Source organism: Teretinema zuelzerae, from assembly GCF_021021555.1.
Classification (GTDB): Bacteria; Spirochaetota; Spirochaetia; order Treponematales; family Treponemataceae; genus Teretinema; species Teretinema zuelzerae.
Genome location: NZ_JAINWA010000003.1, coordinates 54,890 through 170,232 on the forward strand (window position 1 = coordinate 54,890; position 115,343 = coordinate 170,232).

Consider the following 115,343-nt stretch of genomic DNA (forward strand, 5'->3'; position numbering starts at 1 on the left):
CAATCTTCTTCAGGCGAAGAAGGCTTTTTTTGATGGTTGTGAAGTTCGTGAGCATACCGCCGAGCCAGCGGTTATTGACGAAGAACATTCCGCAGCGTTCAGCTTCTTTAGCGATGGTCTGCTGCGCTTGTTTCTTCGTTCCGACGAAGAGGACGGTTTTTCCCGCGGCTGTTGTTTTGCGAACAGCTTCGTAGGCTTCCTTGATGGAAAGAATGGTTTTCTGCAGGTCGATGATATGAATCCCGTTGCGTTCTGCGAAGATATACTTCTTCATACGGGGATCCCAGCGCTTTACCTGGTGGCCGAAATGCACACCGGATTCAAGCAAACTCTTCATGGTTACAACTGCCATGAGATTTCTCCTTTGTTTGTCGTCCGCCATCAGGCTTTCGACAATCCTTCTCTTGTTCTCGGATTATATAAATAATCCGGAAGATATGCTGGGCGATTTTCTATTAAATAGTAAATGAATACCCATGCTCGCGCAGTATTGCATATAACTCATGGATTGGCAAGCCTACGATGCCGCTCCATGAACCCTCGATACGCGTAATGAGACAGGATGCGAGGCCCTGGATGCGGTAGGCTCCCGCTACTCCCTGCCATTCTCCGGTATCGAGGTATTTTTCGATCGTACTCGCGTCCATCTCCATAAATGTCACTTTGCTTACAGAATGAGTCGTCGAAATATACTGGGTAGTCGCGTCGTACAAGCTCAATCCTGTGATGACTTCATGCGTTTTTCCGGAAAAGCTCGCGAGCATATTCGCCGCTTCGTCTCTATCGGCAGGTTTTCCGAAAATTCTGTTTTCAAGACAAATGAGGGTATCGGCGCCTAAAACCCAGGGAGCGCTGATTTTTAGGTCCATGCGAATGACCGATTCAACCTTTTTCATTGAATGAAGTTCAGCCGTTTCAATGGGCGACAGTTCCGGGAAAAAAGGTTCTTCGTAGGACGGACTCATTACCGTGAAGGGAATTGCAAGATTCTTCAGTATTTCCTGGCGTCTGGGCGATGTAGAAGCGAGAACTATGGGTTCCATAAATACTTCCTTGATTGAGTTGACAAAAAATTGATTTTCTTGCATTAATAAAAAGCGCGTGCGATTTTAAGCGCTGTTTCGGAAGATTAGCTCATTTGGATAGAGCGTTGCCCTCCGGAGGCAAAGGCGGTGGGTTCGAATCCCGCATCTTCCAACATATCAGGTAAAAAAAGACCCGGCCACGGCCGGGTCTTTTTTATTTATATCTCAGCCTGTCACTTTCCCGCTGTATCTTTCTGGCTGGAAGACTTGTTTCCGTTTTTGTTGTTTCCGCTTCCGCTTACGCTCTTTAATACTTCGTATGCTCTGTTTCGAACGGGCGTCACATAATTATAGTTATTCGCAATCCGTACAATAGATTCAACCATCGGGGCTTTGTTCGATACGTTCGGAGCAAGCTTTTCGTACGTGTTCAAAACTTCAAGGGCGAGCGAGCTGGTAGGGAGAATAATATCGAACTTGCGGGTGATCCAGACGATCATATCCACGACTTCGTCGTTATCGTTGAATCCCAATTCGCCCAGGGATTTCACTGCGGAGGTGATAACCATCGGCTCGTTGTCGGCGTACATGACGGCCACCAGAGTGTCTTTTGCCTGAGTGGTGCCCATCTTTCCCAGGAGTTCGCATGCCTTGGCCCTGATATCGGGATAGCTGTTCATCGTTCTGCCGTTTTCCCGAACGATGGTGTTGATTCCTTCTGCTGCGAGAGAATTGAGAGCCGCCTGAATATCCTCGGTGGTTCTTCCGGCCTCGATGGCGCTTTCTATATACTGAAGGGCAACCTGTTTGTTGTCTCTTCCTTCTGCGGTAGCGAGTTCTTTAATGATGACTCCCTCTACGGAATTGAGGTATGCCTCTTCAACCGTCATGATGGAATCAGTCTGCTGTTGTGCATTAACGCCCGCGGCTGCGATCAGGCAGATTGTTCCCAGGGCTAATAACGGTTTCATGCGCATAATAGTGACCTCCCGTGGTCGGTAAAAATATCAATTTTCTAAAATTATATACCAGTATTTCGGTATTTGCTATACAAAGTCAAGCCGTTTTCAAACAGCTCAGTTACTGGTTTTTCAACACCAGTTGCCAGTTTTGGCCTGTTTTTTCAAGGATATATATGGCTGCAGGCGATTTAGGAGAAATCTCCATAATGACGTATACGCGGGTAGGGGATACATACTGTATGTCGTCTACCCGCATGTTTTGCCTGGAAGGTACGAAAACATAGGTAAAGTAGTCTTTAAGATTCTTGAGCTTTACCCCTTTGGTCGGCAAGCTTTCGGAAACTTCCTTCAATACGGCAGGCGATGAAAAATACGTTCTGTATTCAGTAGACAGATATCCCAGCCACCCCTGATAGTCCCGGGAAAGCGTTATTTTATTCAGTTTTTCCACAACGAGTTCGATTTCGCTTTTAGCGTTTATATACTCTTCTTTTGTAATTTTTACAGTGTCGAATTCGAATACGACTTCTTCATTCGATGTTTCCGCTTGGGGAAGAATTGGTTGAGGCACTGATTCGGAACCGCTATCGATCGATACAGGATCAGGCGCAGTATGATCAGGAACAACAACTGAATTATCCTTTGTCGCGCATGATGAGGTGATCGATAACGTAGCAATCAATAAAAAATAACACAGTCTTTTCATGCTTCAATACTATCCCGAAGGATTGCAGACGTCAAATACCTTTTTTTAGTTTTAATGGGAGTTGACGCAGGTCAAAGCAGAGTACTAGAGTGTTTTACATGGTTAAAGCAGTGTTTCCAGGTTCGTTCGATCCTCCTACATGGGGGCATCTTAATGTAATCGAGCGAGCAAGAAAGATTTTTAGCGAAATTCATGTAGTCGTGGCGGTTAATAGCGATAAAAAGTATTTATTCACTGAGGATGAACGGGTTTCTTTAATGAAAGAACTTGTGAAACCCTGGGATAACGTGCATGTGCGCTCATGGAACCGGCTGATCGTGAATTACGCCGAGGCGATAGACGCGCGGGTATTGATTCGGGGAGTCAGAAATCTTGCCGACTTTTCGTATGAATTCGATCTGGCGATGATGAACCAAGGTTTATCCCCCGACATTGAAACAGTTTTTCTTGCTACGGATCCGAAGTACTTCGTATTGCGATCAAGCGCCATTAAGGAATTAGCTTCTTTCGGGGGAGATGTTTCGACAATGGTTCCCGATCTTGTGAAGGAACAATTGGAAAAAAAGTTCAAGATTCCGTTTCTTTCGACAAAAATCGAAAAAATGTAAATGTTGACTTGACATTGTTTGAATTAACTGTTTAATATCCTTATTATCTTTATTTCTGGCTTGTTGGACGGAAATTATTATGGAGCGAGGTTAAATATATGGCAGTTCCCAGAGCGAAAACTTCAAAAGCCCGTACCCGCAGAAGACAAGGAATCAATATGCGCTTGAGCGCGCCGACCCTTGTAGAATGCGGAAATTGCGGCAACTTGATTCTTACTCACCGTGTGTGTCCGAAATGCGGATTCTATCGCGGTAGACAGTTTATCATGCCCGAAAACAACGGTTGATTTGAAGGAGAGCTGAAAAATGGACGAATTATTCGTTAAGATACAGAAACTGATTGCCGACAAGCTCGAGATCGATGAATCAAAGATCACTATCGATGCTTCATTCCGCCAGGATCTCGGCGCCGACAGCCTCGACACCTACGAGCTTGTCTACGCGATCGAAGAAGAAATGGGAATCAGCATTCCCGATGAAAAAGCGAACGAATTCGAAACAGTTCGCGACGCATACGATTTCATCAAATCCCAGTCTAAGTAACACTGTGAGCATTCCAGGAGGTTCTTTTTGTTTCCATTCCGAGACAGCCTGACTGGCGACCGGAAACAAAATCTTCTGGCTTTCCAGAAACAGGCCGGTTTCCGCTTCAAGGATGCCGGCCTGCTTGATTTGGCCTTCCATCATAGATCTTCAACTAATGAAACCACCGGCATTCGCGAAAATAATGAACGCCTTGAATTTCTCGGAGACGCCGTCCTCGGCATGGTCGTCGCCGCGCGCTTGTATGAGTGCATGGCGGACCGGCAGGAAGGGGATCTTGCGAAGGCGAAATCAGTCGTCGTATCCGAAGACACGTTGTCGGGAATTGCTCTTTCTCTTCGCATAAACGAGTATCTGGTACTCGGCAAGGGAGAAGAGATGTCGGGCGGACGCGCAAAGAAAGCGATTCTGGCCGATGCGGTGGAAGCCATCATCGGAGCATTGTATCTTGATTCAGGGATAAAGGCCGCCGAAGAGTTTATTCTGAAAATCATGGATCCCCAGATTCAGCTCGTGCTGCAGAATAGACATCATAAGGATTACAAAACCCTTCTTCAGGAATATCTTCAAAAACAATACAAAACCATACCCAGATATGCGTTGGTGAAGAAAACAGGCCCGGACCACGACAGGACTTTCTGGGTTACGGTCGACTTGCGCGGCTCGGTGTACGGTCCTGAAAGCGGAAAGAACAAAAAAGAAGCCGAGCAGGCGGCCGCAAAACGCGCCTGGGACGAACTTGGGCTCTGTTGACGCTTTAGAGCCTGCAACAAAATCTATCAGCCGACAGGCATTTCTTGATTGAATTTCTTTTGATATATTAACCGGGCTATTTCCAACAGACGTTGTTTTTCGTTCAATTCGGGATCGTCCAGCACTGTTTCCAGCAATTCATTCAGAATTTTACCCGTAACCGGCCCGGGGCCGATTCCGAGCGAGACGAGATCGCCTCCGTTCACAGAGAGATCCTTCAATGCAAACGCGTGTTTCTCTTTCTGGATCTTTTGTATGCGGTCGTCGAATTCATCAAGCATCGTATGTTTTAACGCGTGCGCAGGAGTTCCGGTAATGGCGGCGGTATCGGCTCTCCGCAGACTGAACAAGTCTTGAATCGATTCTTCTCCGACTCGAACAATAAATCGTCTGACCGCAGCGTCGGTCCATTCGCTTTGATAATTGAACATATGCTGCCTGATCAGGTGCGTCGTCTGTTGCGTCAATTTGACGGGAAATTTCAATCGCTTCAGTATGTTTTCCGCGATTCGAGCCGACTCTGTTTCATGATTATGGAATGTCCATTCTCCTCCGGGTCCGATCGCTCTGACGGCGGGCTTTCCTATATCGTGGAACAGAGCGGCAAGGCGAAGCTCGATCGCAGGCGGTGCAGAATCGCAAGCGAAATATATATGATCGAGAACGTCGAATTCATGCAGCCCTTTTTGCTCGATTCCTCTGCAGTTTTGCAGTTCGGGAAATATCAGGCGCAATAGACCTGTTTCTTCCATGCATCTGAGACCGATCGACGGTTTCGGAGCGAGAGCGATTTTAATAAACTCGTCCCGAATTCTTTCTATTGCTACCTGGGCTGTCACCTGAAGGGCGGGGCCGATTGCGTCGAGCGTCTTCCGTTCTATCGAGAATCCCAGCTGCGCTGCGAAACGGACTGCTCTCATAGGTCTTAAACCGTCTTCGGAAAATCGTTCTTTCGCGTCGCCGACGGTTCGAATGATGCCGTGCCGAATATCCTGTATTCCGTTAAAGGGATCGGTAATGATGCCTTCTGGCAGGGCTGCGGCTATCGCGTTCATGGTAAAATCCCGTCTTGACAAGTCTTCTTCGATTGTCGGCGCGAATTCGATCTTGTCCGGCCTTCTGCCGTCCGTATATCCCTCTTCGGTCCTGAATGTGGTACACTCGATATGTCGGTCGCCAACGATTATGGTGACGGTTCCGTGTTCGATTCCGGTGGGTATTATGCGTTTGAATAGCCGCGCGACCTGATCAGGCGTTGCGTCGGTTGCGATATCCAGGTCGTCATGTTCTTTTCCGAGAAAGTGATCCCGTACCGCGCCGCCGACAAGATATACGGAAAATCCGGCCGATTTAAAAGCGACCGATATTTTTTTCAAGATTTCCGGTACTTGAATTTTATGCATCGCCGGAAGTATATGTGAAACCCGTATTCAAGACAAGCGAGGTGGCGTAGTGCGCGCATTGATTTTTACCGGGGGCGGACAGCCTTTTTTTGAGAAAGCGAGGCCGGTAATCGGGTTTTGGGATTTCGTTGTGGCGGCAGATTCCGGCCTTGAATACGCATTGGACGCAGGAATTACTCCGGACTTGGTGGTCGGGGACATGGACAGCTTGCGGAATCCTGATTTGTTGTTGGCTCTGCCCCGGGATCGAATATGTCTGTATCCGCGTGATAAAGATTATTCGGATACCGACCTTGCGTTCCTCGCTTGCAGGGAACGAGGCGTCGACGATATCGTGCTAATCGGCGGGGGCGGGGGGCGAATCGATCATTTCATGGCTTTGCAGTCTCTGTTCGTTCATGATTATTGCCCTTCGTTATGGATTACGGATGAAAATATCACGGCTTTCATTAACGACGGAGCCTCGCTCAGAGTCGAAGGACTGGCGCCGGAGGACGCGGTGTCCTTATTTCCGGTCGGAAAATCGCCGCATCGAGTCCGGGGGGACGGCTTATTCTGGGGAATCGACGGACTTTCCTGGGATCAAGGCTTGTATAGCCTGAGCAATCGGAGCGTGTCCGGCGAAATACGCGTAGCCAGCGAAGCGGGCCGCTTTTTATGCGTTCTCCCGCTCCGCGCCGAGTTGACGCTCGGCAAATGCTCCGTCCAAACCTGCATCACTCATACAGGGGCGCACCTTCGCGATCCTTGAGCTGCATAAAATCGATAAGAATCGGATATTTCGTCAACAGCACGCCCCATTGAGAAAGTCTCTCTATTTGCAGGTATTCGGCAACGCCGGACGACGCTTCCTCGGCGGCGAGTTTCGCCATCATCAGGCTTTTATGACGTTGATACTCTTGATAGGTTTCGGCAGCCGTCAAATAGAGCGAAAAATCCGGTATTTTCATATCAGTCACGGTTATATTTGTTATGAGTACGTCTCCCGTTTCTCTATCCGCAATATTGCTTTCGATTTTTTGCACTATTTGTTGAGGATCCTGTCTCCATTGATCGAAATCAGCGGGATTAGAAAGAGCTTCGATTACTGCGTTGTACGCTTCCGTTTCAGCGATTTTTTCCATGCTGTCCAGAATCTGTTCATTAAGCGCCTGTTGGTCGGCGATGCCTTCCGCATCGACTAGTTCAACCAATCGGGCCGGTTTGAATTTTCCGGTGATTTTTACGGACATGCTCCAGCTGAAATCAGGCGATCCTTCAAAAAAACGGGAATACAAATCGCCGGAAGGCAGAACGCCTTGTATGGTTGTATTGCAGTGCACTGGCTGTTGTTCGAAAACAAGGATGGTTGCATTCGTAGGAATGAGGCGTTCCCATCTCCAGTCGAAATCGCCTGGTACTATTGGATCGGCGTCATATCCTGATGTTTTCGACGCCATAATCCCGACGTGTCCGGGCGGAACGATGAATTGAACCCAGCCCGCGAAAAAAACGCCTGCAGAGAATACTATTAGAACCAGGAGTAGAATCTTTTTCATAACGATCCTCTGTTGAATATCATGTTTTTATTGGTATAGTGTCTTCCAAAGGAGTATACCGTACTTTTATGCACAGGAAAAGCCGAAAACAGCAGACTGTCCGCTTTTTATACCGATCCATACTCTTTCTTGCTGTGTTCGCGATCGCCCTTTTTCTATTTTTTTACTATGGAAATACACAGTCTTTTCTCGATTCTACGCAGAAAATGATTCTTTTCGTGCTTTCTCACATCTCTGTTTCGTTGCTTTTTTTGTCAACGATAACGTTGATTCTAGAGGTGTATCTTTCGGTTTTTCAAAAAATGAGGTTTTATCTGCAATTAGCGGTCCCGACGCTGTTTTATTTTCTCATCGGCGCGGCAGGCACCTTTATCTCCCGCGTAATCCTCTTTTTGTCTTCCGGGATGTAATGATCTGTTCGGCAATTGACACCCGTTTCTCTCCTCCGTATCATCGGTTTTCATGAATACTTCTGATCGTTTATACGCAGTACGCGGAGCGGTTTGCTGCGAAAACACCGTTGAATCTATAGGCTCCCGCGTTTCTGAACTGTACTCGCTGCTTTTAGCGCAGAATTCCGTATCAGAATGCGATATCGTTTCGGTTCAATTTACCATGACGGCTGATCTTGACGCCCTTAATCCCGCTACCGCTCTCAGGAAAGCAGGAATGGCTTCGTCGGTCCCTCTTTTCGCTGCTGCCGAACCTTTCATCCGAGGAGGGATGCCTCGCGTTGTACGGATACTGCTTACGTATTACGGTTCGCGCGCCGGATCCCCCGTGTACCTTCACGGAGCCGAGAAGCTTCGCCCCGACCTGATCGGCGCATCCGCTGGTGTCTGACATGATGCCGATCCAGGAGGTTTGGTACGTCGCCAGAGAATATGCAGGAATCGCCGAAGCCGGCGGAGTGAAAAACGTATCTTGCTCTCTTGCCGAGGGAATGGCCGCCCAGGGGTATTCAGTTACAGTCTTCATTCCCGCGTACGGTTGCGTCACTATCAGCGGAGAACTTCTCTATCAGGATGTCATTGAAGCCGCAGGAGAATCCCATTCGATTTATTTTAAAAAGACCAGCATTAACGGCGTTCGCATAGTACTGGTCGATGGAGCCGTGTTTCGCGATAAACAGGCCGTCTATGTATATACCGCCGAAGAGGCGAGAAGACTTCCGGGCGATCCGCGCGGCCGGGGGCATTTCGATGCCGATATCATGAATGTTCTCCTTCAAAAAGCGGTTCTCAGATTTTCCTGTCTTTCAGGAGAAATCCCTTCGATAATTCACGGCCAGGACGCGCATACCGCCTTGCTGCCCGCGTTTATGCGAACGGATGAAGCCTATGCTTCAAGGTTTTCAAAGACGCTCGCTCCCGTCACAATTCACAATGCGGGTCCGGGGTATCGGCAGGGCTATCCGGGGATACTGCGGGCTCGGCATATTACCGGCCTCCCGGAGTCGGTTCTTTCCTTCGGCGCGTGCAACGGCATGGTCGAACCCTTCCTGTTGGCCGGACAGTTCGGTTTGCTCACGACGGTATCGCCTTGGTATGCGGAGGAGATAACTTCAGAACAGGTCAACGACTATACCGAGGGATTAAGCCGTGAATTGTCGAGTCGGGGAATAGAGATTGAAGGAATAACTAACGGCCTGGATTTCTCAAGGTATGATCCGTCCGATACGTCGATCTCTCTTCTTCCTTTTTCATTTGATCCGTTGATGGGCGATTTGTCGGGTAAATACAAGTGTCGTTCCTGGTTTCTTGATTTCCTGAAAACGGATGATCTTTCATCTGTATCGCTTGAAAAATTCGGTTTCTACGAACCTTCGGATGAAGGCGTATTTTTTTCGTATCATGGCAGAATTGCATGGCAGAAAGGTCTTGACGTATTCGAACAGGCGGCGAAGCTTGTATTGGATCATCTTCCTCAGGCTCGTTTTTTCGTGCTGGGGCAGGGCGATCCGGTTTTGGAAGCGGCTCTTATTCGGATGAGCATGCGGTATGCCGGAAGATTCGTATATCTGCGGGGGTATGAGAGATCCTGGGCTCGCCTTGTCGTCGCGGCATCTGATTTCCTGGTTCTTCCGAGCGCATTCGAACCCTGCGGTCTGGAAGACTTCATCGGACAAACCTACGGCACTATCCCGGTGGCCCATGCGGTCGGAGGGTTGCAAAAAATAATCGACGGACGAACCGGTTTTTTATACGGTGGATCGAAAACTGTATCCGATGCGAACGCGCTCGCGTCCCTTCTTCTGGAAATCTCGGAACCGATGATCGGGAACGGATCCTGCGGATGCGCTTCTGTGCCTCGGTATAAACAGATGATCCAAGACGCAGCCTCTTATATCAGGGAACATTATTCATGGGATAAAATAATCAAGGAACGCTATATTCCGTGGTATGAGAAAAAAATTTCCAGCCTGTATTGACACTTTTTTGCAAATGAGTTAATTTACTGCTCGTTCGCAATGCCAACTTAGCTCAGCTGGCCAGAGCACGTGATTTGTAATCTCGGGGTCCAGGGTTCGAATCCCTGAGTTGGCTAGGCTGAAAACAATGCGATCTTTTATGGGGAGATTCCCGAGTGGTCAAAGGGGGCAGACTGTAAATCTGTTGGCTACGCCTTCCAAGGTTCGAATCCTTGTCTCCCCAAAAGCCTTCCTTATTTTTTAAGGAAGGCTTTTTTTTTCGGAGGATGTATGAATACGCCATTTTATGCTAACGGTTTGCGCTTTTCCTGCCAGCGATGCTCATGCTGTTGCCGCCATGATCCGGGGTTCGTACATCTTTCGGAACAGGATTTGTCCCGGCTTTTATCTTGGAGCGGTTTGGACCGCGACTCATTTATCAGCAAATGGTGCCGCTGGGTGGATAGAAACGACGGGTACGAATATCTTTGTTTGCTTGAAAAAGATAATTATGACTGTATATTATGGGAAGACGGTTGCAAGGCGTATGAAGACAGGCCTTTTCAGTGTTCGTCTTATCCTTTTTGGCCGTCGTTGCTGATGGATGAGGACTGGTGGGAGGCGAACGCCCGCGATTGTCCGGGAGTAAATAAGGGCGCTGTGCACGGCAGAGATGAAATCGAGTCCTATCTTGCGCGCCGCCGCGCTGAGCCGTATATCCGAAGAAAACTTGATAATTGACTTCATAGGGGGGTGATATCCATGCGTATCCATTTCTGGGGCGTCCGAGGATCGATTCCTGCGCCTCTGTCTCCTATGCAGGTCCAAAATCGCATAGCCGCCGTCGTGCAGCGCATATCAGCGAAAGACGTTGTCTCGGCCGACAGCCGAGAGCGTTTCTTGGCTTCTCTTCCCCAGTGGATTTTCGGAACAATCGGAGGCAACACTTCTTGCGTCGAGGTGGAAAACTCTTCCGGGGATTGCATCATTCTCGACGCTGGAAGCGGTTTGCGCGAATTGTCGGTAAACCTGAGACAGCGTCCCGGCTTCACCGCGACTGGCAGAACGTATCACCTTGTTTTTTCCCACTTTCATTGGGATCATTTGCAAGGCCTTCCTTTTTTTTCCCAAGGATTCGATCCGCGGAATAAAATCGTGTTCTACAGCACAAATCCTGACTTCAGAGCTATTCTCAACGCTCAGATGAGGGAGCCGTATTTCCCCGTTCCCATGGAAGGACCCGGCGGTTTCAGGGCTCAGCTCGAATTCGTCCATCTGGACTCCGGCGATCATGTTTTTTCCATCGGCAACACAAAACTGATTTGGAAGGAAATGAATCATCCCGGAGGCTGCACGGCGTACATGTTGACCGAAGGCGGAAAGAAAGTCATCTACGCGACCGATACGGAGCTCACTCGGGAAGATTTCATCAAAAATCCCGGGAACGAAGAGTTTTATTCGGGCGCCGATATTCTCATCATGGACTCGCAGTATACGATGGGCGAGGCTATCGAGAAGACCGGATGGGGCCATTCGGCTTTTTCTCTTTCAGTCGATTTCGCGTTGACCTGGGGGGTTAAAACTCTTGTACTGTTTCATCATGAACCTACGTACTCCGATCAAAAAATCTGGTCTCTCCGGCAGTCTGCTGAATGGTATCGAGAATACGCAGGTTCGCGCGTAGTGGATATTCAAATAGCCCGGGAAGGATTGGATTTATATACATGAGCGGCGCCGGCGTATTAACATACGAATTCACTTCGGGCGAAGTTCTCGCGCTGGCATTGTTACTTCGAAACCATGAAGATGTTCTTGACAGCAGGCTGGACTCATTGAAGTGCATTCTCGAGGATCAGGTCTATCAAATTATGACTATCGAAGAAGCCGAGGCATTTTTTAAATGAAACGCATACTGTTATTCGTTGCCGCACTGTCGGTCTTATCGGCGTTGAGCGCTGGAGCCGGTTTTATTGCTTACTCATTCTCTTCCGTCGATCCGGCATCCGAACAATCGGTTTTGTTCCAAGTTTCCCGCGGCCAATCCGTCGCCTCCGTTTGCCAATCCCTTGAAGAAAGCGGCCTCGTTCGCTCCGCGTTAATCTCCCGGTTGCATGTCCGTCTGTACGGTTTGACCGTCAAGGCGGGAACTTATCGTCTCTCTCCTTCTCAAAACACGCAGTCGATCATCAAAACGCTGTCAGACGGCAAACAGGAAACGAAGAGAGTCACCATTCCCGAGGGTTTAACGCTGGGAAAGGTAGCTTCCTATTTGGAATCCCAGGGCTTTTTCTCAAGAGATGATTTTATACAAACAGCAAAAGATAGAAACCTCCTCGATGAATTCGGAATCGCTGCTTCATCCGCAGAGGGCTACTTGTTTCCGGATACCTATTTTTTCCCCCTGGGCGCAGACTCGGAAATCGTCGTCCGAACAATGCTTCGCACGTTCTTTTCAAGAATTTCGGCGCTTGAGGACAATCCTGAATCCGCGAAGGATCTTCATGAACGCATAATTATGGCCAGCATCGTAGAACGCGAATATCGGTTGGCAGACGAAGCTCCTCTTATCGCCAGCGTTTTCGCTAATCGCCTGAAAATAGGCATGGGGCTTCAGTCCTGCGCTACGATTGAGTACATCATCACCGAGATTGAAGGAAAGGCTCATCCGTCGCGGCTGTTGGTCTCGGATCTTGAAATACCCAACGACTTCAACACCTATCTCTGGGCGGGTCTGCCGCCGGGGCCGATCTGCAGTCCGGGTCTTGTGGCGATTAAAGCGGCCTTTTCCTATCCCTCGACGCCGTATCTGTATTTCAGACTCACTGACCCGGATACCGGAAGGCATTCATTCACCAGATCCCTCGAAGAACATGTTCAGGCCGGACGCCAGCTCTATTTGAAAAAGGCGGCTGGTAAATAATGGGCCGGATTTCTCCCGATACGATCGAGTCGGTGAATCAACGGGCTGATATCGTTTCCATCGTCGGCGAGTATACCCGTTTAGAACACAAGGGTAGCGATTGGTGGGGATGCTGTCCGTTCCATAATGAAAAGACTCCGTCTTTTCACGTCATACCCGACAGAAAAGTATACCATTGCTTCGGTTGCGGGGTCGGCGGCGGCGTCATCAATTTCGTCATGGAGATGGAAAAAATTTCCTTCGTCGAGGCCGTCGAGAGTCTTGCTAAAAAAGCAGGGATCGAGATTATTTATGAGGGAAGCAATCAGACCGACGTCCGGCCCAAGGATACCACCCGGGATGATCTGATAGAGCTGTACAACCGGGTTGCGGGAAGTTTTCATTACGTCCTCAAAGAAACTCAGCTAGGGGCCGCCGCACGTTCATATTTGGAGTCCCGCAAGGTTTCTCCGGAAATGATCGAAAGGTTCCGGCTCGGCTATTCGCCTGCCGATAGAAGATGGCTGTACCGCTTTCTTTCTTCCAAGGGCTATTCTTCGGATTTTCTTGATAAATCCGGGTTGTTTTCCAAGAAATATCCTGAATCTTCATTTTTTTCCGATCGTCTTATGTTTCCTATTTCAAATAGAAAGGGACAGGTTGTCGCTTTCGGAGGAAGAATTCTTAACGGAGACGGTCCGAAATATCTTAATTCCGGCGACTTGCCTCAATATAAAAAGGGCGAGACTCTTTTTGCCTTCGATCTGGCCTTGCCGGAAATCAGAACGACTCGTTCGGTTATATTTTGCGAAGGCTACATGGATGTCATCGCATGGCACCAGGCCGGAATAACACGGGCCGTAGCCCCTCTGGGCACGGCCTTTACCGCCGAACAAGCCCGTCTTGTCAGATCCTTCGCCGAAACGGTGTATTTATCCTTCGACTCCGATCAGGCCGGTCAAACCGCAACCTATAAATCCATACTTATGTGTCGACAATTGGGGTTTGAAGTTAAAATCGTAGTTATTGACAATGGAAAGGATCCTGCTGAAATAATTCAAAATGAAGGCCCGGAAGCATTGAAAAAAATACTCGATTACTCTATAATCGATCTGGATTATCTTGTTCAGATCGCAGGAAAGCGATTTGAAACGGGAAATCCCGAAGGAAAAACTCGAGCTTCTGCTTTTATATTTCCGTATATAGAGGCATTGGAATCCGATATACAAAGGGAGTCTACAATAAACCGGCTTTCTGCCGTCTTCGGAATAAGCGAAAAAGCATTGTTTGCCGATTATAAAAAACGGAAACAAACAAAGCTCCCCGTGTCAGGAGAAGATGAAGCGGTTGATAAGGGTAAAATACAAAGGATTAAGAGAAATGCGGAATTGCGTGCCGTGTTGGCTGTAGCGGCGAATACGGATCTTTTTCCGGTGATGCGCAATCGATTGACTTCAGATGATTTCGACGATCCTTCGGCGCGGGATCTTTTTATCATTCTTGAGGAGTGTTATCGTTCAGACGCGATCACTGTCGATAATCTTTTGGCAAGATGCGCGGATGAAAATCTTCGTGTGCTCGTTACGGAAACAATAACGCGCGGAGAATTTGCAGACAACGCGCCGAAGGTTGTAGAAGACGGCATTGCCTTAGTACGGAAAAATGCCTTGGAGCGAAAGAAAAATCGCTTGATAGCACGAATGAATTTGGTCCGGGGATCAAGTCCTGACGACATCAAAACGATAACCGAGATGATGTTTGAAAAACAGGAAATTGACGAGGAACTTGCAAAATTGAAGGATATGAATGAATGATGGATCTTGAGCTTGATCCTGCTGTCGTTAAACTACTAGAGTATGCCAAAGAAAAGAAGGTCCTGAGCTGGGATGAGGTCAACGACCTTTTGCCGGAATCCATTGTGAACTCTGAAAAAATGGATCAGGTTCTCGTCTTGCTTGAGAAAAAACAAATTCAGCTTCTCGAGGAAGATTCTTCTGCTGATGAGGATTCCCAAGACGACGCTAAAAAACCCGAAAATTCCGAACGGAAACGGCTTGTATACAACGAAAAGGATTCGTCGGTAGACGATCCTATTCGTTTATATTTGCGTGAAATCGGAAAGGAAAACCTTCTCACCGCAGAACAGGAAGTCGAGCTTTCAAAACGGATGGAAGACGGCGAGAACATAATTAAAAGCGTCGTGAAGCATTCAGGCATGATAATTCCTGAATTTTACGCGATTGCTCAAAAAGCCTTCTCGAAAATCGATCCTCATGAAAGCAACAAGCCTCGCAAGGAATTGAACGAGGAGATGGCGGAAAAGCGAAGGCTCAAGCAGTTGTACGGCGAAACCGTCAAATCCGTATTGCCCGATATGAAGCAATACATGGCTTTGAAGAAACGTTTGTTTGAACGCGATCAGTTCTCCGACCTCATGCAGGACAAGGAGCTTCTTGAACTCAGGAATAAAATTCTTCCCGTTCTGCAGGAAGCCGACATTCAATCGGAAGAAATAGACCGGTTTTCCGAGAAATTCATCGAAGCCAAAAAGAAAATCCGGGATTATCGCAGGCGCCAGGAAAAAAAAGAGAAGGAATTGCGCCTTTCCGATTACGGAGAGCTCAGAAATTTAGGGAAAAGGCTTGCAATCGCAAGGGAACGTTCCAAGCTTGAGCAAGAGCTCGGAATGAGCGCAAACGATATAAAAGAAATCTACACTCAGATTCAGGTTATTAACCGTAAAATATGCAGGCTTGAATACGATTTTGAAAACAACGTTGAAGAAATCATTTCAATGGCGCGCGAAATTCATCGCGGCCGCGTCATGATGAAGAACGCGAAAGATCGGCTGATCAATGCCAACCTTCGCCTTGTAGTTTCAATCGCAAAGAAATATACAAACCGGGGTCTTCACTTTTTCGACCTCGTACAGGAAGGAAACATCGGCTTGATAAAGGCCGTGGAAAAATTCGAATACCGCAAGGGTTATAAGTTCTCGACTTACGCGACTTGGTGGATCAGACAGGCGATCACCCGTTCAATCTCGGATCAGGCACGGACGATTCGCGTACCCGTGCATATGATCGAACAGATCAATAAGGTTGTGCGAGAATCGCGACAGCTGATGCAGCGTCTCGGGCGCGAGCCGACCGACGAGGAAATTGCCGAGCAATTGGGTTGGAATGCCAGCAGGGTTAAGCAGGTCAAAAACGTCGCCAGGGAACCAATATCGTTGGAAACTCCGATCGGCGAAGAAGAAGATTCTCTGCTCGGTGATTTCATCGAGGATAAGGATGTGGAGAATCCGGCGAATCAGACTGCCTTTACTCTTCTCCAGGAGCAATTGCGGTCAGTTCTTTCCACCTTGCCTCCCAGGGAGCAGGAAGTTTTAAAAATGAGATTCGGTCTCGACGACGGATATTCCTTGACTCTCGAAGAAGTAGGTTTATATTTCAACGTCACCAGAGAACGCATACGCCAAATTGAGGCCAAGGCCTTGCGGCGTTTGAGACATCCGAGACGCAGCCGCAAGCTCAAGGATTATTTGGATAATTAAGTTCATGAATAAGAGGGGATTAGTATGGTAATGACGGAAGTTTTCGATAAGCTGAAGGCGCTCCAGGACATTCTGGCACAGAAGAATACGGTAGAAGCTTCTATAGAAGACGCCCCGAAGCTTCTTTTAACCCAGGAAGAACTATTGTCTCGTTTGAAGAAAGGTTATATCGAAAAAAACGAGCAGTACGAAAAATCCAGACAATATATCAGCGACATTAAATCTCAGTTGTTCGAAGCGGAAAGCACCCGCGAGAAATCCGAGAAGGCGATGGACACCATCACCACTCAACGCGAGTACGAGGCTTTGGACAAGGAAATCCGCGATGCAGGCGAACGCGAACAAAACCTCAGAAAAGAGCTTCAAAAGGAAGAGCGGGTTTTTCAGGATTTAAACGAAGATTTGAAGCGGGACGAATCCCTTATCAAGCAGCAGGAAGACGAGCTTAATGAAAGAAAGGCCAAGCTTGCAGCTGAAATCGATGAAAAGAAAAAAACGCTTGACGAGCTTAATTCAGCGGAAGAAGACGTTTCTCCGGGAATCGATCCTGAAACAAAATTCAAGCTTGAACGCATCATCAAAAGCAAGCAAGGCGTCGGAATCGTAGCAATCCACGGAAATGTGTGCACCGGTTGCCATATGATTCTTCCCGCTCAATTCGCGAATATCGTCAGAATCGGAGAGAAGATCGTGTATTGCCCCTATTGCAGCCGCATTCTCTATTACTCTGAAACCGCCGAAGGCGAGGATATCTACTTTAACGACGACGATGCCGGAAGCCTTGCCGACTTGGACGATTTCATCGACGAAGACGAAGAGGACGGAGAGGACGGAGATTCCATCGACGACGAAAAAATGGAGTACGAGGATTAAACAGGCAGAGGGCAGTGGGAATCGCCGTTGCCGCGCCTTCGGGCGTTGCAGCGGAGGAAAGTCCGGGCTCCTTCGGAAATGATGCCGGTTAACGACCGGGAGATCAAGGCTTAAGCTTTGATCGACAGAAAGTGCCACAGAAAATATACCGCCTGGTTTGTTCCGCAAATCAGGCAAGGGTGAAAAGGCGGGGTAAGAGCCCACCGCGTCGCTGGCAACAGGACGGCATGGCAAACCTCATCAGGAGCAAGATCAAGCAGTAAAGGATTTTCCGATCCGAAGAGCGGTAGTCTGCTCTCCCGAAAGGGAGTACGTCGTTTCGAAAGAAACGCGTCAATTTACGGGTTGGTTGCGTGAGAAAAGCGGCAACGTTTTTCCAAGATAGATGGTTCCCGATTTTTTAGCCTCGGCTATTAAATAACAGAACCCGGCTTATTAGCCCTCTGCTTTTTTTATATGAAAGGATGAATAAAACATGAGTTTTAAGCGGCGAGAAAAAAAATACCTGTTGACCGGAAGGCATCAGCCCTTTGGTTCGGGTTTCATTTTTTTCGTCGTTTTTCTTTTTATAGCCGCAACTGCCTTATTATCGTGGCAATTCATTTTTAAAAAGACTTTTTCCAGGACGCCGCGAATTCAAGATGTATATTCAGCGTGGGAACATCATGATTTCGAACTGGCGTACGATAAAGCCGGCCAGATACTTACTGCAAGGCCCCTCGACGGCGAAGCCTTATCGATGCGCGGCTTTTCCGCGTATTATCTATATGTCGAGCAAACCGATTCCAATATCGCCCAGCAGCTCCTCGCCGAATCTATTCAAAATCTCAGAAACGCCTGGCATCGTGTCGTTGAATCCGAAAGACCTTTCATCGCATATGTGCTTGGCAAGGCGTATTATCAGCGCGGACTGTATTTTGCAGATCTTGCGTCGTTTTATCTCGAGTATGCTCACAATTCTGGAGTAGCGGCGGATGATCTTGACGAATTCCGAGCTTTATCGTTCTCGTCTCTCGGAAATCATGAGGCTTCGATTACTGCTTTTCTCGAAGCCCTGTCCGCCAAGCCATCCGATTTGCTTGTTTACTCTTTGGCTCAAAGCTATGTCGAGATGAAAGACAGCGAAAAGGCCGAACAATATTTTTTGGAAACAATTAGAATAACAAATGACGAGCTGCTTCAATTAAAGTCGAGAAACGCGCTCGGACTGCTCTATCTGAATGCTTTGCGCATCGATGATGCTCATCGAGAATTCGCGTTAATTCTGGAAAAAGAACCGAATTCTGCTGACGCGCATTATGGACTTGGTGTAGTATATGAGATTCAAGGTGATCTGATTCGCGCCCGCGCAGAGTGGAGAAAAGCCTTGAAAGCCGATCCGCTTCACGGCGGAGCTCGGTTAAAAATGAATAGTTAGCTGTAACATATTTCGGGAGGATGTGCTGATATGGGTTTTTTAAAAAGTCTCTCCGCAGACATCGGAATTGATTTGGGCACCTGTAATACGTTGATATACGTTCGGGGTAAAGGCATAGTCGTCAATGAACCTTCCGTAGTCGCCGTAGAAAGAGGGACCAGACGCGTCGTAGCGGTCGGCGCCGAAGCGAAAAGAATGCTTTGGAAGACCCCGGGAAATATCATTGCCATCCGTCCTTTGAAAGACGGCGTTATCGCGGACATGGACACTACTGAAAAGATGATCCGCTATTTCGTTTCAAAAATAATGCCTCGCCATGGACTTATCAAGCCCAGGATGGTTATAGGAATTCCCAGCTGCATCACGGACGTAGAAAATCGAGCAGTAAAAGAAAGCGCGTTCAAAGCAGGCGCACGGGAAGTTCAGGTTATAGAAGAATCTCTTGCCGCGGCGATCGGAGCTCAGATCCCCATCCATGAACCCGCCGGCCACATGATTTGCGACATCGGCGGCGGTACGACTGAAGTATCGGTGATTTCTCTCGGAGGCATGGTCGTAACGAACGCGATCCGCCTCGGCGGCGACGAATTCGACCAGGCCATAATCAAGCATGTCCGATCGGTTCATAATCTGATTATCGGCGAACAAACCGCGGAACGGCTCAAGGTTGAAATCGGCAACGCTTCCCCTGAAAAGAATATTGAAAAAGTCGAAATCAAGGGAACAGATGCGATCACTGGGCTGCCCAGACGGCTGGAAATAGACTCTGTCGAGGTTCGCGAAGCGCTGAAGGATCCGATCACGCAGATTGTTGAAGAAATCAAGCGAACCCTGGCCCAGACGCCGCCTGAGCTCGCTGCCGATATTGTCGAGAGAGGCATTGTGATGACCGGCGGCGGAGCTTTGTTGAAAGGCCTGCCGAAATTAATCTCAAAAGAAACCGGGGTTCCGGTAATCCTCGCTGAAAATCCGATGGATTGCGTTGCTATCGGCGCCGGACAGTATTATGAAATTTTCAAGGATATGTCGATTGACCGAAGCGTATACGACAGTCTGAACAACTAAGGCGTCCATGTCCGACCGAAGAGTACCGTTTAAATTCCGTCTGGATATTTTTCTTTTATCTCTCTATCTGTTCGTATCGGGGCTGTTGCTTGCCTTTTCGAGCGGTGGTTTTATTGTCAATTTCGGAAATATCGGTTTTTCCGTTCTTTCCGGCGCTCAACGGGGCTTGTATTCCGTAGCATCTTTTTTTTCCGGAACTATAAACGCCGTTCATGAGCTGACAGTGATGCGGAAAAGCTATATCGAGCTGCAAGAACGAATCGCGGATTACGAACTTCTTCAGAGAAGCAATGCAGAGATACGGCTGGAAAACGAACACTTAAAAAAACTGTTGGGTTTTTCAAGGTCTCTGGATGTTGTGAATATACCCGCGGAAATAACCGGTCGCGATCCTTCTAACTTGTATTCAGGACTGATTATCAACCGGGGATCTCGACATGGAATCAGGAAAAACATGCCTGTTGTTTCTTTTCAGGGAAGCGGAGCTGCCTTAGTCGGAAAAATCGTACAAGTCGGCCGTTCGTCAAGCATTATACTCCCCGTGTACGACTACCAGGCGTTTGTGTCCGCTCGTTTGCAATCGACTCGATATGAAGGCCTCATTAACGGACAGGGCGGCGTGGATGTTCCGTTAGTGATGAAATACATTAAAAAGCGAGCTCGAGACGAAATTTCTGTAGGAGATATTGTTGTCACCTCCGGAGAAAGCTATCAGTATCCGAAAAACGTGCCCGTTGGAATGATATCTAGAATTCGCGGGTTGGATTATGAGACGTCTTTGGAGCTTGATATCGAACCCATCATCGATTTTTCCCGTCTGGAGGACGTATTCGTTCTGGATATGAGCAGTTTAAAATCGGAGATTGAGTAGCATGAGAAAAGTGTTCCTGTGGTCCGTAATTACCGCGGTATTTCTTTCTCTGGTTGAAATAACCGTTTTTTCAAATTTTCCCTTGCTTCCGGCGATCCCGGATCTTGTTCTTATTCTCGTTGTATATGTCTCGTTCATGAACGGTTCGGTAGCCGGATCGTCTTCAGGTTTTCTGTCAGGATTATTGCTGGATTTCATTTCAGTCGCTCCGATCGGTTTGAACGCGTGTGTTCAAACGATATCGGGTTTTGTTTTCGGAAAATTTACTGGCTCCTTCAATTTGGATCGCGTTGTCATCCCTATGATGATGGGCGCATTTGCGACCGGGTTGAAAATCGCTTCGACTTTTTTTCTTTCGCTTTTATTCGGAGAAGGAGTCAGAAGTTATTCTCTGTTCTCTTCAGTGCTTTGGTATGAATTGCTCTTTAATTGCATCTCTGCGCCGATTTTGTTTTTCATTTTTTCGCGTTTTCAAACATTATTCATCGCGGATAGAGCTTCTTCATGAATGATTCCGATTCGCGGGCAGTAAAAGTCCGGATACTGACTTCTATTATATTTCTTTTAATGACCCTCTACTTGTATAAGCTATTTTCAATGCAGATTCTTCACGGTGAGGCGTATCGGAAGCAATCTCAGAATATTTCGCAGAGGTCGAAAAAAATTCCTTCGCAACGCGGAGAAATTTTTGATCGAAACGGCACAGTTCCGATGGTTCTGAATATCGATTCATTCGCAGTCGACGTTACCCCTGGAGAAATTCCCTCCGATCAAATGTTGACGGTTCTTTCTTCCTTAAGCGAAATCTTGCAGGTTCCTGTTTCTTCTCTGGAACAAAAAATACCATTATCGATACGAAGATCGTATCAGACCATTGACGTTAAAGCGAATGTCCCGTATATCACAATAACCCGTATCGCAGAACGCATGGATGAATTACCCGGCGTTTCGTGGCATTCAAAACCGATACGAAACTATGTAGAAAGCGGTTCCATCTCTCATGTGTTGGGATATGTCGGCGACATTACCCGGGAAGAGCTTAAAATATATTATAACAAAGGCTATACGAACAACAGCATCCTCGGAAAAGCAGGCATCGAAAAGCAGTATGAAGAATTGCTGCGCGGAACCGACGGCTTCGAATACCGCACTGTCGACGTAAAAGGCCGTATAATCGAAAACACTTCCGCTGTGAAGCCTCCGGAAATGGGGAAGAACCTTATTCTGACTATCGATAGTAAAATACAGGCTTTGGCGGAGGACGCACTCGGAAACAGGATCGGATCTGCTGTTGTACTAAAAGCGTCAACCGGAGAAGTTCTCGCAATGGTTTCCTATCCGTATTTTGATCCTAATCTATTCAATCGTCCGGATTCGAACGATCAATACGTCAAGCTCTTGAACGACAAGAACAACCCCTTGCTTAACCGTTCGGTAAACGCCAGTTATCCGCCAGCTTCGACATTCAAGATCGTTATGACGACGGCCTTGCTTACCGAGGATCTGATTCCTCCTGAAAAAACAATCGACTGTCTCGGCGAAATCGAATACGGCGACCGCGTTTTTCGCTGTCATATCCGCAGGCCCGGACACGGACCGGTTGATTTAAAAAACGCGCTGGCTCAATCATGTGATGTATATTACTGGGTTACCGGTAGAGATTATCTCGGTGTAGACCGCATCGCTTCCTATTCCGCTGAGTTCGGCTTCGGCTCATCGGTTGAAATCGATCTGCCGAGCCAAACGCAAGGATTCATTCCGACTCCGCAGTGGAAGGAGCGGCGTTTCCATGAACGCTGGCTCGGAGGCGATACGATGAACATGTCTATCGGACAGGGATTTTTTCTTGCTTCTCCACTTCAGGTAGCGAACATGGTCGCGATGGTTGTGAATAACGGAGTTATTTATAAGCCTCATCTTTTAAAAGAAGTCCGGGATCCCGTTACGAATTCTGTCATATCCCGTGAGCAGCCGAGCGTTTTGCACAAGTCGAACATATCGCCTGAAGTATTTTCTACTGTCAGGGAACATATGCGTTATGTAATAACGAACGGAACTGCGCAGTTTCCGATGAAAAATAAAACAGTGCAGTTGGCCGGAAAAACAGGAACAGCTGAAGTCGGTCTGCTCGACCGCTGGCATTCATGGATGGTCGCTTACGGTCCATACGACGCCCCCGCAGACGAGGCAATCGTTGTAGTTGTTATGGTTGAAGCTTCGAATCCCTGGGAATGGTGGGCTCCGTACGCAACCAACATAATCTTCCAGGGCGTTTTTGCGGATCAAACCTACGATGAAGCGGTCGGCGATCTCGGCTTTAAATATTTGTCAGGCCCGCGAGGACGTCAGGAATGAACGTAAAAGGATTTACCTATTTCGATTACATACTTTTTTTGGCTGTAATCCTGTTAACCACCATCGGCATCTCGTTCATTTATTCTTCAGGCATAAATTCCGACGGCGCTTTGGTTTCGAATGAGTTCATCAAGCAGATTCTCTGGGCGTCTATTGGTATAGTATTGATGCTCGTCGTTGCGATGCTTGATTATCGGAGATATGCGGACAGGACCTTTCTGCTGTTCGCGGTATTTTTATCTATATTAGTGTATACAAGGATTTTCGGACGTTATGTAAACGGCGCTAAGAGCTGGATCGGCATAGGCGAACTCGGAATTCAACCGTCTGAATTTTCCAAGATAATCTATATTCTCTATTTGGCGTATTTTCTTGATAGATCGTCCGGCGATCCTGCAAAACTCTCCAGATTCATTAAATCAGGCTTAATCATGGGCATTCCCATGCTCCTCATCTTATCGCAACCCGATCTGGGCACCGCTTCGGTCTATATACCGATTTTCATTGCTATGGCTTTTATGGCAGGCATACCGCTGAGATTCATAGGGATGGTATTGATAGGCGGTTCGTTGTCTTTGTTGTTCACGCTTATGCCGTTATGGCAGGACGCCATTGTTCAAAAACCGATGCCGGCAATACGGATTCTCACAGAAATGCGTTTTACATTAATCGCATTATTTTCTCTGGGAGTAATTACTGTTCTCGCGATGATGGGAAGATTGATTTTTAAGACGCGGTATTATTATTGGATCGCTTACTTTACCGGTTTGGTAGCGGTATCTCTTGCGGCTTCGCTCGGAGCGTCCAGGGTTTTAAAGCCCTATCAGTTGATGCGCCTTATCGTTTTTCTAGATCCGAACGTCGATCCGCTGGGTTCCGGGTGGAATATTATTCAATCGATCACCGCAATAGGATCCGGGGGCCCTTTCGGCATGGGATACCTTCAGGGGACTCAAAGCCATTATCGCTTTCTTCCACAGCAAAGCACCGACTTTATTTTCAGCATCCTCTCTGAGGAATGGGGCTTCCTCGGCGGTCTCGTCGTTTTTATTCTGTACGGAACGATTCTTGCGCGATCTTTGATCATCATTAAAAAGACAGAAAATAATTTCGGCGCTTTAGTCGCTACCGGCATCGCCGCAATGTATTTTTTTCATTTTATGGTTAATATCGGAATGGTAATGGGCATGATGCCGATTACCGGAATTCCGCTGCTTTTCGTATCATACGGCGGTTCGTCCTTGTGGACCGCCATGACGGCTTCCGGTTTGCTCATGAGCATCAATATGCGCCGCCTTGACCACTAATTTTTTTTGGAGTAGCCATGAACACTATCGATCCGATAAGGGATCTTTCTTATGAATTAGCTTCGATTCAAAATCCCGCGCGCTATTTAGGCGGCGAATACGGACAGGTTAAAAAGGAATCCGCTGATTTGACGTTCGCTCTTGCGTTTCCGGATTTATACGAAATTGCGATGTCTAATTTCGCTATTAAACTTATTTATGACGGATTAAACAAGATTCCCTCAGTGCGTTGCGAACGGGTTTTTGCTCCGGCTCCTGATTTTGAAAAGCTTCTAGAGAAGAAGAGGCTGCCTTTATATACGCTTGAAAGCGGCATCCCTTTAAAAGACGCTGATATTATCGGCGTGAGCATGGGTTTTGAGCCGGGGATTACCGGGCTTCTTTCAATTTTGCATTCGGGAATGGTTCCGATAGAGGTCTCTAAACGTACTGCCGACCATCCCATCGTGATCGCCGGAGGATGCGGGGTAACGAATCCCGCTCCGTTCTCGCGTTTCATAGATGCTTTTTTTATTGGAGAGGCAGAAGGCGGCATGTTCGCTTTAGTAGAGGAATTAGCAGAGTTAAAACGCTCCGGCGCCGGTCGGTCTGATTTACTGCAGAAAATAGAAGCGCATCCTTCTGTTTGGACTCCGTCAAAAGATAAAAAAAGAGCAGCTTCCCAAAGCTGCGCCCGAAAGGCTTTTTATTCTGAATTCGGCGCGTTGAAAGATTCTGGTTATACTTTTCCCTTGCCGAACCTGCGCGTCGTTCAGGATCACGGAGTTATAGAGATTATGCGGGGGTGCCCCAACGGGTGCCGTTTTTGCCATGCAGGCGTCTATTATCGGCCTCAACGCATTGCCTCGATTCGCAAGATTATCTCCGACGCGGATTTTCTCGTGGATAAGTGCGGATATCGCGAAATCAGCCTGATGTCCCTTTCGTCCGGCGATTATCCAGATATACATACGCTTATGTCTACATTAACCACTCGTTACAAGAATAAAAAAGTTTCGTTTCAATTACCGTCCCTAAAAGTGAACTCTTTCACGCTTCCGTTGCTTGAGACAATGTCGGAAGTTCGAAAAAGCGGTTTAACCTTCGCCATTGAAACGCCTGTAGACGCTTGGCAGTTTTCCTTGAATAAAGAAGTCTACCGCGAAAAAATCATAGATATAATTCTTGAAGCGAAAAAGCACGGTTGGAGCAAGGCAAAGTTTTATTTTATGGTCGGTTTGCCTGTCGAACAGGGCGGACTTCATGAAGAAATCGAAATCGTTAATTTTCTTTTGGAAATCCAAGAACGCACAAGAATACAGTGCAACGTCAATGTGGGTACTTTCATTCCTAAGCCTCACACGCCGTATCAGTGGTCGAAACAGCTGACCATGGCTGAATCCGATCAGAAGCTCGACTTCATCAGACGATCGCTTCCGCGCGGAAAGTTCAAAGTCAGCACGCATCAGTCGTTTAATTCATTTCTCGAAGGCATTCTTTCCCGCGGAGACGAACGGGTAGGGGAAATAATACAGGACGCTTGGGAGCAAGGATGCCGGCTTGATGCCTGGGAGGATTGGGCCCGCCCCGACCTTTGGAAAAATGCCATACGAAACGCTGGATGGGATGTCGAGAGCATATCATTGCGCGAACGATCTTTTGATGAGCCGCTTCCTTGGGACGGCGTCAGTTTAGGCGTTTCAAAATCTTTCTTGAAGCGTGAAAAGCAAAGATCAGACTCAGCCCAGCTTACCCCAAAATGCGTTGAAGAATGCGAGGAACCTTGCGGCGTATGCGGAACCAAGATAAAGGTTAACACATCTGATGTTGACGTATCTGAATCCAGCGCCGAGGAGCAGCCTCTTGCTATTCAGGCAGGGTCTCAATCGCAAGAAGCGGCTTACAGAGTCGTTGCGTCGTTTACCAAAATCAGAGAGGCTGCATACATTCCTCATCTTGCTTTACTGGAAATTTGGCACAAAGCATTCCAGTGCAGCAATTTGCCTGTTGTTTTTACAGAGGGTTTTAATCCCATGCCGAGATTCGAAATATCTCAGAGCCTATCTTTAGGCATTTCCTCGAAAAACGAAATTGCATCTTTTCTGTTGTATGATTTTTCACTATCCGAGAAAGATATAAAGAATCTTCTTAATTCTCTGCTTCCTGAATCGATTCAGATCGATGATATTTTGGTTTACCGGCTATCGAGAAACGTAAAGCGTTCAGCGTTATCGTCTTTTCTCTGGGGCAACAGATACACCTACCGTTTTATTAATCCTGTGTCTTTCTCGAAAGACTCTTCTGAAATTCTTGAATCCTGTAAAAATTTTGATCCACCTGTAGATATCGAATCAGAAATCATCGAAAAAAAATCAGAGAGCCTCGTTTGGACCGTTCTATTGCCGTTTCATGCAGATCGTCCGTTTCGCGATCTTCTGGCGTCGATGGAAAACAAACCCATACACGAGATAGTCCAGATTGAAAAAATCCAGACTCTTGCAAAAGATGCAAGCGGAACGCCGATTTCGTTTTTCGAAGTTTTCTCAGAGGTTGCGCAACAAAACAATAACGCTGGTTATTAATTTCACGACTAAGATTGAGTATGTATAATAAATTATTCAATCTTGGTTGTTTGTATCAAATGGTCGACAGAACATACATTATGCGCAGTTGTAAAAGCAGTTTTTTTTGAGTAGAGAACTCCCCTTTAGCGTAATTAATAAAAAATTTAAAAAGGCATTACGGCGTGTATCCATTAAAAACGATCACATATATCATAAGCAACAAGAAATTCCAGAATGTGAAAACTCCCAAGTATTTCACTGTTTCTCCCGGCCTATTTTGAATAAAAAACTTGAATGAGATGACGCTTGCCAGCGATGCGATTAGCGTCCCCATTCCGCCGATGCTGACGCCTATCAGCAATTCCGCGGCATTATCCGTGAATCCCGATATGAGGATTGCTGCAGGTACGTTGCTGATTATTTGGCTCAATAAGGCAGAAAACAGCAAAGTATTTCTATCTGCTATTTGTATCAGCAACTTCGATATAGTTTCGATTCTTTGGAGGTTGCCTATGAAGATGAAAAAGAAAAGAAACGTCAGCAACAGCGAATAATCGATTTTTTTCAGAAGTTTTCTATCGATTAGTAAATACACTGCAAGTATTATAACGGTAATGACTCTAAAGTCGATTATATTAAAGACGCTTCCGATCGACAGTATAAACAACACTAAGTGGAGTACTGTTTTGCGTATTGATATTGAATGATTCGGGCTCGGTATGAATTTGGCCAAATCATCATTCGGAATCGTCCATATGAAAATTCCCAGAAATAAACCTCCGAGAAGAACTACCGGGATCGTTATTGAGAAGAATCGTAGAACGGAGAAGTCATAGGAAGTAAAAAGGAATAAATTTTGGGGATTTCCGATCGGAGTCAAAGAGCTTCCGACATTAGCCGCAATTGTTTGAAAAACGATTATTCGAATCCTTATTTTCGGGCGAGTTATATTATTCAATAATAAAAGAGAGAATGGTATCAGCACTATCAACGCTACGTCGTTGGTTATTCCCATCGATAGTATAAATGTTATTCCGACAAGTATCGCCGCGAGACTTCTGATCGATTTGCAACGGCGTGTGAGAGCAACCGCTGCTATGTCGAACAAACCGCTCAGGCGCAGCGCCGCGACGACGGCCATAAGACAGAAGAGAATCGCGATCACCTTGAAATCGATATAATCGATCCAAAGACGATCAGGGGGAATTATGAACGAGGTGATCAATGCGCAAGAAAATGAAATTAACAGCACCGTATCGTTTTTAAGCCGCGAAACAAAGAGCTGCGACAATCTATTCATAGTGAACGTTAATTGATTAGCGAAGTTTGCCATGATAATACCTCAGAACATTTTTTTTCAAAATCTGCGTCCACGACAGTGTCTAACAATACTTCGACCGGACGATTGCCCAGCACGAATGCTTGATCAGCAAGTTTTGCTGCATCGGATATATCGTGCGTCACAGCGATGATGTTTTTTTTTTCCTGGCGATGCAATTTTTTAATCAAGTCGATGAGCTGATTTTTTGTAGCCGGATCTTGCGATTGAAAAGGCTCATCCATCAATAGAATCGGTGAGGGACTTGAAAACGCGCGCGCAATAGCGACTCGCTGTTTTTCTCCTCCGGACAGGCTTCCGGGATACGACCCTGCCCTTTCATGCAAACCTACCAGCTCCAAATAGTACGGAATCAAGGGTATCCTGTCTTTTTAGTGCGAACATGATGTTTTTCTCGATAGTTTCCCAAGGAATAAGCCGGGGTTCCTGAAAGATGAACGATATTTGATGGAGGGAATTCCTCGAAGCTATTTCATTGAGCAATGTTGTTTTACCGCAGCCTGAGGCCCCAAGAATAGCGGTTATAGACAAGTCTTTGAATGTAATGGAAAAGTTCTCATACACTTTTTTATTGCCGTATGAAATCGTAACGTCGTTTAATGTCATGTTCTACTTCTTTGCTTCTTTTTCCAAATAAGTTCTGGTTGATCGCGCCAAAAATGAAAACGCAAGCTCGGTTAACAAGCTTAACATGATGGTCATAATAGTTATGCTGAACACGCGAGGGGTTTCAAGATGTATTTTCGCAGTCTGAAGAGCCGATCCCAAACCGGATCTGGGAAGCGCAAGTATTTCCCCCGCGACGACAACCTTCCATGTCAGCCCCAGAGCGCTCCCAGCACCGGATAAAAAAAAAGGCATAGCCGATGGTATTTGTATATGCGTCAGTATGTCTCTTTTCTTGAAATGATAAATTCTAGCCATCTCGAGCAGCTTGGCGTCGGTTTGCCTTATTCCGGCTGAAATAGCTTCGGTCATGATCGGAAGGGTCATTAAAATAGATACGAAAATGGGAACTAAGTCCGTTCCGAACCAAAATAGCGCAATCAGTATGAACGATACGACGGGCGTTGATTTAATGACTGTCATCCATGGAGAAATAAAACTCGCGAAATCGTCGAATAAGCCTGCTGCAAGTCCGAGAAGTGCAGAAAGTAATGCGGAAAGCAAAAAGGAGAAAATGCTTCGGAGAAAGGTGTTCGCCAATGAACCATAAAACAAAGGCTCTCCGATGAGCCGGCTTGCATCCCGGATAACCGTCAACGGAGAAGGCAGTATGAGTTCTGATTGAATTAGCAACGACGACGCTTGCCATGCTAAAACCAGCAATCCAACTGAAGAAAGTTTCAGCAGGCGTTTTTTTGACATCATTTCAGATAAAAAGCGTCTTCCGGAAGCTTGCCGCCGATTGAATCCGGAGAAAACTTGAGGAAGACCGATAAAAGCCCTTCGATCTGTTCTTGACCCTCTTGAGCCGGTATAAATACAAAATTGCACACAGGAATCGCCTGCTCCGCTATCTGAGCTTTTAAGCCGAGACCGGCTGCTTCAACCAAAGGCCCTGCTTCTTGAGGATTTCTAAGCACCCATTCGATTGATTTTCTATACTCTGCAAGAAATACTCTCACAGCGTCCGGATGCGATTCGAAAATGTCCTTCCGTACGACGCAGAGCGTCATCGGAAAATCGCTGCCGTATCCTGCTTCACGCCATCCGTCTACAAGAGACCACCCTCGCCTCACCTGTACTCCCGCCTTTTTGCCGTTCATGACTGCTACTGTCGCAAACGGTTCCGGCAATACTGCGTAGTCGATTTTACCTGAAATTAAAGCCGCGGCTATTTCCGGAGTCGGCAATGAAAAATCAAGGGTAACGTTTTTTTCAATATTGTGATAATCAAGCAATGTTCTGAAGACATATTCAGGAGTAGATCCCTGTCCTGCGACGACTACTTTCTTTTCTTTCAAGCCGGCGGGGCTCGTAAGTGACTGATCCGTTGTGACTACAGATAACATTCCGTTGCCGACGACAGCGCACACAAGGAATGATTCGGGATGCAGCGAGTTGATCTTCGCAGCGACATTCGGAGGCAATATGCCGATATCGACTTCGCCCTTTATCAATTTCGGGATTAAAGCATCCACAGAAGGCGCCGCTTCGAATGTTGTTTCGGCTATTCCCGGTATAATCGGTGGATTTGCAAACATCGGCGCCATCCCAATGCCTGAAGGTCCTACCAATGCTGAAACACGGAGCGATATTTCCGGAGTTTTATCCTGTTTCGGCATGGCGAAAGCATTAACGAGCGCCAGCATGATAAGCGTAAAACAGATCAACAGTTTTTTCATGGAATAACCTCGCTGTATGATCTAGTATACCATTTTTAGTATTTTGATTACCAGTCGAACTATTGTAAATACAGCAAAAAACAGGGGCATCTAATTATATAGACACCCCTGGAATAAGGATTAACAGACTCGAGAAGGATTATTTCTTTGTGGTTGCCTTAGGAGAAGCCGTCTTTTTTGCAGCAGTTGAAGTCGCTTTCTTTTCTTTTTTCGGCCCTGCTTTTTTTACGGTCTTTTTGACTGCTTTAACTCCAGGTCCCGCGCTCGCCTTGTCTGCAATAGCAGCTTGTGCGGCAGCGAGTCTCGCTACCGGAACCCGGAACGGCGAGGCGGAAACATAATTCATTCCAGCCCTGCAGCAGAATTTTACCGACTCGGAGTCGCCGCCGTGTTCTCCGCAGATACCGATTTTCAAAGACGGTTTGGCGCTTCTGCCTTTTTCGATTCCTGTTTTTATCAATAATCCAACACCGGCTTGGTCCAGGCTCTGGAAAGGATCAAGCCTGAATACGCCTGCTTTGTTCTCGTCGATATAATCCGGAAGGAATTTTCCGGCATCGTCGCGGCTCATTCCCAGAGTCATTTGAGTCAAGTCGTTTGTTCCGAACGAGAAGAAGTCGGCGTGCCCCGCGATTTGATCCGCCAATAAAGCGGCGCGCGGTGTTTCGATCATCGTTCCGACGAGATATGTCACCTTTACCGCCTGTTTTGCGATAATAGCGTCCGCGGTTTTTCTCACCTGTTTTTCCAGCAGGGCCAATTCAACCGCGTCTACAACGAGAGGAATCATGATTTCCGGATAAACCTTAACGCCTTTCTTAGTCTGTTTGCATGCGGCTGTGATAATCGCGGTAACCTGCATTTCAAGAATCTCAGGGTACGTGATAGTCAAGCGGCAGCCGCGATGTCCGAGCATCGGGTTTGCCTCGTGAAGCTGTTCAACACGTTGGCGAACTTCTTCGAAGGTTTTTCCGACTGCCTTGGCAAGCGCTTTTTGTCCTGCTTCGTCGTGAGGCACGAATTCATGAAGCGGAGGGTCGATGAGCCGGATCGTTACTCCATATCCGTCCATCGCTTTGAAAATACCTTCGAAATCTTTCGTTTGGAATGGAAGAAGCTTCGCGAGGGCTTTTTTCCTGTTCTGCGAATTGTCGGCAATGATCATTTCCCGTATTGCCAGAATTCGTTCCTCCGAATCGAAGAACATGTGTTCTGTTCGGCACAAACCTATTCCCTCGGCTCCCAGCTTTCTTGCATGAGTCGCGTCGTAGGGCGTGTCAGCGTTGGTTCGGACCTTTACGGTTCTAACCTCGTCTACCCATTTCATGATCGTCTGATACGATTCCGGAAGCTTCGGGGCTACGAGCTTGAGTTCTCCCTTATATACATTGCCGCTCGAGCCGTCGAGAGTGATGAACTCTCCTTCTTTAACGGTAATGCCGTTCGCCTTGAACATTTTTTTTGCATAGTCGATTTCCAGTTTTTCGCATCCGACGATGCAGCATTTTCCCCAACCGCGGGCGACTACCGCCGCATGGCTGGTTTTTCCGCCGGTCGCGGTCAGAATTCCCTGGGCTGCATGCATTCCGCCTACATCTTCAGGGCTGGTTTCCTTGCGAACAAGAATCACCTTCTCGTTCAAATCGGCCATTTCTTCCGCTTTCGCGGCCGAAAAATACACCTTTCCGCACGCAGCTCCGGGAACGGCGTCGATGCCGTTAACGATGAATTCAGATTTAAGCTGCTGAACCTGGGATTTGTCGATTGCGGGATAAAAAATGCCTTCTATATCGGATGTTTTAATTCTGGAGACGGCAGTCTCTTTGGAAATCAGTTTTTCAGTCACCATATCAACGGCGATCTTAAAGGCGGCCGCCGGAGAGCGCTTTCCGGTTCGGCACTGGAGCATGTACAGCGTGCCTTCTTCTACCGTAAACTCGAGGTCCTGCATTTCCTTGTAATGTGTTTCCAGCGTTTTCCTAACCGCGCACAGCTGTTTATACGCTTTCGGGTCGTGTTTTTCAAAATCCGAGAGCTTGATGGGCGTTCGTATGCCGGCGACGACGTCTTCTCCCTGCGCGTTGACCAGATAATCGCCGTAGAATTTGTTTTCTCCGGTGTTCGGGTCCCGGGTGAAGCATACGCCCGTCCCCGAGTTGGAACCCATATTGCCGAATACCATCTGAACGATGTTGACCGCGGTACCCTTCACTCCTACCAGTTTTTCAACCTTGCGGTAGGTTATCGCCTTATCCGCCATCCATGAACCGAAAACAGCGCCGATCGCTCCCCAAAGCTGCTCGATCGGATCCTGGGGGAAATCCTTCTTTATTTCTTTTTTGTACAGTGCTTTAAAATTACTGATAAGCGCGCCCAGTTCGTCTTCATTGACATCCGTATCTCCGACTTTAACCGAAGCGGCGAGTTTTAATCGCTTTCTGGTGACCGTTTCCTTAATCTGATCGAAGGCGTGATCGAACTTTTCTCTGCTGATTCCCATAGCTGTCGATCCGTACATCATGATGAAACGGCGGTATGCGTCGAGGGCGAATCGCTTGTTTCCGGTTTTTTTCGCAAGACCTTCTACGGATTTATCGGTAAGTCCCAGGTTAAGGATGGTTTCCATCATTCCCGGCATCGATACGGCGGCTCCCGAGCGAACCGAGACAAGCAAGGGGTCGGAGGGATCTCCCAATTTTTTTCCGGTTGTTTTTTCGAGTTTCTTTACGTGCTTTTCAACTTCTTCGACAAGTCCCGCAGGATATTTTTTTCCATTCTTGTAATATAAATCACAGACTTCCGTCGTGATTGTGAAACCCGCCGGCACCGGCAGTCCGATCATTGTCATCTCGGCAAGACCGGCGCCCTTTCCGCCGAGTAATTCTTTCATCGATCCACTTCCCTCGGCTTCTTTATTGCCGAAAGAATACACGAATTTTGCTTTGGCCATACTGATTGTTTGTCTCCTCCTGGGTTATTACCCTTTTTTACACCGCGTAGAAGTGTAACTTGTGAATTTCCATCTGTCAATGTAAACTGTTTTCATCATGACTTTCAGCCTCTGCAGGATCCGAACCACGCTTTTTCTAGTCCCGGCCTTGGCCTTAGCGGCGCTTTCCTCGTGCCGCACAGTTCCCGGCGATATCAAGCAAACCGGCCTATCGTTTCGCGAGGCATCGGCTGAAACCGGCCCAGAAGAAATTACCGAATCCACCCTCCCGGACTCGATCGAGCTCACGTTCGCCGGCGATATCATGGCTCATACTGAAAACTGGTCCATGTCGGATTATTCCCGCATATATCAGGATGTCTCTTCTCTATTGCGAAACGACGACCTTACCTTTGCGAATTTTGAAACGCCTGTCTCGAATTCGCTCCCCCTTTCCACTTATCCCCGTTTTAATGTTCATTCATCATATTTGGATGCCGCAGTCGAAGCCGGTTTTGATGTTTTTTCCCTGGCGAATAATCATTCCAACGACCAAGGGCTAGCTGGAGTCGCCGAAACCCTTTCGTCATTCTCTTCGGTCCATGGTCCGATATATTTTTCCGGGCTGTACGACGAGAACCGCATTATGGCTCCTGTTGTTATCACTAAAAACGGATTCCGGATTGTTTTCATTGCAGCTACCGAAATTCTTAATTCGCACGATCCCAGTTCTAAAAAGGTGTATTACGTGGCGCCGACAGAAAAAGAACGTGAAGCATTCTTACAACAAATCACCCTCTGGAAAAAGGAGAATCCCTGCGATCTTTTCATACTCTCTCTTCATGTACATGAGAGCGAGTATGTTCGAGACGTCGGCGAATCACGGAAAAGATGGTCTGAGCGTCTCGTAGATGCGGGAGTAGACATTTTATGGGGCCATCATCCCCATGTGCAGCAGGAGTGGACTGTTTTGGATAGAACAGCGGATACGGGATCGGGGCTTATGAATCCTTTGATCATGTATTCAATGGGTAACTTTATCTCCGGGCAGCGGCGGGATCCCGATCTATCAAATCCGGGAGGAGCGCGGGAATACACAGGTGACGCGGTTCTTCTCAAGATTTCGGTGAGTAAAATCGGCGAGAATACTTCTAAAATCGCCGACTTACAGGCTATACCGATTACAACGCATATCGAATCAGACAGGTCTTTCGTCGTCAGGCGGTTCACGCCTGAATTCATCGGATCCCTTCGGACTCGAAGATGGAGGGAGTATTATGCTAACAGATACGCCCTTCTTTGTTCGTATCTTCCGTTGTTGCCCCTGATGCTTGAACCGGCTATACTTATGGAATGAAACCACAAGAACTGCCGGTATATCAACAGAAAAAACGCATCCTCGACATGCTTGAGCAAAGCCAGGTCATAGTCGTGGAAAGTCCCACCGGTTCCGGTAAAACGACTCAGCTTCCGATCATCCTGCATGAAGCAGGCTATTCTTCCCATGGAATGATAGGGGTTACGCAGCCAAGGCGCATCGCAGCCCTTTCCGTCAGCGAATTCATTTCCAAACAACTCGGCACTCCGATGCCCGGCTTTGTCGGTTATAAAATGCGCTTCGAGGATAAAACCGATTCGTCTACCAAAATCAAGATAATGACCGACGGCATTTTGCTTCAGGAAATGAAGCTCGATCCATGGCTCAGCAAATACTCTGTTCTCATGGTTGATGAAGCCCACGAACGCAGCCTGAACATCGATTTCATTCTCGGCTTGTTAAAGCGCGTCCTGGCCGAGCGTCATGATTTTAAGGTTATCGTTTCTTCGGCGACGATTAACACCGGCTTATTTTCCGAGTATTTCGATAATTGTCCCGTCGTGAGCATAGACGCTATAACGTATCCGGTAACAGTAATTTACGATCCCCCTGCGCTTCCCGTCTCCGGCGGCAGTCTCGCGGCCGAAGAAGCGCTCATGGAAAAAATCACCCAAATAACCTCGCGTATATTAAGCGACGGCCGCTCGGGAGACATACTCGTATTTCTTCCCGGAGAGAGAGCCATTAAAAATTGCATCGAAAGACTGTCCGCGGAACCCTGGTATAGAAAACTGTACATACTTCCTCTATACGGCCGCTTGGGAAAAGAAGAACAGGAGCGGGTCTTCGATATGCCTCCGTTCGGAAAACGGAAAATGATCATTTCAACGAATATCGCTGAAACATCGGTTACCATCAACGGGATCACCAGCGTGCTTGATTCCGGATTGGCGAAGCTTAATTTTTATAATCCCCACACCTTTACTTCCAGCCTTGTCGAGGTTCCCGTCTCTAAAGCTTCCTGCAACCAACGGCGCGGACGGGCGGGACGCACAAGGGAAGGAACTTGCTACCGGTTGTACGAGCGCAACGACTTCGAAGCCCGTCCTCAGTATACGACCGAGGAAATATATCGCACCGATCTTTCGGAAGTAGTGCTCCGGATGGCGGAACTCGGCATTACCGACTTCGACCAATTCGACTTCATATCGTCTCCCGGCCGGGAAGGGATTATCGGAGCCGTAGAAACTTTGAACCTATTAGGCGCGCTCGGCCCGGATCGGAGCTTATCCAAAATCGGCGAGATGATGTGCCTCTTCCCGCTCCCTCCAAGGCAGTCCCGCATTATCGTGGAAGCCGTGCTGCAATATCCTTCAGTGGTCGAGGAAGTGCTGATAGCGACTGCGTTTCTTTCGGCGCAAAGCCCCTTCATCCTTCCACAGGGAAAGGAAATGGAGGCTCGAAAAGCGCATCACGGGTTCAGGGATTCATCAGGCGACTTTGTTTCTTTCCTGCGCATATTTCGCATGCATCGAATGGCAAAAAACCGTTCGAAATTCTGCGAAATCAGCTATCTCGACGAACGGGTTATGGCGGAAATTTCGAATATCAAAGATCAGCTCGAAATGATCGTCTCGGATATGGGCATTCCTATTCTGTCCGGCGGATCCACCGATGAATATCTTTCCTGCATTTCTGCAGGCATGGTTCAATTCGTCTGCATCAGGGACGGAAAAGACTCCTTCAGAAGCCTGACTGCTGAACGAATTCAAATACATCCGGGTTCCTGCATGTACAGGGAGAATCCGCAATACATCGTAGCCGGCGAGATAGTACGCACTTCAAGAATGTATGCGATGTCCGTCTCTCCTTTGACGAAGGCCCAGGTAGAACGCATTCAGCCAGGCTTGTCGCAAAAGCTCTCCGGCGGATATAAAGCCTCTAAAACGGTCGATCAGCGAAGCGACGCAAGCCTGTCAACGCAGAGAAAGGGAAAAAAGGCAGGCGGAAAGGAAACGCAGAGGGACTCGGGCAAAGCTGAAACTGAAGGCGTTACATTCGGCGGAGAGTTTTTCGCACTGTCCCGCGTAAAGGGGAAAAAAGAGCTGGCTTTGCCGCTTGAGCAGTTCCGGAACGCGTTAAAATCCGTAGATACCGCAAATTCGCATACTGCCCAGATCTCGGGTCTCAGAGGAAAGCTTATTCTCGGGTCGCATGAGCTTCTGGCCGGCGAAAAAATGGATTTGATCATCCGCATCGCCACCACCTTCGATCTGGCGAAAGCAGACGAGAAGTCCTGGCCTCGCAGGGAGAATTTCGTCTGCGCCGAGAGGCCTCTTGAACTGATAGACAACCTTAAATGGCTTTTTCATGTTGCTGTCGCGAAACAGAAAAGCAAGGAACTCGGGTTTATCTGTCTTTTCCATGACGGAAACGGAACGTATTGGTTCAAATGTTCGCGGGGATTCCATACAGCGCTCAATGAAACAATATCAAGCCTGGAAGCGTTGATCGACGAGCTGCCCGGGAATTTGGATGATAAATCAAAGAACGTCGTCAGCGATATGTACAGGAAATTAAACAGCTTTTTCGCGTGAGACTTCGTCGATGCAGTCTGCTAAAAACGAATTTAAAAAGAGCAGTCCTTCTCCGGTCAAAGCGATTCTGTCGCCGATCGGTTGAAGGAGGTGTCGATCGGTCCAGGACGCGATCGTTTCTTTAAGCGAAATCACGGGATCGAGCCCGAATCTCTCGAAGGTTTTAGTTCTGGATAATCCCCGAACTTGCCTGAATCCCATCAACATATGTTCAATAAATAAGTCTTTGCGATTTATTAGCTCGGTTTCTCCGGGCGAACAGGGACTTTTCAGCCATTTTTGCAGATTCCGCTCGACAGTATATCGTTGAGCGGTCGCATCGGCTCGAATTATCGTCGCGCTCGAAGACGGACCTGCGGCAAGCCATCCGTCCATTTCCCAATATGCGGTATTATGTATGCTTTCCTTCATAGGTTTCGAGAAATTTGAAACCTCGTATTGATGGTAGCCCTTTTTTTCTAGGGCATCTCTTCCCTGAATCCAAATTGACGCGCTTTCATCATCGTCGGGAAGATTGTGAATCAATCCTCTCTTGTTCTTACTGGCCATCGGGGTGCCGTCTTCAATGGTCAAAGAATACAAGGAAAAATGATCAGGATTATACGCGAACAGCTCATCAAGGTCTCGCCGTAATCCGTCCGGTGTTTGCCCGGGAAGTCCCGCTATTAAATCCAGCGATACATCCCCTTTCCATGCGGCAGCAACGAGCTCCAATGCTTTCAAATTGCTTTCTCGCGTTCCCCGTCTGCCGACGGACTTGAGAATTCCGGTATCCATGGATTGAATTCCAAGCGACAGCCGCGTAATTCCAGCTTCTGTACATGCATTAAGCCATTCGCTCGTAAGGTCTTCTGGATTCGCTTCGATTGTCCATTCGTCCGTTGTAAAGGGTTTTACCGATATTGTTTTTCGTAGTATCTCGCCGAGAGAGATTATTTCTGTCGGGCTAAGAAGGCTCGGCGTGCCTCCGCCGATATACACTGTTTTCCATGAGTTAACGGAAAATGTATCGGCGATATCCGTAATTTGACTTCCAAGAGCATCCACGACTTTCTTCCCGATCGAACCGAAGCCGTCTTTATCGAGATTTCTTGAATCAAGCGAATAAAAATCGCAATAGTCGCATTTGCTTTTACAGAAGGGGATGTGAATGTAAAGAGATGTATCCATGCGCTTGCGTTACGGCTGCCCGAAGCGATCAAACGGCCAATATCTGAAAAGAACTTTCGACTGAATCCTGTCCGCAGAAATCGGCCCCCATATGCGCGAATCGGCGTACAAGGATCGATTATCGTTCATCACGAAATATTCGGAATCGCTCAAAGTTATTTCCGTAAAACTGCCTGAAAACGGCAAATCATTAGTCCAGGTTTTAGGCAAATTCTGTATGATTACTTCATAGTCTCTTTCTGCCAACTCGAATTCGGTGAGAAAATGAGCTGCATTCGCAGGTCTGATATGCAGAACTCCCTTATCAAGGTAGATGGCGTCACCAGGGAGTCCTACTATTCTCCGAACAAGCGACTTTTCGGCCTGTACATCCGATGAAAGAAATGGATGGTACCTCTGAAGCGACAAAAAAGCAACGGCGGAGTCGAGAACCGCAAGCGGCAGCGGAAGTTCATGAGGATAAGCCGGTGAAATTACCGCAAGATCCCCTCTTTTCGGAGAAATAAGCGGTATAATCGTATTTTTATTGCTTCCATTATAGAGCGGCGTCGCGATGATTCTGTCTCTTTCTGATAAAGTCGGTTCCAATACTGAAGTATGGATTTCTATCATTGCGAATAAATTCACATGAATCACAAAAAAAACGATTCCGAGAAGCAGAAAAACTCCGAATATCGATAACAAAGACCTGCGCTCGTCTCGTTGAGCGGAATATGAGTATTTATGCCATTTTGCCGGCATATACGTACCTCGCTTGGTTAGTAAAAAAGTGTTTAAATGGTAACATGAAGACCTTCCGTTGACAAGTCTATTGATAGGCTTCTATAATCTTTCAATTATGAAAGACTCTGCCGTAAAGATACTGGCTCAAAATAGAAAAGCTCGATTCAATTATGCCATCGATGATTCAATAGAGTGCGGAATCGTTCTTGAAGGCACTGAGGTGAAATCAGTTCGCGCCGGAAATCTCTCTTTTCCCGATTCCTTCGCGGAGATTCGAAATGGCGAAATCTGGCTTATGAATTTCCATATAACGCCCTATGTATATTCTTCCATATTCAATCATGATCCTGACAGGCCAAAGAAATTATTATTGCATAAAGACGAGATTAAACGTTTGATCCGCAAGGTAGAAGAAAAGGGATTCACCTTGATTCCGTTGGATGTATATTTAAAAAAAGGCAGAATAAAGGTTCAGCTTGGTATCTGTAAGGGTAAAAAGTTGTTTGATAAACGTTCGGACATACGTGATCGAGATGTTCAACGTGAGATGCAGCGGGAATTCCGCAAGCATATTGACGGATAACCTCGCGGGAGGGTCATGACCAGAGCCCAGTCTTACACACTACTTTTTATCCTCTTTGCTTGTTTTTACGCAGATTTATTCGGTCAGGGTCTGCCTGTTGTCGCCGTGTATTCATTACAGTATGAAAATACTCCAACAACCGTCGTAAAGACGGTCAACGACATCGTTTTTTCGTTCATACGCGAGCAACGCAATTACAGAATCATCGATTTGCGTAACGAACCGTTGCGGGAGGACTTATCAGTTCCGGAAGGTTCCGATTTCCTGTTTTATGGAACACTTCTCTCCCGTTCCGACGGTATGAAGCTTGAGCTCGTTCTGAAAGGCGGTGTTGATCAGACCACTAGAATCATTTCGAGGGTGTATGAAAATTCAAACAAAATTCTATTGGAGTCGAGATTATTAGTAAGAGATCTCTTTGATCGATCAATCGCTCTTCCCGACCCTCCTTCTCCGGACGAAACTCTTTCTGCATCGACTCAACAGTCCTCAAACGTGCTCATAGCTCCGAAACAGGATGAACCGTATTCGCTAAAAAAAGTTACCGATCTCGATTCTCTGTCAGGTTCCTGGCAAGGGGAATCCGGAATTGAAAAGATAATGATTCTGCGCGGCGGTCGGGGCGTTGCCGTTTTGGAAAGCGGCATATCTATTTCTTTGGAATTGATTCGCGGTGAAAATGAGTTGATAATCCGGCAAAAAGGTTCTGTTCATATACGGCAGTTTTTGGACCTGCCCGACGCAGTCGCCCGCCAGGCTGTTTCAATCGTACCTCCCTTGGAATGGAGGTTTCTTTCGACAGAAGACGATTCAAAACTGATTGGAACAAGTTTCGGAGTCGTTATTAAACATGACGGAAAGAATATTTTAACCATGGAGCCGAAACAGGAAAAAATCGAATGGTCGAGAGCTTATCGCTGATTTTTTTTTAGAAAGTATACTATACTGATGGCGAGGGCCATTAACCCAGTTGCGATACCGGCTGTTTTGCATATCCAATCTTCCAGGAATATCGGTTTAACCCGTGTTATAAGAGTTCCGGGGTGCAAGTTTCTATCAATTCCGCCTATGAATCCGGAAAGTTTAATCAACCGTTCGCCTTCTGCAATATAGCCGAGTTCATGGGCATAGACGGCTATCGTGTCGGGATTCGCTGAAAGATTTTTTACCTGCGCTGCAAGTTCCTCATTCATGGTTTTAAGCGAGGAAATATGTTCTTTCATAGTTTCGGCTTCTTTTTGAAGATGACTCATAGGAAGAAAACCTTTCGGCCCTACAGTCATCAATAACGCTGTATATACAAAAGTCCCGCAAAAAAAGGGAATAATAAATCGAAAACGTTTCATTTTATATATAACGGAAGTCGGCCGGACAATCTTTAATTTTATTGACAGAAACAAAAGCCGTAAGATACAGTTAAATATATGGTAAGGAAATACCGATATTTAAGGGTAATGACTCTAGATTCGGGAGAAGCACATGACTTCAGATTTTGATAAGGATGAAATCCAGGACTCCGCATTTCCTATCGATTTTTCGCAGGATTCCGCATCGCTTGACATGTACGGAGTCTGGGTAAAAAGCGGGCCCCGGGATGTAAGCGTCGCTGCTCGCGATGTTGAATCTATAGTCAGCGACCCCGAAATAGGCATTGTAGACGATTTATCTCAGTTTTCAGAGTTGCCGGATTTTCCGGATTTCAATTCGCTTGAACAAGATATCTCTGTCTCGGATGACGAACAATTCGCTAACGAAGCGGACTCCGGATCGATTCAAGCGGAGATACAGGATGAACCATTCGATTTTGACGAATCGGATATTCAATTTGAAGAGATAGTACCCCCGCCTCCTGCAGTTTCAGAAGCATCTTTTGAGCCTGTTTCATCTATTGAAACAGAGTTTGCAATTCCTGAGCCGGATAAAATTGTTTCTATCGATGCATCAAGCTATGATGACGTAGACTTCAATGATTTCGATTCTGCCGATGATGCCGACTTTGAAAAAACAGTATTAGACGATAATAAGGCTGATGAGCCGTTTGTTTTTGAAACTATAGACGAGTTTCCTGAAATTGAATTCGAAGACATAAAAACCGAAGATCTTGGGCAGGATGATGATTCGCCAAACGGTGATTCATATGAAGATATTCCGATTTCTCTGGAAATACCGATAATTGATGATTCCTTCGATGAACAAATCATTGAAGACGAACCGTTCGATGTTGCGGCTGAAATAGATGAGCCGGTCATTGAACCGGTTTATGATGACGTCATCGAGCCGTTGAATGCAGATCAGGTTGGAACCATCGAAGTCGCGTTCGACGAGCCTGTCGTGCCCGATCAGGTGCAAACTATCGAAGTCGCGCTCGACGAGCCTGTCGTGCCCGATCAGGTTGAAGCCATCGAAGACGCGCTCGACGATCATGCCCAATTGGATGCAGAACTGCCCTCTGATATGGATTTCAGCGACTTCCTGGACGACTTGAATTCCGGAAGCATTGAACCTCCGCCAGAATCAAAGCCATCGCCATCAAATGACCTTGAAATTGACGATCTCGATCTGGACTCCTTTATAGATTCCTTCAATGAGTCTGGAGGCGTCGGGGCGGATGAAACTGAAAAACTCTTTACCGATTCTGAGCCTGTGGAAATAGATCTGGAATTTGATGAATCGTATATAGAAGACGCAAATAGAATCAAAGCAAGCGGTTCTTCGGTCTCGAATCAGGAATATGATAGTTTGGAATTCGGCGTGGAGATGATTGATGAATCAGCCGGGGCAGGCGGAGATTCGTCTGCCTTTGATTCCTTTTTCGATTCCATTCCCGATATGGGAGAGACCTCGGGCGCCGATTCGGCAAGCCATGATGATTCTTCCCCGTCGTTGGAGTCAACGACGGAATTTGACGATTTGCTGGTCGATTTGGAAAACGCCGCTGTTCAAGCGCCACGTTCGGACTCGCCCTCATTTTCGGGCAAGACCGCTCAATCGTATAACCTTTCTGTAACATTGGACGAAGATCTCAATGCCTCAGCTCCAGCAGTCGCTGATTCTCAAAGCGATGAAGACATACAGGTGTCTCTTGTTTCTTCAACCGGGTCCGGAAAATCCGAATCGCCTGTTGCGCGTTCCGACAATGCGGCTTCTGCATTTGCTCCTGCACAATCAAGCGACAGTTCGGATGAAATCGACGCTCTGCTCGCTGAAAGCGGCTTAATGGAAACCGTCGGATCGCGCTCTGTTTTTTCCGAACCAGAGAATTCCTTTGATGAAGTTCCTGTATTCTCCGATGACGAAGTCGAATCGATGCAATCGGATGAACCTGCGGAACAAGCGCTTGTCGAACCTTTTGGATCATTTGATGATTCCTTTTCGGCGAACGTAATTGATGAAGGAGAGTACAAGGAACTTCCCGCTTTGAATGAAAATCAAGAATTTATTGATATTCCGGATAATTCAGGGTACAATGAAGATATATCCTACCCTCAGGCAGATAATTCAGTCACATTGGAGGATTCAGTGTCTGTTGATTTTGATGACATTAGCGCTGTAGAACAGGAACTGAGCGAAATGGCTCCTGAAACAGAGGAAAAAACAGTGATAGGTACCGACAGGTCGACTGAACTATTAATGAAGATCGCTGACGAGTTGTCTTCAATAAAAAACGAAATATCGACGCTTAAAAACGAATTAGCTGGAATTAAGGGACTTTCCGCAGAATCTCCCGAATCTTCCTTCCCCGGAACGCAGGATAAAACAGGTGAAACTTCTGGTTTCTTTACGGACGATGATCCGGATGAAACAATCGCGCTGACAGGCGATGAATTGAACAACATCCTTATCACAGCCGATTTTACTGAAGAGAAAAACGACGGCATCGATTCCTCGGCGTCGGAGGAATTGCAACTTGAAAATATCGAAATAACCGACTTCTCTGATTCAACTCCCGGGCAAGCCGATGACGTCGAATCCGCACAGGACAACCGGCTCGAGATAGAAACGGAATCGTACGAAGAGGAGATTCCAGAAACCCTTCCCGATTCGATTTTCGAGAGTTCAGACTTTGAAATTCCAGAGCCTGTCGAAGTTGGCCATGTGAACGCTCTCATGGACGACACCAGTTATCTGGAAGGCGAAGGTACTGTCGAGCCTGATTTAGATAATGTCGCTATTGAGGAACCTGATCTTGAAATTATCGATTTCGACGACGAAAAGCTCGAAGAACCTGAGCTGACGGAGTTTAATATCGATCTTTCAGACATTGAGACGAGTTTCGATACAGACCTTCCGAAAGAACAGGAACTGGCGATTACAGACATCGAAGATTCCGATCTCGTCGCGGATTCCGAAAACCAGATTGTCGATTTCTCTGACGATATTGGAGATATATCAATTGAAGAGCCTGCTCTCGGCCAAGCCGATGAAACATCGATCGAAGATTTTTCAATAAACGAAGAAGATATTCATCTATCTGATTCGGACTCCTTCGAAACAGCGGTAGAAGAATCTGTGGAAATGCCAGTGTACGAAGATATCGTCGTTGAAAAAGATTCCGCAGCTGAGGAAGACATATCACCTCCTACTGAAGTTAACTCTCTTCCGGTTGAATTAAAGGAAGAAATAAAATCCGTTCTTTCATATATGGATCAGCTTCTCGAGAGCTTGCCGGAAGAAAAGATCGAGGAATTCGCCCGATCCGAACATTTCGAAGTATACAAGAAGTTGTTCGAGGAACTTGGAATTTCCTGATTATGGGCTTAATTAGCCATGCTGCGTCGATAGATACTGCAACTGATAAAAGCACTGAGCCGTTGAAAAAAAAAAACGGCTTGTTGCGCAAAATTGTAGAATCGTCAGTCTTCGATAATTTCGACGCAATCTTCTCTGCTGTATTAAGAAAAGCAGATGCGGAAAAAGCTGGTATTTACGTAGTTACTGATGTTTCTCGGTCTTTGATCATTTCCGAAGGATTTGATTTAACTACGATTAATCGTTTTTATCCTGATCCAAAAATCTTTGGACTTTCGGAACCAATAAATAACGAATGGATTCAAATAGATCCAAAAAAAGATTCTTCTCTTTTTCAGGGGTTCTTTTCTTCGCACGAATGGTCTGGTTTAGAGTCTCTACTCGTTTTTCATCTTTCTCAAATAACTGATGCTCATGTTTTTATCATATTCTGCTCATCCAGCCTCTCAATTCAACGTAAGACTCTGAAAATTCCTCTTGAGGATGATCTGGTTTCACAGTTATGTAACTGTATAAATCAGAATCCTCATTTTTTCGATATGTTGTTGGAAGGCAGTACGTGCGGATTGCCGAAAAAAGCGGGAAAAGACCGCCTTAATTCAGCAGTAAACGCCGGAATGACGTCGACTTTGCTTAAAATAGATTTGTCTCGACTTTTTGTTTCTGAAGAGAATCTCTTCAGGGACTCCCGTTCTCTGTCTTTGTATAGACTGCTCCTAATGAATATTTCAAGAATTGCCGGTTCAACTAATATAATGGTTGTTAAGAAATCCCTTGAAATACGAATATCGTTGTTTTCTTCTCAAAAAATCGATTCGGAATTATATAAAAATAGATTTTTGCAAAACCTTCATCGAAACTTTGGAATTCAACGTATTTCGAAATTGGATTTTGAGTTTTCAGACTCTGTTGCTGATATGGAAAAGATTTACGGATATTTATATGGTGATGCATAATGTCCTCGGCAGCATCATCGGCGAAACGAATCCATTCGGCGTATAATCCTGCCCAGGAGGCCGAACGATACGCAAGACAATCCCTTCCCTCCTATAATCCTCTTTTTATTGTACTATCCGAACCTGGAGAATCTTGGCTTGCCTGCGAATATAGAAAGCTTGTTCCGGACGCAACCCTTATCGTATTGCGGTATACGAACGACATGTTTCTTGATTCCGATGCGCTGTGGGATTATGTCTGGCGTCCCTCGCATCCTGTTTCAACACATGTTTTTCTTCAGAGTCTTATTCCAGAAGAGATGCTTTCTGCAACGCTTTTTCTTCCGTGGAAACCCGCCGATGCACTCTGGCCTCGGGAATCCTCAATGGTATGGGCTGAAATCGCGGGTTTCATAAAGCTCCAGCAAAGCCAGCTTCAAACTAGAGGAATTTTCGGCAGAGCATGGTTTCGAAATATGCTAAAAAACGCATTGCATATTGAAACGATAGTAGATTCGACTTTGTCGAATAGGGATGTTTTTTTGGCCGCCGCAGGTCCGAGTCTTGAAAAATCTTTCGCTGCATATGCGGATTCCTTATATCTGTGTTCAACGGCGTCGGCTCTCTCGTTTTTCTCCTACAACAAAAAGATTCCCGACATGTGCATATCAACTGACGCTGGTTATTGGGCCCGGGAACATTTTCAAGATCTTCCTGCAGCCACGATTCTCGCGATTCCTCTCGAAGCAGCCGTTCCCGCTTCAACGCTTGAAAGGAATCCTGTGATGGTGCTGAATTTCGGAACCAGTCTTGAAAATTCGATTATTAGGTCATCGGGATTTATATCAAAGCCTGCCGAAAGAAACGGCACGGTTATGGGAACAGCGGCTTCCTTTTTACTACGCCAAACAGAGGGTTCCGTGTATGCGGCAGGATTGGACCTGTCTACGGGTCTGTCCTTTTCCCATGCCCGGCCCCATGCATCCGATTCTCGTTCCAGACAATCAAGCCGCGTAAATCCGTTTTCAACTTATCTTTACGAACGAAACCGTGCTTCTTTTTCTCTTGAAGCATACGCCTCATGGTTTTCTTCCCGCAATGAATCTTTCAAAAAGCGTTTTAAGCGCCTGCGTCCATGTCCGTTCGATATTCCCGGAATTGCATCAGTTGAGGCGCCGCTTCCACGCGAAGCGGAATACTGTGCGAATCGTAACTCGATTTCTTATATACCTGTTTTATCAAAATCGCAACGTGCCTCGAATATGCGTGAGTTGCTGGACAGCATGAAGAATCAATTGATGACCATCGGGGATCCTATTAACATAACCGAAATCATGTTTTCTAATCAAATTGATGACGAATATCGCTCGCTTGTCGAAGCAATTGAATTTAGTTCGTTCGGTGAATATCTGCGATTGATTAAGGAATCACGCGCCCGCGATTCTTCACGGTATCATGAAACAGCTGCATCCATGGTTCGCCGGACAATAACAGAAATTGATTCACTCTCCGCGAGGCTATTGGTATGAATGCTACAATGAATACTGATTTATTCAGTAAAAACATTTCAGCATTAGCTTCAGAAAACGATGATATTGCGAACCAAATTCGAAACACTGAAGTTTTTTACGGATATTCGGGAACTAAGTCCGCGAAAAGCGGTTCTGCGGTTGTTTTATTCGATAACAATCGTCCTGCGCATTCTCTCTATGATCCTGAGCAGGAAGCTGTTCGCTTGATCGAAGACATTCCCGAAGACGCTTTTATTTGCTTCGTCGGCGTCGGAAGCGGCTATCATATTCGCAGTTTTTTAGACAAGCATCCTCGCTCGCGTTGTCTTCTTGTAGAGCCGAATGAATGCGTTTGGAAAGCTCTGCTTTCGCTTGTTGATTTGTCCGATATTCTTCAAAATTCGAGAGTATCCGTATGCTGTCGGGCCGATTCTATATGCGAGGACTTGCCCTTGCATTGGTTTCCCGCCCTTTCGCCCCGGTTTCGTTTAATAACTCTTCGTTCGTGGAAAGAATTCTTCCCTGAAGCGTCGATAACGGCTCTTGACGGCATCAATGGAGCCCTTGCGCGTATATCATCCGATTATTCAGTTCAGGCTCATTTCGGCCGGTTGTGGTTTCGAAACGCTCTGATGAATATCGCCCAGATGGATTCCAGCAACAATAGCATTCCGCATATCGACGCACAAAAAGAGGCCGTTATCGCAGCCGCAGGACCAGGTTTGGAAAAATGGCTTCCGCGACTCAGGGAGAACCGGGACCGCTACGCAATTTTTGCTACCGATACTTCTTGGGGCAGTCTCGATAACGCCGGCATAGAACCGGATTATTTCATAAGCATCGACGGCCAGAATGTATCACTATCTCATGTGATGAATTCATTGCCGGCAAGTACTATCGTCTTTGTCGATCTGTGCGCTAATCCCGGAGTCCTGCGCGAAACGAAAAAAGCGGGATGCAGATGCTTCATAACCGGCGGCGGCCATCCGCTGATTCAATCGACGGATTTACGGAACAGTCTGCCCCCTATCGATACGTCTTCAGGGACAGTCGCATTGGCCGCAAGGAGCATAGCGTATTCTCTCGGTTTTACATCCGTTGTTCTAGCCGGCGCGGATTTTTGTTATCCTCTTGGAAAGGCCTACGCACGGGGCACGTATCTGTACGACAAATTTTCAGCTCAAGCGACTAGACTGATTCCTTCTGAATCGTTGTGGACCGGTCTGTTGTTCCGTACGGAAGTCGCCTCGCTGAACGATTCGAACCTTCGTACTTATCGGACTGCTGTTCTTGATTCTTACGAAGAGGCAGCGAAAAATCCTCAAAAAATGCACGACTGGAATAAGAACAGTTTTATACCGTTCAGCAAAGAACGTTTTTTTTCTTCTCTTAAGCAGGGCATTTCAAGATTGACCGTATCTTCTTCGCATGAAGATCCGTATCTTCGTTCCCTGTTGCCGTTGATTGCTTGGGCTCGATCATTCGGAGATACTAAAATAACTGAAAAAAAAGCGCCGGATCCGATAGAGAGCTCGATAATTCTTGCGCTTGATTTGATTGAGAGATATACTTGATGCATTATGAAGAATAAGTTCATTGCGATATACGCGACGTTTGCATTTCTTGCGCTCGCCGGTTCGGTTGCCTGGTTTTTTATGTCCCTCTCTTCTGCCAGTAAAACAGGATACAACGAAGCTGAACGCAGTTTCGATTGGATTTCAAGAGAATCGGGTTCTGCCGCCTTGCAAAACGGATTTATGTCGGATGATTTCGTCGCACGCATGACCGAGATTTGCGGGCAATCCCGTTTGCTCAGCTCTCTCGTGCTTTCCACTCCCGCAGGAGCTCTTTTTGTCTGGCCGGCGGATTCGCACATATTTACTTACACTATGAACGGTTCAGTGTCTTTTACGGATACGCCGTTATTCTCGAGGACGTTCAGCGCTGTTGTCGACGTAGGCGACGGATTTTCAGGCGCGGTAACACTTACGGCGCTCGTGCAAGGGCTTGAATCGCAATACATCTTTTATTCCTTGAGAAATTCTTTTTTCATAGTGTTCGCCGTTTTCCTGTTGACGCTCATTGTTATTTTGCTTCAATCTACAAAATTAGAACATAAGAAAAGCACTGATAAGTCGGTAGATGCGATTCTCGATGAAGCGTTTTCCGCGAAGAAGGAACCGCTTCTACGCCCTTCGCCGTTCGAAGGAAAAACCGAAATCGAAACGTCGGAAACGCCTCGAGATTCGTCGGAAACGGCGATAGTCGATAGCAATCCGGACGAAGTATCGTCTTACATGGATGACGAGCCGTCTCCTTCGAGCTTCCAATCGTCAGACGTACCCTATGCCGAAGACGGCGAATTGGAATCGGTTCCCGAAGGCCTTTTCTCTCCTCTGACCGGAATCGGATGGGAAGAATATCTTCTGGACCGCCTCGACGCCGAGCTGGTGCGGGCCGCTTCATCTGAACAGGATCTTTCCCTGATAATCGTGCAAGTAGATCCTTTGTCTCGAACAGATCTTCTCGCAAAGAAAATTTCACAGGTTTTATTGGATACTTTCCGTTTCAGGGATATGGTGTTCGAATTCGGATCTAACGGGTTCGCCGGAATTTTGATTAATATGAACCTGGACCAAGCTATGAAAACCGCCGACAGCCTCTATGCCGACATCGATTCTATCCTCCTGGAGATGGGATACTCGGCACATATTCATATCGGCATAACGACAAGAACAGCCCGTCTTCTTCCCGCTTCGAGAATGATTGACGAAGCTCTCAACGCCGCGAAAAAAGCGGCTGAAGAGCCTCACCTTCCAATCGTTGCGTTTAGGGCGAATCCTGAAAAATACCGGACTTTCGTCGCAGGAGCGAATTGAACTCGAATGATGACTACTGGTCTTAAAATGCCTTACGTTATCGCTCGTTCTGTTTAAAAATAGACAGAATCCTATCGATTTCCGTCGATGAAACGATCCATCCGGCGGCGTTGTTCCCTATTTGGATGTGCCAATATTCGCCGCTTATTTGTTCAAACCGGACCTCTATCGTAGCAAGCGCGTCAGTTTCTAAATTGAGCACGAAGGGATCAGAGAACGGCATGTTCGTGATGTCGATGCTGCGGAGATTTGTAAGTTCGCGCGTTAGCGACGCGAGCGCATCGCCCTTTATTAAAGAAATCTTCCCGATTGCGTCCGGAGCGGAGAGACGCGCATGTGCGATTCCCGTATGGCCTAGAAATGCGGCAAATATATATCGTTCTGTCCATTCTATCGCATTGCTGAAAACAGAGTCGTCCAGGGCGTCCGGACTGGATGCATGCGATCCGCTTAACGGGTAATAAAAAAGACTATTGAATCCGTCGTAAGCAGCATAATATTCTATCTGTTCGATGAGAGAATCGTTTTTTCCATAGAGGGTTATTACGCAATAATTTGAAACAGAATCGAAAGACGGAGTACTGCTGGTTTTTTCTTTTACTCTTTTCCTGGTCAAGTCAGAAATGAATCGGGTAATTTTTTCGGCATTTCCGGAGTAGACCAATTCATTGTGAATCGATACGTCCCAAGACGCCTCCTTGACATTTAAACTGTGTGTTGATTTTACGTCAGAGTCAGCGTTCCTCAGCAAGAGCGTTTCGTAATTTGTGCCGGGATACAGCAAACTGATTTTTTCGGTTTGCTGTATCTGTTTTTTCGTAACTATCGGGCCTTGTGTTATAGATTTCTGTCTGGGAAAGCCCCACGATATCCGCAGGGGATTTTTTTTAAGAGCTATAAGGTCCGGCTTTCCAAGCATTGCATCTACGCTGTCCCTGAGAAATTCAAAGTTATTTGAACTTGCGGTATAATCTGTCATTGAGCTGAGAAAAAGTTCATCCGCAATGACTAACAGGCCGTAATCAACAGTGCGCACAGCAAAAGTGAAAGATTCTCCCGAACGAGGCGAGCTTTTATTGTTTCCGTTGAACACTGTTAATGGATCGATTGGAGCAGTCGTCGGTTCGATGTTTGCCCGCCGCGATGAGGCGATGACTTCTAGAAGGTTTGAATGAGATTCCGGGCTGAATGCTAGATGCGAAGGCCAGAAAAATTGAATATTCATTTGCCGGGACGTTTTCGCCGTGAATGAATTATGTATAAGAGGTGCAGTCGGCCAGAATTCATATGAACCTTGAACGACGTTTTTTCCATCGAGTTCAGGAAGGGTCATAAAGAAACAACGTTCATCGCGTACAAGCCCTTTCTCGATGTGAATACCGTATGCATCAAGAAGCAGATCAATCGGTGTTTCTGCATTTTCTTCGACGAACCAACCGTTATCAAACGAGATGTTGTGCGCCGTCGTATTTATGATGGCCTTTCCTCCCCGTTTAACGAATTCATGAAGGTTTAAAACGTCCTGTTCTGTCATCCGTGACGTGCCGATAAGCAGGATTAGCGAGTAATCCCGGGTATCGACGGGCATCTCGTCGGTTTCGACTACATTATATCCACCGGAAGCTATAGCTTGCGCGACATACGGATAATTAAGCGGAGAATGATTGCCGCCGTATACAACACAGACGGCCGGCAAGGCCTTTCTCATATAAATGCTCGATAGATGCTCTATTGCGGCTATAATTTCGTAATAGACGAGTTCCGGATCGGTTACCGGAGAAATAACTCGCGAAACGCCGTTAAGTTCGATCGCTAAGGACGAATACACAGGACGCGGGGAAGGAAAAGACAGAAGCTGCTGTGGCACGGGCAAGATTTCTGGCTCGGCGAGCATGCGTTCGTGAGAATTGATTTCTGCTTGCACAATCGAATAGTCGATTTTATCGCCGCCGGCTTTGTCGATTTCCTGCAGAATTTGTTCGATCTGCACTGCATGAGGATTAAACGCCGCGTATGATGAAGATCTATGCCACTGTATGCGTATCTGTTGATCAATGCCCTTAAGCCGATCGGAAAGAATCGATGTCGACGCATTGTTGATTGGAAACGAAAAGTTGAATGCCAGAAGCGCGAACAAAATGGCTCCGAAAGAGAAAATGGCCTTGCCTCTGTGCTTTTTACCCGATAGGTGGGCTGCGGCTTTAATAGAAATAACCGCGATCAATGCAAACCATGCATCCAGATCGATGATTCCGTTCGATGCACGCAAAATGCGATAGGGAAATGAAAACGAATAACAGATATTCGCCGTGAGGTCAGAAGCGTTAAGCAACGAGGGAAGCCGTTGAATTGTCAGAGCCGCGGTAGTCGCGAACAGGATTGCAATGATTCTTTTACTGACATCTTTTCCGCGGAGGGGCAACGCATGCACTAGAACCGCAAACGCGCTTAATACGGAAAGCAAAACGCTCAGCATGAGCGCTAATCCGTATATTCGATGGGAAACACCATTCTATCGCGGGTTAATACGGTCTCAGGGAAAACTGTTTTCGCTTCATTGAGGAGAGTTTTCAGTTCTGAATCGGTGTACCGCGGACTGTAATGAATCAATCCCATTTTTTTAACGCGTGCGTCTTTTGCGATGGTTGCGGCTTGAATAGAAGTCATGTGTTTTTTTTCGGCGGCCGTTGCTTCAAGCGCTTGTTCGAACATGCCTTCGCAAATGAATAAATCAGAATCTTCCACTTCTTTCGCGATTGAAGGAAGATATTTCGTATCGGTGACGTAGCTGAACTTTCTCCCTTTACGTTGAGGGCCGAGCACTTCTTCCGGGCTCACGGTGTTTCCGTCCGACGACAACACCGTTTCGCCGTCCTGCAGACGCGACCACAAAGGACCGCACGGCACTTTTTTTGCTTTTGCCGCTTCGGGGTTGAATGCGCCCGGGCGGGGATTTTCCTCGAGCGTATAACCGACGCATGTTTTCGTGTGTTGCAGGGGAAACGCGCGGACATGAAAATCCGGGCCTGTGTAGACTATCCCCGGTTCAGTGATTTCCTGCACGATTATTTGATAGTTGATGTACATGTCGAGCACTTTTCGGCTTGTTTCAATATATTCCGCGATTTTCGGAGGGCCGAAGATATACAGAGGATCGTCTCTATCTACCTGAGATGAAAGCATGAGAAGCCCCGGCAAGCCTGTCACATGGTCAGCATGCGTATGGCTGACGAAGATTGCGTTGATTTTTTTCCATCGAAGATTCAATTTGCGCAGAGATACCTGCGTTCCTTCCCCGCCGTCGAATAAAAACAGATCGCCTTCGCGTCTGAGAAGTACGGATGTTAAATGCCTGTACGGAAGCGGCATCATGCCGCCGCATCCGAGGATAAATGCTTCAAGATTCATATTTGATCAAGTATATCGGAAAACTGCGCATCTTGACAATGCGAGCGTTTATGGTAGTATTCCGCTATGGCCAAGTCAATGTTGATCATCGACCCTCAGAATGATTTTTGCGATCCCCGCGGCGCGCTCTACGTTCCAGGCGCGTTCGAGGACTCCAAGCGCTTGTCGTCGGTTCTGGACCGCTACATCGATAGGTTCGACTCGATTCACGTTACCCTGGATACCCATTACTCCTACCACATCGCCCATCCTGTTTTCTGGCTTGATTCCGAAGGAAGGCACCCCGATCCTTTCACGATAATCACCGCGGACGATGTTAGAAATGGAAAATATCGGCCGTCGGTAAGCGATCTGGACGCTTATGCGCTGCGATATGTTGAAAATCTTTCGAGCGGCGGTAAATACGCCTTATGCGTATGGCCTCCTCATTGTCTGATCGGTTCTTGGGGCCATGCGTTAAGCGGCGATCTCCATTCCGCTCTCGTCCGCTGGGAGCACCGAATTCCAGGGAGAGCGGTCCATTTTATTCAGAAAGGAAGCAATTCCCTGACTGAGCATTACAGCGCTATTCGCGCAGAAGTTTCAATTCCCGGCAATAAGGATACCGATGCCAACGAGGGCTTGATTACTGCCCTCAAGGGAATGGATTCAATACTTATAGCCGGTGAAGCTTTATCGCACTGCGTCGCGAATACGGTCAGAGATTTGATTCAGTATATCGATCCATGCAAATTAACCGTATGCATAGATTTGTGTTCGAATGTTAAAGGTTTTGAACATTTAGGAACTGCATTCAGAGATGAAGCGTCGAGACTCGGCGTTTGCTTTCTTACTTCCGACGCGTGTTTTTCCTGAACATTTTTTTCATTTTTTTGAACCAAACCGCGCGGAGTAGTTCGGCTGATCTGCCGGCATAGTAATATAGCGCATTGCAGGGATAGTCGATGCTGCCGCACCGATGAATAATTGTTCCGCCGAATCCAGTCTTGAAACGATATAAGCCGTGCATCGGATGATTTTCGTCGTCTGTCGGAGGTATGCCGTAGAAATCATACCATGCGCATCCGAAGTCGCGCGCATCGCGGATCGCCTGCCATTGGAGAGCGTACGCCGGCATGAGGTTGCGTTTTTCGTTAGACGATGCTCCGTACAGATATACCGCTTCATCTCCGCAAAATAGAGTGACGATAGCTGCGAGCGGCGAACCTTCATGCGATGCGATATATACCCGGACGCTGCGTTTTTTATCGTAGCCGGTGTTCTCGAACGCCGCCGCATGGGTGAATAAATCCTGATAGTATCGTTTATCGTGGAGAGCGATTCCGTCACGTTCGGCGGTTTCCAAATAGAGAGTCCAGAAAATCTGCAATCCTGTCTGTATCGCCGAATCTCCCTCGTAACAATCGACTTTGAGGCCTTTTTTCTGTCCGAGCTTGATGTTGTATCGCCATTTAGGCTTCATGACATCGAGAAGCCTTGCCTCTCCATCAGGGACGCTCAAGGGCGGAAGATTCAGAACGACTGTATCGGGAGGCTGGATATCCACAGGCGCGGCGCAGCCCGAACCATCCGGACGTTGCCGGATGAAAGCGGGTCCGGCCGCGAGCTCCGGTGACTCGCCGTCGGTAGAAAGCTGTTCTTGAACGAACCAGGGAGGGTCGAAGCGGATATATCTGACGCTTTTAGGCAGCAGCCGTTTAAGCTCCGCCGCGAGCGAGTCGAGGATACGGCCTTGTTCTTTGGAATCGATGCAATCTATATCGGGACCGAGAGGCACATAGGCGATATCGCCGTATCGCTTGATACAACGAACCAAGACCGAGAGCAAACGAGGCGGATTATCTTCGATCAGAAAGTAAAACGGCCGCCATCCATGGTCCTTTTTGAATTCGCACCAAAAAGGCGTTTGCAGAAACGACCGAGGCGGCGACGAGACCGACCCGGCGTTCGATGTGAAAGGAAGCGAAAGAGGTGTCAGTTTCATCTGCAGGTTACGAAACCGAGCCTGTTTTAATCAGAGAGGTCTTTACCGTCTTTCCGTCGATTAACAGTTTTTTACCGTTAATGAATACTTCGTGTTCGATGATGTTCATCGGAGCGGCGAAGAAAACGTCTGCGTCGATGACATCGGGTTTTTTGAATGAAGGATCGGCACCTTCCAAAACGACCGGGGTTCCGGGAGCGGCCCATGATGAGTCGAGCAATTCAACGTGTTCTACGCCCTCGGCATCGGTGTAATCGCCGGCGAGAAGCATGCCCCTCGATTCGATTCCGCGCATTTTGCGGGGCTTGAGATTGTCTGCGATGATGATGGAGCGGCCGAGGAGCTCTTCTTCTTTGAAATACGGAACAAGCCCGGACAAAATGATTCTTTCAGCACCGCTTCCGTCGTCGAGAGTTTCAATATAGAGTTTTTCGGCGTCTGGATGGCGTTCAACCTTTACGATTTTCGCGGTCTTTAAAGCGATTTTTTCGTTAAACAGCGCATCGGCTGGAACAGCCGCTTCATTCTTGACCGCTGTGTCCGTTTTTTCTTCTTTTTTCGCAGCAGGTTTTGCCTGCTCCTTTTTATCTTCTTCCACTTTCTTGTCCTTTCTTTCCTGCTGAGAACCGGCATACCGGTCCCGGAATTCATTCGTAGTTTTATCGTCCATAGGTTTGAAAATGATTTCAGGAGATGAGACAGACGCAAGTCCGTCCCTGGATCCCAAATCTTTCCATGACAAGGTTCCCTCAGGAGGAACAAAGGAGAGCGGATTCGGCGCCGAACCGTAGTCGACGGCCTTTTCGTCGAATACCTGCCCCGACCATATCTCTTTACCGAAGAACGATAATACCTTCGAGGCGAATTGGGGGAGATAGGGATGTGCCATAATCATGATGTCTTTGATGAGGTAGCATAATTCGGTGACGAGCACTTCCGCTTTTTCAGGATCTTCGGTTCTCGCCTTCCAGGGTTCGCCATCCTGAAAAGCCTTATTTGCGACGGACGAAAGCAGAAAGAGCTCCCTGAATGCTTCTCTGAGTTCGGCCCACTCAAGCAGTTCTGTCGCCCGTTTCACTGTTTTTGCCGTTGAATCTCTCAAATGCGCCGTCATTTCGCGAATGTCCTTGCGCTCGGATGTAAGTCCGTCCCGGGCCGGGATGCGTCCTTCGTAATAGCGGGCTACAAAGGTGAGCGTACGGTTGACGAGGTTTCCAAGATTTCCTATCAACTCGCTGTTCATTTTTTCCTGAAAGTCCTTCCAGGTGAACTGTGCGTCGGCTTTTTCAGGACGATTATAGAAAATATAGAATCGCCAAATATCCGCGTGTATGCCCGACTCTCGAGCGTCTGAACCGAACACCCCAATACCCTTAGACTTGGAAAATTTTCCTGATTCGTAATTGAGGTATTCCGTGCTCGACATGTGATGGAGTTTTGTCCAGTTTTTTCCCGAACCCAACAAGCTCGACGGGAATATCACTGTATGGAAGGGAATGTTATCCTTGCCGATGAATTGGAAGAGTTCGACATTATCAGGATCGAGCCACCAGGATGCCCATTCCTTCTCGCTATTTTCTGGAGAGCCGGAAATTCGGTCGAACAGGCACCGGGCAATAGAAATATATCCAATGGGAGCGTCGAACCAGACATAAAAAACCTTGCTCTCGAAGCCTTCTCTTGGCACGGGGATACCCCACTTCAAGTCGCGCGTTATCGCCCGTTCCTGCAATCCGTCGCGGATCCATGCCTGGGTCATTTGCAGCGCGTTCTTTGCCCACTGGCCGGAGACGCTCGTTTCCTTCATCCATTTTTCGTATTTGGGAAGAATACCGGGAAGATCGATGTACAGGTGGCTGGTGGTCCGTACTTCAGGAGTCGTGCTGCAGCTTGAACAACGGGGAGATTTCAACTCCGTGGGGTCAAGCAGTTTTCCGCAGTGTTCGCACTGATCTCCGCGGGCGTCTTCATAGCCGCAGGAGGGGCACACGCCGCGGACGTATCTGTCCGCGAGGAAGCGGTTGCATGATGAACAGAAAAGCTGATCGATCGCATGCTCTTTGATGTAGCCGTTATGTTCCAGATCTTCAAATATGCCCTGGGTTACGACTGTTTGCTGAGGCGTCGATGTCCGGCCGAAATGGTCGAACGCGATATGAAACCATTGATAGATGTCGCTATGAATTGCATGATAATAATCGCATAATTCGCGGGGAGTCTTGCCTTCTTCCTGGGCGCGGGTCTCTGTCGCCGTTCCGTATTCATCGGTTCCGCAGACATACAGGGTTTCATAGCCTTTCAGGCGGCAAAAACGCGAATACACGTCGGCTGAAAGAACCTGTATAAGGTTGCCGAGATGGGGAATATTATTGACATATGGGAGAGCAGAGGTAATCAGTTTTCTCTTCATGAAGGCATGATAAATTGTAGAGGAAAAACAGTCAACGGGGATTGAAGTTTCGAAGATCAGGCGTCGATTTTAAGAAACAGCATTTTCTCGGTTTCGAAATTAGGCCCTAGTTCAACCTTCCAATACAGATAAAGCCGTACGCCGCCTTTGTCCAGTATCGGAACAAGAGTCGCTTGCGGATTCTCATTCGCCTCGAAGGTGAAATGGCTGCCGGATTCCGGATCGTCGAGACGAATCCAGGACAAATCCGAAAAACTGCTTTGTTCCGCAATGCCTTCTATCCGATTATCCTGTGCATACGCCGCCATGGTTGGAATCATGTTTTTGAAACCCTGCAGGGCTAAATCGATTTCGATGAGAAATATGCCTGAAATATTGAACGGACTGTCATTTTTGAGAATGTATTGAACTTGTATGCCTTCATTCCGAAAGGAAAAAGTTTTCTTCAACGAAACGGGCTGTTGAAAAATTCCGAATAAGCCTGAAGCGCGCAGAGAAACTTCATGGCGCGCCGCGTCGACCGATAATTCCTGATACAGGCTTTTAGCGAATACCGGAGGCGAATCGGGCAAGGTTCCGTTTTCGATGTTTTCAGATTCTTCCGAAGGATACAGATGATCGATGAAAAGTCCAGAACGAGATATATCTACATCGCTATAGTTTTTATGCAATGAAAGTATATCCAACTCGAAAATTCTTCCTCCGAGGGGATGAATATAAAAATTCAGGTTTTCGAGCTGGCAAAGGTATTCTTTCAAACCGTCAAGATCGAAATCGAAACTGTGAATCGAGGGAGCAAAAACGCCCCTGAGGCGCGACATTCTTTCCGCAGCCAGTAAATTCTTGTAGGCTGCCAACCGTAGCTGGCGAGGCGAAACAGCTTTTTCATGAGGAGGTATCTTAGTTCGATAAATGAACTCGTTTTGCGCTTTCCATAGTTCTTCTTTTCCCGTTTTTCTCCGCGCCTTATCGCCTCTCAAAAGGGTTACCAGTGAATGAACATACATCATTTTCGCGTAAATATTCATGACGTTGTCGGATTCAAGCAGGAGATACTTTACTGAAGTTCTGGCGAGAAATCTCACGTCGTCCGGAGCTTCAACCTTGTCGTAGTCGTACGGCGACATGCCTGAGGGGAGAAATGCTCTGTGCAGCATAGTTTGAGATTTTAAAATCTGGCCGGGAGTGCTCAGCATAATTTTCGACTCGGATTCCTGAACAGCAGAATAGAATTGCGTTATCCATGGTTCCTGCTCCCCGAAAACAGGCGTAAAAATTGCATCAATAGATTCGCGCTCGATAAATACAGTAATGTTTTTTTTGATCTGATCATCGGGGTTGCCCGTGATGGATTCGATAAAAGACCGGACTGAAAATCGCTCCAGATTTCGGTATGTGTTATCCATAGGAACGGCAATGATCGTTTTTCCGCTGTCTTCGAGGATTACCGGATTAAGACCTGTAACGCCGGGAAAATCGCTTGTTTCGATCATGAGCCTGTCTATGAGGACATATTCCATGCAGCAGGACGTCAACGAGGCAATCATCGAGGGTTCCCATGCGCTGGCAGGGAGCCATGCGCCTCTCGGCCTTTTTCCGAAATTCTTCCTGATCGCCGTCGTAAGCATTTCTATCTGGCCTACCCGGTCTATGGGCGGCAGAAAAGGAAACAGCGGAGAATAATACCCTCCCCCAAGAATTTCAATTTGCTTTCGCGAGGTCATCTCCTCGAGAATCATAAAGAACTCAGGATGATGGCGTTCAACCCATTCGCAGAATATTCCGGTTAATGCGATCGAGAAGGGAAATTCAGGCAGGTTATAGAGAGCCGAGACCAGGGGCTTATAGGAGTTTTGATATATTTCTTCGCAGTCTTTTGAATCTAGCCCCGCCGGGAAAGCGCAACAAGTGCCGAAACACAGCTGGATATGTTTTGCCTCGTTTTTCACCATCACCTCGACTTTCCGTTGATTATACCCCAAGTGGACAGTATTTTAAAGCGGGTTTCAGGAAAGTTTTTACGCTCTATGAGACAGCCGTGGTCAGCGGTTGCGCAAAATGCAAACTGCTCGTTATGTCCGCTTACCGGGCAAGTCCAGGACGAAGCTGATTCGATCGAAACGAGCGATATCAGATTTTTCGGACACATTCGAACGCAAGTACCGCATCCAGTGCATTGTTCAGTAACGAAAATTCTTCCTTTTTTTAAGATTATCGCATCGGATGGGCACGCGACAGCGCAGGATCCCAGGCCGAGGCATCCGTAACGGCACATGAGATTACCCTGGAAGACCTTTGAAAGGGTGCTGCAATTCATATATCCTGAAACAGAAAAAAACTCAGGAGATTCAGGAGAAATTCTGTCGCAATGAATAATCGCTTTCATCTTTTGCGGATCTGCATGAACTATCGAATCGTCCTTCGGAAAAGCAGCAGGCCGAATCGATTCTGCTTGATTCCGAACGCCCAGTTTATGAAAGAACAGAAATAATAAAAAAACCAGGACTAAAAGCGACGCAAAAACGAGCAGCGCGGTAAGAATTGCTGTAAAAATCATTTAAAAGCCTCTTCAAGCCACCATGACGCTTCTGTTACGTGAAGAACCATGAATAGCATCCCTAAAGATATAAGGGCAAGAGGAGCTCCCTTGAAATCGGCCTGAAGATTTGATTCTCTATAACGGGTTCTGATCGCTTTGAGAAGCACGATTCCTATAAGCAGCGACAGCATTGAAAAAAAGGAGATCAACAGGCACTCTTTGAAGCTTGTTCCCTCATGAAGCGAGAAAAAAACAATGGCAAACAGATAGAATCTGTCGCTTGCGTTGAAACTTCGCATGCGCCGGCTCGCCAAGTTCAAGACGCCCTGGATAAGGCCGCACCCTAGAACAATATACATCGGCGCGAGAAATGAAACGCCGTGCGGCTGCAGGAGCGCAGAAAGAGGATAATACAATACCGCGACGCTGAGGATAATTTGAAAAAATAATAGAAACAAATCTGCGCTGAGTTTAACGCGTGAACGCGAATCGATGAAGACTTTTTCTAAACCGATTCCGTATACGAGAAGTACCGATGAAGAGATGATATAGAAAATAAATGTTTCAAAATAATACATCAGGGCAATCTCCTGAGGGAACGGACTTTCCGTTGCACGTATTTTCCCGCCCACGTGATCAAACCGAGCAGAATGAGCGATCCGCCTGAAGTCGCCCAGAATCCAATGCCCCATTGCGGAAAAGCCGGCAGGATATGATGAATGATTAATCCTCCTTTTCCGGGGAGCGTAATCGTTCCCTGACCGATAAGCTCTCTAAACGCGGAAAATAAAATCATGAAAGGAATAAACGCGATAATCGGAGAAATATTGATTTTCTCCAGCGAGTAACCGTCAATGCTGATCATCAATAAATACGAAAACGCGGATACGTACAGGTATAATGAAATGCTGGAAACAATCGTCGGGAAGAAAAAAGAGGCTATGCTCGAAAACAGAGCAACGCTTGCAGCGAGTCCTGACAATTCAATATACGGACCGACTTCAGGCGCGTCTATCTTTTTTACGATTTCGCGAAAGAAAATTCCCGCTGCAAGGTACCATAAAAAAGCGAGACCGAAAATTAACGCATACGCGAAATTCGAGGCGGCGGGAATGAGGGGACACAGGGCAAAAATAAAAATCACAGGGGTATTCTTCATTTTGCGTCCTTTAGTTCGAGAAGGTCGTGCTTGAGCTTCTGTATCCTGAATTGAAGCAGCCTCTCGGAGAAGCCGAACCTTACCGGATCAAGACTTGATTCCGGAATTCCAGCCAGGGCGAGAAAACGCACGTCGTTATCATTTTTGTAATGGAATACTGCCGTATACGGCCCGGAATCGCCGGTGACGGGAACCGCGACGATCAATTCTCCGCCGCGGTTTTTTCCTTCAACCTTCCACGCAGTAATTCGGGAGATTCCGTTTCCCCTCAAATCGGTTTCTGACCCGGGAACGAGAGGAGGATTCGATATGCCGGCAATGGTTTTAGCAACCGAATTTCTCAAGTTTGCCTTGTAGTAGGGGGTAACGAGGAAATGAGCGGCTCCAATGATAAGGCATAGCAAGGTAACTAACAGAAGCGTATAGGTATACGCGACAAGGTTTTTTTTTGCATGTTCGTTCATCGGGTTTTGCTCCTGTCGACAAAGCGCCTGCTTTCAATTTTTTCGATGAAAGGAGCGATTGAATTCATCGCCAGCAACGTGAATATGCCTCCTACCGGCGTGCCCCCGGGACCGCATACAAGAAAAGCGGTTGCACCTGAGATGATTCCCATGACTATTTTCGCCTGCAGCGTCCTCGGATTCACAGAATAATCGCCTGCGAGAAAAAAAGCGATGAATAAAATTCCGCCGGTTAAAAGGCTGAATAATATATCTCCGCCCATGAATGCCGCTGTTATCGGAACCAAAGACAAGACGCGAACAGCGGCAGCGTAAGTCAGAATAAAAACAGAGGGAACGATCGCATCGATGTTTCTCATCGCAATCAAAAAAATGGAACTGATAAGGGTGAACACATTATATCTGAATGCAGGGATAGTCGAAGGAGAATTCCAAAAAAGGGTGATGTATCCTTCTGGAAGTTTAATGCCCAAATGCGACAGGAATCCTGTATTCAATTGGGATGTGATTATCGCGTCTTGAGGCAAAACCGCGAAATTATCGAGCTTCAAGGCTTCGAAAAAGGAGCCGACTCCGCGAACTCCCTCGATGGACACCAACTGTCCGGGAAATACATCGGGTCTGCTTATCCATGCGATGCCGATCGCAACCGCTACGGGATGCATCCAATACGAACCGTTTCCGCCGAAAAGAACCCGCGATATGCACATTCCGATAAAAACCGAGCCGAAGGCGATTAAAGGCGGCATTACGGAAGGTAAAAGAAGGCCTGAAAGCAATCCAGCCAAAAGCACCGCCAACGGATCATAGACTTTCCTTCGGACGGTAAAAGAGAGAAAAACTTCGGATAATAGCGAGGCAGTTACAGAAACCGCTGCAATCAGAAGAGCCGCGAAGTCTCGATCGATAAGAATCATCATGACATGAGGGAGAAGACACAGAAGCGTCGTCAAATTCATGTTGTCTACCGTATTTCGAACGAGAATAAAAGGAGAGGGCGTCACTATCCATGGCGATTTTTTCATTCTGCGGATTCCTTAACCATAAAAGAAGCTTCCCTGATTATATGATGGAGCGGTATTCGGGAAGGACACACCATCGCGCAGCAGCCGCAATGTTGGCAGCGTTCGCAAGATTCGATTAATTCGCGGGACTCATTGTTTTTGCGGATTCCCGCAGCCAGCTTCATCGGATCAAGATTCGCAGGGCACACGCGAAGGCAAAGCCCGCAGTGGATGCACTCCTTGGTTTTTTGATCCGGACTGGCGTCATGATCCAGTAAATGAACGGATTTTACCGACTTTGTTATGGGAGTATCCAGGTCGTGTATCGATATACCGGACAAAAGGCCGTTAATAATGATTCTGCCGGGCTCGCTTTTAAAACCTCCGCATTCTTCTATAACGTCGCCGATAGTGGTTCCGATGCGGGTTGTAAAAAAGGACGTGCGCTGTACTGCCGGGCCGGTTACCAGAATCCGCTGCTGTACGATGGGCTGATTTTTTACGATAATATCGTATACCGATAATGCGGTAGATGGATCTATTACGATCCTGTTCGATGGTATCGATTCTTTCAATGAATCCAGTATATTGAAAATTCTGTGAATGTTTCCGCCTGGATATTTTTTTGCGGCTTTAACCGGAATAACGTCAGAAACAGGGAAAAGCTGCTCCAACGAGGTAGGCGATGCGACAGTCCATTGCTTGTCATGATGCAGGATGCACGTCGTTTTCGCTTCGAGTGCTTTAGCGATAATGGCCGCGCCGATTAACACATGGTCTTGAAACGAGTTCCACAGAAGGGTATCCAACATCGTAGTCGGATCTTCGTCGAACGCCCGCAGTATAAGCGCTCGCGTGGGTTCTTGTTTAAGGGCGCGCATTTGAGGAACAAGCGGGGCTCCCCCGTAGACGGTATTAACAGCGCCCCTGTCTTCCAGCAGCCTGAAAATTTCCGATACGGGCGATGACTGCCATGGATAGTGTTCCTCTTTTCGTCCCAGAATATCAAATGATCCTGAAAGATGAATTACCGCCGCCAATCCGAGAGTTCCGTCGGGCAAAGACGTTTCTTTCCATGAATGGAGTATTCCGGGAATCGGCGCGTGAATATTCGAGGAAGCTTGGTCCTGAGACCGAGCGATGAGCTGCCCTTCCCTCACCCGATCTCCTGCGCGTATAAGGGGTCTGGCGTCTGAGCCCGCATGCTGTCGTACAGGAACAATCGCAGTAACAGGGAGAAATGCGTTTCCGCTGAAAGAAACTTCAGGCGTTTCAAACCAGATTTTTTCCCCTCCGCGGAGAAAGGGTATGTTTTGCATCATTCCTTCAGCCTCGTCATTGTTACAGTTGTAAAGCGGCCTTGATTCAAAAGCAGGATATCCAGGGGCGTTTGAACCAAAGAAAGAGCTTTCCGAATAAAATCATCATCGAAAACTACCGGATGGCCGTTGCGGGAAACTATGCTGCCGTCGGATTCCATGTTCCATTCTTCAATGGATACAGAGTATCCCTTCTGAGGCGAAGGAATAGCGTCGCCGATTCGGATCATCGAAGCCAGAGTCAGCATCCAATAAGTCTCGATATAATCTCCCAGATCGGGAAGACTTCGTTCTGTACGCTGATTCTGCAATTCCAAAAAACTCTTGACGGTAAAACCGTTTTGGGCATTATATCCCGAGGGCGACGGAATATACAACTGCTGAGGCAGCGATTGGCGAATGCCTCCGGAAACGAGTCGGGCGTTGCTCGAAATGAAAGGAATTCCCGTTAAAATAAACGCTATCGTAATCAAAAGGATGCCGAGAATAGTACCACGTTTATACGCCGGCACAATTGAAGCCGGCGACATGGGGATGGCGGTGAAAAAAGGGTGTAACCGTTTTCGCTCGCGTATTTCGGTCGCTTTTTGCTTAACGGAACGAATGCATACGAGCATGCCGGCGGATGAAATTACGGCAAGCATCCAAAGGAGCATTGTATGAGTACCTCCGAGAACTGCAAGTAAGAAAGCTGTCAGCGGCATCAGCAGGAAATACAGGGGTTTTATCGGATTGGTTCTCAAGTAGATCCGTAATAACGAATTATTGAGATGCTCGTATGTTTTATCTGTATACAAGATGAAGAGAATACTGAATAGTCCTGAGCCAAGGCCTTCCATAGTATTGCAGGACCACAAGTATACTATCCATGGACTGATTATCAAAACGAAGAAACACCGCTTTTTAAAGAGAAACATTCCTATAAGGATCAAACAAGCCGCGACAATCAACGGATAGGGGGAGTATCCCGGAGATTGTTCAAAAAACCACGAATCGACGATTCCGGCAAAAGCCTGTTGAATTTTTTTATCCGTCTGCTTGTCCTTTCCGGCGTTAGCTGCGCGCGGAATGTAAAAGTAGCGCAACCCATCAGGTTTCGATATGAACCATTGCGACCGTCGGGAATTCGCTTCGTCGAGCACCGGATGAACCGGAACCATCGGATTAGGACTCGACAGCATGGAATTGGATTCAGTGACGCAGCCGTCGATCCCCGCTCTCTCCAATCTATCCAATACGGTTGATTCCTCGATCGACGACCCGACGGCGAGTACACGGTAGCCTTTCCAGACGCTCGAGTACTTTCTGACGGGGAATTGTACAAGACAAATAAATGAGAAAATGAGAAGAATGAGCGCTATGTACGGCGTTTTTTTGATTTTACCTGGAAAGATATTCATGCTCGGGTTAAAGGACTGAGAAGGCTACCCCGATGAAAAAGCCGAGCAGAATGCCGGCCAACACTTCCATCGGTCTGTGCCCCTGAATCTCCTTAACCGGCTTGAATTGATACCGGAACCTGGTAGCTACCTTCGTTCCAAGTTCGTTCAAGGCTCTCGCCTGTTGTCCGCTTGATCTGCGGACGCCTACTGCGTCGCGGATGACGACGAGAGCGAAGCAACAGGAAAAAATAAAAAGATCCGAACCGGCACCGCATTTAAAACCGATTGCCGTTGAAACTGAAGACACTAAGGCCGAGTGGCTGGAGGGCATGCCGCCGGTTTTCCAAAACAACAGCTCGATGAGTTCTTTCGCTGATCTGACTTCGTTCGTGAGGAGCGTTATGAGCGTTTTTATAAATTGACTTATGATCCAGCTGGAAACAGCCGCCAAGAAAATGGGGTTGTGGATGAGAGTCTGTACCTGTTGCATCACCTTTTGATCCATTTCGATAGTATTTTGTTGAAACGAGGCCTTTTGTCAAGGGGCAAAGCCGGTATATACTTCCCTTCCATGGAATTTCAGCATTTTACCACAACCAGCGACGACGAAGGAAGACGGCTTGACCGCGTTATAAAGCGGATGCTGCCGTCTTCATCGCTTTCAGCCCTCTATCGGTTAATAAGAAAGGGCTTGATCCGGGTAGATGCGGCCCGCTGCAATCCCGATACTGTTGTGCATGTCGGTAACGACATAACCATAGCGGTCATAGATGAAACCCTGTCCGATCTTCGCCGAACGGCATCTGATTTCCAGGATCCCACGATGCCGCAAACAGGCGATGATAGGTCGCCCTGCCCGTTTCCGGTACTCTTTGAAAATTCAGATCTTCTTTTTATTAATAAGCCCTCGGGAGTCCCTGTTCACGGCGACGGCGGATTGGACAGATTGATCGGACAGGCAGAGTCTGCCTCAAGATCCCTCTCGTTCCGTTCTGGCCCCTTGCACCGCCTCGACAAGGAAACAAGCGGAGTAATCGCATTTTCGCGCTCGCTGCATGGGGCTCAATGGTTTTCAGAAGGCATGCAGACACATGCCTTTAACAAACTCTATCTCGGAATCGTAGAAGGCCGTCTGGAGGAACCGGAGAGATGGGAAGACAGGGATGAATACGGCCGTCCGATGATTACCCGAATACTGCCGATTTCGGATGGGTCAGGGAGCCTGAGAAATATCTCTTTGATTCTCTACCGGATTGAAACCGGACGAAAGCATCAGATACGCATTCAGTCTTCGTTACGGGGCTATCCGCTTCTGGGAGACGCTCGCTACGGATCAAAAAAGGGCGGGCCGTATTATCTGCATGCTGGATGCCTGAAATTCCCCGAAGACCGCTTGGAGGGTTTGCCCCCGGAAATAACCGCACCCCTTCCCGAACGGTTTATCTCTCTGCTTCGTAAAGACTTTCCGGAAAATGTGCTTGCGTTGGTGCAGAGCAAAGCCGTATACTGTAGCGAGAATGAAGAGCTTCAGTGATCTGTATTGGTTTTTCAAGGGCGTTCAGGTCTTCGCCCTTGTGGGTGAAAGCGGCACCGGTAAAAGCTTCCGCGCCAAACTTCTCGCGCAAAAATACGGCATTGAACTCATCATCGACGACGGCTTATTGATCAGGGACGATAAAATTCTGGCCGGTCATTCCGCTAAAAGGGAACAGACATTTCTCGCCGCCGTCCGGGTGGCTTTGTTCGACGATAAAACGCATCGGGACCTGGTCGCTAAGGCTCTTCAGTCGCAGAGCTTCAAGAAGATTCTTATTCTCGGAACATCGGAAAAGATGGTGAACAGGATAGCGACGAGGCTTCAGTTGCCGCCTCCGCAACGCATCATCAAAATAGAAGAAATCGCGACTCAGGAAGAGATTGAACATGCGATCCGTTCGCGCAGAGTCGAGGGAAAACACGTCATTCCGGTTCCCTCTATAGAAGTGCAGCGCAATTATCCCCAGATTTTTTATGATCGCGTTCGGGTTCTGTTGAAACGAAAATCGAACCCGCTCGGGGCGAAACAGCACTCGAAGGTATTCGAGAAGTCCGTCGTCAGGCCCGAGTTCTCCAAGGGCGGCAGGGTCACCATATCCGAAGCAGCGTTGAGCCAGATGGTAATTCATTGCGTGCATGAGTTCGATTCCGACATACGGATTAAGAAACTCACCATCAAGTCCGACTCTCAGGGCTATCGGCTGGTTATCATCATAGATGTGCCGTTCGGCACGCAATTAACCGGAAAAATTCATAAAATGCAAGCGTATGTAATTGAAAATATCGAACGATTTACCGGCATCCTTATCGAGGATGTGCATATCATTATCGATAAAATAACTAAAACTCCCGGAGGAATGCGATGAACATAAAACGCGTCATGCTTATAACGCTGTTTAGCGCGGTTGTGTCCTGTGGATTCGCACAAGCGACGCTGCTTCACACAGACGGAATATATCAGTTCGAGTATCCGGAAACCTTCGACGGGATCGAAGAAGTTTCCCGTGCATTTACGTCTTTCCATCGATATTATTCCGATTTTTTCAGATTCGCAGATCAAAGCGGGACGTCCTTATTGCGCGTCGTGATTTTGCCTGACCGCGATTCATTCGAAACCTACATTCAAAACAGAATCGGAGAACGGAGAAGCGGCTTTTTATTCCTGAAATACGCCAAAAAAGAGCTTTCGGAATTGGTGTTGTATCCTTCCCTTTCGGCTTCAGGTGAAACGCTCCGGGGTTTTGACGCGTTCGCCGGGCCTGTCCTGCTGCGCCAGCTGTACCTGCAGTATCTATACGCTCACGTTTCAGAACCGCCTCTGTGGGTTCGAGACGGGTTTCAGGCCTGTTTTGAAACGTTGAACTGGGATTCGCAAACCGGTGCCGTAAGAGAAACGAGCGGGGAACCATGGCTTGAGTCTGCAAAAAGCTTGTATGCCGACTCCCAGAAACGGCTCCCTGCATCCGCCATCCTTTCGGCAGTCACCGGTTCATACGAAGCAGTCCGCTTTTACCCCCAGGCATGGGCTTTCGCTACATTTTTGAAGACAACCGAGAATCCCGAATATCAAAGATTTCTCTATGAAACCTTCATTATACTCGGAAACAATGGACGGTATAACGATTCGAGCCTCCAGGAGAACACCGATTCGGTGAAGATCCGCTTCGTTCGTTTTTTCGACGTTGCGGAAGCGGATGAAAATTTCGCCGTGTGGCTATCGGGAAAATATACTTTTAATGAATTGATTCAATTCGGCGTTACTTTATACAACTCTGGAGAGTACGCGGCTGCAGGCAAACGCCTCAGGGAAGCCGCTCTGATCCGTCCGCAGGATCCTCTTGTTTCGTATTACCTGGGCTTGGTCGCGTATTCGGAGAAGAATTATGAAGAAGCCCGGACCCGGTATATTCAGGCCCAGCAGTTCGGGGCGGAAGCGTCGACAGTGCTCTGGGCCCTCGCTCTCAACGCGTGGAGTTCAGGCGATATGGCCGAAGCGAAAAAGCACCTGCTCTCCGTGAAGGAAACCAACCCCGGCAAATACGGGGAACGAGCGGATAAGCTTCTTCAGTCGATTCCTTCGCCCTGATAGCGATTCGATCTTCTTAATCTATACGCTTTCAGGTTTTCTTCTTCTCCGCCTGCGCGGAGCAGGTTTGCCTTCTCTGCCCTCGTCGGGACCGGCGTCCCCGCGGGGCCTGTTTCTGTCGCCCTCGGGACCCTTTTTATCGCGCGGTTTCGGCATGCGCACATGCAAACCGCCTTCCTTCAGGCAAAATCTCACGGCGAATTCCAATTCGATGCGCGGCGGATTCATCGGCATAATGTAGCGTCTGCATTCATGATAGACTTTGTTATACACCTCGGAAGGCGGTCCGTTCCAATCGGCAATGATTTGCACGAGATCTTTGATCAGGAACACGAGTTTTCTTCCGAGACGGCAATCCTCGCCTTTCGCGACCATAAGGTCGAGTTGTTCAAGGCTCGAGGCGTAATTCCGCGAAAATCCCGCACTTCCGTCGATCATGCTCGCGGCAGCAGGCTGAAGATACATAAAAAGTCCGTATCGTATCGCGTTTTCTACGATGCCGTGCGCGTTTCCTGAATTGACTATCTTGATTATTTCTTCCGTCAGGCGGGAGGGCGATACCGGCTGCAACAACGGCGCGGATTTGTTAAGAGTGAAACGGAGTGAAAAAGGAATCCTGCATCCGGTGCTCACCGAGTATTTTACTGCGCGGAGCATTCGCACCGGATCATCCTTGAAAATTATTTTTAAAGGAATGACCGGCTTCAGTATCCTGTTTCGGATATCTTTCACTCCGCCGACATAGTCGATCAACTGTTCTTTCAGGGGATCGTAGTACAAGGCGTTCATGGTAAAATCTCTTCGCTGAACGTCTTCATCCATCGTGCCGAAACTGTTTCCGGTCGTGCCGTCGGCCAACGAACGGAAAGTAGAAACCTCGAAGATTTTTTCGCCGAAGAAAATATGCACCAGCCTGAAGCGTTTCCCGATGATGCGGGAATTCCTGAACAGGCGCTTGATTTTTGCCGGCTCGGCATTTGTTACGATATCGAAGTCTTTCGGGGTTTTGCCAATGAGCAAATCCCTGACGGCGCCGCCGACCAGGTACCCTTCGTATCCGTAATTACGCAGATGGCTGACGATCCGCACTGCTTCGGGATCGATCAGCTCGCGGCGTATTGCATGCTCGTTTTTTGTGTAGATCAGGGCTTTACGCACTGCCTTGCCCCGCGAATCGGGGCTATATCTGGTTAACATGAGTGATATCTATTTTCTACGGAAAGGAGCTTCCTGTCAACGGGAGCCGGCAGGTGCGGCTGTCGACGAAAGAATCTGATCTATCCATCCCCTGATATCGGATGAAACCTCGTCCCTGCATGTTTCATTCAGCAATTCATGTCGGGCGCCGGGATAGAGCTTGATTTCCGCCGCGATTCCCCGGTTCCGGTACATGCTGCACAGTTTTTCTACTGTTTTACCGTAGCCTCCCACCGGGTCATGGTCTCCCGCAATGAGAAAAACAGGCAGATCTCGAGGAATACGGTCGAGATTAGCCTGTTTATGAATTTTTAAAAGGCCTGAGGTGAGGTCCTGGAAAAACCCTGCCGTGCAGGTAAAGCCTGTCCAGGGAGACGCGTCGTATTTTTCCACTTCCTTTTCGTCGCGGGAAAGCCAGGCGTTCGGGCTGGACGGAGCATCGATTTTAGCATTGTAGGTTCCGAACGATAGCTGAGTCAGCAAGGGAGAAGGCTTTTTCCTGCCGTTCGCCGCGCAAACGCAATCGGCCGCGAACTTTCCTAAAATGGTCATTACCGGGTCGGGGCCGCGTGTTCCGCACAGAACGCATCCGGAAAGAAGGTTTCCATGATTTTCTATATAATACTGTCCGATGAACGACCCGAAGGAATGAGCGAATAAAAACACAGGCATGCCGTGAAGCCGCCGGCGTATTTCATCTGTAAGCTCTTTTTGATCGAGCATTACGCGGTCGAAGCCGTTTTTGTCCGCAAGATATCCGAGGCGGTTCAGGGTTCCCGCCGTTTCACCGTGTCCGCGGTGGTCGGCGGCGAATACCTCGATGCCCTGGGCGGCGGCTTCGCGGGCGAATTGATCGTAGCGCATGGCGAATTCGGCCATGCCGTGGCTTATCTGAAGGACCGTGCGCACCGGCTTGTCCGGAGCCCAGCGATGCACGGCGATTTTTTCTCCGTCCGATGCTGTAAGAAAAAAGGTTTCTGCGGTCATGTATGCGCCTCCGAAATATGATATACTCCTGTTTCTCATGATTATTATAGCAGAAAAAATGGTCGCCGGGGGATCCTGCCTCGCAAAAATAGACGGCAAGGCTGTATTCGTACCCGGCCTTCTCCCCGGAGAACGAGCCGATATCGAAATAATCCGCGATAAAAAGGATTACGCCTTTGCCCGCGTGCTTGAGTTGATCGAAGCTTCAGAGCATAGAATTACGGCGGAATGCCCCCTCTTCGGCCGATGCGGCGGATGCAGTCTTCAGATGGCCGATTACGGATACCAGCTTGAACTGAAAAAAAAGATGCTTGAAGACATCTTTCAGCGTGCGGGAGTTACAACAGCCGAACCGATAGAAGTCGTATCCGGAGATCCGTTCGGATACCGTTCCCGCTTTCAGTTTCACCGAATGACTGCCGGAGTCGGGTTGAAGGAATCCGATTCGGATACGCCCGTCATGCTTGCCGACTGCCCGATCGCCGCAAGACCGATCCGAGAAGGGCTGAAAGACGGAACTATCGCGAAAAGAGCCGCCGAACGGAACAGCGAAACGCGCTTTCACGTGTTTTCAGACGGAGACGCCCTTTGGCAGGAAGATGCAGACGAAGACTGCGAGGTAACGCTGTGCGGCCGGAAAATCGGCTTCGACGTCAGGGGATTTTTTCAATCCAATCTGCCTGTTTTCCAGAAGCTGGCCTGCCGGCTTAACGAGGATTTTTGCCGCTGGGGCACCCCCGAGGACGGATCGTTCCTGGATTTCTACGCGGGGGTGGGAACCTTTTCGGTTCTGTTATCGGATCATTTTTCATCCTGCACGCTGGTCGAACACAACAAACGCGCGCTGCATCAAGCGAAAAAAAACCTCGAGCCCTATAGCGGCAAATCTCGGTTCTGCTCCTGTTCGGACGATGCGTGGCCTTCGCGCGCGGAGTCCCGAAAACAATACGATTCTGCGCTTATCGATCCTCCGCGCCAGGGAATGTCGAAAACCGCGCTGCAGTGGTTCGCGTCTTCCAAAATTCCGGTTCTCCGCTATGTTTCCTGCGATCCGGTCACCCTTGCCAGAGACGCCTCTCGTTTGCAGGAAGCCGGATATCGCCTTATCGAAACGACGCTCTACGATTTTTATCCCCACACCGCCCATATGGAGGCATGCGGAATTTTCATCAGATGAGTAAAATCCCGTTCGTTTTCGGCATATGCCTTGTCGGAATGACCACATCCCTCTTTTGCGTCGACGAGGCGCGCACCGATCCGTCTCCCCGCATCGATTCCTCCTGGACCCGGGTCCTGGCCGGCGACGCAGCGGCGGGGCCGGTTCCGTTCGGAGACCGGTGCTTCATCGTTACCGACGATCGCTCGGTCGCGGCGCTGGACGTCGACGGGCGGTTTCTGTGGAGCCGCGGAATATCTGGACGCCCTGCCCCATTTATAGGTGTGTCGCCTGAAGGTTTGATTCTGGCGTTTTCCGAGCCGGGAACGATCACTGCAGTGAGCCAGGACGGATATCTGTTATGGAGGATGAAACGGAGCAAGCTTCCCTCCGGCGCTCCGGTGTTCGCTCCAGACGGGCGAATCTATATCGTGTATGCCGATGAGATTCTCTGTCTTTCTTCCGTCGGGCGAATCAAATGGGCCGCGGATCTCCCTGAAGACGCGGCGGGCCATCGTTCAAGAATCCTGTCGCAGGACGGATCGGGCAATCTGTTGGTATGCGGGGACGCAAAGGATGTGATTCGCGTTTCGCCGTTCGGCGAAATAGTGGAACGCGTCGCAGCTTCAAGTTTGAGCGATTCTCCGCTTTCAATCGCAGGACTTCTTCCCAATCCGGGCGGATACTACGCATATTCAAGCGACGGCAGGATCGTCTGTTTCGACGTCCGGGATACTCGCGCACCGAACGCCCAGCCGACGGAAGCAATCTGGGAAATTCGGGAATCCGCTTCCGTTTCGGCGTGGAATGCCATAGAGTCCGCCCTCGTTCTTCTCTGCGAGGACGGCTCCCTGTCCGCAAGAAACTCGACCGACGGCGCCCTTCTGTGGCGCGGCGGCACGGGAGGCCCTGTTCTGGAACCGGCAGTCGTCGATGTGAGCCGGGATCAAATAACGGTGATACACAGCGGGACCGCAAGTTCATGGTCTTTTACAGGTTCTTCGGCATACCGGAAAAAAACCGTCGCGTCGATCCGCGAACCGGCCATGACGTCTTCGGGTTTTGCCTACCTGTCGAGAACGGACAGCATTATCGACGGAGTCCGTCTTGAAAACAGGATCGGAACTGAAAAAAAACACCGGAAAACCCAAAGATACGCTATACTGGTTTCTGAGGAAAATCCCTGGATCGGCCTTTTCCCGGCCCAGAACGGCGCGGAAACAACGCTTTTCTCCCGGATTACGGCGGATTTGTCGGAATACGGGCCGAGCACCAGAGAACCCAGATACGCGCGCGAACTGGTTCGGATTCTTGAGAACCCGGCAAGCCTGAGTTCAAACAGGCAGCGGGCTGCGGCTCTCCTCGGACAGCTCGGTTCCCTCGAATATCGGGCATTCCTTCTCGAATATGCCTATAAAAACAAGGATCCCTTCGTAATGGAAGGCATCCTTGCGGGGTTAACGGAGTGCGGGCCCGATTTCGACGGCTCGGTGCTGGAGGCTCTGCGCTATATGTCCGGCGAGGGGCATTCGGGAAATGAATCGCTCCAGCTCGCCTTGTGCGACGCGTTGTACAGCGTTATCCGCTATACCGGCGGATCGGTAGCTTACAACGGCACTCAGATGCTCGCGTCTTTCGCAGTCGCTCCCTACAGCGATCGCATATCGAATCGAGCGCGATTTTTGCTCGCGCGGTTATTGGATTAACTTGGAGGATGTAGATGAAAAAAGCTGTATTGATTCCGCTGTTCTTTGGGCTGCTCGCCGCAGCCTTTTCCCTTGAAGTAAACCGGACCGAGATTTCTCCTACCTCCGGCGCGCCGGTTATCGAATTCATCAATTATACCGGGCCGCAAAGCGTCGTGAATACCGCGGCGGAGATCCGCGCCATCGGAAGCGGCATGGGAAGCGTCATACGGCCAGCCGCCCTTTCCGGAACCCCGCGGGAAACCGGAGACGGCGAGAAGTATCGGATCATTCACGCGGTCGATCCCTCAGCCGCGTCCGGCTTCGACGCGGACATCCTTATCCTCGGGCCTCAGGCAGGGGTCGACCACATAGACAATATTCACCGGATTCTTTCGGCCTACCTTTCCTCCGCGTACGGATATTCAGAAAGCGATTCGTCCACTCTGGCAGTCTTCATCACCGCCTACAACGCGGTGAACCGCGGAAAAATAGACTTTTTCCGTTCGCGCTACAAACAAGCGGTCCTCGGCTGGCTCGAGCCCGCCAAGGTCGGAATCGCGCTGAAATACGATGAATGGCCGGGGAATACCCAGCTTGTCGTTCCGCTTTCCGAGCCCCGCCTTGCCGGAACGCTTAGCAGCATAGACACCAGCGCGATCAGCAGCCCCGAGGTCGTTTCTAAAATGAGGGAAGACGACGGAGCCGGCATAGACGATAGAAAAAAACTAGCCGACATCAAGGAAAAGGAAGCGGATCAGGCAGCGTCCAGGGCGACGGAATCGCAGAAGGCCTCGGCGGATGCCAAAAAAGCCGAGTCAGATAAGAAAACGGAAGCAGCCGAAGCTAAAAAGGAAGCCGGCGCAGCGGTAAAAGAAGCCGAAAAGGCCCGCTCGGAAGCGGAAGCGAATCCCGGGGATGAAGCGGCCCGACAAAAGGCAGAGGATGCCGAGAAAAAAGCGCAGCAACAGACAGCCGAAGCTGAAAAAAAAGAAGAAGAGCTCGCTCAAATACAACAAGAAATAACGAAGAAAGAAGAAGAGTCCGCAAAGGATCAGACGCTTGCCGATAAAAAAGAAAGCGAGTCCCGCACTGATAAAAAAGAAGTTGCCGCCGACGAGCAAAAGGCAGAAGACGCGCGCAAGGAAGAGGAAAAACGACAGAACGAGGCGGCTCTCTCATCGGCTGAACCCGCCTGGACGCTCAGATTGACCGACGACGCCGCTCTATTGTCGGAATTAGTGCAAATCAACCTGGTGGACGGCAAGATATTGAAAACGTCTCCGGTTAATTCCATTCGAGGAAGAACGATATACGACACCGGAACGCATTTGGTAGCTATAGCAGGTAAAAAAAGCGGTTCCGGAGCGATCCGCCTGGTTCTGATCGATCCCAAATCGCTTGAAATGGCGAAGCAGGGAGAAGATCCTATCGCGGAGCAGAGCGTATTGGTTAAGGGCGGAAACGATTGGTACGCGGTGATTGAAGGCGAATCGGGAAATTTCGTCGTCGGACGCTTCGATCAGGAATTGGCGGTAAAGGCGAAGTCCGCTGTTCAGGTCAACCCTGCTACGGCAATCGTGGTAACGCCCCGCGGACTCTTGGTGCAGAACAAGGAAGGCGGCATCCGCCTGCTGCGGGCCACCGACCTTGTCGATCAATCAAGATAACCGGGATAGTGCGCTTTTGTAGACATCTTCATAGCGTTTCGCGGAGGTGTCCCAGCCGAATTCGCTCGCCATGGCGCGCTTTTGCATGGCGAGTATGTGTTCCTTCTTGTTGAACCAGGCGTAGGCCGCCCAGCCGACGGTATCATAGATGCTTTGAGGGGTGAGGTTTTCAAGAATGAAGCCCGTCCCCTCGCCCGTCTGTTCATTATAATTCTGCACCGTGTCCGCAAGCCCGCCGGTGTTCCTGACTATCGGCAAGGTGCCGTACAGCAGCGAATACATCTGGTTGAGTCCGCACGGTTCATACCTCGACGGCATCAGGAAGAAATCGGAGCCCGCTTCGATCAAATGGCTCAGCGATTCATCGTAGCCGACATAGGCCTTGAAATTCGGAAGATTCGCGCTGAGGGATTTCAGTTCGGCCTCGCACCACGCCTCTCCCGCTCCGAGCACCGCCATCTGAAGCTTTATGTCCGAACACATTCTCCAAACCGAGCCGTACGCCGGACCGAAGAGTTCTGACACGCCCTTCTGATCGGCAAGACGGGTGATAATACCGATTATCGGAACATCGGGATCTACCGGCAGCCCCATCTTTTTCTGGAGAGCTTCCTTATTCGCCTTTTTCTTATCAAGCGTTTTCGCGGTGTATTGAACGGGAATCAGCTGATCCTTTCCCGGATTCCAGATATCGGTATCGACGCCGTTCAAAATTCCGACAAGATCCGTCGAACGGTAGCGGAGGATTCCGTCCATCCTGAATCCGTATTCGGGCCGCTGTATTTCTTTCGCGTAGGTCGGAGAAACGGTGGTGAGCTTGTCCGAAGAGACGAGGGCTGCTTTGAGGAAGTTCATTCTGTCCCAGTCTTCGAAGCCCGCGGCGTAGAAATTATCCCAGCTCAGTCCGGTGTACGGGAAAAGATGCTTCCCGTAAACGCCCTGATAGCCGATGTTGTGGATCGTGAATACGCTCGCGGTTTTCGCGAATTCGCCTTTTCGTTCGTTGAATTTCAACAGTATCGGCGCTAGTGCCGCCGCCCAGTCATGGGCATGGATGACGTCCGGATACCATTGAATTTTTCTGCACAACTGAAACGCCGCGTGTCCGAGAAGGGAAAAGCGTTGTGGATTGTCGTTGAAATCGGTTTCGCCGGGAACTCCGTACACGCCGTCTCTTCCGAAACTCTGTTCATGATCGATAAAATAGACGGGAACCGTCGAATCGGGCAAAGCCCCCTGATACACGCCTGTCCAAATCTCCTGGTAGCCCGGATGAACGCCCATAGGCCCGGGAATATGTTCCAGCTTGGAACGATCGATTTTATAGTACCTGGGCATGACGATGCGCACATCGTGGCCCTGCTTTGAAAGGGCGATCGAAAGGGCGGAAACAGCATCGGCAAGGCCTCCGGTTTTCGCGAATGGAACAGCCTCGCTCGTAACCATTAAAATCTTCATTCAGGATCCTCCACCTTTTCAGTATAATACAGCGGTTACCAGCTTGCCCGCGCCGCCTTGAAGGCTTCGGCGGAAAGTTCGATCGAACGCATCGGAGCGCAGAACGCGAGCCGGAACCACCCTTTTTTACCGAACCCGGTTCCGGGAACGCCGAGAATGCGGTGTTTTTTCATATGGTCGCAAAACTCTCCGTCCGAACCGGCCGTGTGAGCGGCTTCGCGCGGGGCGGGAACCTTGCAGAACAGATAAAAGGCGCCTTCCGGCAGAAAGTATTCGATTCCGGCTGCGTCCAGCACTGCGGCGAGTTTTTCGCGGCGCGCGGCGTAGAGGGAGTAATCGACCGGCTCGTTCCAGCATTTAGCGACTACGCGCTGAAAAATAGCCGGCGCGTTGACGAAGCCGAGAACGCGGGTAGAGAATATGATCGCGTCGAGCATGTCTTTTGCGTCCGGGCAGGCGGGATTCACCGCGGCGAAGCCGATCCGCTCCCCGGGAAGGCTCAAGTTTTTCGCGAAGGAGGTGACGACGACCGTCGCGGGCCAATGCGGAAACACGGGCGACACAGCGCGGTTGTCGTAGACGATGTCGCGGTACGGCTCGTCCGCTACGAGAACTACCGTCTTGCCCGTTTTTACGCGGTGGCTTTCAAGGACGGCGGCGAGGCCTGCAATTTCTGCGGCGGTATAAATTTTTCCGGTCGGGTTGTTCGGCGAGTTGATGATGAATACCGAAGTTTTCTCCGTAAGTGCCGACGCGATCGCGTCGAAATCGAGGGAGAAATCCTCTTTAGTCGGTATCTGCTTCAACGAAGCTCCGTGATTGCGCGCGTAATGGGTGTATTCGGCGAAAAACGGGGCGGGAACGGCGACTTCGTCCCCGGGAGAAAGAACCGCCTTGAAAACGGAGTTCATAGCGCCGGCCGCGCCGACAGCCATTACGATATGGGAAAAATCGACCGGAACGCCCTGCTCCGCGCTCGTTTTTTTCGCCATTGCTTCGCGGGTTTCCTTGTATCCGGGATTCGGCATGTACGCGTGAAGGCCTTTTTCCGGGGATGCCGCTATCTCCGCGAGAACCGCGTGAACTTTGGCGGGCGGCTCGAGATCGGGGTTTCCGATGCTGAAATCATATACATTATCGGCGCCGTACTGCGCTTTGAGCTGGATTCCTTCTTCGAACATTTTTCTGATAAAGGATGAAGAGGCCATGGACTCTTTAATGGATGGTGCGACAGGCATAGTGTTAAGCTCCTTTCTCGAATAATAGCATATCAAACACCCTTTTGTAACCATTTCTCTTGTCATTGATTGTCCACTATGATAGTGTTCAAAAGTTGAACGCCCGAAAACCCTATGGAGAATATGCTTTAAAACTATGGAACAGGATTCTGAATATCTGCTGCTTGAAAGCATAAAAGATCTCGGCGAAAAACAGGAAAGCATCAGCCAGCGCGATCTTTCGCGCGAGGTTCAGCTATCTCTGGGGATGACCAACGTAATCCTCAAGCGCCTCGCGGAAAAGGGTCTTATCAGAGTTCGCAGGGTTTCTTCCCGCACGGTTACCTATGTATTGACTCCTGAAGGCTTGAACGAGCTGGCGCGCAGGACATGGCGCTCGCTGAAGCGCACCATCAAAAAGGTGTCCGACTGCAGGGACCAGGTTCAACAGCTCGTCGAAACGGCCGCAGCGACCGGACACTCACAGATCATTCTTCTCGGCGACAGCGATCTCGACTTCATCGTCGAATACGCGGCGTCGCGCGCTGGACTTCATTTTACGACCGTAATGCAAGAGACTCAAATACCCGCGGACGCGTTCGTGTTCGTGTCCGAAAACTGGAAGGGAAGCTGGAACCAGGCCTGCCGCGATTCCACGACGGTCTATACCCTGCTTACAGGAGAAAAAATATGTGCACCGATGTGTTGATTCTTGCCGGCGGTTCCGGAGAACGACTCTGGCCGGTTTCGGACGCGAAAAAACCGAAACAGTTCATGTCCCTCGGCGACGGAGACAGTTTTCTGCAATCCGCGATCCGCAAAGCTTTTTCCCTCGGAATCTCCGGGAATATCTGCATCGTGACGCGTAAGGACTGGACAGATCTGGTCGTTCAGGACGTGCTCGATCTATCGGAGAGAATGAAGGAGCCTTCGCTTCTCGCAAAGACCCTCGTCATGAGCGAGCCGCGCGGAAGAAACACCGCTCCGGCGATCGCGTGGACCGCCCGATACCTGCTGTCCCTGAAAAGAAGCGAACCCGTCAATATCCTGATGATGGCGAGCGACCATATCATCAAGCCGGCCGACGCCTTTATATCCGACGCGGAACTCGCCTCGAGCCTCGCGAACGAGGGAAATCTCGTCACCTTTTCGATTCCTCCCGCATCTCCCGCAACCGGCTATGGATACATCAAGGCAGGCGCGCAGATCTCCGTTGCGGACGGCAGCTCCGGCAGAGCGTTCAAGGTCGACTCGTTCAAGGAAAAACCAGACGCGGCGACCGCCCGAGCCTGGGTCGAAGACGGGCATTATTTCTGGAACTCGGGCCTCTACGCCTTCAGGGCCGACTTTTTCCTTTCCGAACTCGCCGAGTATTCCCCTGAAATCGCGAAGGCGTTCGAGAACACCGGAAACGGCAGCATCGTCGAGCATGCATCGGGAGTCGGCGTAATGACCGTATCTCCCGGCATTGCCGAAGCCTACGAACAGACTCCCGCCGTCTCCATCGACTACGCGGTGAGCGAGAAATCGAAGAAAACCGTCTCCGTCAGGGCGTCGTTTCTGTGGGACGACGTGGGCACCTGGGATTCTCTCGCGGCGTATTTCGACGGCTACCCCGAAAACGCGGCCCCCGTCGATACGCGCAATTGCTTCGTCCAGTCGGACATACCGGTAGCGCTCTGCGGAGTCGACGATCTGGTCGTAGTCATTAAAAACGGAAAAGCGTTGGTCGCCCGCCGGGGAGAAACAAACCTGGTCAAGGACGCGCTTTCGATATTAAAGCAAAAGGGATTGGCGTGAAATATTTCGTGACCGGAGCCGCGGGTTTCATCGGCTCCTTCGTATGCAAAAAGCTTCTCGAGGAAGGACACTCGGTAGTCGGTTTCGATTCGATCAACGACTATTACCGGGTCGATTTAAAGCAGGACCGGCTGTCCATGCTCTCCTCCCTTCCCGAGTCCCAAATAGAAGGCCGGTGGACCTTCCATCACGCACGGCTCGAGGATCAGGCGTCTCTCGATGAAATTTTCTCCCGCAACGCATTCGACCGGGTGATTCATCTGGCCGCCCAGGCGGGAGTCCGCTATAGCATTGAAAATCCGGGAGCTTATTGCGACAGCAACTTGAGGGGCTTCCTTAATGTTCTGGAGGCGTGCAGGAACCACCGGATTCCGCACCTTGCATTCGCGTCGAGCTCCTCGGTGTACGGCATGAACCGCAAGGCGCCGTTTTCCGAGCAAGATCCTGTCGACCATCCCGTCAGTCTGTACGCCGCGACGAAACGCGCAAACGAACTGATGGCCCACACATACGCCCATCTCTACGGCCTCCCCGTCACCGGAATGCGATTTTTCACCGTCTACGGACCGATGGGACGCCCCGACATGGCGTATTTTAAATTCGCGGACGCCATTCTGAAAAACCAGACGATAGATGTGTACAATAACGGAGACCTTCTTCGGGACTTTACCTATATCGACGATGTGGTGAAAGCCGTTTGCCTGATAGCGGACAGGCCCGCTCCTGCAGACAAAAGCTTCGATGCCGAACACCCAAGGCCCGACAGCTCGTCCGCCCCGTACAGGATTTACAACATCGGCAACAGCAATCCCGAGAAACTGGAAACCTTCATCGGCCTTTTGGAGAAAAGCCTCGGAAAAACCGCGCAAAAAAACTATCTGCCCATGCAGGCAGGAGACGTTTATATGACCTCGGCAGACACCACAGCCCTTTTGAACGATTTCGGCTGGGCGCCGTCGACGCCGCTTGAAACAGGACTAGTAAGATTCGCTCGCTGGTATAAGGAGAAGCAACCATGGCTACAATAGCAGTCGCAGGAACCGGATACGTCGGCTTGGTTTCCGGAGCATGTCTCGCGGATTTCGGAAACACCGTCGTGTGCGTGGACAACAATCCCGATAAGATCAAAACGCTGAAAGCCGGCGGAATTCCCATATACGAGCCCGGCCTCGAAGACGTAGTGCAGCGGAACGTCGCGTCCGGAAGGCTCTCCTTCACTACCGACATGGCGGCCGCCGTGCGCGCCTCGGACGTCGTCTTTATCGCCGTCGGCACTCCCCCCGCGGACGACGGCAGCGCGGATCTGAAATACGTCGAAGCGGTCGCGAGGGAAATCGCGCGGGCCATGGACGGATACAAGGTTGTCGTGGATAAAAGCACCGTTCCCGTCGGAACCGGCAGAAAGGTGAAGGCCTGGATGGCGGAGGAGCTCGGAAAGCGCGGAGCCGAAGCGGCCGGATACGGCTTCGACGTCGTCTCAAATCCCGAATTCCTGCGCGAAGGATCGGCCGTCCAGGACTTCATGCACCCGGACCGGGTGGTCATCGGCGCGGAGAGCCTCAAGGCGCGCGCCCTCATGAAGGACGTATACCGCTCCCTCTACATCAACGAAACTCCGTACATCGAAACGAATATCGAAACCGCGGAAATGATTAAATACGCGTCGAACTCCTTCCTTGCGGTTAAAATAACCTTCATCAACGAGGTCGCTAACCTCTGCGAAAAAGTCGGCGCGAATGTTCAGGACGTCGCGAAGGCGATGGGTCGCGACGGACGCATCGGCGGCAAGTTCCTGCATCCCGGTCCCGGATACGGCGGAAGCTGCTTCCCAAAGGATACGCAGGCAATGGCCCGCATCGGTCGGGACAACGGCGAACCGCTGAGCATCGTCGAAACTACCATCGAAGCGAACGAGCGCCAGAAGAACCGAATGGTTCATAAAATCGAAGCCGGCATGGGCGGAAGCGGCAGCCTCAAGGGTAAAACGATCGCGGTTCTCGGACTCGCCTTCAAACCCAACACCGACGATATGCGCGAGGCCCCGGCCATCACCATCATCGAAGGACTGGTCGCCCTGGGAGCGAAAATCCGCGCCTGCGACCCCGCGGCCGTCGCCGAAGCGAAATGGCGCCTCGAATCCGTAAAGGATTCCGTCGCGTTCTGCGCTTCCGAATACGAGTCGATGGAAAAAGCCGACGCACTCGTTCTCATGACGGAATGGAATCAATACCGGAATCTGGATCTCGACCGGGTTAAGACCCTTTTAAACCGCCCGCTCTTCTTCGACCTCAGGAACGTCTACAAACGGGAAGACGTCGAATCGAAGGGCTTCGTCTACCACGCGGTCGGCAAATGAGATTACCGAGGCTTTCGGCCGGATTTTTCAGTCTTCTCTGCATCGGCGCGGGCTTCGTTTCCGCACAGGAAGCGCTGTTGTCGGTCGAAGAAAACTATTACCAGTTTCTCTCACTCGACGGATCCGTCGATAAACCGTATTTGAATTACCGCACGCTTTCCGATTCGTCATGGGACGTCTCCGGAATCGAAGGCCCCTGGGCCGGCGAGCGGCTGGGAGGCATGAAGTCTCTGACAGAAGATATGTCCTTCCGCCTGTACGGCCCTTCACTCTATACATCGTGGAACAGCGCCGCTCCCTACGGCCAGAACGACGGAGCCCTGTGGCAGGGAAAAGGCTTTAACTCGAGCTTTTCGGCCGGCGCGCGGCTCGAAGGATTCGGCTTCGAACTCACCTTGAAGCCGGAAGTCTCTTTTTCGCAAAACCTCTCCTTCGATTTGGTCGCGCCGAATACTGCGTATTCCGAGAACGACGCCTATGCAGGGAAGGCCGGGGAATACGGCTACTACGGCATCGCCTCCATAGACGCGCCCCAGCGCTTCGGCGACGATTCCTTTTATACGCTGAGCTGGGGAGATTCGGAAATCCGCTATACATGGAAAACCCTCACCGCGGGCTTCGGCACGCAGCTGATCTGGCTCGGCCCGGCGAGAATCAATCCGATCCTTCACTCTAACAACGCAGCCCCCTACCCCAAGGCAGACATCGGAATCCGCCCGACGCAAGTCGAGCTTCCCTACCTCGGCTGGAATCTGGGAAAGTTCGAAGCGCGAACCTGGGTCGGCCAGCTCTCCGAATCCGATTGGTTCGACAACAACCCCGAAAACGACCGCAACATGATCTCGGGCCTCACGGTCTCCTGGGCTCCGTCCTTTTTGGAAGGGCTGACCCTGTCCGCGAACAGGGTGTATCTCGCGCCCTGGAAAATCGAAAGCTACGCTACCATTCCATCTCTCTTTTTCTTTAAATGGAATAACAGCGGTGACCAGGACGTTTGGGATCAACGGGCGTCGGTGTCATTCTCCTGGCTTTCCGCGAAAGGCGGAATCGAAGTATACGGCGAAGCAGGAATCAACGATTACTGCCCTAGTTTGGACGGTTATATCCGGTACCCCTTCCATTCGATGGTGTACACCGGAGGACTCGTTAAAAAGGCGACGCTTCCTTTGTTCGGCGGAATTCCTGTAGAAATCCTTGCTGAGTGGTCCAATCTTGAGATGTCTCAGGATTTCCAATTCCAGTGGCCGTCCACATTCTATGCCCACCATCAGATTAAGCAAGGCTATACTTCCTCGGGCCAGTGGCTGGGAGCGGGAAACGGCACCGGCGGAAACAGCCAGTATCTCGGAATTACCGGATATTTCCCGAAAGGAAACGCGACGATATTTGTTCACAGAACGAATCCTGATAACGATTTTATTTATGCAAAAGCAGTAGACGGTTATGATCCCGATGATAATACTGGGACTACACATATTGAAGACATAAAAGCTAATTTGGCTTTCGGTTGTGCGGGAACACTCAACATACTTGATAACTGGATATTATTTGGATCAGGTTCAGTGGTTATGTCTTTAAATCCTATATATAAAACACAAAGCTGGAATATTGCAAATAAAAGAATTGGGTGCAATATTATATCAGGAATTACATATAAATTTTAGGATCTCACATGAAATTAGATGAAATTGAAAATCAACAATCTCTTAAAAATCAATGGACCACTGTTTTAGTTCCAGAAGAGAATCTCTTGAATCTTAAGCTCCGTGAAGTAATCCGATATCGGGATTTGATTTTTCTTTTTGTTAAAAGAGATTTCACTACCCAGTATAAGCAAACGATTCTCGGCCCTCTCTGGTATGTGATACAACCTCTCATATCGACTGTATTATTTACTTTTATATTTGGAAATCTTGCTCGTCTTTCCACAAATGGAATTCCATATATCTTGTTTTATTATAGTGGAACAATGCTCTGGACTTTTTTTGAGAAATGTTTCAAGGATTCAAGCGACACATTCACTTCAAACGCTGATGTTTTCAGCAAGGTTTATTTTCCAAGACTCACAGTTCCGATATCGAAAATTTTTATCAATGGTATTGGTCTTTTAGTCCAATTTATGTTGCTCCTTGTCTTCATTGTTTATTTCTTCGTCATTAGAGCACCGATCCATTTTTCATTCAAGTCATTTTTATTTCCATTAATCATTATTTGGCTGGCATTGCTTGGAACCGGAATGGGCTTGATAGTTTCGGCAATAACTACAAAATATCGTGATTTAAAACAGCTGATTACATTCGGTATGAATTTATGGATGTATGCGACACCGATTGTATATCCGTTGTCACAAGTACCAGAATCTTATGCATGGATCTTTTATTTGAATCCAGCTTCTGCGCCAATAGAATTGTTCCGTATTTGGTTCTACGGAGCAGGAAATGTCAGTGCTCAAATGATTGTATCCAGTCTTCTTATGACCGCAATATTTTTCTTCATGGGACTGATCGCTTTCAATAAAGGCGAACGCACTTTTATCGATGTCGTATAAGGAACAATAAAAATGAATGACTTAGCTGTTCAGATAGAACATATATCGAAGAAATATGATTTGGGTGTTATTAATACAGGAACTTTTTTCCGCGATATGCAGACGCTCATCGCAAGAAAACAAGGTAAGCCCGATCCCCATGCTAAAATTGGTGATGAATATCATGACGGGCAGGATAGTTTCTGGGCGCTGAAAGACGTCTCGCTGGATATCAGACAGGGAGACAGAGTTGGAATTATCGGGAGAAATGGTGCCGGAAAAAGTACCTTGTTAAAATTAATATCAAGAATATCTGCCCCTACGGAAGGATGTATTCGAATTAACGGCAGAGTTGCGAGCCTTCTTGAAGTTGGAACCGGCTTTCATAAAGAATTAACAGGCAGAGAAAATATATATCTGAACGGATCCATTCTTGGCATGAAAAAAAAGATAATCGATAAAAAAATCGACGAGATTATCGACTTCAGTGGAATAGAAAGACATATAGATACTCCAGTCAAACGTTATTCAAGTGGTATGTATGTTCGTTTGGGATTTGCCGTCGCCGCGCATCTTGACAGTGAAATACTTATTGCTGATGAAGTACTAGCTGTCGGAGATATCAAGTTTCAACAAAAAGCAATTGGTAAAATGAACAGCATCAGTTCTGAACAAGGCAGAACAGTTTTATTCGTGAGCCACAATATGCAATCAGTTCAAGCCTTGTGTAACAAGGGCGTCATACTTGAGAAGGGAAGATTAACTGCATCCGGAGACATTGAAGATTGTGTAAGAAAATATCATTCAGTCGAGGATGAGAGTAATAGAAGCAGCTGGTCTGGTGTAGAAGGAGATCATAATCTTTCATTATTAAAGGCTGAGCTAATACAGAACACCAATATACTTGAATTAGTTATTACATATGAAATACATAATCCCGGATTGGATTATGTATTTTCCATTTTATTTTATAATAAAAATAATCATCGTATTTGTTTTAGTTCAATATCTGACGTATCAACCGATGAGCAATATGAAAAACTTAAATCAAAAGGACTCCATTCAATTAAATTATTAATTGATTCTACACTGTTCGCTACAGGTGAATATCATATCGAATTTGACTTTGCAATACATGGATACAAGAGAATCGTTAGTCCAGAGCTGAAACTTTTTTTTGAGGTTTTTAACACTAGCAATCATAGGCATTCCTCAGAAAATAGACTTGATGCGATAGAACCATCATGGAAGTGGAAGATTATTCAATAAATAATTAATAATACATATGAAAGAAAACTACTTGCATCATTTCAGTTCATTTAGTTGTCAGTAACAAAACGAAAGGAGTAATAGATGAAATTAAAAAATCAATTCCTACGAAAACTACTTCGTATAACTAAACTTTATATTATTGATATTAGGACAGAACTATCATTATATAGATGGTTGGGGGGAAAAAAATATATAGATTATTATAAATTTGATGTAGCTATTTTCAATGAGAATAAAAAGCCAAAAAGCCCAAAAGTTCTTATATATAACAAAAACCTACCTGCTCTTGGTGGTGGTGAAAAACATATGGCTTTATTCTGTAAGTATTTTGAACTCTACAATTCTGAAGCAATTATTCATATTCTTGTTGAAGATTCTAGAAGTATTTGTGTTTTTGATCCTAAATATCCGACAATTCAGGATATCAATAAACAATTTAATATTGACTTATCAAAGACTTCAATTATAAAAAGGAAAGCAATTAATCAAGATTTTCTTACTAAGTTTTCTTTTAATTATGATATTTTTATTAATTCTACAATTGATAGTAGACTGATAGGCTTTGCAAAAAGAAATTTTTATAACTGCATGTTCCCACCAAAAAAAGAAGATAATGACGACTTATTGAATCAATTATTTAAGAAATCTTACTTATGTTTTATAAGCAATTCTGATTTCACTAATCAATGGTTACATAGATACTGGGGTTATGAAATTCAATCACAGTGTATTTATCCCCCTGTGTTTACAGAACATGAAATTTTTTCACGAATAAAGAAACCCAAAAAAAATATTATATTATCAGTCGGTAGATTTTTTTTCGGAGCACATTCAAAAAGACAAGATATCATGATTGATTTTTGGAATAACAATCATAATGAATTCATCGGATGGGAATTACATCTTGTAGGAAATAGACAGATAAACAAAGAGGATAAGAAATATATAGAGGATATTATACTAAAGGCTTCAAAAGGTTGTAATATTTTTTTACATTTTGATATGCCAATAGGAGACTTACATAAGCTTTATGAATCAGCTAAAATTTATTGGCATGCAACAGGTTTCGGAGTTGATGTTGATGTAAACCCTGAGAAAATGGAACATTTCGGAATAACAACTGTAGAAGCTATGTCCTATGGTATTATTCCAATTGTGATAAACAAAGGTGGACAATGTGAAATTGTTGACCATGGAATAAATGGTTATAAGTGGGATACGCTTAATGAATGGATAGAATATAATAGAATTGTAATTGATAATTATGAACTACAACAAAAAATATCTAATGAAGCAATAAATAAATCATACAATTATTCAGTAGAGAATTTTTATACTAATTGTGACAGAATCTTTTCGGAAAAAATATTATGATTGATTATTCTATTATAATTGTAAACTATAACGGCTCAAAATATTTTGAGACTTTGTTTGCATCGCTCAGTAAATTACTCACAGCATCTATCATCTATGAGATTATAGTTATTGATAATAACTCAGACGATAAATCTATTGAATTACTAACAAATTCGTTTAGTAAAAGGTTTGAAAATCTTAAAGTAATACAAAATGATGTGAATATGGGTTTCGCTAAAGCAAACAATATAGCGGCAACCTATGCGAAAGGGAAAAATTTAATATTTCTTAACAATGATACATCTGTTGATCAAAATTTTCTAATTGAAATTGATAAATGCATGAACAAAAAAGACTGCGTTATAACTTGTAAGCTACTTTTTTTTTATGACTTTATTAAATTACCAATAAAAGAAAATCAGAAAATAGACTTAGAAGTCAAAATTAATGGGTCAGATTATATTATAGATAATAGATTTGTTAAACAAGCAACAATCAGTTCGGATTCAATTACTTGTATCGAGAATTCAGAGATATATATTCCCCTAATATATGGAAACTCTTCTTCTTATGAAATACAATTTGTTTGTAATGATTCAATCAAACAATTATATTTATCTGTTAACGATGTTCAATTAGAAGCTGTTCAGTTGATTCAAAATGCTGGCTCTTTTCTAAATGAACAAAATGAAGGACAGGATATAGGATTTGCTCAACCAGATGGTTTATTATTTAACACAGAAAAAGAAGTTCAGTTCGCATGTGGAGCAGCTTTCTGTATCAATAAAGAATTATTTCATAAAATTAAAGGTTTCGATGAATTATTCTTCATGTATTATGAAGATACTGATTTATCTGCAAGAGTGAAAAAAAAAGGTTTCCCTATTATTTTTTGTCCATCAGCAATTGTTAGACATATACATTCAGGATCTAGTAAGAATAACCCACGCATAAGGTTTTATATTTTTAGAAATCAGCTGTTGTATATAATCAAAAACGAATCTTATCACACAATTCATCAAGAACTTTCTAGACGCTTTGTTAACTGTGTAAAATATTGTATTTCCATTTTTTTTGGAAAATGGAACATAAGAAAGAGTCTCTATATCAATTCATATTTATCTGCATTGGTTTTATTGCCCTATTATTTGTTTAATCGTTTAATAAATGGAGGAGGAGCGAAATGATTAAGGTTTATTATAGAATCTCTGATAAAGGTAATCCAAAAGAGAAAATTCTGAACGCAGGAAAGATGGATTGTTTATGTAATGCCATCCGCGAATTTGGCAAAGAACAAATATACGTCATTGCTGATAATTGCGAACTTGCAACAATCGACAATATTCGCAATATGCAGCTTTCTTATGAAGAAACATCTCTGGGAAATTCTGCTTCTTTCATATACATGATTAAAAAGATTATTGCTTCACATAATCCGTTTGATTATGTTTATCTTCTTGAAGATGACTATATCCACTTACCAGGAAGTAAAATAAGCCTTGAAGAAGGATTAGCAATATCAGATTATGTGACACTATATGATCATCCTGACAAATATATTATTGAATCTACAGGCGGAAGTCCGTTCAACTTCAATAAATTTCACAAGACCCGTTTATATGTCACGCCAAGTTCGCATTGGAGAGAAACTGATTCCACAACCATGTCGTTTGCATGCAAAGTTGCAACATTAATAGAGGACCTTCAAATATGGGAAAAATATACGAACGGCAGAATTCCCGATGATTTTCATGGCTTCATGTCGATTACACAAGGTGAGCCGTCAGACTTTTTTTCTTACTTCTTAAGAAGAATGAAAAAAGAAACTTTTATACTCGGTAAAAACATATTATTTCGAAAAAAGCTGAAAAAACTGATATCGGCAGTTCCCGCAAAAGCTACACATGCAGAAGTGAAATACCTAGCGCCTGTAATCGATTGGAACAACACCTGAAATGAACGTTTCTATTATTATCGTCAATTATAATACTGGAATGCTTCTCCAAAAATGCATCGAGTCTATTTATGAAAAGACCAATTCCATAGACTATGAAATACTAGTGGTAGATAATTCGTCCAGTGATGATTCTGTTAAAATGATTTCTACGCTTTTTCCGACAGTAAAAATCATTGCATCTCCGGAGAACATCGGATTCGGAAAAGCGAATAATCTCGGCGCCGCACAGGCGATGGGGGAATTGTTGTTCTTTCTAAATAGCGATACCGAACTCATAAACGACGCAGTTCGGATTTTATCCGATTTTTACTTAGCAACGCCGGAATGCGGAATAGCCGGCGGAAATCTCTATAATACCGATCTAAGTCCGCAACACAGTTATGCAATGAAACTACCTTCAGCATGGACAGAGCTTGCCAGATTCATCCCTAGATTGACCGAAATCTTCGAGGGTCCGAATGCTTGGTTTAATCGAACGGAAGAACCAAGAGAAGTTGGTTATATCACTGGCGCCGATCTCATGATATCAAGAAAACTGTTTTTGGAAAGCGGAGGATTCGACTCGGATTTCTTTATGTATTACGAAGAAACAGAGCTTACGCACAGAATCATTAATGCGGGATATAAAGTCTTTTCAGTTCCGCAGGCGAAGATACTGCATCTCAAGGGAGCGTCACTAGAAAAAATAGAGGGAGTAAAACGAATCGTATATGAAAGTAAATATTTGTATTTAAGGAAGACTTTTGGCAATCTTGAATGCGTAAAGGCTCATTTCATTTTTTCATACTACTGTCTATTTAAATCATATTTGCATACTCTTTTCAGGAATAGAACCATTGCGGACAAGTATAAGTCGATGAGAATCATCGACTCAGAAGTATTTAAGGATAGGAAGGAGATTGATATCTATGGAGCATAATAAGAAGTATAATTACGCATTGAATCCGCGAGCGCTGGTGACAGGAGGTGCAGGTTTTCTGGGAAGCCATTTATGCGAGCGTCTGATCAAAGAAAAGCACGACGTCATTTGCCTCGATAATTTTTTCACCGGTCAAAAGCGGAATGTTGCGCATCTAGTCGGGAATCCCTACTTCGAGCTTGTCCGACACGACGTTACCTTCCCTTATTATGTGGAAGTCGACCGTATTTTCAATCTCGCCTGTCCTGCAAGTCCGCCTCACTATCAATATGATCCCGTTCAAACGACGAAAACAAGCGTTCACGGAGCCATCAATATGCTTGGACTAGCCAAGAGGACAAAGGCAAGAATCCTCCAGGCTTCTACAAGCGAAGTCTACGGAGACCCCTCTGTGCATCCGCAGGTCGAATCGTACTGGGGGAACGTGAACCCGATAGGAATTCGTTCTTGCTACGATGAAGGCAAAAGGTGCGCAGAGACGCTGTTTTTCGACTACTACCGTCAAAACAGCGTTGAAATCAAGGTCGTCCGCATATTCAATACTTACGGGCCTCGAATGCATCCGAACGACGGACGTGTCGTGAGCAACTTCATCATGCAGGCTCTGCGCGGCGAGAATATCACTATTTACGGAGACGGCCAGCAGACCCGTTCCTTCTGCTATGTTGATGATTTGATAGACGCATTCATGCTCATGATGGAGTCTTCACCTGATTTCACCGGCCCCGTTAATATCGGCAATCCGGGCGAATTTACGATGCTTGAATTGGCGGAAAAAATCATTATGTTGACTGGTGGAAAATCAAAACTTGTTTTCATGCCGCTCCCTGCCGACGATCCAAAACAACGTCAGCCCGATATCAGCTTAGCGAAATCAAAGCTTGGATGGAGCCCGAAGGTTTCGCTCGAAGACGGATTATCGAGGACGATAGAGTATTTCAAGGATTTCATATGAGCAGAATTCTTCATCGGATTTTTTTTAATTTCGATGACGGACCTGATCCTTTTCTTCCTTATCTAGAAACTTGGAAAAAAGAATTGCCCGATTTTGAAATAAAGTATTGGGATAAAAACAATTTGCCGATCAACCTAAACCAGTATACAGCAAATATGGCGGCGGAAAAGAATCATGCGTTTCTCAGTGATTACTTCAGGTGTTGGCTTTTAGAAAAATACGGCGGAGTCTATCTCGATGCAGACATCGAAGTACTCGACGGGAATGTATTCAGACAAGTCTACGATGAAGCACAAGCCGCTTCAGATTACTCTCTTTTCATCGGAATCGAGAGCGCAGGAAACGGTCGATTGACAGCCCATTCAATGGGCGTTAAAGATGGTTCTTCTAATCCCATTCTGCGTTTTATGATGAACCTATATGAAACATCATTTTCAGGACCATTGCGGCATATCATAAAACGTTTCGATATGCCATATCTGATGTCTTTATACTTCATAGAAAATCCTGTCAATGATTCTGCACCAACAAATTTGGGTGTTTTTCCAAGTTTAAATTCGCCACTTACAACACATGGAATCAAAATTTATCCTGCTGAATGGTTTTCACCCGTTACGAAAAGAGCTGGTTTAATGACCATAACTTCATTTAATGAACATACGTGCCTATGCCACCACTTTTCTGCAACCTGGGTTAAATGTGATAGCGGGTTATCTGTTCCCAAGATATTAAAACAAGCCTTAACAGATAAAAACTATGCTGTCTACCCCAGCCTGATAAATAATATAAGGAATAAGTACAACATTTCTGATTGTTTTTTAAAGCCAAGATGGTCAATACCGGAATCTGGAGTTGAATCATTGAATAAAATAGCAAATTTTCTTTTTCCATTCGGTTCACATAGATATTTGTGGTTAAAAAAGAATGATTCTGAATAGTTCGGTATTATCAAGAGGTGGATTGTGAATATGAGTAAACTGCAAAGACGCATTCAGAAACTCTTTTATAGAGAACAATGGTCTCTGCTTATCCAAAATAAACTGAATAATATAACTTATCGCATCATCCCTCCCTCCTCAAACATCATTTGGGCAGATCCTTTTATTGTGAAGCACGAGAACAGAACCTATGTGTTCATCGAGCAACAAAGAAGAAATCAAAACGGCACTCTCGGCTATATTGAAATCTTCGAGGATGGATCACATAGCGGTTTTATTGAAATACTAAAAGCGGGATATCATCTTTCATATCCGTGCGTTTTCCAACCCGGTGTAAATGGAGATACGAACTATTTCATGATTCCTGAAACTCATGAGAATAATCAAATTACCTTATATCGAAGCACCGGTTTTCCCGATAAGTGGTCGCATTATAAAACTTTGATCAAAGGCATTAGCGCTGTCGACGCAACGATTCTTAAGCATGGCGATTTATGGTGGCTCTTTACATCGGTGAACGGAACCGATACGAACTTCAATAACTCGTTAAATATCTATTTTTCGAACGCGTTCGACTCGGAGGAATGGACTCCTCATCCGTTAAATCCGGTTTCAAGGAAATATTCTGCAAGCAGAATGGCGGGTTCTTTTCTCCGCCAGGATGATGCTCTCATAAGGCCTGCGCAAAGTTGCAGGAAAGAATACGGAGAGCATTTGGTCTTTTATGAAGTCAACGAGCTGACTACAACTACATATCGAGAAACGGAAAGATCGCGTCTTCTTCCGGAGAAGCATTTATCCGCCGTCTGCACGCACACGTTTTCCGAAAATACAGATTATATTGTCCGAGACATCAAGACAAGGAAATTCTTCATATGACCATTCTGGGTTTATTCCTGAATAAAGAGATCAGAACCGGGGCAAACAGGCGGTATCTGGAATTGATGGAAGGCCTCGCCGAAAAAGGAAACAACGTCATTGTCGTGATGAATTCCCTGTTGCATTACGATGCCGCGTCATTTACGAAGATTTCTATTCCTGTGTCTTATATCAGAAAAGGCTTCCCCCCTGCTTCTTTTCTTTTCAAGCTAAAAGCTAATAACATTTCGCTTTTAGTGAAGGAAGCCATACGAAATAAGTCCGGACAACGCATTGACTGGATCCTGATTCACGGCGACATGCATTTGAATCTTGCGGTCAAATTGAAAGATTTGCTTCATTCGCAGTTGTTTTTTGCATATCGCTGCAACGACATACTCCGATCGAAGTATTTACGGGAAAGCGGATGTCTGAATCCTGTTGAATACTCAAAAGCCCTCTTTTTTGAAACAATATATAAAGCGCGGGAAAAGAAAGTTGCGTTATACGCCGATATGGTGACGTTTCAAAGTACTTCCGACGAGCAAGACTGGATTTCCAGAAATAAAGAAACGACTACTAAAAGAATCGTCATTCCCGGTAATATCGGGTTGCCCCGCTGTTCTGAAGAATGGAAAAACGTTAATAAAAGCGAAACTTGCAAAGACCTTTTATATGTCGGCGTATTGAGCCTAAGCAAAGGTCTTTTCCAGGTATTCTCAATATTGAAAATGCTCAAGGAAAGAGGCCTGCACGACATTAAACTGACAGTGTTGGGAAAAAACGACTCTATCGAATCCATTATCGCCATGATAAGAAAAATGGAAATAGAGAATAGTATTCATTTTGCAGGATATACCCTCCCTTTTCCATATTTAGCCGAATCATCTATCCTGGTTTTTCCGTCATATTACGATGCTTTTCCGGATACAGTTCTGGAAGCCTTGCATGCGGGTTGTCCTGTTATTGCGTCTAACCGGGGAGGGATTCCCGATATACTTAAAAATCCGGAACTAATGTTTCATCCGGAAGATGTGAGAGGCATGGCCGACTTGCTGGAGCGGTGCATCAGAAGCAAGGATGAATACCACAGAATCAGGGAAATTTGTTCGAACAGAGCTGATTATTTCCGGTTCGACTGGTGCGATCGTTGGAACTCGGCAATGATGGACAATCTACAGAGAAAGGAACCGCGATGAAACTTAAAAAAACAGCTCAATTTTTCATCGTTCGGATTATTCGCATCGCAGACGCCTTGAGAATTTTCGCAATCAAGACTTTTGTTACATTGGGAGTAAAGCGCAAATTCCGCATTCTTTTTCTTGTAAACGACAACACAAAATGGAACGCTCAATCGGTTTTCGAGGTTTTCCGTAAGGACCCCAGATTCGACGCGCGAATATTTGTCTGTCGTCAGGAGCAAAGCGAATCCGAAAAAAAAACCAGAAATGGTTATGCCGAGGATTGCGCTTTTTTCAGGAAACGGAACATTCCTTTCATTCCTGGCTATGATGAGTCGATCAAAAAAGATATACCTGTATCATCATACTCGCCCGATCTTGTGTTTTATATCCAGCCGTGGGGTTGGACTAGAAAATTATACGATTTAACAACTATCAGGAAAAAATCGCTCACTGCGTACATCCCCTACTCGCTGCCCATTTGCAACGATCCTAACGACAATCAATTAACGTTTCATCAACTTATAACCTTTTTTTATGTACCGTCAGCCATATCATTGAAACTCAATCAAAAGGAGATGTTGAATAAAGGTAAAAACTGCGTCGTGAGCGGTTATCCGAAACTGGACGATTATGCAAAGCCTGTGCAGAAAACAAAGAATCAACCGAAAATTTTATACGCTCCTCACCACAGCTTTTCAGGACGGCTTCGCTTCGCTACTTTCCGATGGAACGGAAGAGAAATGCTCGAGTATGCGCGTCGACATTCCGAAATATCATGGGTCTTCAAGCCACATCCGCGCTTAAAATACGAATTGGTTGAGCAGAAGATCATGACTCTTGAAGAAGCGAACGATTACTATGATTCATGGGCATCGATGGACAACTCGGAGTTCTATAATTCGGGAGACTACATAAGGCTTTTCCAGGAATCTGATTTATTGATTACCGATTGCATTTCGTTTCTCGGAGAATACCTGCCCTCGGGAAATCCCGTTATTTTGCTGGAAAATACCGAATCGGCAGGATACAACGAATTGGGAAAAGAAATCATTTCAAGTTATTATTCCTGTAAAGCATGGAACGAGGTAGAAATGGCTATCGAAAGAATCGTTATAAAAAAACAAGACCCATTAAATGAAATTCGGAACAACACATTAGACCGTGTTTATCTTAAAAAATCATCTTCAAAAATGATATATGAACATATCGTTAATACATTTTTTAACAGGATAGGTTAATAATGAGATTTAGAACTTCAAATTTTCACGATTGTCGTGAATTGCATCAACAAATTAGAGGAAATCCTGTGTGGATTGTGGGGTCCGATCCATCCCTTTCCAATTATCCGGATTCATTTTTAGATGACAAAATTGCGATAACGCTTCATCTTTCCCACATAAAATTTCCGAACGCAACATATCGGTACTCGAGCGAACCGGATAGGTCTAAATACTTACTTGATAAGACAACAGATTACAAAGAAAAACCTCTTTTGGCGGCATACCCATTATACGGAGCGACAAAATCCGAGACAAAAAAGATATTATCTACATGCAAAGATGTATACTTTCATAGAATGGTATCTTACCCGCCCCACGGATTACGTGGCGATATCAGTGAAAGTTTTACTAATTATAAAATACAACAGACAGTACGTAACAAAGCAAGATTCTGGGGTGGGCATGGCTCTTGCTTGCATACATGCATCTACATGGCATTATTAATGGGTGCTTCGGAGATTCATCTTATTGGTTGCGGTCATAATTTATACGACGGCGGAGGCAAGGAGCATTTCTCGCAAGTGGAAAGCGATCATCATTCAATGCGTCCGGGATACAGGTCTTTCAGCGATCCCGTGGAAAATGCTCCATTAATCGAACAAACGAGGCTATTTAAAAAATTATGCGAACAATCGGGAATTCCTTTTATATGGCATCGATGCTACACTCCTGAAATGAATGAATTGATCGAGGTTACAGACGAATGGATGGCTATGCAGAAAGAAGCAGCCATGAGAAAATTTCCTCTGATCAAAGTTTTTTACCGAAAAATCCTTAAGGGACCGATACATTCAATTATTTCGCGTTTTTAATTATTATTTTGGAGGAACAACATAATGCAGGCTGTCATACTCGCTGCCGGAATGGGAAACAGGCTCGGCAAATATACGAAGAATAATACAAAGTGCATGCTGGAAATCAACGGTACAACCTTGATCGAGCGCGATCTCGACGCGCTCGCGGCGAACGGGATTCCTCGATGCGTCATAGTCGTGGGGTACCAGAAGCAGAATCTCATCGATTTTGTAGGAACCAATTATAAAGGAATGGAAATCGTCTACGTTAGCAACGACGTCTACGATAAGACAAATAATATCTATTCCCTGTGGCTGGCGAAGGATTGGCTCTTAAAAGACGATACCATTCTGTTGGAAAGCGATTTAATATTCGAGAACCGCATTATCTCCGATCTTTTACATGATCCGGAACCGACGCTCGCCGTCGTCGATCTCTATCAGTCATGGATGGACGGAACTGTGGTACAGGTGAACAATCAAAAGGTCATCACCAACTTCATTCCAAAAAAGTTTTTCGATTATCAGGAACGCCACACCTACTATAAAACCGTCAATATATATAAATTTTCGCGCGAATTCCTTGTTGAGTCCTACGTCCCTTTTCTCGAAGCGTATTCGACGGCGATGGGAAAAAACGAATACTACGAACAGGTATTGCGCGTCATTACTACTTTAGAAAAAAATGAACTAAAGGCGTTTTGCCTGTCCGGACAGAAATGGTATGAAATCGACGACGCTCAGGACCGGGATATCGCAGAAGTGATGTTTTGCGACGATTCCGATGAAAAGCTCTCGCGCATGTCGAAACGCTTCGGAGGTTATTGGCGATTCCCTGGAATGCTCGATTATTGTTATCTTGTGAATCCCTATTTCCCTACTCCGGTGATGCTCAATGAAATGAAATCCTCGTTTCACGACTTGATTTCCGAATACCCTTCAGGCCTCAATGTACAAAATCTTCTGGCCGGAAAAATGTTCTCTATAGATGAGGAGCAGATTCTTACCGGAAACGGAGCGGCAGAGCTGATACGCTCCCTCGACGCTTCGCTGAAAGGCTCGGTAGGAGTCGTCTATCCTTCATTCAACGAATACCCTGAAAGCCTTCCGTCGCATCAAATAGTTCCACTCTTTCCGGCCGACATGCAGTACGGCCTGTCCGAGCTGCTGAGATGGACTGAGCAATGCGACAACCTTTTATTGATCAATCCCGACAATCCTTCCGGCAATTTCATTCCAAAAAACGATGTAATTCGTCTGCTGGATAAAATGAAGGATACAGGCAAAACGCTCGTGCTCGACGAATCGTTTATTGACTTCTGTTCGCTGGGGGCTTCTGAAAGTCTCTTTTCTCAGGATGTAATTGATTCTTATCCGAATTTAGTTCTTATTAAAAGCATAAGCAAGAGCTATGGCGTTCCAGGGATCAGGCTCGGCGTTCTTGCCAGCTCGAATTCAACTCTTATTAAGAAGGCTCGCAAATCGCTCTCCATATGGAACATCAATTCCTTCGGAGAGTTCTTCCTCCAAATCATCGGAAAATATCGAAAGGATTATGCGCTGGCCTGTTCGCAGATCATTGGAGAGCGCGAGCGCTTTAAAATCCTGCTTGAGAAAACCGGATTATTTAAAGTATATCCCTCGCAGGCGAACTACTTCCTGTGTAAGTTGACCATGCCGATAACGGCCAGGGCTCTGGCTAAAACGCTTCTGGCGGATCACAATATCTTTATAAAAGACTTGACCGGTAAAAAAGGAATCGATGGAACTTCATGGGTTCGCATAGCTGTGCGGAACGGAAGCGATAACGATCGATTCATTTCGACTATTAATACGATAAAAGGAACCATTGAATAAATGCGAACTGCGATGATTGTCAATTCTTTTCCGGAAATATCGGAGAAATTCCTCCTTAACCAGGTTATATCATTGATCGACGCCGATGTTGATATTACAGTCGTCGCATCGCTCAAGCCTTCTTCAAGCATGCGCCACGATATCTTCGACAAGCATCATGTCGAAGACAAAGTTACTTATCTAAATATTCCGCGTTCGCTGAAGAAAAGAATACCCGGAACCATCTTTCGGTTTATAAAACTCTTGGTATCATCACCTGCAACGGCTTTTCGCTGCTTTGATTCCAGTAAATACGGGACAGCTGCTAAAAACGGAAAACTGATCTGGTTTGCCGCTGATTTTCCGAAAAATACCTATGATATCGTGCATTGCCACTTCGGCCCGAACGGACTGATCGGGGCTTTCTTAAAAGATTCAGGATATGTTCGTTCTTTGATCGTTACCTTCCACGGTTCTGATATAAACAGCTATCCTGCCCGGTATGGAGAAGGCGTCTATCGGTGGATGTACGAGAGAGCCGACATGATTACCGTGAACACAAGTTTCACAGGCGGAAAAGTGGCGGTAAACGGCTGCAGTCCGGATAAAATTCGGGTTCTTCCTGTAGGCCTTATAACGACCGAATACGATGGGATTCGCAAGAAAGACCCCGATGCCTTTGCACTGCTGACGGTCGGACGTTTGGTTGAAAAAAAAGGCCATGAATATATGCTGAAGGCGTTGCCAGCTATATGCAAACGTTTTCCTGATGTCCGCTGGTATGTCGCGGGGAGCGGCCATCTCGAAGGCGTGTTGATAAAGATGGCCGCCGAGCTCGGAGTAGCAGAGTCAGTCGTTTTTCTCGGCCAATGCGATAACGAGGCTGTGAAAGATTTGTATTCCCGAGCCGCAGTTTTTATTCTTCCCAGCGTTACTGCTCCGGACGGCGACATGGAGGGACAGGGGCTGGTTCTGCAGGAAGCGCAATACTGCGGAATACCTGTCGTCTCCACCCTTCACAACGGAATTCCGGACGGCGTGAAAGATGGAATAACAGGGTTTCTTGTGCCTGAAAAGGATTCAAGCGCCCTTGCGCAAGCGGTTTGCGATCTTCTCGAAAATCCTGAGAAAGCTCGGAATATGGGTGAAAAAGGAATAGCTTTCGTCGGTTCAGCATACGACACCCGGATTCTTGCCGCGACTTTGAAGAACTGGTATCATGAATTGGAAAGTATATCTAACTAACTCGATGCCTTCGATTATCCGTTTACGCACGGCATTTCTGAACAGGGAAGTAATTTCATACGGCGTTTTCGGAGTTCTCACGACGCTCGTAAATTTCGGTATTTTCGAAGCTCTGTTTATAGCCGGAATGGATTATCGGCCCGCGAATCTGATCTCCCTTGTCGCGGCTGTTTTGTTCGCCTATGCCGTGAATAAAGTATTCGTCTTCAGGAGTAAAACAAGCAAACCGATAGAGCTTGCATCGGAGTTCGCCCGGTTCGCGCTAGCCCGCGGAGGAACAATGCTGATCGACTGGTTCGGTCTCGTCGTTTTGGTCAGTCTGATGGGAATGTCCGAACATATCGGAAAAATGATTACAACCGTGATCGTAATCGTCCTCAACTATTTTCTCGGCAAGTTCATGGTTTTCAGGCGAGAGACTTCCAAAACGACAGAATAGCGCGGGCGCTTTCGTCCCAATCGAATTTCTTTGATTGCGTGAATCCTTTTTCTATCAACGACGAGCGAAGCGAGGGGTTCGTGCAGATATCTGCGAGCGCGCGGGCGATTTCCGAACGGGCATCCGGACGGGATACGAGGATTCCCGCTTCTCCGACAACTTCGGGGATTGCGAATATAGAGCTCGTTACAACCGGGCAGCCGCAGGCCATGGCTTCGAGATTAGGCATGCCGAAGCCTTCCGCCCATGAAGGAAAGAGAAATGCTTCAGCACCGTTTAATAGCCTGACGGCTTCCTCCGTTTCAATAAATCCCGGCGCATGGTAGCGATCGAATATGCCGTAAAAACGGGCGAACTCAAGAGCTTCGTCTGAGTTCCATCCCTTGCCTGCGCAGACAAGATCGACATCCAGGCCGGATAGCGCAATAAATTCCGCGAAACCGCCCATTATCCCTTGGGGATTTTTCCTTTCGGAAAATCGGCTGATATGCAGGATGTACGGCTTCCCGGTTTTTTGGGTTTCGGAGGCCGGAAGAACCCTGTACTGCGGCGAAACCGCGTTCGGGGTTACGATTATTCTGTCTTTTTTTATTCCGTAATGTTCAATAAACCAAGCTTTACCGGTCTCTGAAACTGTCGCGATTCCGTCCATCATCCTCATATAGAGGGGCTGGAGATAGTATTCATGCAAGCGGTGATACAGGGGATATCCTTGAGGGAAAAGGTGCTCTTCTATGCCGTGTATGGTCGCAGTCTTTTTCGGGGAGTTAACCCAGATCGGGGCGAAAATAGATAAGGGCGTGTAATGTATAATGTCGAAGTTCTGACTGCCGAGCGCTCTGCTTGCCGATAATGGATTTCGGGGAATCAACAGCTCGTTGACGCGACTATACAGAGAATTTCCGCTTTTCGAATAGTGAACGAAGGTAAAGTCGAAACATCCTGAAAATTCCCGATTTGCAACATCAAGAACATGCGTTAACAGTTCATCAAGATGATGTCCGGAGCCGGATTTCCAGTTATCCAAAGGTTTTGTTGTCACCGCAACCTTGAGCGGTCTGCCTGTACGCGTCATTGAAAATACTATATAATTTAGAACCAGTATGATCAATATAACCGTCCTGACGCTTGTGGATCGGGTTTCAACTTTCTATTCGCTTACTCCCTTTTTTACTTCAAAAAACAAGGCGGCGAATTTTACCTATACAACCGATTCCGAGTGGTGCCTTAATAAAGACAAGAACACAATTCTCATTTTAATGAGGCAATTCATCAAACCCGACAGAGTCGATCTTTCCCTTCTAGAGAAGCTTCGGAACAAGTATCGACGCATCGCTTTTTTCCACGACGACGCGGGAGGAGGAATCCCTCGTCTGGAAGTCCTCCCTTTCGTGGATCTCTTTTATTCAAAAGCCCTCTTCAAAGATCGAACTCTATATGAACGGCCTCTTTATGGAAAAGAGCTGTATTCGGACTATTATCACACGGTCTACGGCGTAGTCGATCCCGACTACCGCGAACGCCCCGCTGTCAAGGATGCGGCTCAGTTGGACAAGCTCCGCCTTTCCTGGAATATAGGCATCGGGGACTACCCTCGCCATCAATTGAGGCAACGCGCGGGGGTTGCCGCAGCAAGGGTTTTCGGCCCCGCTACGGCCCGTTTTTTCGCGCTCAGAAAAGAGTTAGACCCCGAGGCGGCTGTACGCGACAACAAGGGACTGTGGCCTGTTCATGCGAGAATCGGCTTGATTTCGCGCCCGTCCATATCGTATCAGCGGAGCCTCATTCTTGATAAAATCTCCGGGAACCCTTTGTTTCTCACCGGCTACGCGTCTCAGTCGCAATTCAACAAAGAAACGGCGCATTCGAAAATAGTGCTGAGTCCCTTCGGTTGGGGAGAATTATGTCTGCGCGACTTCGAGACGGTGCGCAGCGGCGCCCTCCTCCTGAAACCGGATATGTCGCATCTGGAAACCTGGCCGAATGTGTTCATACCCGGAGAAACCTACGTGCCCTTCGACTGGGATGCGAAGACCCTTGTAGAAACGGCTGAAACAATGCTTGAGGCCGATCAGGAGAGACAGCGCATCGTCAGGAACGCCGCCGCCGCGTATAAAGAAGCGCTCGACGCGATGCCTGAGCGCTTCGATTCAACAATAAAGGAAATAATTCAATGAAATACCCGATGAAATCTATTCTCGCCTCATTGCCTCCTGAAAAACGCAAATCCGACGGAACGATAACGACCTTCATTCTGAGGCCCTTATCGTGGCCGGCCTCATGGTTTTTTCTGGCACTCGGGTTCACGCCGAACATGGTAACCGCTCTCAGCGGCCTGTGTTGTTTGGTAGCCCTGTTTTTTTCCTTCACTCCTTACATGACGCTTCATATAGCTGCCGTTGTTTTGTTTTTTGTTTTCGGTATCTTGGACTGCACGGACGGCAATATGGCCCGCACCATCGGAAAGAAAAACATCTACGGAGGCTGGGTTGACGCAGCAGGGGGATATTTCGCCTATTTCGCGCTTATCGCTTCAATGGCGGCATCAACGAATCTGCCCGGACAGGGAAAACTCGTAGTACCCTTTTTGAATACAGACCTCGCGGCTATATCCAAGATTCCTGGAATCTGGATATGGATCGCCTTTCTCGCCGTCTCCGCGAATCTGATGATGAGGCTTTACCACCAGGCATTTAAAAACGCGGAACTGGCCGCCGGAATCCAGCAGACACCCGGCAAGGAAAAGCGATTCAGCGAAGAAATCGGCATAACCGGATATATGCCGGTATTATATGCCGCAGGACTTTTTTTTAAGCAGCTCCCCTGGGTATTAATCTTATACTTTGCGATTTACGGGTTAGGATTTATAGCGACGTTCTATAAGATTGCAAAGAAAATTGCGCGGCGATAATCACGATATAACGGACATTATTTGAAACCTTTCCAGACATTCAGACTTTATAAGAAGTGTTCGTCGGTTCGCACAGATGCTTTATTATATACGGGAGTTCATGCTACTGTACCCAGGTGAATATTGAGATGAAGAAGATTTTTATACTGATATGCTGGCTCTGCGGATTGTCCGCCTTTTCTCTTGAACGCATCGGCGCCGATAGTGCCGTTCCTGAAATTTTCAATGTTTTATCCTCTTTCCGGATTCCGCACGGGTCCGAACATGTGTTGTCTTCCGCTGAAACGGAAAAACTCATCGGCAAGGCGTCCGAACTGGCGATCAACGTGTTCGAACTGATCGATTGCATGCATCGATATGCGATAGACGAACGGATACGCATGGTAATTACAGGAGATTCCCTGAGAGCAACAGAGAATATCTATAATCTGGGCGATGAGCGCGTACTGGCCATTCTTCCGGTTTCCGTCCTGCAACGAATCGAAACAGGAGCAATCCTTTCGAACAATCAAAACGCCCTTGATATTTTTTTAAACAGCGAATACGAATCTTTCATCGAAATCGGCACTGCCCGGTATGAGAAAAAATTCGGATTCAAATCGCTTACGCCCCTTCTTTTTCAAAACTCGTACGGCGTTCAGGTGAGCAAACTCGTCTTTTCAGCCCCTCTTATCAAACTGGAGTTGTACGCACCCGCCAAAGGGGCGATATATGTCAGAGGCGTTCCCAGGCCGAAAAGATGGAACCTTCCGGTTATAACGGAGAAAAAACGATGAGGCTGATTGTAACCGCAAACCTATCGTCGAATATTCTCAGCAGAAAAAATCTCCTCTCAGCTTTGCAAAAGGAAGGGTGGACGATATCAGCCGCGGGCTGCATCGACGGAGGAACGGAAGAACTCGTAAAAATGGGCATTGATTTCGTAGAACTGCCCATGGAAAACAAGGGCACCGGAATATTCTCGGATCTGAAAACCTTCGCATCTTTTTTTACTATGTATCGCAAGATAAAACCCGACGCAGTGTTGCATTACAACAGCAAACCCGATATTTACGGAACGCTCGCGGCTTCGATGTTGGGAATCCGTTCGATCAGCAATATTACAGGCTTAGGCACCGTGTACGTCGGACCCGATAGATTGGTGAGAAAAATCGTCAATATGCTCTACCGTATCGCTTTTCTGGGAAAAAAAAGTTACGTCTTTTTCCAAAATTCAGAGGACAGAGATCTCTTCCTGCAGTTGAAAATTGTCCCGCAAAATAGATGCTCGGTTCTTCCCGGTTCTGGAGTGGATATTCAATCCTACGCTCCGGTCGATGCGACGAAGGGCGCTGAAGAGCCGACTCATTTTTTATTTGCGAGCCGCCTGGTAATCGCCAAGGGAATCAGAGAGTTCATCGAAGCGGCAGGCATCGTTAAGCAAACGCACGAAAACGCCGTGTTCGATATAATCGGAGAAATGCTCGATTACGAAAGTTTTATTACCCGCGAAGAACTGGAAGCAGCGGTATCGACGGGGCGTGTTGCATATCACGGCAACGCGCAGGGTTCGAGAAAGTGGCTTGAAACAGCGGATTGCGTGGTGCTTCCATCCTATTACCGGGAAGGAGTTCCCCGCATTCTTCTGGAAGGAGCGGCTATGGGGAAACCCTTGATCGCGGCCGACAGCATCGGAACCAGGGAACCGATCAGCGACGGCATCAACGGCTACCTGTGCGAGCCGGCGTCAGGAAAGGATTTGGCAAGATGCATGCTTGATTTCTTGAAGCTGACGCCGGATGAGCGGCGAAAAATGGGGACGGAATCGCGAAAAGTCGCGGTGAGTCGATTCTCCGACGAAATCGTTTCCAAGAAATACTTAGAAATTCTGGTACAAGGAAGGAACGCATGACCTCTCATATTTCAAGAAAGCGAAGACAGTTTTTAATATTCAGCGTTGATCTCCTTATTCTTGTCTCCGCTATTCCGCTTACCCTGTTCCTCAGAAAATTTCATATGCCCACTTTTCCGAATGTAGCGGAACATATTATTACATTCATTCCCATCATCGCATTCTGGGAAATACTCATGTACGGAGCGGCCCTTTATTCGCTTGAAAAGCCGTATCGCGGCTTAAACATAACCGTTAAGCTTTCGATGGCCGCGGCGGTATCCCTGTTATTCGGCTTTGCCCTGTTTTATCTGTTTCTCGGCGACGGCATAACACCTAAGACAGTGCTCGTCATTTACTGCATCCTCGGTTTCTTCTTATTGTTCGCCTGGCGGCTTCTCTATAATTTCTTTTTCGGCGTTCGAAAATCAAGACCGAAAATTGTATTCGTCGGGAACAACCAGACGGTATGCGATCTGATTTCCCAGTTTAAGGAGTTCTCCTACCTGAATTTTGAGCCGTTGGCCGTGTACGATCCGGATCCTGAAAGCGTCCATTGCAAGAACCTTCCTTTTTATTCAAACGATGCAGATTTTAATCAACTGCTCGATTCCAACACCGTAGATTACTGCATTTTAGCAGCGGAAAAGGAATATTCCCTCGAAATGCGCCAATTGTTGTTTTCGATGCTCGAACAGGGAGTTGTTTTTTTCAGCCTGCCGGATTTTTTCGAACTGGTTACGCGCAAAATCCCGATCGGATCAATCAACGACACGTGGCTGTTAAGCCATCTGGACGCGGCGCCCCGCTTCGGCTTCGATTTTTTCAAACGAATGTTCGACCTTGTTTTCTCTTCGTCGATACTGCTTCTCACCGCCCCGTTGTGGCCGTTCATAGCGTTGATAATCAAGCTCGAAAGTCCCGGTCCGGTGTTTTTCCAGCAAATACGCGAAGGCCGGAAAAGCAAGCCGTTCAATATCCTGAAATTCCGAACCATGCGCGTAGCGGGAAATTCGTTTGCTCCTACAGGAACGAACGACAACCGCATCACTCCGCTGGGAAACTTTCTCAGGAAGAGCCGCATCGACGAGATACCACAGGTGATAAACGTATTCCGAGGCGATATGTCTCTGATCGGCCCCAGGCCCGAACGCCCAGAGCTCGCCGTAGAACTGGAGAAGGCAATTCCTTATTACCGCCAGCGTCTGATTGTAAAACCCGGAATCACCGGATGGGATCAGGTTTCAGGGGAATACCACTCGCCTTCCGTTGAAGATACCTATAAAAAACTGCAAATGGATCTGTATTACATTAAGAACAGATCGACCATGCTCGATCTATCGATATTTTTTAAGACTATAGCGACTGTCCTTCGCCGTTCAGGCCGTTAATCAAGGACGCAATTTTGGAGTGCTACATGAATCGTTTTATGATCCTTTTTTGTCTCGTATTCGGACTTGCTATCGCAGGAGCGGCGTCCGCTCAAACACCTGAAGCAGTTGAATATAAAATCGATGAAGTCGTCTATCATGTCGACGGAAGCACCCGAATTCACCCTTTGTCTCGGGCCGTAGACATCGATACAAAAAAGGTGTTTTCCGGGCGATCGGCTCTCGACGCGTACATCGACGATCTGAGGATTCTTTTTTCCAATCAGCGCGTTCTTGAATCGGTCGATATCCAAACCGTGTTCGGTCCGAAAAACGATAACGGCGTAATTCCGGTAGCGCTTCACGTCAACGTCGTAGACACCTGGAACATCATAGGAATGCCTTACCCCAAGTACGATTCGAATACCGGCTTTCAGTTCAAGCTTAAATTGAAGAACTATAATTTCTTCGGATCCATGCAGGAATTGAACAGCGATATCGTGTATGAACTGAGCGACGACGGCAAATCGTCATTGGGTACTAATGTCGAATTCGCCATCCCCTTCGCCTTCATGGATTATGATCTTGAATGGACCAATGATTTTTTCATGGAATTTCCGATGAACGAAGTGCCCGAATTTAAATACACGACAGGTCTTTCATTCGAACGTTCGCTCGGAAGCTATTTGCTTCAATTCGCGCTCGATCACACCACCGCTATTAATCCCCGCAGCGACGACGAGCTTCTTAAGGACGACCCGCTCTATTTCACTGAAAAATTCAGCGTCGGCCTTCCGATCGTTCTCGCGAAGCTTGATTATTTCGGCGACGTATCGTGGACTCCTTCCATGGCCTTTACCACAAATTGGTCTCCGGACGGGGTTCATTTCGAAGACCTGAAAGGACCCGCATACAGCCTCTCCCATTCTCTTTCTGCGGGAAGAGTCGATTGGGTTGGTAATTTCAGGAAAGGAGCATCAGCTTCGATCTCCAACTCCTGGGGCTGGAATTTTCACTATAACGACGGGGTTCGTCCGGACATTCAACTCGAATTGAAGGGATATTCCAGCTTCATGGATCGGCTGGGCCTCACCTCGCGGATAGCTTTCTATCAGGCGTTTTACGACACGACAAACGATAAGATCGCCGAACAGCTTCGCGGCATAGCGAACGATAGAATCGACACGGATTCAGCGATCATGCTCAATATAGACATGCCTGTTCGCGTTATGCGCGTAAATTTCCACGAAATAACCGGAGTCTCATGGACGAAGTATATAAGCTATGAGATGCACGCGTCGCCCTTTTTCGATATGGCATTGACGCGCGATTCCGAAACCGGAAGGCTGTACAATCCCGCGGACGGTTGGTATTCAGGCGGAATGGAGTTGATCGTGTATCCGATGAAGATGCGCAGCATTTACGGAAGGATCATGGCGGGATTCGATATTCCAGAAGTACTGAATAACGGCGGGGATACCGGAGCGAGAGCCGAAAGAGACGACTCTGCCGTCAGGGAATTATTCATAGGAATCGGGCTCCACTACTAGGAAAAGAAGCCTCGACCCTGTTGCGCGTTACTTGTACGTATACGCGATACCAGTGTGTTCGGCGATGATTTCAAACAGCCTTTCAGGAATGAAAGGCTTGGTCATAAAATCGTTCACGCCCGACTCCAGAGCCTGTTCCTTTACGCTGTCTACGATGCTCGCGGTCAACGCGACGACCGGGACGCTCGCGTTATAGCTTTTAATCTCTCTCGTCGCTTCGAAGCCGTCTTTTTCGGGCATAATAAGATCCATGAAAACGATATCCGGCTGAAATTCTTTATATTTCGCGACGGCTTCGAAACCGTTAGCCGCTATTTGAACCTCGAATCCTGCGGGAGAAAGAAAAATCTCGAGCATTGCGAGATTTATGTCCACATCGTCTACAAGCAGAATCTTGCACGGCTTCGATATGCCGGATATCTGCGTATAATCGGTAATTTGAGGAACTTCTGTCTTTGAAGAACGGACGATTTTCGCTTCCATTGCGAATCTGAAAGTAGATCCTACTCCGGGATTCGAGCGAAGCAGCACGACATCGCCTCCAAGCATTCTTGCGAAAATACGCGCTACAGGGAGCCCGATGCCCGCGCCGGTCATATGCTCTTTACCGCTTCCCGCCTGAGCGAACACATCGAAAAGATACGGCGAGTCGTCGGAACTGATACCGATTCCGGTATCTTCAACATCGATGATCAATTGGTTGGTATAGGATACGGTGACGGTAACGCCGCCCTTGCGAGTAAACTTCAGCGAGTTGCCCAGAATGTTTGCAAGTATCTGGGTGAGTTTCTGGGGATCGGTAAGAATCGCGTCCGGAATGTCGGTTTTGTAGTCGACGGTAAGCGACAGATACTTATCGGAAAACTGATCGATATAGCTTTTAGTGACTTCATGCACGAGCTTTTTAATGTTGGTCTCGACGAGAAGAGGAACCGTCTGTCCTGCCTCGTACTTTGAAAGTTCCAGGACATCGCTCAACAGATGAAGCAAATTGTTCTCGTTGTTTATAATCGTTCTAACATACTCAAGGGCCACAGGAGGCATGCCTTCAAGCCCGTGGAGGAGCTGGGCGTAGCCGAGAACAGTATTAATGGGAGTTCTCAGCTCATGACCCATTCGGACGAGAAAGCTGCTTCTTTCAAGCGCTCGCTGTTCTGCTTCTCTGCGCGCATGAATCTCCGCGGTTATATCGATTCCGCAAATGTAAATTCCCGGTTGTCCGTCCGGACAGGTTACCCACGAAACGTCGAACTTGATCCAAACAGGCTTCTCTGAGTTTCTGTGTATGGGTTGAACAAGAACTTCATTATCGAGTTCCGCTTTATCCGTGACATTCAAAAAGAAAGAAGTAAGCTCCACTGAACCGATTACCGAATCAGAAGCCTTTTTTCCGACTAGAGTTTTTTTGTCCAAGGCGCCCATAATCCGGGCGAATCTATTATTGATCGATAAAATCGTTCCTGAAGAGCTTAAAAGACAAGCATATGAATTTGATTTTTCCAGTATTGATTCATTTAATATGGAGTCTGACATTATTACCACCGTGGTTTTATTATGAGGCGCACAGATTATATAGTATCACCCGAATTTGTGGTTGTCAACGAAAGCGCTCTGAAGGAAGATTTTAAAATAAAAAAAGACTCGATAGAGCGGATGAAGGGAGTCGAACCCTCGTCTCCAGCTTGGAAGGCTGGGGTAATAGCCGTTATACGACATCCGCTCTATCGAGTCTTGCACGCGCATTTCGTTCTGCGCATGATCTTTATACCAAAAAAACGATCTCCGTGTCAATACATACAGAAAAAAAACTATGGTATATAATATCCGGATTCGTCTTCGGCAACCATGCCTTCAAGGCACAGAGCGGACAAAGCCTGCGACACTTTTTCTTCGGGAAGATTCTCCGCGGCGGCTATAGTCCTCGAATCCGAGCGTCCCAAATTACCCAGCTGCCTGATTACCGCGCCGCGCGCCTGGCGCAACGATCCTTCGAATGGAGACTGTTTCGAATAATGTTTGCTTCTGCGGTTCGGGTTGTGAACCTTTTTTTTGAGCTCCGCGCCGTAGTCCATCAAAGCATAATACCAGGATCTCGGATCGTCTTTCCAAACAGTCCGCTCGATTATCGAAAGAACTTCCGAGTCCGGAACATTTTCCTTCTCGGGGAAAAAGAAAAACAAATAGACGGCGCGTATATTCGTCTCTATGAACGCGTGGGGCAGGCCGTAGGAAAAGGTGGAAATGGCGCGGGCCGTATACGGCCCGATGCCCGGTAATGAATCGAGCGCCTCTGGATCTTCGGGCACCAGGCTGCCGTGCTTTTTCGTAATAAGCATCGCTGTTTCCCTAAGAAATCTGGCTCGCCTATTGTATCCGAGGCCGCTCCACTGCTCGAGAACTTCCGATAGAGTGGAAGACGCCAAGGACTCCACTGTAGGGAAGCGGGACATCCACGCGAGATATTTCGGAACGACCCGATCCGTCTGAGTCTGCTGGAGCATGAACTCCGAAACCAGAATCGCGTAGGGATCCCTCGTCTCCCGCCAGGGAAACGCTCTGCCAGAGTTCTGGTAATGATCAAGGATTGTGTGTTGAAACTCTGATACAGCCTTTTGAGGCGGGAGATTAGCGTCTGTTGATGAAGCCACGATCTGCTAAGGCCTGAAGAATCTCGCCGACGATCATCTCGGGAGTTTTCGATTCCGTATCGATTACCAAATCTGCGAACGAATAATCGGTGTTGTCGATATCATAGAGTTCCTTATACCGCCGGGTGTCTTCGCTGTCGCGCATAGCGGTGAAGGCCTGGATGTCCTCCAAAGAGCCCCCTTCCCTGCTTTGAATGCGTTTTGAGCGTACTTCCGGCGAAGCGGTAAGATAGACCTTCAAATCAGCCTCGGGCAGCATCCACACCGCTAATCGTGAGCCGAGAACGCAGGACGACCGGCGTGCGAGTTCGACCTGCCGGGTGTCGACCTGGCGATCGAAGGAATCGTCGGTTTTAGCCTTTTCGATTATTTCAGACAGGGGAATTCTCAATTCGTCTGAAAGACTGCGGAATGTATAATTAACAAATGAAATATCCAAAACTTCTGCCAAAAGGCGGGAAACGGTCGTATTTCCGCAGCCCGAACGGCCCGATATGGCGATTCTGACTTCTTTTCCGTCCGGAATCCAAAAAGCGTCTCTCATGAAAGCTCCTCGTTCGTTATTCGATGTTGCGCATCTGCTCGCGGATATTCTCGAGCGCGTCTTTTGCGTCTATGACGGCGGCTCCGACCTCTAGAATCTGATTCTTGGAACCGATGGTGTTCACTTCCCTGTTGATCTCCTGGCAGATGAAATCCGCTTTTCTTCCCGGAGCCGGATTGCTCTCCAGTTCGTTCCGCAAAGACACAAGATGGGCGCGCAACCGAACTATTTCCTCGTTTATCGTATACTTCATCAACAGGGCCGCCGTTTCCTGCATAACACGCTGTTCGTCTACAGCGGAACCGAGGAGTTCTTCGAATCTGGATCGAACGGAGTCCTTGAAGATTTTCTCCATCTCGGGCACCCAGGATTCGAATATTTCAGCGTCCTTATCAAGCCTCGATATCATGTTTAAAATATCGCGTTTGAGCGCAAGACCTTCGGTGATGCGCGAAGCTTCGAAATCGGCGAAGGCGGATTCCAAAACCGGTTCAAGCAACAGCCAATAACGTTCAGGATCGATGGTTCGTTCGGACTTGAGCACCCCTTCCTGAGCTACGATCAAAGACAGCGGTATCGCATCGGTGTGGGACAAGGCGTCTGCGATCTCAGTGATGGCTTCCATGTATGAACGGGCCGCACCAGGATCCGCTGTAACCTGAATATTGGCGTTCCGTTCCCGGACCCTCACCGTTACATCCATTTTGCCGCGCTGAACCTTCTTGGAGGCGAACTCCCTCAATTTTGTTTCTATTCTGCTGAGCCACCACGGCTGGTTGACAGTAAGGTCAAGGAAGCGTGAATTATAGCACTTTATTTCGATGGAAAGAGTTCCATCCTCTATCGAGCATTCTTTATACGCATAGCCGGTCATGCTTTTCATACGTTTCTCCGATCCTCCAAAACCGCTTTTCCGAGACGCCAATTATCCCCCGCTCCCATCGTAACGAAAAGATCTCCGGGAAGGAGATGTTCCTTAAGCCAGGGTCGAGCCTCAAGCACTTCCTGAAAAAATTTGACGTTCTTATGTTTCTTTTTAGCGGCTTCGAAAAGTTTCATTCCGGTTGCTCCCGTATCGGGACCCTCCCTGGCCGAAGCATACACCTTGTGCAGAATCACTTCATGAGCGGCGCCGAATGAAGCTGCGAAATCTTCGAGGAGGGCTTCGGTTCTCGAATTGGTATGGCTCATAAAATCCACGATGATTCTCCGTTCAGGATAAAATTCTTTAAGCCCTTCGAGGGTCGAACGGATAGCAGTCGGATGATGGCCGTAGTCGTCGATAATGAGCACTCCGCCGCTTTCGCCGATAATTTCGCATCTTCTGCGCGAACCTGAAAAAGACTCCAGGGCTTCCCGTGCTTTGCCGAGCAGAGAGAAGTCGATTTCCTTTCCGGCTTCCTTCGCGAGTGAGAACGTCAAGGCCAGGGCTCCGGCCGCGTTCTTCACGTTATGGCGCCCGGGAACTTTCAACTTGAAATCGCCGGGAAACCCCTTCACCGAAAAGACCTGGCGCTCGTTCCTGATGCCCTTGAATTCTATCCGGTAATCTCCGGTGGCCTTTTCTCCATAGCCGGTGAAAACCATGTCAGGCCGGCTTGAAAAGATCATGCGCGCCGCTTCGCAGGCGCCCGGGTCGTCTGCGCAATAAATGAGCTCTCCGTATTGGGGAAGCTTGTTGATGTATTGCATAAAGGCGGAAAGAATCGATTCGTAGGTCGGAAAACAGTCTTGATGATCGCTTTCTATGCTCGTAAGGAGTATTTTTCTGGGATGAAACGAAAGGAAATGATACTGATACTCGCAGGTTTCTGCGATGAAAAAGCGGTTCCCGTTGATCATGGTGCAATGGTCGTCGAAACTGGAAATAACGCTCCCCGCAAGAGCCGATCCGTCAAGATCCAAGCCCTTCAGGAGGGTTCCGGCCATGCCGGTCGTGGTGGTCTTTCCGTGAACGCCGGCGATTCCGCAGGAGTAGGAATGAGCGGAAAATTCTCCAAGCGCCTCGGAATATAAAAGCATCGGAATGCTCAGCTTGGCGGCTTCGATCAGTTCGGGATTCGACTGTCTTGAGTAGGCCGACGAATGGATGACAAGCCGCGTATCGGGATGAATATTTTCCGGCGAAAAAGAGGCGAACACCTTGACGCCCAACGCATTTAAAATGGCGTCGGTATAAAAAATCTCCGGCACGTCGCTGCCGGTAACGACAGCTCCTTTCGCGCACAACAATTCCGTCAAAGCCGCCATGCCTGTACCCTTAATTCCGACCAAATGAATCCTGAATCCATTCAGATCCTCGGGTAAAACGAAGTGCTTCATTCAAGAATAATACCAATATGGGTACTTTACCGCAAGGTGTTTTTACAGCATAATAACGGGATGCGTCCACGTCGACAGACAGAACTATTCTGTGAATGGCTCGAAAATTATCTCGATTATGAACGGATACGCAAAAAAGAGGATTTCTCTCTGGAGACGATCCGATTCCTTGTTCAGCGTTTTAAGAATCCGCAAGCTTCGTTTCGTTCGATTCATGTCGCAGGCTCGAAGGGCAAGGGTTCGGTTTCTGTAATGCTTTCCTCCATACTGGAAGCCTCCGGCAGGCAATCAGGCCTGTATACCTCGCCCCATCTGCTCGATTTCACCGAACGGGTAACCAGATCCGGACAGCCGTTTTCCGAAGAAATATACGGAAGAGCCTGCGATCGGGTTGTTCCGCTGGTGGATTCGATCATCCCGGGATCCATTCCCGGCCATGGGGAACCGAGCTGGTTCGAGCTGGTTACCCTCTTTTCCTTCGTCGTTTTTCAGGAAGCGAAACTGCCCTGGGCCGTCATTGAAACGGGGCTGGGCGGCCGACTGGACGCGACCAATGTAATTCTCCCCGAAGCATCGGTTATAACGCCGATCGAGCTGGAGCATACCGAATATCTGGGTAATACGATCGAGGCCATCGCAGGAGAGAAGGCAGGCATTATAAAGCCGGGCGTGCCTGTTTTTACGGCTCCCCAGGACGCGAAGGCTCTATCGGTTCTCCGGGCCAAAGCCCAATCGATGCAAGCTCCGTTGATCGAGCTGACGGAAGTAATAGATTCCCTGCATGCCGAACCCGTCGATACAGGATTGAAGGTAGAAATCTCATTTAAACATAACCGAGGGGCATTCAATCCTGAGTTTTCACGTCCGCTTTCATTTACTTTGTCCCTCCCTTCGATCATCCAAGCCGAAAACGCGGCGCTCGCGGCCTGCGCCGCAAAAGCGATCATCCCCGATCTTGAAGAATCGGTCATTGAAGAAGGCTTGTCGCGCGCCTGGCTGCCCGGCAGGTTCGAAATAGTCGGCAATAACCCGCCGCTTGTGCTTGACGGAGCCCATACGGTAAAAAGCCTTGCGCTGACCATGAAGACATTCCGCTCCCGTTATTCAGGGCCGGCGAACCTGGTGTTCGCATGCGCGGCCGACAAAAACGTCGACGAAATGGCTCGGCTTTTCGATGCTGATTTTGCCCATATCACCGTCACCCGGCCCGGAGATAAAAAACAAAGCGACTTCGACCGCGTCCTCGCAGCCTTCGAGAGGGAACGCGGGAGTAAAGCTGATTCCCGGCTGGAAGGGATGCCTGAGTATCAAAATGCGATAACGACAGCCGTTCAGCGATCACGGGACGAGGGAAGACCTCTTTTGATCACCGGTTCCTTTTATCTGGTGGCTGAAGCGAAAAAACTGCTTGCTTCATTGAATCCGGATCGATAAACCGGATTCCTGTCGCAAAGAGCTGGAGCGGAGGGTCTTCGGATTCAGGGACGCCCTTCCAGCCGGGATGATAAAGACGGTCGCCGATTATCGGGTATCCGCGCATTGATAGATGCGACCGGATCTGATGCCTGAACCCTTTCGTAATGTTGCATTCGATCAAAACGGTTTTTCCCGAAGAGTTGTAATCATATGAAGGGAAATCAACCGGCTCGATAGCGCGTATTTCGGTACGATACTCTTTGCCGCCGTCGATCCAGCCCTTCATGCCTCTGTATACCGGCCTCACCTCTTTTCTTCCCGGACCCCACGAACGGAATTGAGAAATTTCTGTCCAGGGTGAGGCAAACGCATCGGATAATCGAGTCGATAAAGCATGATAGGTTTTATTGATTTGATCGC

At 47.5% G+C, this 115,343-nt stretch carries 103 protein-coding genes, 4 tRNA genes, 1 other RNA gene and 1 pseudogene (2 of these 109 running past the window's edge); 68 read left to right on the forward strand and 41 right to left on the reverse strand.

The window, feature by feature from the left end; translation table 11 throughout:
- Positions 1–352 carry the beginning of a 30S ribosomal protein S2 gene (gene rpsB / locus K7J14_RS07555; RefSeq protein ID WP_230754953.1) on the reverse strand. 518 nt of this gene lie to the left of the window's left edge, so the window shows 352 of its 870 coding nt (coding positions 1–352); it begins with the start codon at positions 350–352; its stop codon lies off the left edge, out of view.
- Between the two features lie 103 nt (positions 353–455).
- Complete coding sequence (locus tag K7J14_RS07560; RefSeq protein WP_230754957.1) at positions 456–1,043, reverse strand: Maf family protein; 588 nt, start codon at positions 1,041–1,043, stop codon at positions 456–458.
- Positions 1,044–1,123: 80 nt separating this feature from the next.
- On the opposite strand from K7J14_RS07560, the gene K7J14_RS07565 reads away from it, so the two are divergent.
- Positions 1,124–1,197 (forward strand) — tRNA-Arg (locus tag K7J14_RS07565).
- A 61-nt stretch (positions 1,198–1,258) separates the two neighbouring features.
- Here the strand turns inward: K7J14_RS07565 and K7J14_RS07570 are convergent.
- Positions 1,259–2,002, reverse strand: a complete 744-nt coding sequence (locus K7J14_RS07570; protein ID WP_230754959.1) for a HEAT repeat domain-containing protein — start codon at positions 2,000–2,002, stop codon at positions 1,259–1,261.
- A gap of 103 nt (positions 2,003–2,105) precedes the next feature.
- Positions 2,106–2,693, reverse strand: coding sequence for a hypothetical protein (locus K7J14_RS07575; RefSeq protein ID WP_230754962.1), 588 nt, complete (start codon positions 2,691–2,693; stop codon positions 2,106–2,108).
- A 98-nt stretch (positions 2,694–2,791) separates the two neighbouring features.
- On the opposite strand from K7J14_RS07575, the gene coaD reads away from it, so the two are divergent.
- The 4 genes from coaD (at position 2,792) to rnc (ending at position 4,597) form a co-directional block, all read left to right on the forward strand.
- On the forward strand, positions 2,792–3,301 hold the full coding sequence (coaD, locus tag K7J14_RS07580) for a pantetheine-phosphate adenylyltransferase (protein ID WP_230754964.1): 510 nt from the start codon (positions 2,792–2,794) through the stop codon (positions 3,299–3,301).
- A gap of 98 nt (positions 3,302–3,399) precedes the next feature.
- Positions 3,400–3,588: a 50S ribosomal protein L32 gene (rpmF, locus tag K7J14_RS07585; RefSeq protein WP_230754966.1), complete on the forward strand. Its 189-nt coding sequence runs from the start codon at positions 3,400–3,402 to the stop codon at positions 3,586–3,588.
- A gap of 19 nt (positions 3,589–3,607) precedes the next feature.
- The gene (gene acpP / locus K7J14_RS07590; protein WP_230754968.1) at positions 3,608–3,844 is read left to right on the forward strand and encodes an acyl carrier protein; all 237 of its coding nucleotides are present in this window, start codon (positions 3,608–3,610) and stop codon (positions 3,842–3,844) included.
- Between the two features lie 27 nt (positions 3,845–3,871).
- Positions 3,872–4,597 carry a ribonuclease III gene (gene rnc / locus K7J14_RS07595; RefSeq protein ID WP_230754970.1) on the forward strand — a complete coding sequence of 242 codons (726 nt, stop codon included), beginning with the start codon at positions 3,872–3,874 and terminating at the stop codon, positions 4,595–4,597.
- Positions 4,598–4,623: 26 nt separating this feature from the next.
- Here rnc and K7J14_RS07600 read toward each other — a convergent pair whose 3' ends face one another.
- Positions 4,624–6,000: a CCA tRNA nucleotidyltransferase gene (locus K7J14_RS07600; protein ID WP_230754972.1), complete on the reverse strand. Its 1,377-nt coding sequence runs from the start codon at positions 5,998–6,000 to the stop codon at positions 4,624–4,626.
- 49 nt (positions 6,001–6,049) lie between these two features.
- Here K7J14_RS07600 and K7J14_RS07605 point away from each other — a divergent pair, with 49 nt between their 5' ends.
- Positions 6,050–6,751, forward strand: coding sequence for a thiamine diphosphokinase (locus K7J14_RS07605; protein WP_230754974.1), 702 nt, complete (start codon positions 6,050–6,052; stop codon positions 6,749–6,751).
- On the opposite strand, the gene K7J14_RS07610 is transcribed toward K7J14_RS07605, so the two are convergent.
- Positions 6,717–7,538, reverse strand: coding sequence for a hypothetical protein (locus K7J14_RS07610; RefSeq protein ID WP_230754976.1), 822 nt, complete (start codon positions 7,536–7,538; stop codon positions 6,717–6,719). The two genes, K7J14_RS07605 and K7J14_RS07610, sit on opposite strands and share 35 nt — an antisense overlap.
- A 68-nt stretch (positions 7,539–7,606) precedes the next feature.
- On the opposite strand from K7J14_RS07610, the gene K7J14_RS07615 reads away from it, so the two are divergent.
- The 19 genes from K7J14_RS07615 (at position 7,607) to K7J14_RS07705 (ending at position 26,852) form a co-directional block, all read left to right on the forward strand.
- Positions 7,607–7,948, forward strand: a complete 342-nt coding sequence (locus K7J14_RS07615) for a hypothetical protein (RefSeq protein ID WP_230754978.1) — start codon at positions 7,607–7,609, stop codon at positions 7,946–7,948.
- A 52-nt stretch (positions 7,949–8,000) separates the two neighbouring features.
- Complete coding sequence (locus K7J14_RS07620) at positions 8,001–8,381, forward strand: chorismate mutase (protein WP_230754980.1); 381 nt, start codon at positions 8,001–8,003, stop codon at positions 8,379–8,381.
- A gap of 1 nt (position 8,382) precedes the next feature.
- Positions 8,383–9,969 carry a glycogen synthase gene (locus K7J14_RS07625; RefSeq protein WP_230754981.1) on the forward strand — a complete coding sequence of 529 codons (1,587 nt, stop codon included), beginning with the start codon at positions 8,383–8,385 and terminating at the stop codon, positions 9,967–9,969.
- A gap of 41 nt (positions 9,970–10,010) precedes the next feature.
- Positions 10,011–10,084 (forward strand) — tRNA-Thr (locus K7J14_RS07630).
- Between the two features lie 26 nt (positions 10,085–10,110).
- Positions 10,111–10,192, forward strand: a tRNA-Tyr gene (locus tag K7J14_RS07635).
- A gap of 47 nt (positions 10,193–10,239) precedes the next feature.
- Positions 10,240–10,689, forward strand: coding sequence for a YkgJ family cysteine cluster protein (locus K7J14_RS07640; RefSeq protein WP_230754983.1), 450 nt, complete (start codon positions 10,240–10,242; stop codon positions 10,687–10,689).
- A gap of 21 nt (positions 10,690–10,710) precedes the next feature.
- Complete coding sequence (locus tag K7J14_RS07645) at positions 10,711–11,676, forward strand: MBL fold metallo-hydrolase (protein WP_230754985.1); 966 nt, start codon at positions 10,711–10,713, stop codon at positions 11,674–11,676.
- A 172-nt stretch (positions 11,677–11,848) separates the two neighbouring features.
- The gene (mltG, locus tag K7J14_RS07650) at positions 11,849–12,868 is read left to right on the forward strand and encodes an endolytic transglycosylase MltG (protein ID WP_230754987.1); all 1,020 of its coding nucleotides are present in this window, start codon (positions 11,849–11,851) and stop codon (positions 12,866–12,868) included.
- A complete protein-coding gene (gene dnaG / locus K7J14_RS07655) occupies positions 12,868–14,661 on the forward strand; it encodes a DNA primase (RefSeq protein ID WP_230754989.1) in 1,794 nt (597 codons plus the stop codon). The genes mltG and dnaG overlap by 1 nt, the downstream gene beginning before the upstream one ends.
- Positions 14,658–16,403: an RNA polymerase sigma factor RpoD gene (rpoD, locus tag K7J14_RS07660; protein WP_230754991.1), complete on the forward strand. Its 1,746-nt coding sequence runs from the start codon at positions 14,658–14,660 to the stop codon at positions 16,401–16,403. Before dnaG ends, rpoD begins: the two co-directional genes overlap by 4 nt.
- Positions 16,404–16,427: 24 nt before the next feature.
- Positions 16,428–17,276 (forward strand): zinc ribbon domain-containing protein, encoded by an 849-nt coding sequence (locus K7J14_RS07665; RefSeq protein ID WP_230754992.1) that lies wholly within the window; start codon positions 16,428–16,430, stop codon positions 17,274–17,276.
- Positions 17,277–17,280: 4 nt separating this feature from the next.
- An RNA gene (gene rnpB, locus K7J14_RS07670) (RNase P RNA component class A) lies at positions 17,281–17,727 on the forward strand.
- 24 nt (positions 17,728–17,751) lie between these two features.
- Entirely contained in the window at positions 17,752–18,693 is a 942-nt protein-coding gene (locus K7J14_RS07675; RefSeq protein ID WP_230754994.1) for a tetratricopeptide repeat protein, read from the forward strand.
- A gap of 30 nt (positions 18,694–18,723) precedes the next feature.
- A complete protein-coding gene (locus K7J14_RS07680) occupies positions 18,724–19,758 on the forward strand; it encodes a rod shape-determining protein (protein WP_230754996.1) in 1,035 nt (344 codons plus the stop codon).
- A 7-nt stretch (positions 19,759–19,765) separates the two neighbouring features.
- Positions 19,766–20,629 (forward strand): rod shape-determining protein MreC, encoded by an 864-nt coding sequence (gene mreC, locus K7J14_RS07685; RefSeq protein WP_230754998.1) that lies wholly within the window; start codon positions 19,766–19,768, stop codon positions 20,627–20,629.
- 1 nt (position 20,630) lies between these two features.
- Positions 20,631–21,137 (forward strand): rod shape-determining protein MreD, encoded by a 507-nt coding sequence (gene mreD, locus K7J14_RS07690; protein WP_230755000.1) that lies wholly within the window; start codon positions 20,631–20,633, stop codon positions 21,135–21,137.
- Positions 21,134–22,984 (forward strand): penicillin-binding protein 2, encoded by a 1,851-nt coding sequence (gene mrdA, locus K7J14_RS07695; protein ID WP_230755002.1) that lies wholly within the window; start codon positions 21,134–21,136, stop codon positions 22,982–22,984. The genes mreD and mrdA overlap by 4 nt, the downstream gene beginning before the upstream one ends.
- Positions 22,981–24,291 (forward strand): rod shape-determining protein RodA, encoded by a 1,311-nt coding sequence (gene rodA, locus K7J14_RS07700; protein ID WP_230755004.1) that lies wholly within the window; start codon positions 22,981–22,983, stop codon positions 24,289–24,291. Before mrdA ends, rodA begins: the two co-directional genes overlap by 4 nt.
- 17 nt (positions 24,292–24,308) lie before the next feature.
- Entirely contained in the window at positions 24,309–26,852 is a 2,544-nt protein-coding gene (locus K7J14_RS07705) for a TIGR03960 family B12-binding radical SAM protein (protein ID WP_230755006.1), read from the forward strand.
- A gap of 157 nt (positions 26,853–27,009) precedes the next feature.
- On the opposite strand, the gene K7J14_RS16385 is transcribed toward K7J14_RS07705, so the two are convergent.
- From K7J14_RS16385 to ppdK, 6 genes are all read right to left on the reverse strand, one after another.
- On the reverse strand, positions 27,010–28,167 hold the full coding sequence (locus K7J14_RS16385) for an SLC13 family permease (protein ID WP_408033981.1): 1,158 nt from the start codon (positions 28,165–28,167) through the stop codon (positions 27,010–27,012).
- Complete coding sequence (locus K7J14_RS07715) at positions 28,143–28,499, reverse strand: ATP-binding cassette domain-containing protein (protein WP_230755010.1); 357 nt, start codon at positions 28,497–28,499, stop codon at positions 28,143–28,145. The genes K7J14_RS16385 and K7J14_RS07715 overlap by 25 nt, the downstream gene beginning before the upstream one ends.
- Positions 28,492–28,779 (reverse strand): ATP-binding cassette domain-containing protein, encoded by a 288-nt coding sequence (locus tag K7J14_RS07720; RefSeq protein WP_230755012.1) that lies wholly within the window; start codon positions 28,777–28,779, stop codon positions 28,492–28,494. Before K7J14_RS07720 ends, K7J14_RS07715 begins: the two co-directional genes overlap by 8 nt.
- Before the next feature lie 3 nt (positions 28,780–28,782).
- Positions 28,783–29,544 (reverse strand): ABC transporter permease, encoded by a 762-nt coding sequence (locus K7J14_RS07725; RefSeq protein WP_230755014.1) that lies wholly within the window; start codon positions 29,542–29,544, stop codon positions 28,783–28,785.
- Complete coding sequence (locus K7J14_RS07730; protein ID WP_230755015.1) at positions 29,541–30,380, reverse strand: ABC transporter substrate-binding protein; 840 nt, start codon at positions 30,378–30,380, stop codon at positions 29,541–29,543. Before K7J14_RS07730 ends, K7J14_RS07725 begins: the two co-directional genes overlap by 4 nt.
- A gap of 280 nt (positions 30,381–30,660) precedes the next feature.
- Positions 30,661–33,471 (reverse strand): pyruvate, phosphate dikinase, encoded by a 2,811-nt coding sequence (ppdK, locus tag K7J14_RS07735; protein WP_230755016.1) that lies wholly within the window; start codon positions 33,469–33,471, stop codon positions 30,661–30,663.
- Positions 33,472–33,568: 97 nt separating this feature from the next.
- Here ppdK and K7J14_RS07740 point away from each other — a divergent pair, with 97 nt between their 5' ends.
- Positions 33,569–34,807 carry a CapA family protein gene (locus tag K7J14_RS07740; protein ID WP_230755017.1) on the forward strand — a complete coding sequence of 413 codons (1,239 nt, stop codon included), beginning with the start codon at positions 33,569–33,571 and terminating at the stop codon, positions 34,805–34,807.
- Entirely contained in the window at positions 34,804–37,365 is a 2,562-nt protein-coding gene (locus tag K7J14_RS07745; protein ID WP_230755018.1) for a helicase-related protein, read from the forward strand. Before K7J14_RS07740 ends, K7J14_RS07745 begins: the two co-directional genes overlap by 4 nt.
- Here K7J14_RS07745 and hemW read toward each other — a convergent pair.
- Positions 37,345–38,535 (reverse strand): radical SAM family heme chaperone HemW, encoded by a 1,191-nt coding sequence (hemW, locus tag K7J14_RS07750; RefSeq protein ID WP_230755019.1) that lies wholly within the window; start codon positions 38,533–38,535, stop codon positions 37,345–37,347. The genes K7J14_RS07745 and hemW overlap by 21 nt on opposite strands.
- A 9-nt stretch (positions 38,536–38,544) precedes the next feature.
- Positions 38,545–39,276 (reverse strand): signal peptidase I, encoded by a 732-nt coding sequence (gene lepB / locus K7J14_RS07755; RefSeq protein ID WP_269062443.1) that lies wholly within the window; start codon positions 39,274–39,276, stop codon positions 38,545–38,547.
- A 97-nt stretch (positions 39,277–39,373) separates the two neighbouring features.
- Between lepB and smpB the strand changes: the two genes are divergently transcribed.
- Both smpB and K7J14_RS07765 read left to right on the forward strand, forming a co-directional pair.
- Positions 39,374–39,841, forward strand: a complete 468-nt coding sequence (smpB, locus tag K7J14_RS07760; protein ID WP_230755021.1) for an SsrA-binding protein SmpB — start codon at positions 39,374–39,376, stop codon at positions 39,839–39,841.
- A gap of 15 nt (positions 39,842–39,856) precedes the next feature.
- Positions 39,857–40,762: a TP0183 family DNA metabolism protein gene (locus K7J14_RS07765; protein ID WP_230755023.1), complete on the forward strand. Its 906-nt coding sequence runs from the start codon at positions 39,857–39,859 to the stop codon at positions 40,760–40,762.
- Here K7J14_RS07765 and K7J14_RS07770 read toward each other — a convergent pair.
- Entirely contained in the window at positions 40,753–41,187 is a 435-nt protein-coding gene (locus tag K7J14_RS07770) for a septum formation initiator family protein (protein ID WP_230755025.1), read from the reverse strand. The two genes, K7J14_RS07765 and K7J14_RS07770, sit on opposite strands and share 10 nt — an antisense overlap.
- Positions 41,188–41,320: 133 nt before the next feature.
- Between K7J14_RS07770 and K7J14_RS07775 the strand changes: the two genes are divergently transcribed.
- Genes K7J14_RS07775 through K7J14_RS07785 form a run of 3 tightly spaced genes read left to right on the forward strand, consistent with a single transcriptional unit; the run spans position 41,321 to position 47,054 of the window.
- Positions 41,321–44,590 carry a hypothetical protein gene (locus K7J14_RS07775; RefSeq protein WP_230755026.1) on the forward strand — a complete coding sequence of 1,090 codons (3,270 nt, stop codon included), beginning with the start codon at positions 41,321–41,323 and terminating at the stop codon, positions 44,588–44,590.
- A 2-nt stretch (positions 44,591–44,592) separates the two neighbouring features.
- A complete protein-coding gene (locus K7J14_RS07780) occupies positions 44,593–45,546 on the forward strand; it encodes a hypothetical protein (RefSeq protein WP_230755028.1) in 954 nt (317 codons plus the stop codon).
- Complete coding sequence (locus tag K7J14_RS07785) at positions 45,546–47,054, forward strand: motility associated factor glycosyltransferase family protein (RefSeq protein ID WP_230755030.1); 1,509 nt, start codon at positions 45,546–45,548, stop codon at positions 47,052–47,054. Before K7J14_RS07780 ends, K7J14_RS07785 begins: the two co-directional genes overlap by 1 nt.
- 146 nt (positions 47,055–47,200) lie before the next feature.
- Here the strand turns inward: K7J14_RS07785 and K7J14_RS16120 are convergent, their stop codons facing one another.
- Complete coding sequence (locus tag K7J14_RS16120) at positions 47,201–47,323, reverse strand: hypothetical protein (protein ID WP_269062444.1); 123 nt, start codon at positions 47,321–47,323, stop codon at positions 47,201–47,203.
- 165 nt (positions 47,324–47,488) lie between these two features.
- Between K7J14_RS16120 and K7J14_RS07790 the strand changes: the two genes are divergently transcribed.
- A complete protein-coding gene (locus tag K7J14_RS07790; protein WP_230755032.1) occupies positions 47,489–48,610 on the forward strand; it encodes a motility associated factor glycosyltransferase family protein in 1,122 nt (373 codons plus the stop codon).
- A 6-nt stretch (positions 48,611–48,616) separates the two neighbouring features.
- The gene (locus tag K7J14_RS07795) at positions 48,617–49,915 is read left to right on the forward strand and encodes a GGDEF domain-containing protein (protein ID WP_230755034.1); all 1,299 of its coding nucleotides are present in this window, start codon (positions 48,617–48,619) and stop codon (positions 49,913–49,915) included.
- Between the two features lie 37 nt (positions 49,916–49,952).
- Here K7J14_RS07795 and K7J14_RS07800 read toward each other — a convergent pair whose 3' ends face one another.
- Both K7J14_RS07800 and K7J14_RS07805 read right to left on the reverse strand, forming a co-directional pair.
- Positions 49,953–52,391 (reverse strand): Gldg family protein, encoded by a 2,439-nt coding sequence (locus tag K7J14_RS07800; protein WP_230755036.1) that lies wholly within the window; start codon positions 52,389–52,391, stop codon positions 49,953–49,955.
- Positions 52,392–52,396: 5 nt separating this feature from the next.
- Positions 52,397–53,323, reverse strand: coding sequence for a ribonuclease Z (locus K7J14_RS07805; protein ID WP_230755038.1), 927 nt, complete (start codon positions 53,321–53,323; stop codon positions 52,397–52,399).
- A gap of 66 nt (positions 53,324–53,389) precedes the next feature.
- On the opposite strand from K7J14_RS07805, the gene K7J14_RS07810 reads away from it, so the two are divergent.
- Positions 53,390–54,178 carry a cysteine hydrolase family protein gene (locus K7J14_RS07810; protein WP_230755039.1) on the forward strand — a complete coding sequence of 263 codons (789 nt, stop codon included), beginning with the start codon at positions 53,390–53,392 and terminating at the stop codon, positions 54,176–54,178.
- Here the strand turns inward: K7J14_RS07810 and K7J14_RS07815 are convergent.
- Genes K7J14_RS07815 through K7J14_RS07860 form a run of 11 tightly spaced genes read right to left on the reverse strand, consistent with a single transcriptional unit; the run spans position 54,153 to position 66,089 of the window.
- Positions 54,153–55,307 (reverse strand): lipid II:glycine glycyltransferase FemX, encoded by a 1,155-nt coding sequence (locus K7J14_RS07815; protein ID WP_230755041.1) that lies wholly within the window; start codon positions 55,305–55,307, stop codon positions 54,153–54,155. The genes K7J14_RS07810 and K7J14_RS07815 overlap by 26 nt on opposite strands.
- 7 nt (positions 55,308–55,314) lie before the next feature.
- On the reverse strand, positions 55,315–57,717 hold the full coding sequence (metG, locus tag K7J14_RS07820) for a methionine--tRNA ligase (RefSeq protein WP_230755042.1): 2,403 nt from the start codon (positions 57,715–57,717) through the stop codon (positions 55,315–55,317).
- A 56-nt stretch (positions 57,718–57,773) separates the two neighbouring features.
- On the reverse strand, positions 57,774–59,699 hold the full coding sequence (locus K7J14_RS07825; RefSeq protein WP_230755043.1) for an alpha-amylase/4-alpha-glucanotransferase domain-containing protein: 1,926 nt from the start codon (positions 59,697–59,699) through the stop codon (positions 57,774–57,776).
- Positions 59,669–60,274, reverse strand: coding sequence for a 4Fe-4S binding protein (locus tag K7J14_RS16390; RefSeq protein ID WP_408033982.1), 606 nt, complete (start codon positions 60,272–60,274; stop codon positions 59,669–59,671). Before K7J14_RS16390 ends, K7J14_RS07825 begins: the two co-directional genes overlap by 31 nt.
- Entirely contained in the window at positions 60,271–60,834 is a 564-nt protein-coding gene (locus tag K7J14_RS07830; protein ID WP_230755044.1) for a hypothetical protein, read from the reverse strand. The genes K7J14_RS16390 and K7J14_RS07830 overlap by 4 nt, the downstream gene beginning before the upstream one ends.
- On the reverse strand, positions 60,834–61,415 hold the full coding sequence (locus tag K7J14_RS07835; RefSeq protein WP_230755045.1) for a hypothetical protein: 582 nt from the start codon (positions 61,413–61,415) through the stop codon (positions 60,834–60,836). Before K7J14_RS07835 ends, K7J14_RS07830 begins: the two co-directional genes overlap by 1 nt.
- On the reverse strand, positions 61,412–61,879 hold the full coding sequence (locus tag K7J14_RS07840) for a hypothetical protein (RefSeq protein ID WP_230755046.1): 468 nt from the start codon (positions 61,877–61,879) through the stop codon (positions 61,412–61,414). Before K7J14_RS07840 ends, K7J14_RS07835 begins: the two co-directional genes overlap by 4 nt.
- Positions 61,876–62,904: an RnfABCDGE type electron transport complex subunit D gene (locus tag K7J14_RS07845; protein WP_230755048.1), complete on the reverse strand. Its 1,029-nt coding sequence runs from the start codon at positions 62,902–62,904 to the stop codon at positions 61,876–61,878. Before K7J14_RS07845 ends, K7J14_RS07840 begins: the two co-directional genes overlap by 4 nt.
- The gene (locus tag K7J14_RS07850) at positions 62,901–64,205 is read right to left on the reverse strand and encodes a 4Fe-4S dicluster domain-containing protein (RefSeq protein ID WP_230755050.1); all 1,305 of its coding nucleotides are present in this window, start codon (positions 64,203–64,205) and stop codon (positions 62,901–62,903) included. The genes K7J14_RS07845 and K7J14_RS07850 overlap by 4 nt, the downstream gene beginning before the upstream one ends.
- Positions 64,202–65,602: a hypothetical protein gene (locus K7J14_RS07855; RefSeq protein ID WP_230755052.1), complete on the reverse strand. Its 1,401-nt coding sequence runs from the start codon at positions 65,600–65,602 to the stop codon at positions 64,202–64,204. The genes K7J14_RS07850 and K7J14_RS07855 overlap by 4 nt, the downstream gene beginning before the upstream one ends.
- 7 nt (positions 65,603–65,609) lie before the next feature.
- On the reverse strand, positions 65,610–66,089 hold the full coding sequence (locus K7J14_RS07860) for a divergent PAP2 family protein (protein WP_230755054.1): 480 nt from the start codon (positions 66,087–66,089) through the stop codon (positions 65,610–65,612).
- Between the two features lie 66 nt (positions 66,090–66,155).
- Here K7J14_RS07860 and K7J14_RS07865 point away from each other — a divergent pair, with 66 nt between their 5' ends.
- Genes K7J14_RS07865 through K7J14_RS07875 form a run of 3 tightly spaced genes read left to right on the forward strand, consistent with a single transcriptional unit; the run spans position 66,156 to position 69,206 of the window.
- Positions 66,156–67,118: a pseudouridine synthase gene (locus tag K7J14_RS07865; protein WP_230755056.1), complete on the forward strand. Its 963-nt coding sequence runs from the start codon at positions 66,156–66,158 to the stop codon at positions 67,116–67,118.
- Positions 67,102–67,986: a hypothetical protein gene (locus tag K7J14_RS07870; RefSeq protein WP_230755058.1), complete on the forward strand. Its 885-nt coding sequence runs from the start codon at positions 67,102–67,104 to the stop codon at positions 67,984–67,986. Before K7J14_RS07865 ends, K7J14_RS07870 begins: the two co-directional genes overlap by 17 nt.
- Positions 67,983–69,206: a tetratricopeptide repeat protein gene (locus tag K7J14_RS07875; protein WP_230755060.1), complete on the forward strand. Its 1,224-nt coding sequence runs from the start codon at positions 67,983–67,985 to the stop codon at positions 69,204–69,206. Before K7J14_RS07870 ends, K7J14_RS07875 begins: the two co-directional genes overlap by 4 nt.
- A 21-nt stretch (positions 69,207–69,227) precedes the next feature.
- Here the strand turns inward: K7J14_RS07875 and pcnB are convergent, their stop codons facing one another.
- Positions 69,228–70,403 carry a polynucleotide adenylyltransferase PcnB gene (pcnB, locus tag K7J14_RS07880; protein WP_230755062.1) on the reverse strand — a complete coding sequence of 392 codons (1,176 nt, stop codon included), beginning with the start codon at positions 70,401–70,403 and terminating at the stop codon, positions 69,228–69,230.
- A gap of 36 nt (positions 70,404–70,439) precedes the next feature.
- On the reverse strand, positions 70,440–71,390 hold the full coding sequence (locus K7J14_RS07885) for an alpha/beta fold hydrolase (RefSeq protein WP_230755064.1): 951 nt from the start codon (positions 71,388–71,390) through the stop codon (positions 70,440–70,442).
- Positions 71,391–71,427: 37 nt separating this feature from the next.
- Between K7J14_RS07885 and K7J14_RS07890 the strand changes: the two genes are divergently transcribed.
- Genes K7J14_RS07890 through K7J14_RS07900 form a run of 3 tightly spaced genes read left to right on the forward strand, consistent with a single transcriptional unit; the run spans position 71,428 to position 75,901 of the window.
- Complete coding sequence (locus K7J14_RS07890) at positions 71,428–72,567, forward strand: class I SAM-dependent RNA methyltransferase (RefSeq protein ID WP_230755066.1); 1,140 nt, start codon at positions 71,428–71,430, stop codon at positions 72,565–72,567.
- Positions 72,564–74,252: an outer membrane protein assembly factor BamB family protein gene (locus K7J14_RS07895; protein WP_230755068.1), complete on the forward strand. Its 1,689-nt coding sequence runs from the start codon at positions 72,564–72,566 to the stop codon at positions 74,250–74,252. Before K7J14_RS07890 ends, K7J14_RS07895 begins: the two co-directional genes overlap by 4 nt.
- A gap of 14 nt (positions 74,253–74,266) precedes the next feature.
- Positions 74,267–75,901 (forward strand): P83/100 family protein, encoded by a 1,635-nt coding sequence (locus K7J14_RS07900; RefSeq protein ID WP_230755070.1) that lies wholly within the window; start codon positions 74,267–74,269, stop codon positions 75,899–75,901.
- Here the strand turns inward: K7J14_RS07900 and glgA are convergent.
- Together glgA and K7J14_RS07910 are read right to left on the reverse strand one after the other, a co-directional pair.
- Positions 75,893–77,359 (reverse strand): glycogen synthase GlgA, encoded by a 1,467-nt coding sequence (glgA, locus tag K7J14_RS07905; protein ID WP_230755072.1) that lies wholly within the window; start codon positions 77,357–77,359, stop codon positions 75,893–75,895. The two genes, K7J14_RS07900 and glgA, sit on opposite strands and share 9 nt — an antisense overlap.
- A 35-nt stretch (positions 77,360–77,394) precedes the next feature.
- Entirely contained in the window at positions 77,395–78,597 is a 1,203-nt protein-coding gene (locus tag K7J14_RS07910; RefSeq protein ID WP_230755074.1) for a pyridoxal phosphate-dependent aminotransferase, read from the reverse strand.
- A gap of 136 nt (positions 78,598–78,733) precedes the next feature.
- Between K7J14_RS07910 and K7J14_RS07915 the strand changes: the two genes are divergently transcribed.
- The 20 genes and pseudogenes from K7J14_RS07915 to K7J14_RS08010 all read left to right on the forward strand — a co-directional run bounded on the left by K7J14_RS07915 (position 78,734) and on the right by K7J14_RS08010 (position 100,292).
- The gene (locus tag K7J14_RS07915) at positions 78,734–79,285 is read left to right on the forward strand and encodes a winged helix-turn-helix transcriptional regulator (protein WP_230755076.1); all 552 of its coding nucleotides are present in this window, start codon (positions 78,734–78,736) and stop codon (positions 79,283–79,285) included.
- A complete protein-coding gene (locus K7J14_RS07920; RefSeq protein WP_230755077.1) occupies positions 79,267–80,376 on the forward strand; it encodes a mannose-1-phosphate guanylyltransferase in 1,110 nt (369 codons plus the stop codon). Before K7J14_RS07915 ends, K7J14_RS07920 begins: the two co-directional genes overlap by 19 nt.
- A complete protein-coding gene (locus K7J14_RS07925) occupies positions 80,373–81,404 on the forward strand; it encodes an NAD-dependent epimerase (protein WP_230755078.1) in 1,032 nt (343 codons plus the stop codon). The genes K7J14_RS07920 and K7J14_RS07925 overlap by 4 nt, the downstream gene beginning before the upstream one ends.
- Entirely contained in the window at positions 81,392–82,732 is a 1,341-nt protein-coding gene (locus K7J14_RS07930) for a UDP-glucose dehydrogenase family protein (protein WP_230755079.1), read from the forward strand. Before K7J14_RS07925 ends, K7J14_RS07930 begins: the two co-directional genes overlap by 13 nt.
- Complete coding sequence (locus K7J14_RS07935; protein ID WP_230755080.1) at positions 82,729–84,396, forward strand: capsule assembly Wzi family protein; 1,668 nt, start codon at positions 82,729–82,731, stop codon at positions 84,394–84,396. Before K7J14_RS07930 ends, K7J14_RS07935 begins: the two co-directional genes overlap by 4 nt.
- Before the next feature lie 8 nt (positions 84,397–84,404).
- Entirely contained in the window at positions 84,405–85,280 is an 876-nt protein-coding gene (locus K7J14_RS07940) for an ABC transporter permease (RefSeq protein WP_230755081.1), read from the forward strand.
- Positions 85,281–85,481: 201 nt separating this feature from the next.
- A pseudogene (locus tag K7J14_RS07945) lies at positions 85,482–86,528 on the forward strand (ABC transporter ATP-binding protein); the annotation flags it as partial.
- A gap of 84 nt (positions 86,529–86,612) precedes the next feature.
- Positions 86,613–87,905 (forward strand): glycosyltransferase, encoded by a 1,293-nt coding sequence (locus K7J14_RS07950; RefSeq protein ID WP_230755084.1) that lies wholly within the window; start codon positions 86,613–86,615, stop codon positions 87,903–87,905.
- A complete protein-coding gene (locus K7J14_RS07955) occupies positions 87,902–89,074 on the forward strand; it encodes a glycosyltransferase family 2 protein (RefSeq protein ID WP_230755087.1) in 1,173 nt (390 codons plus the stop codon). Before K7J14_RS07950 ends, K7J14_RS07955 begins: the two co-directional genes overlap by 4 nt.
- Positions 89,071–89,841 (forward strand): hypothetical protein, encoded by a 771-nt coding sequence (locus K7J14_RS07960; RefSeq protein ID WP_230755089.1) that lies wholly within the window; start codon positions 89,071–89,073, stop codon positions 89,839–89,841. Before K7J14_RS07955 ends, K7J14_RS07960 begins: the two co-directional genes overlap by 4 nt.
- Position 89,842: 1 nt before the next feature.
- Entirely contained in the window at positions 89,843–90,763 is a 921-nt protein-coding gene (locus K7J14_RS07965) for a glycosyltransferase family 2 protein (protein ID WP_269062445.1), read from the forward strand.
- Positions 90,753–91,718 carry a UDP-glucuronic acid decarboxylase family protein gene (locus tag K7J14_RS07970; protein ID WP_230755093.1) on the forward strand — a complete coding sequence of 322 codons (966 nt, stop codon included), beginning with the start codon at positions 90,753–90,755 and terminating at the stop codon, positions 91,716–91,718. Before K7J14_RS07965 ends, K7J14_RS07970 begins: the two co-directional genes overlap by 11 nt.
- Positions 91,715–92,656 carry a glycosyltransferase family 32 protein gene (locus tag K7J14_RS07975; RefSeq protein WP_230755095.1) on the forward strand — a complete coding sequence of 314 codons (942 nt, stop codon included), beginning with the start codon at positions 91,715–91,717 and terminating at the stop codon, positions 92,654–92,656. The genes K7J14_RS07970 and K7J14_RS07975 overlap by 4 nt, the downstream gene beginning before the upstream one ends.
- Before the next feature lie 30 nt (positions 92,657–92,686).
- Complete coding sequence (locus K7J14_RS07980; RefSeq protein WP_230755097.1) at positions 92,687–93,535, forward strand: glucosamine inositolphosphorylceramide transferase family protein; 849 nt, start codon at positions 92,687–92,689, stop codon at positions 93,533–93,535.
- Entirely contained in the window at positions 93,532–94,713 is a 1,182-nt protein-coding gene (locus K7J14_RS07985) for a glycosyltransferase family 4 protein (RefSeq protein ID WP_230755099.1), read from the forward strand. The genes K7J14_RS07980 and K7J14_RS07985 overlap by 4 nt, the downstream gene beginning before the upstream one ends.
- The gene (locus K7J14_RS07990; protein ID WP_230755100.1) at positions 94,710–95,936 is read left to right on the forward strand and encodes a CDP-glycerol glycerophosphotransferase family protein; all 1,227 of its coding nucleotides are present in this window, start codon (positions 94,710–94,712) and stop codon (positions 95,934–95,936) included. The genes K7J14_RS07985 and K7J14_RS07990 overlap by 4 nt, the downstream gene beginning before the upstream one ends.
- 338 nt (positions 95,937–96,274) lie before the next feature.
- Positions 96,275–96,790, forward strand: a complete 516-nt coding sequence (locus tag K7J14_RS07995) for a hypothetical protein (RefSeq protein ID WP_230755101.1) — start codon at positions 96,275–96,277, stop codon at positions 96,788–96,790.
- Between the two features lie 24 nt (positions 96,791–96,814).
- Entirely contained in the window at positions 96,815–98,629 is a 1,815-nt protein-coding gene (locus K7J14_RS08000; RefSeq protein WP_230755102.1) for an aminotransferase class I/II-fold pyridoxal phosphate-dependent enzyme, read from the forward strand.
- Positions 98,630–99,853 carry a glycosyltransferase gene (locus K7J14_RS08005; RefSeq protein WP_230755103.1) on the forward strand — a complete coding sequence of 408 codons (1,224 nt, stop codon included), beginning with the start codon at positions 98,630–98,632 and terminating at the stop codon, positions 99,851–99,853.
- Positions 99,828–100,292 (forward strand): GtrA family protein, encoded by a 465-nt coding sequence (locus tag K7J14_RS08010; protein WP_230755104.1) that lies wholly within the window; start codon positions 99,828–99,830, stop codon positions 100,290–100,292. Before K7J14_RS08005 ends, K7J14_RS08010 begins: the two co-directional genes overlap by 26 nt.
- Here K7J14_RS08010 and K7J14_RS08015 read toward each other — a convergent pair.
- On the reverse strand, positions 100,261–101,367 hold the full coding sequence (locus K7J14_RS08015) for a glycosyltransferase family 4 protein (RefSeq protein ID WP_230755106.1): 1,107 nt from the start codon (positions 101,365–101,367) through the stop codon (positions 100,261–100,263). The two genes, K7J14_RS08010 and K7J14_RS08015, sit on opposite strands and share 32 nt — an antisense overlap.
- Before the next feature lie 28 nt (positions 101,368–101,395).
- On the opposite strand from K7J14_RS08015, the gene K7J14_RS08020 reads away from it, so the two are divergent.
- The 6 genes from K7J14_RS08020 to K7J14_RS08045 all read left to right on the forward strand — a co-directional run bounded on the left by K7J14_RS08020 (position 101,396) and on the right by K7J14_RS08045 (position 107,993).
- The gene (locus K7J14_RS08020) at positions 101,396–102,469 is read left to right on the forward strand and encodes a glycosyltransferase (RefSeq protein WP_230755108.1); all 1,074 of its coding nucleotides are present in this window, start codon (positions 101,396–101,398) and stop codon (positions 102,467–102,469) included.
- Positions 102,466–103,203: a CDP-alcohol phosphatidyltransferase family protein gene (locus K7J14_RS08025; RefSeq protein WP_230755112.1), complete on the forward strand. Its 738-nt coding sequence runs from the start codon at positions 102,466–102,468 to the stop codon at positions 103,201–103,203. The genes K7J14_RS08020 and K7J14_RS08025 overlap by 4 nt, the downstream gene beginning before the upstream one ends.
- A gap of 128 nt (positions 103,204–103,331) precedes the next feature.
- A complete protein-coding gene (locus tag K7J14_RS08030) occupies positions 103,332–103,979 on the forward strand; it encodes a hypothetical protein (RefSeq protein ID WP_230755113.1) in 648 nt (215 codons plus the stop codon).
- Positions 103,976–105,094 (forward strand): glycosyltransferase family 4 protein, encoded by a 1,119-nt coding sequence (locus tag K7J14_RS08035; RefSeq protein ID WP_230755115.1) that lies wholly within the window; start codon positions 103,976–103,978, stop codon positions 105,092–105,094. The genes K7J14_RS08030 and K7J14_RS08035 overlap by 4 nt, the downstream gene beginning before the upstream one ends.
- Positions 105,091–106,464: a sugar transferase gene (locus tag K7J14_RS08040; protein ID WP_269062446.1), complete on the forward strand. Its 1,374-nt coding sequence runs from the start codon at positions 105,091–105,093 to the stop codon at positions 106,462–106,464. Before K7J14_RS08035 ends, K7J14_RS08040 begins: the two co-directional genes overlap by 4 nt.
- Positions 106,465–106,490: 26 nt before the next feature.
- Complete coding sequence (locus K7J14_RS08045; protein ID WP_230755119.1) at positions 106,491–107,993, forward strand: BamA/TamA family outer membrane protein; 1,503 nt, start codon at positions 106,491–106,493, stop codon at positions 107,991–107,993.
- Positions 107,994–108,020: 27 nt separating this feature from the next.
- On the opposite strand, the gene K7J14_RS08050 is transcribed toward K7J14_RS08045, so the two are convergent.
- The 6 genes from K7J14_RS08050 to murC form a co-directional block, all read right to left on the reverse strand.
- The gene (locus K7J14_RS08050; protein ID WP_230755122.1) at positions 108,021–109,415 is read right to left on the reverse strand and encodes a response regulator; all 1,395 of its coding nucleotides are present in this window, start codon (positions 109,413–109,415) and stop codon (positions 108,021–108,023) included.
- Positions 109,416–109,641: 226 nt separating this feature from the next.
- Positions 109,642–109,713, reverse strand: a tRNA-Gly gene (locus tag K7J14_RS08055).
- Between the two features lie 88 nt (positions 109,714–109,801).
- Positions 109,802–110,641: an HhH-GPD family protein gene (locus K7J14_RS08060; protein WP_230755124.1), complete on the reverse strand. Its 840-nt coding sequence runs from the start codon at positions 110,639–110,641 to the stop codon at positions 109,802–109,804.
- Complete coding sequence (gene cmk / locus K7J14_RS08065) at positions 110,619–111,185, reverse strand: (d)CMP kinase (protein ID WP_230755126.1); 567 nt, start codon at positions 111,183–111,185, stop codon at positions 110,619–110,621. Before cmk ends, K7J14_RS08060 begins: the two co-directional genes overlap by 23 nt.
- Positions 111,186–111,201: 16 nt before the next feature.
- Positions 111,202–112,068 carry a YicC/YloC family endoribonuclease gene (locus K7J14_RS08070; protein ID WP_230755128.1) on the reverse strand — a complete coding sequence of 289 codons (867 nt, stop codon included), beginning with the start codon at positions 112,066–112,068 and terminating at the stop codon, positions 111,202–111,204.
- Positions 112,065–113,507: a UDP-N-acetylmuramate--L-alanine ligase gene (gene murC, locus K7J14_RS08075; RefSeq protein ID WP_230755130.1), complete on the reverse strand. Its 1,443-nt coding sequence runs from the start codon at positions 113,505–113,507 to the stop codon at positions 112,065–112,067. The genes K7J14_RS08070 and murC overlap by 4 nt, the downstream gene beginning before the upstream one ends.
- Before the next feature lie 60 nt (positions 113,508–113,567).
- On the opposite strand from murC, the gene K7J14_RS08080 reads away from it, so the two are divergent.
- Positions 113,568–114,941: a bifunctional folylpolyglutamate synthase/dihydrofolate synthase gene (locus K7J14_RS08080; protein ID WP_230755132.1), complete on the forward strand. Its 1,374-nt coding sequence runs from the start codon at positions 113,568–113,570 to the stop codon at positions 114,939–114,941.
- Here K7J14_RS08080 and K7J14_RS08085 read toward each other — a convergent pair.
- Positions 114,874–115,343: the 3' portion of a pseudouridine synthase family protein gene (locus K7J14_RS08085; protein WP_230755134.1), read on the reverse strand. It continues 268 nt past the right edge of the window; the window shows 470 of its 738 coding nt (coding positions 269–738); its start codon lies off the right edge, out of view; the stop codon is at positions 114,874–114,876. The two genes, K7J14_RS08080 and K7J14_RS08085, sit on opposite strands and share 68 nt — an antisense overlap.

What these genes read in the sequence shown, in the direction of transcription:
- K7J14_RS07970 (WP_230755093.1), top strand. Translation starts at nt 90,753, where the DNA reads ATGGAGCATAATAAGAAGTATAATTACGCATTGAATCCGCGAGCGCTG.
- K7J14_RS07785 (WP_230755030.1), top strand. Translation starts at nt 45,546, where the DNA reads ATGTCCTCGGCAGCATCATCGGCGAAACGAATCCATTCGGCGTATAAT.
- smpB (WP_230755021.1), top strand. Translation starts at nt 39,374, where the DNA reads ATGAAAGACTCTGCCGTAAAGATACTGGCTCAAAATAGAAAAGCTCGA.
- K7J14_RS07810 (WP_230755039.1), top strand. Translation starts at nt 53,390, where the DNA reads ATGGCCAAGTCAATGTTGATCATCGACCCTCAGAATGATTTTTGCGAT.
- K7J14_RS07985 (WP_230755099.1), top strand. Translation starts at nt 93,532, where the DNA reads ATGACCATTCTGGGTTTATTCCTGAATAAAGAGATCAGAACCGGGGCA.
- K7J14_RS07720 (WP_230755012.1), bottom strand. Translation starts at nt 28,779, where the DNA reads ATGACATTAAACGACGTTACGATTTCATACGGCAATAAAAAAGTGTAT.
- K7J14_RS07850 (WP_230755050.1), bottom strand. Translation starts at nt 64,205, where the DNA reads ATGATGCAAAACATACCCTTTCTCCGCGGAGGGGAAAAAATCTGGTTT.
- K7J14_RS08025 (WP_230755112.1), top strand. Translation starts at nt 102,466, where the DNA reads ATGAAATACCCGATGAAATCTATTCTCGCCTCATTGCCTCCTGAAAAA.
- K7J14_RS08000 (WP_230755102.1), top strand. Translation starts at nt 96,815, where the DNA reads ATGCAGGCTGTCATACTCGCTGCCGGAATGGGAAACAGGCTCGGCAAA.
- K7J14_RS07835 (WP_230755045.1), bottom strand. Translation starts at nt 61,415, where the DNA reads ATGAAGAATACCCCTGTGATTTTTATTTTTGCCCTGTGTCCCCTCATT.
- K7J14_RS07610 (WP_230754976.1), bottom strand. Translation starts at nt 7,538, where the DNA reads ATGAAAAAGATTCTACTCCTGGTTCTAATAGTATTCTCTGCAGGCGTT.
- rodA (WP_230755004.1), top strand. Translation starts at nt 22,981, where the DNA reads ATGAACGTAAAAGGATTTACCTATTTCGATTACATACTTTTTTTGGCT.
- mreD (WP_230755000.1), top strand. Translation starts at nt 20,631, where the DNA reads ATGAGAAAAGTGTTCCTGTGGTCCGTAATTACCGCGGTATTTCTTTCT.
- K7J14_RS08015 (WP_230755106.1), bottom strand. Translation starts at nt 101,367, where the DNA reads ATGACGCGTACAGGCAGACCGCTCAAGGTTGCGGTGACAACAAAACCT.
- K7J14_RS07840 (WP_230755046.1), bottom strand. Translation starts at nt 61,879, where the DNA reads ATGAACGAACATGCAAAAAAAAACCTTGTCGCGTATACCTATACGCTT.
- cmk (WP_230755126.1), bottom strand. Translation starts at nt 111,185, where the DNA reads ATGAGAGACGCTTTTTGGATTCCGGACGGAAAAGAAGTCAGAATCGCC.
- K7J14_RS08020 (WP_230755108.1), top strand. Translation starts at nt 101,396, where the DNA reads ATGATCAATATAACCGTCCTGACGCTTGTGGATCGGGTTTCAACTTTC.
- K7J14_RS16385 (WP_408033981.1), bottom strand. Translation starts at nt 28,167, where the DNA reads ATGGCAAACTTCGCTAATCAATTAACGTTCACTATGAATAGATTGTCG.
- K7J14_RS07725 (WP_230755014.1), bottom strand. Translation starts at nt 29,544, where the DNA reads ATGATGTCAAAAAAACGCCTGCTGAAACTTTCTTCAGTTGGATTGCTG.
- K7J14_RS07995 (WP_230755101.1), top strand. Translation starts at nt 96,275, where the DNA reads ATGGTATCTTACCCGCCCCACGGATTACGTGGCGATATCAGTGAAAGT.
- K7J14_RS07780 (WP_230755028.1), top strand. Translation starts at nt 44,593, where the DNA reads ATGGGCTTAATTAGCCATGCTGCGTCGATAGATACTGCAACTGATAAA.
- acpP (WP_230754968.1), top strand. Translation starts at nt 3,608, where the DNA reads ATGGACGAATTATTCGTTAAGATACAGAAACTGATTGCCGACAAGCTC.
- K7J14_RS07740 (WP_230755017.1), top strand. Translation starts at nt 33,569, where the DNA reads ATGACTTTCAGCCTCTGCAGGATCCGAACCACGCTTTTTCTAGTCCCG.
- K7J14_RS08045 (WP_230755119.1), top strand. Translation starts at nt 106,491, where the DNA reads ATGAATCGTTTTATGATCCTTTTTTGTCTCGTATTCGGACTTGCTATC.
- K7J14_RS07865 (WP_230755056.1), top strand. Translation starts at nt 66,156, where the DNA reads ATGGAATTTCAGCATTTTACCACAACCAGCGACGACGAAGGAAGACGG.
- K7J14_RS07915 (WP_230755076.1), top strand. Translation starts at nt 78,734, where the DNA reads ATGGAACAGGATTCTGAATATCTGCTGCTTGAAAGCATAAAAGATCTC.
- metG (WP_230755042.1), bottom strand. Translation starts at nt 57,717, where the DNA reads ATGAAGAGAAAACTGATTACCTCTGCTCTCCCATATGTCAATAATATT.
- K7J14_RS07875 (WP_230755060.1), top strand. Translation starts at nt 67,983, where the DNA reads ATGAACATAAAACGCGTCATGCTTATAACGCTGTTTAGCGCGGTTGTG.
- K7J14_RS07645 (WP_230754985.1), top strand. Translation starts at nt 10,711, where the DNA reads ATGCGTATCCATTTCTGGGGCGTCCGAGGATCGATTCCTGCGCCTCTG.
- K7J14_RS08070 (WP_230755128.1), bottom strand. Translation starts at nt 112,068, where the DNA reads ATGAAAAGCATGACCGGCTATGCGTATAAAGAATGCTCGATAGAGGAT.
- dnaG (WP_230754989.1), top strand. Translation starts at nt 12,868, where the DNA reads ATGGGCCGGATTTCTCCCGATACGATCGAGTCGGTGAATCAACGGGCT.
- K7J14_RS07770 (WP_230755025.1), bottom strand. Translation starts at nt 41,187, where the DNA reads ATGAAACGTTTTCGATTTATTATTCCCTTTTTTTGCGGGACTTTTGTA.
- K7J14_RS07980 (WP_230755097.1), top strand. Translation starts at nt 92,687, where the DNA reads ATGAGTAAACTGCAAAGACGCATTCAGAAACTCTTTTATAGAGAACAA.
- K7J14_RS07560 (WP_230754957.1), bottom strand. Translation starts at nt 1,043, where the DNA reads ATGGAACCCATAGTTCTCGCTTCTACATCGCCCAGACGCCAGGAAATA.
- K7J14_RS08005 (WP_230755103.1), top strand. Translation starts at nt 98,630, where the DNA reads ATGCGAACTGCGATGATTGTCAATTCTTTTCCGGAAATATCGGAGAAA.
- rpmF (WP_230754966.1), top strand. Translation starts at nt 3,400, where the DNA reads ATGGCAGTTCCCAGAGCGAAAACTTCAAAAGCCCGTACCCGCAGAAGA.
- K7J14_RS07930 (WP_230755079.1), top strand. Translation starts at nt 81,392, where the DNA reads ATGGCTACAATAGCAGTCGCAGGAACCGGATACGTCGGCTTGGTTTCC.
- K7J14_RS07800 (WP_230755036.1), bottom strand. Translation starts at nt 52,391, where the DNA reads ATGCTGAGCGTTTTGCTTTCCGTATTAAGCGCGTTTGCGGTTCTAGTG.
- K7J14_RS07965 (WP_269062445.1), top strand. Translation starts at nt 89,843, where the DNA reads ATGAACGTTTCTATTATTATCGTCAATTATAATACTGGAATGCTTCTC.
- K7J14_RS07860 (WP_230755054.1), bottom strand. Translation starts at nt 66,089, where the DNA reads ATGGATCAAAAGGTGATGCAACAGGTACAGACTCTCATCCACAACCCC.
- K7J14_RS07975 (WP_230755095.1), top strand. Translation starts at nt 91,715, where the DNA reads ATGAGCAGAATTCTTCATCGGATTTTTTTTAATTTCGATGACGGACCT.
- K7J14_RS07795 (WP_230755034.1), top strand. Translation starts at nt 48,617, where the DNA reads ATGAAGAATAAGTTCATTGCGATATACGCGACGTTTGCATTTCTTGCG.
- K7J14_RS08050 (WP_230755122.1), bottom strand. Translation starts at nt 109,415, where the DNA reads ATGGGCGCCTTGGACAAAAAAACTCTAGTCGGAAAAAAGGCTTCTGAT.
- K7J14_RS07705 (WP_230755006.1), top strand. Translation starts at nt 24,309, where the DNA reads ATGAACACTATCGATCCGATAAGGGATCTTTCTTATGAATTAGCTTCG.
- K7J14_RS07855 (WP_230755052.1), bottom strand. Translation starts at nt 65,602, where the DNA reads ATGAATATCTTTCCAGGTAAAATCAAAAAAACGCCGTACATAGCGCTC.
- K7J14_RS08030 (WP_230755113.1), top strand. Translation starts at nt 103,332, where the DNA reads ATGAAGAAGATTTTTATACTGATATGCTGGCTCTGCGGATTGTCCGCC.
- K7J14_RS07955 (WP_230755087.1), top strand. Translation starts at nt 87,902, where the DNA reads ATGATTGATTATTCTATTATAATTGTAAACTATAACGGCTCAAAATAT.
- hemW (WP_230755019.1), bottom strand. Translation starts at nt 38,535, where the DNA reads ATGGATACATCTCTTTACATTCACATCCCCTTCTGTAAAAGCAAATGC.
- rpoD (WP_230754991.1), top strand. Translation starts at nt 14,658, where the DNA reads ATGATGGATCTTGAGCTTGATCCTGCTGTCGTTAAACTACTAGAGTAT.
- K7J14_RS08040 (WP_269062446.1), top strand. Translation starts at nt 105,091, where the DNA reads ATGACCTCTCATATTTCAAGAAAGCGAAGACAGTTTTTAATATTCAGC.
- lepB (WP_269062443.1), bottom strand. Translation starts at nt 39,276, where the DNA reads ATGCCGGCAAAATGGCATAAATACTCATATTCCGCTCAACGAGACGAG.
- mrdA (WP_230755002.1), top strand. Translation starts at nt 21,134, where the DNA reads ATGAATGATTCCGATTCGCGGGCAGTAAAAGTCCGGATACTGACTTCT.
- K7J14_RS16120 (WP_269062444.1), bottom strand. Translation starts at nt 47,323, where the DNA reads ATGATAGCCGCTTCCGACGCCGACGAAGCAAATAAAAGCGTCTTCGGG.
- K7J14_RS07815 (WP_230755041.1), bottom strand. Translation starts at nt 55,307, where the DNA reads ATGAAACTGACACCTCTTTCGCTTCCTTTCACATCGAACGCCGGGTCG.
- K7J14_RS07730 (WP_230755015.1), bottom strand. Translation starts at nt 30,380, where the DNA reads ATGTTTGCAAATCCACCGATTATACCGGGAATAGCCGAAACAACATTC.
- K7J14_RS07890 (WP_230755066.1), top strand. Translation starts at nt 71,428, where the DNA reads ATGATTATTATAGCAGAAAAAATGGTCGCCGGGGGATCCTGCCTCGCA.
- K7J14_RS07805 (WP_230755038.1), bottom strand. Translation starts at nt 53,323, where the DNA reads ATGAATCTTGAAGCATTTATCCTCGGATGCGGCGGCATGATGCCGCTT.
- mreC (WP_230754998.1), top strand. Translation starts at nt 19,766, where the DNA reads ATGTCCGACCGAAGAGTACCGTTTAAATTCCGTCTGGATATTTTTCTT.
- K7J14_RS07775 (WP_230755026.1), top strand. Translation starts at nt 41,321, where the DNA reads ATGACTTCAGATTTTGATAAGGATGAAATCCAGGACTCCGCATTTCCT.
- K7J14_RS07615 (WP_230754978.1), top strand. Translation starts at nt 7,607, where the DNA reads ATGCACAGGAAAAGCCGAAAACAGCAGACTGTCCGCTTTTTATACCGA.
- K7J14_RS07870 (WP_230755058.1), top strand. Translation starts at nt 67,102, where the DNA reads ATGAAGAGCTTCAGTGATCTGTATTGGTTTTTCAAGGGCGTTCAGGTC.
- K7J14_RS07990 (WP_230755100.1), top strand. Translation starts at nt 94,710, where the DNA reads ATGAAACTTAAAAAAACAGCTCAATTTTTCATCGTTCGGATTATTCGC.
- glgA (WP_230755072.1), bottom strand. Translation starts at nt 77,359, where the DNA reads ATGAAGATTTTAATGGTTACGAGCGAGGCTGTTCCATTCGCGAAAACC.
- K7J14_RS08010 (WP_230755104.1), top strand. Translation starts at nt 99,828, where the DNA reads ATGAATTGGAAAGTATATCTAACTAACTCGATGCCTTCGATTATCCGT.
- K7J14_RS08035 (WP_230755115.1), top strand. Translation starts at nt 103,976, where the DNA reads ATGAGGCTGATTGTAACCGCAAACCTATCGTCGAATATTCTCAGCAGA.
- pcnB (WP_230755062.1), bottom strand. Translation starts at nt 70,403, where the DNA reads ATGTTAACCAGATATAGCCCCGATTCGCGGGGCAAGGCAGTGCGTAAA.
- K7J14_RS07675 (WP_230754994.1), top strand. Translation starts at nt 17,752, where the DNA reads ATGAGTTTTAAGCGGCGAGAAAAAAAATACCTGTTGACCGGAAGGCAT.
- K7J14_RS07745 (WP_230755018.1), top strand. Translation starts at nt 34,804, where the DNA reads ATGAAACCACAAGAACTGCCGGTATATCAACAGAAAAAACGCATCCTC.
- coaD (WP_230754964.1), top strand. Translation starts at nt 2,792, where the DNA reads ATGGTTAAAGCAGTGTTTCCAGGTTCGTTCGATCCTCCTACATGGGGG.
- K7J14_RS16390 (WP_408033982.1), bottom strand. Translation starts at nt 60,274, where the DNA reads ATGATTTTTACAGCAATTCTTACCGCGCTGCTCGTTTTTGCGTCGCTT.
- K7J14_RS07940 (WP_230755081.1), top strand. Translation starts at nt 84,405, where the DNA reads ATGAAATTAGATGAAATTGAAAATCAACAATCTCTTAAAAATCAATGG.
- K7J14_RS08080 (WP_230755132.1), top strand. Translation starts at nt 113,568, where the DNA reads ATGCGTCCACGTCGACAGACAGAACTATTCTGTGAATGGCTCGAAAAT.
- murC (WP_230755130.1), bottom strand. Translation starts at nt 113,507, where the DNA reads ATGAAGCACTTCGTTTTACCCGAGGATCTGAATGGATTCAGGATTCAT.
- K7J14_RS07625 (WP_230754981.1), top strand. Translation starts at nt 8,383, where the DNA reads ATGATGCCGATCCAGGAGGTTTGGTACGTCGCCAGAGAATATGCAGGA.
- K7J14_RS07900 (WP_230755070.1), top strand. Translation starts at nt 74,267, where the DNA reads ATGAAAAAAGCTGTATTGATTCCGCTGTTCTTTGGGCTGCTCGCCGCA.
- K7J14_RS07665 (WP_230754992.1), top strand. Translation starts at nt 16,428, where the DNA reads ATGGTAATGACGGAAGTTTTCGATAAGCTGAAGGCGCTCCAGGACATT.
- K7J14_RS07885 (WP_230755064.1), bottom strand. Translation starts at nt 71,390, where the DNA reads ATGACCGCAGAAACCTTTTTTCTTACAGCATCGGACGGAGAAAAAATC.
- K7J14_RS07575 (WP_230754962.1), bottom strand. Translation starts at nt 2,693, where the DNA reads ATGAAAAGACTGTGTTATTTTTTATTGATTGCTACGTTATCGATCACC.
- K7J14_RS07600 (WP_230754972.1), bottom strand. Translation starts at nt 6,000, where the DNA reads ATGCATAAAATTCAAGTACCGGAAATCTTGAAAAAAATATCGGTCGCT.
- K7J14_RS07910 (WP_230755074.1), bottom strand. Translation starts at nt 78,597, where the DNA reads ATGCCTGTCGCACCATCCATTAAAGAGTCCATGGCCTCTTCATCCTTT.
- ppdK (WP_230755016.1), bottom strand. Translation starts at nt 33,471, where the DNA reads ATGGCCAAAGCAAAATTCGTGTATTCTTTCGGCAATAAAGAAGCCGAG.
- K7J14_RS07765 (WP_230755023.1), top strand. Translation starts at nt 39,857, where the DNA reads ATGACCAGAGCCCAGTCTTACACACTACTTTTTATCCTCTTTGCTTGT.
- K7J14_RS07935 (WP_230755080.1), top strand. Translation starts at nt 82,729, where the DNA reads ATGAGATTACCGAGGCTTTCGGCCGGATTTTTCAGTCTTCTCTGCATC.
- K7J14_RS07830 (WP_230755044.1), bottom strand. Translation starts at nt 60,834, where the DNA reads ATGTATTATTTTGAAACATTTATTTTCTATATCATCTCTTCATCGGTA.
- K7J14_RS07570 (WP_230754959.1), bottom strand. Translation starts at nt 2,002, where the DNA reads ATGCGCATGAAACCGTTATTAGCCCTGGGAACAATCTGCCTGATCGCA.
- K7J14_RS07640 (WP_230754983.1), top strand. Translation starts at nt 10,240, where the DNA reads ATGAATACGCCATTTTATGCTAACGGTTTGCGCTTTTCCTGCCAGCGA.
- K7J14_RS07620 (WP_230754980.1), top strand. Translation starts at nt 8,001, where the DNA reads ATGAATACTTCTGATCGTTTATACGCAGTACGCGGAGCGGTTTGCTGC.
- K7J14_RS07845 (WP_230755048.1), bottom strand. Translation starts at nt 62,904, where the DNA reads ATGAAAAAATCGCCATGGATAGTGACGCCCTCTCCTTTTATTCTCGTT.
- K7J14_RS07895 (WP_230755068.1), top strand. Translation starts at nt 72,564, where the DNA reads ATGAGTAAAATCCCGTTCGTTTTCGGCATATGCCTTGTCGGAATGACC.
- mltG (WP_230754987.1), top strand. Translation starts at nt 11,849, where the DNA reads ATGAAACGCATACTGTTATTCGTTGCCGCACTGTCGGTCTTATCGGCG.
- K7J14_RS07960 (WP_230755089.1), top strand. Translation starts at nt 89,071, where the DNA reads ATGATTAAGGTTTATTATAGAATCTCTGATAAAGGTAATCCAAAAGAG.
- K7J14_RS07920 (WP_230755077.1), top strand. Translation starts at nt 79,267, where the DNA reads ATGTGCACCGATGTGTTGATTCTTGCCGGCGGTTCCGGAGAACGACTC.
- K7J14_RS07950 (WP_230755084.1), top strand. Translation starts at nt 86,613, where the DNA reads ATGAAATTAAAAAATCAATTCCTACGAAAACTACTTCGTATAACTAAA.
- K7J14_RS07680 (WP_230754996.1), top strand. Translation starts at nt 18,724, where the DNA reads ATGGGTTTTTTAAAAAGTCTCTCCGCAGACATCGGAATTGATTTGGGC.